General features: G+C 69.9%; 86 protein-coding genes, 1 tRNA gene, 3 rRNA genes and 1 pseudogene (1 of these 91 only partly in view). 29 read left to right on the top strand and 62 right to left on the bottom strand.

Annotation, left to right across the window (positions count from 1 at the left end; genetic code table 11):
- Positions 1 to 186: 186 nt before the first annotated feature.
- Both OG524_RS27380 and OG524_RS27375 read right to left on the bottom strand, forming a co-directional pair.
- Positions 187 to 951: an NUDIX domain-containing protein gene (locus OG524_RS27380; RefSeq protein WP_405388052.1), complete on the bottom strand. Its 765-nt coding sequence runs from the start codon at positions 949 to 951 to the stop codon at positions 187 to 189.
- A gap of 157 nt (positions 952 to 1,108) precedes the next feature.
- A complete protein-coding gene (locus tag OG524_RS27375) occupies positions 1,109 to 2,503 on the bottom strand; it encodes a DUF4192 domain-containing protein (RefSeq protein WP_405811833.1) in 1,395 nt (464 codons plus the stop codon).
- A gap of 110 nt (positions 2,504 to 2,613) precedes the next feature.
- Here OG524_RS27375 and OG524_RS27370 point away from each other — a divergent pair, with 110 nt between their 5' ends.
- The gene (locus tag OG524_RS27370) at positions 2,614 to 4,785 is read left to right on the top strand and encodes a RecQ family ATP-dependent DNA helicase (RefSeq protein WP_405811832.1); all 2,172 of its coding nucleotides are present in this window, start codon (positions 2,614 to 2,616) and stop codon (positions 4,783 to 4,785) included.
- A 216-nt stretch (positions 4,786 to 5,001) separates the two neighbouring features.
- On the top strand, positions 5,002 to 5,643 hold the full coding sequence (locus OG524_RS27365; RefSeq protein WP_405388210.1) for a hypothetical protein: 642 nt from the start codon (positions 5,002 to 5,004) through the stop codon (positions 5,641 to 5,643).
- Between the two features lie 90 nt (positions 5,644 to 5,733).
- Here the strand turns inward: OG524_RS27365 and OG524_RS27360 are convergent, their stop codons facing one another.
- The 3 genes from OG524_RS27360 to OG524_RS27350 all read right to left on the bottom strand — a co-directional run bounded on the left by OG524_RS27360 (position 5,734) and on the right by OG524_RS27350 (position 8,009).
- Entirely contained in the window at positions 5,734 to 6,345 is a 612-nt protein-coding gene (locus OG524_RS27360) for a hypothetical protein (RefSeq protein WP_405811831.1), read from the bottom strand.
- A gap of 62 nt (positions 6,346 to 6,407) precedes the next feature.
- On the bottom strand, positions 6,408 to 7,118 hold the full coding sequence (locus tag OG524_RS27355) for a ribonuclease HII (protein WP_405388212.1): 711 nt from the start codon (positions 7,116 to 7,118) through the stop codon (positions 6,408 to 6,410).
- Positions 7,119 to 7,391: 273 nt separating this feature from the next.
- Positions 7,392 to 8,009: a TetR/AcrR family transcriptional regulator gene (locus OG524_RS27350; RefSeq protein WP_405388213.1), complete on the bottom strand. Its 618-nt coding sequence runs from the start codon at positions 8,007 to 8,009 to the stop codon at positions 7,392 to 7,394.
- 197 nt (positions 8,010 to 8,206) lie between these two features.
- Here OG524_RS27350 and OG524_RS27345 point away from each other — a divergent pair, with 197 nt between their 5' ends.
- Positions 8,207 to 9,760: an MFS transporter gene (locus OG524_RS27345; protein ID WP_405811830.1), complete on the top strand. Its 1,554-nt coding sequence runs from the start codon at positions 8,207 to 8,209 to the stop codon at positions 9,758 to 9,760.
- A 93-nt stretch (positions 9,761 to 9,853) separates the two neighbouring features.
- On the opposite strand, the gene OG524_RS27340 is transcribed toward OG524_RS27345, so the two are convergent.
- From OG524_RS27340 to OG524_RS27325, 4 genes are all read right to left on the bottom strand, one after another.
- On the bottom strand, positions 9,854 to 11,665 hold the full coding sequence (locus OG524_RS27340) for a DUF4153 domain-containing protein (protein WP_405811829.1): 1,812 nt from the start codon (positions 11,663 to 11,665) through the stop codon (positions 9,854 to 9,856).
- Positions 11,666 to 11,948: 283 nt separating this feature from the next.
- Positions 11,949 to 12,857 carry an ADP-ribosylglycohydrolase family protein gene (locus tag OG524_RS27335; protein ID WP_405388216.1) on the bottom strand — a complete coding sequence of 303 codons (909 nt, stop codon included), beginning with the start codon at positions 12,855 to 12,857 and terminating at the stop codon, positions 11,949 to 11,951.
- Between the two features lie 12 nt (positions 12,858 to 12,869).
- Positions 12,870 to 13,529, bottom strand: coding sequence for a histidine phosphatase family protein (locus tag OG524_RS27330; RefSeq protein ID WP_405388217.1), 660 nt, complete (start codon positions 13,527 to 13,529; stop codon positions 12,870 to 12,872).
- A 144-nt stretch (positions 13,530 to 13,673) separates the two neighbouring features.
- Positions 13,674 to 14,279, bottom strand: coding sequence for a YdbC family protein (locus OG524_RS27325; protein ID WP_405811828.1), 606 nt, complete (start codon positions 14,277 to 14,279; stop codon positions 13,674 to 13,676).
- Between the two features lie 203 nt (positions 14,280 to 14,482).
- Between OG524_RS27325 and OG524_RS27320 the strand changes: the two genes are divergently transcribed.
- Entirely contained in the window at positions 14,483 to 15,013 is a 531-nt protein-coding gene (locus OG524_RS27320) for a TerD family protein (RefSeq protein WP_405388219.1), read from the top strand.
- Between the two features lie 475 nt (positions 15,014 to 15,488).
- Here OG524_RS27320 and OG524_RS27315 read toward each other — a convergent pair whose 3' ends face one another.
- A complete protein-coding gene (locus OG524_RS27315; RefSeq protein ID WP_405811827.1) occupies positions 15,489 to 18,398 on the bottom strand; it encodes a vitamin B12-dependent ribonucleotide reductase in 2,910 nt (969 codons plus the stop codon).
- Between the two features lie 158 nt (positions 18,399 to 18,556).
- Entirely contained in the window at positions 18,557 to 19,072 is a 516-nt protein-coding gene (gene nrdR, locus OG524_RS27310) for a transcriptional regulator NrdR (protein ID WP_405388221.1), read from the bottom strand.
- Positions 19,073 to 19,653: 581 nt separating this feature from the next.
- On the opposite strand from nrdR, the gene lexA reads away from it, so the two are divergent.
- Complete coding sequence (lexA, locus tag OG524_RS27305) at positions 19,654 to 20,451, top strand: transcriptional repressor LexA (protein ID WP_405388222.1); 798 nt, start codon at positions 19,654 to 19,656, stop codon at positions 20,449 to 20,451.
- 159 nt (positions 20,452 to 20,610) lie between these two features.
- On the opposite strand, the gene OG524_RS27300 is transcribed toward lexA, so the two are convergent.
- From OG524_RS27300 to OG524_RS27280, 5 genes are read right to left on the bottom strand one after another with little or no spacing between them, the layout of a single operon-like run.
- Positions 20,611 to 22,581 (bottom strand): ATP-dependent DNA helicase, encoded by a 1,971-nt coding sequence (locus tag OG524_RS27300; protein WP_405388223.1) that lies wholly within the window; start codon positions 22,579 to 22,581, stop codon positions 20,611 to 20,613.
- Between the two features lie 50 nt (positions 22,582 to 22,631).
- Positions 22,632 to 24,659, bottom strand: a complete 2,028-nt coding sequence (locus OG524_RS27295) for an IucA/IucC family protein (RefSeq protein WP_405811826.1) — start codon at positions 24,657 to 24,659, stop codon at positions 22,632 to 22,634.
- A gap of 60 nt (positions 24,660 to 24,719) precedes the next feature.
- Positions 24,720 to 25,448: a GNAT family N-acetyltransferase gene (locus tag OG524_RS27290; RefSeq protein WP_405388224.1), complete on the bottom strand. Its 729-nt coding sequence runs from the start codon at positions 25,446 to 25,448 to the stop codon at positions 24,720 to 24,722.
- Between the two features lie 40 nt (positions 25,449 to 25,488).
- Positions 25,489 to 27,420 (bottom strand): IucA/IucC family protein, encoded by a 1,932-nt coding sequence (locus OG524_RS27285; protein ID WP_405388225.1) that lies wholly within the window; start codon positions 27,418 to 27,420, stop codon positions 25,489 to 25,491.
- 28 nt (positions 27,421 to 27,448) lie between these two features.
- A complete protein-coding gene (locus tag OG524_RS27280) occupies positions 27,449 to 28,840 on the bottom strand; it encodes a diaminobutyrate--2-oxoglutarate transaminase family protein (protein WP_405811825.1) in 1,392 nt (463 codons plus the stop codon).
- 338 nt (positions 28,841 to 29,178) lie between these two features.
- Here OG524_RS27280 and OG524_RS27275 point away from each other — a divergent pair, with 338 nt between their 5' ends.
- Positions 29,179 to 30,396, top strand: coding sequence for a trypsin-like serine peptidase (locus OG524_RS27275; RefSeq protein ID WP_405811824.1), 1,218 nt, complete (start codon positions 29,179 to 29,181; stop codon positions 30,394 to 30,396).
- Between the two features lie 135 nt (positions 30,397 to 30,531).
- On the opposite strand, the gene hflX is transcribed toward OG524_RS27275, so the two are convergent.
- The 6 genes from hflX to miaA all read right to left on the bottom strand — a co-directional run bounded on the left by hflX (position 30,532) and on the right by miaA (position 38,553).
- Positions 30,532 to 32,052 (bottom strand): GTPase HflX, encoded by a 1,521-nt coding sequence (gene hflX, locus OG524_RS27270; protein WP_405388228.1) that lies wholly within the window; start codon positions 32,050 to 32,052, stop codon positions 30,532 to 30,534.
- Positions 32,053 to 32,239: 187 nt separating this feature from the next.
- Complete coding sequence (locus OG524_RS27265; RefSeq protein WP_405388229.1) at positions 32,240 to 33,730, bottom strand: M1 family metallopeptidase; 1,491 nt, start codon at positions 33,728 to 33,730, stop codon at positions 32,240 to 32,242.
- 90 nt (positions 33,731 to 33,820) lie between these two features.
- Positions 33,821 to 35,962, bottom strand: coding sequence for a RelA/SpoT family protein (locus tag OG524_RS27260; protein WP_405811823.1), 2,142 nt, complete (start codon positions 35,960 to 35,962; stop codon positions 33,821 to 33,823).
- A 139-nt stretch (positions 35,963 to 36,101) separates the two neighbouring features.
- Complete coding sequence (gene dapF / locus OG524_RS27255; RefSeq protein WP_405811822.1) at positions 36,102 to 36,992, bottom strand: diaminopimelate epimerase; 891 nt, start codon at positions 36,990 to 36,992, stop codon at positions 36,102 to 36,104.
- A gap of 73 nt (positions 36,993 to 37,065) precedes the next feature.
- A complete protein-coding gene (locus OG524_RS27250) occupies positions 37,066 to 37,506 on the bottom strand; it encodes a hypothetical protein (RefSeq protein WP_405393078.1) in 441 nt (146 codons plus the stop codon).
- Positions 37,507 to 37,614: 108 nt separating this feature from the next.
- Complete coding sequence (gene miaA, locus OG524_RS27245; RefSeq protein WP_405388232.1) at positions 37,615 to 38,553, bottom strand: tRNA (adenosine(37)-N6)-dimethylallyltransferase MiaA; 939 nt, start codon at positions 38,551 to 38,553, stop codon at positions 37,615 to 37,617.
- 161 nt (positions 38,554 to 38,714) lie between these two features.
- On the opposite strand from miaA, the gene OG524_RS27240 reads away from it, so the two are divergent.
- Complete coding sequence (locus OG524_RS27240) at positions 38,715 to 38,948, top strand: antitoxin (protein ID WP_405811821.1); 234 nt, start codon at positions 38,715 to 38,717, stop codon at positions 38,946 to 38,948.
- Between the two features lie 93 nt (positions 38,949 to 39,041).
- Here the strand turns inward: OG524_RS27240 and OG524_RS27235 are convergent, their stop codons facing one another.
- Both OG524_RS27235 and miaB read right to left on the bottom strand, forming a co-directional pair.
- Positions 39,042 to 39,761, bottom strand: a complete 720-nt coding sequence (locus OG524_RS27235; RefSeq protein WP_405811820.1) for a class III extradiol dioxygenase subunit B-like domain-containing protein — start codon at positions 39,759 to 39,761, stop codon at positions 39,042 to 39,044.
- Between the two features lie 95 nt (positions 39,762 to 39,856).
- The gene (gene miaB / locus OG524_RS27230) at positions 39,857 to 41,377 is read right to left on the bottom strand and encodes a tRNA (N6-isopentenyl adenosine(37)-C2)-methylthiotransferase MiaB (protein WP_405388235.1); all 1,521 of its coding nucleotides are present in this window, start codon (positions 41,375 to 41,377) and stop codon (positions 39,857 to 39,859) included.
- A 109-nt stretch (positions 41,378 to 41,486) separates the two neighbouring features.
- On the opposite strand from miaB, the gene OG524_RS27225 reads away from it, so the two are divergent.
- The gene (locus OG524_RS27225) at positions 41,487 to 42,485 is read left to right on the top strand and encodes a TAXI family TRAP transporter solute-binding subunit (protein WP_405388236.1); all 999 of its coding nucleotides are present in this window, start codon (positions 41,487 to 41,489) and stop codon (positions 42,483 to 42,485) included.
- A 39-nt stretch (positions 42,486 to 42,524) separates the two neighbouring features.
- Here OG524_RS27225 and OG524_RS27220 read toward each other — a convergent pair whose 3' ends face one another.
- Complete coding sequence (locus OG524_RS27220; protein WP_405388237.1) at positions 42,525 to 43,919, bottom strand: sensor histidine kinase; 1,395 nt, start codon at positions 43,917 to 43,919, stop codon at positions 42,525 to 42,527.
- A gap of 14 nt (positions 43,920 to 43,933) precedes the next feature.
- A complete protein-coding gene (locus tag OG524_RS27215) occupies positions 43,934 to 44,626 on the bottom strand; it encodes a response regulator transcription factor (protein ID WP_384501432.1) in 693 nt (230 codons plus the stop codon).
- Positions 44,627 to 44,966: 340 nt separating this feature from the next.
- On the opposite strand from OG524_RS27215, the gene OG524_RS27210 reads away from it, so the two are divergent.
- The 9 genes from OG524_RS27210 to OG524_RS27170 all read left to right on the top strand — a co-directional run bounded on the left by OG524_RS27210 (position 44,967) and on the right by OG524_RS27170 (position 52,146).
- Entirely contained in the window at positions 44,967 to 45,752 is a 786-nt protein-coding gene (locus OG524_RS27210; RefSeq protein WP_405811819.1) for an amino acid ABC transporter ATP-binding protein, read from the top strand.
- Positions 45,753 to 45,817: 65 nt separating this feature from the next.
- Positions 45,818 to 46,660 carry a glutamate ABC transporter substrate-binding protein gene (locus tag OG524_RS27205; RefSeq protein ID WP_405388240.1) on the top strand — a complete coding sequence of 281 codons (843 nt, stop codon included), beginning with the start codon at positions 45,818 to 45,820 and terminating at the stop codon, positions 46,658 to 46,660.
- A gap of 100 nt (positions 46,661 to 46,760) precedes the next feature.
- Positions 46,761 to 47,429, top strand: a complete 669-nt coding sequence (locus OG524_RS27200) for an amino acid ABC transporter permease (RefSeq protein WP_405388242.1) — start codon at positions 46,761 to 46,763, stop codon at positions 47,427 to 47,429.
- Positions 47,426 to 48,340, top strand: a complete 915-nt coding sequence (locus OG524_RS27195) for an amino acid ABC transporter permease (protein ID WP_405388243.1) — start codon at positions 47,426 to 47,428, stop codon at positions 48,338 to 48,340. The genes OG524_RS27200 and OG524_RS27195 overlap by 4 nt, the downstream gene beginning before the upstream one ends.
- Before the next feature lie 189 nt (positions 48,341 to 48,529).
- Positions 48,530 to 50,164 carry an FAD-dependent monooxygenase gene (locus OG524_RS27190; RefSeq protein ID WP_405388244.1) on the top strand — a complete coding sequence of 545 codons (1,635 nt, stop codon included), beginning with the start codon at positions 48,530 to 48,532 and terminating at the stop codon, positions 50,162 to 50,164.
- A gap of 32 nt (positions 50,165 to 50,196) precedes the next feature.
- Positions 50,197 to 50,283, top strand: coding sequence for a putative leader peptide (locus OG524_RS27185; RefSeq protein ID WP_311605579.1), 87 nt, complete (start codon positions 50,197 to 50,199; stop codon positions 50,281 to 50,283).
- A 75-nt stretch (positions 50,284 to 50,358) separates the two neighbouring features.
- Positions 50,359 to 50,904 carry a cysteine dioxygenase gene (locus tag OG524_RS27180; protein WP_405811818.1) on the top strand — a complete coding sequence of 182 codons (546 nt, stop codon included), beginning with the start codon at positions 50,359 to 50,361 and terminating at the stop codon, positions 50,902 to 50,904.
- A complete protein-coding gene (locus tag OG524_RS27175) occupies positions 50,901 to 51,329 on the top strand; it encodes a rhodanese-like domain-containing protein (protein WP_405388246.1) in 429 nt (142 codons plus the stop codon). Before OG524_RS27180 ends, OG524_RS27175 begins: the two co-directional genes overlap by 4 nt.
- A gap of 103 nt (positions 51,330 to 51,432) precedes the next feature.
- Positions 51,433 to 52,146: a hypothetical protein gene (locus tag OG524_RS27170; RefSeq protein ID WP_405388247.1), complete on the top strand. Its 714-nt coding sequence runs from the start codon at positions 51,433 to 51,435 to the stop codon at positions 52,144 to 52,146.
- Positions 52,147 to 52,567: 421 nt separating this feature from the next.
- Here OG524_RS27170 and recX read toward each other — a convergent pair whose 3' ends face one another.
- Both recX and recA read right to left on the bottom strand, forming a co-directional pair.
- Positions 52,568 to 53,260: a recombination regulator RecX gene (gene recX, locus OG524_RS27165; protein ID WP_405811817.1), complete on the bottom strand. Its 693-nt coding sequence runs from the start codon at positions 53,258 to 53,260 to the stop codon at positions 52,568 to 52,570.
- Positions 53,261 to 53,263: 3 nt separating this feature from the next.
- The gene (gene recA, locus OG524_RS27160) at positions 53,264 to 54,397 is read right to left on the bottom strand and encodes a recombinase RecA (protein WP_405388249.1); all 1,134 of its coding nucleotides are present in this window, start codon (positions 54,395 to 54,397) and stop codon (positions 53,264 to 53,266) included.
- A gap of 250 nt (positions 54,398 to 54,647) precedes the next feature.
- Here recA and OG524_RS27155 point away from each other — a divergent pair.
- Positions 54,648 to 55,572 (top strand): annotated as a pseudogene (locus OG524_RS27155) (SDR family oxidoreductase).
- A 32-nt stretch (positions 55,573 to 55,604) separates the two neighbouring features.
- Here the strand turns inward: OG524_RS27155 and OG524_RS27150 are convergent.
- Positions 55,605 to 56,738, bottom strand: coding sequence for an AI-2E family transporter (locus OG524_RS27150; RefSeq protein ID WP_405812506.1), 1,134 nt, complete (start codon positions 56,736 to 56,738; stop codon positions 55,605 to 55,607).
- Positions 56,739 to 56,910: 172 nt separating this feature from the next.
- A complete protein-coding gene (locus OG524_RS27145; protein ID WP_384501443.1) occupies positions 56,911 to 57,105 on the bottom strand; it encodes a DUF3046 domain-containing protein in 195 nt (64 codons plus the stop codon).
- Positions 57,106 to 57,185: 80 nt separating this feature from the next.
- Between OG524_RS27145 and OG524_RS27140 the strand changes: the two genes are divergently transcribed.
- Entirely contained in the window at positions 57,186 to 58,100 is a 915-nt protein-coding gene (locus tag OG524_RS27140) for a hypothetical protein (protein ID WP_405388250.1), read from the top strand.
- Positions 58,101 to 58,113: 13 nt separating this feature from the next.
- Here the strand turns inward: OG524_RS27140 and OG524_RS27135 are convergent, their stop codons facing one another.
- The 3 genes from OG524_RS27135 to OG524_RS27125 are packed head-to-tail and all read right to left on the bottom strand — an operon-like array spanning position 58,114 to position 60,084.
- Positions 58,114 to 58,419 carry an AzlD domain-containing protein gene (locus tag OG524_RS27135; protein WP_405811816.1) on the bottom strand — a complete coding sequence of 102 codons (306 nt, stop codon included), beginning with the start codon at positions 58,417 to 58,419 and terminating at the stop codon, positions 58,114 to 58,116.
- Positions 58,416 to 59,210, bottom strand: a complete 795-nt coding sequence (locus OG524_RS27130) for an AzlC family ABC transporter permease (RefSeq protein ID WP_405388252.1) — start codon at positions 59,208 to 59,210, stop codon at positions 58,416 to 58,418. The genes OG524_RS27135 and OG524_RS27130 overlap by 4 nt, the downstream gene beginning before the upstream one ends.
- Before the next feature lie 10 nt (positions 59,211 to 59,220).
- Positions 59,221 to 60,084, bottom strand: coding sequence for an AraC family transcriptional regulator (locus OG524_RS27125; RefSeq protein WP_405388253.1), 864 nt, complete (start codon positions 60,082 to 60,084; stop codon positions 59,221 to 59,223).
- Between the two features lie 102 nt (positions 60,085 to 60,186).
- On the opposite strand from OG524_RS27125, the gene OG524_RS27120 reads away from it, so the two are divergent.
- Both OG524_RS27120 and OG524_RS27115 read left to right on the top strand, forming a co-directional pair.
- The gene (locus OG524_RS27120; RefSeq protein WP_405811815.1) at positions 60,187 to 64,884 is read left to right on the top strand and encodes a DEAD/DEAH box helicase; all 4,698 of its coding nucleotides are present in this window, start codon (positions 60,187 to 60,189) and stop codon (positions 64,882 to 64,884) included.
- A gap of 160 nt (positions 64,885 to 65,044) precedes the next feature.
- The gene (locus tag OG524_RS27115; protein WP_405388255.1) at positions 65,045 to 65,851 is read left to right on the top strand and encodes an Fpg/Nei family DNA glycosylase; all 807 of its coding nucleotides are present in this window, start codon (positions 65,045 to 65,047) and stop codon (positions 65,849 to 65,851) included.
- A 152-nt stretch (positions 65,852 to 66,003) separates the two neighbouring features.
- Here the strand turns inward: OG524_RS27115 and OG524_RS27110 are convergent, their stop codons facing one another.
- From OG524_RS27110 to OG524_RS27060, 11 genes are all read right to left on the bottom strand, one after another.
- A complete protein-coding gene (locus OG524_RS27110) occupies positions 66,004 to 66,231 on the bottom strand; it encodes a hypothetical protein (protein WP_405388256.1) in 228 nt (75 codons plus the stop codon).
- Between the two features lie 275 nt (positions 66,232 to 66,506).
- Positions 66,507 to 66,701 carry a CsbD family protein gene (locus OG524_RS27105; RefSeq protein WP_405388257.1) on the bottom strand — a complete coding sequence of 65 codons (195 nt, stop codon included), beginning with the start codon at positions 66,699 to 66,701 and terminating at the stop codon, positions 66,507 to 66,509.
- A 53-nt stretch (positions 66,702 to 66,754) separates the two neighbouring features.
- The gene (locus OG524_RS27100; RefSeq protein ID WP_405388259.1) at positions 66,755 to 67,225 is read right to left on the bottom strand and encodes a Dps family protein; all 471 of its coding nucleotides are present in this window, start codon (positions 67,223 to 67,225) and stop codon (positions 66,755 to 66,757) included.
- Positions 67,226 to 67,452: 227 nt separating this feature from the next.
- Positions 67,453 to 67,836, bottom strand: coding sequence for a helix-turn-helix domain-containing protein (locus OG524_RS27095; protein WP_018105285.1), 384 nt, complete (start codon positions 67,834 to 67,836; stop codon positions 67,453 to 67,455).
- A gap of 109 nt (positions 67,837 to 67,945) precedes the next feature.
- On the bottom strand, positions 67,946 to 68,458 hold the full coding sequence (locus OG524_RS27090) for a CinA family protein (protein ID WP_405811814.1): 513 nt from the start codon (positions 68,456 to 68,458) through the stop codon (positions 67,946 to 67,948).
- The gene (gene pgsA / locus OG524_RS27085) at positions 68,455 to 69,270 is read right to left on the bottom strand and encodes a CDP-diacylglycerol--glycerol-3-phosphate 3-phosphatidyltransferase (protein WP_405388261.1); all 816 of its coding nucleotides are present in this window, start codon (positions 69,268 to 69,270) and stop codon (positions 68,455 to 68,457) included. Before pgsA ends, OG524_RS27090 begins: the two co-directional genes overlap by 4 nt.
- The gene (gene rimO / locus OG524_RS27080) at positions 69,267 to 70,745 is read right to left on the bottom strand and encodes a 30S ribosomal protein S12 methylthiotransferase RimO (protein ID WP_361900777.1); all 1,479 of its coding nucleotides are present in this window, start codon (positions 70,743 to 70,745) and stop codon (positions 69,267 to 69,269) included. Before rimO ends, pgsA begins: the two co-directional genes overlap by 4 nt.
- Positions 70,746 to 70,904: 159 nt before the next feature.
- A complete protein-coding gene (locus OG524_RS27075) occupies positions 70,905 to 71,705 on the bottom strand; it encodes a helix-turn-helix domain-containing protein (RefSeq protein ID WP_405388262.1) in 801 nt (266 codons plus the stop codon).
- Between the two features lie 215 nt (positions 71,706 to 71,920).
- Positions 71,921 to 74,686 (bottom strand): DNA translocase FtsK, encoded by a 2,766-nt coding sequence (locus tag OG524_RS27070; RefSeq protein WP_405811813.1) that lies wholly within the window; start codon positions 74,684 to 74,686, stop codon positions 71,921 to 71,923.
- Between the two features lie 109 nt (positions 74,687 to 74,795).
- On the bottom strand, positions 74,796 to 75,476 hold the full coding sequence (locus OG524_RS27065; RefSeq protein ID WP_405388264.1) for a two-component system response regulator: 681 nt from the start codon (positions 75,474 to 75,476) through the stop codon (positions 74,796 to 74,798).
- Positions 75,477 to 75,719: 243 nt separating this feature from the next.
- Positions 75,720 to 81,152, bottom strand: coding sequence for a HAMP domain-containing protein (locus OG524_RS27060; protein ID WP_405388265.1), 5,433 nt, complete (start codon positions 81,150 to 81,152; stop codon positions 75,720 to 75,722).
- A 412-nt stretch (positions 81,153 to 81,564) separates the two neighbouring features.
- Between OG524_RS27060 and OG524_RS27055 the strand changes: the two genes are divergently transcribed.
- On the top strand, positions 81,565 to 84,180 hold the full coding sequence (locus OG524_RS27055) for a SpoIIE family protein phosphatase (protein WP_405388266.1): 2,616 nt from the start codon (positions 81,565 to 81,567) through the stop codon (positions 84,178 to 84,180).
- 93 nt (positions 84,181 to 84,273) lie between these two features.
- Here OG524_RS27055 and OG524_RS27050 read toward each other — a convergent pair whose 3' ends face one another.
- The 8 genes from OG524_RS27050 to thyX all read right to left on the bottom strand — a co-directional run bounded on the left by OG524_RS27050 (position 84,274) and on the right by thyX (position 94,854).
- Positions 84,274 to 84,969 carry a VOC family protein gene (locus OG524_RS27050; RefSeq protein WP_405811812.1) on the bottom strand — a complete coding sequence of 232 codons (696 nt, stop codon included), beginning with the start codon at positions 84,967 to 84,969 and terminating at the stop codon, positions 84,274 to 84,276.
- A 223-nt stretch (positions 84,970 to 85,192) separates the two neighbouring features.
- Positions 85,193 to 85,265: transfer RNA gene (locus tag OG524_RS27045), tRNA-Thr, on the bottom strand.
- A 224-nt stretch (positions 85,266 to 85,489) separates the two neighbouring features.
- Positions 85,490 to 85,606, bottom strand: a 5S ribosomal RNA gene (gene rrf, locus OG524_RS27040).
- A 79-nt stretch (positions 85,607 to 85,685) separates the two neighbouring features.
- Positions 85,686 to 88,811, bottom strand: a 23S ribosomal RNA gene (locus OG524_RS27035).
- 299 nt (positions 88,812 to 89,110) lie between these two features.
- Positions 89,111 to 90,636: ribosomal RNA gene (locus OG524_RS27030) — 16S ribosomal RNA — on the bottom strand.
- The 16S, 23S and 5S rRNA genes sit together here with 1 tRNA gene alongside, the layout of an rRNA operon.
- Before the next feature lie 611 nt (positions 90,637 to 91,247).
- Complete coding sequence (locus OG524_RS27025) at positions 91,248 to 92,933, bottom strand: ribonuclease J (protein WP_405388268.1); 1,686 nt, start codon at positions 92,931 to 92,933, stop codon at positions 91,248 to 91,250.
- Positions 92,934 to 93,064: 131 nt separating this feature from the next.
- A complete protein-coding gene (gene dapA / locus OG524_RS27020; RefSeq protein WP_405811811.1) occupies positions 93,065 to 93,964 on the bottom strand; it encodes a 4-hydroxy-tetrahydrodipicolinate synthase in 900 nt (299 codons plus the stop codon).
- 152 nt (positions 93,965 to 94,116) lie between these two features.
- Positions 94,117 to 94,854: an FAD-dependent thymidylate synthase gene (gene thyX, locus OG524_RS27015; RefSeq protein ID WP_405388270.1), complete on the bottom strand. Its 738-nt coding sequence runs from the start codon at positions 94,852 to 94,854 to the stop codon at positions 94,117 to 94,119.
- Between the two features lie 233 nt (positions 94,855 to 95,087).
- On the opposite strand from thyX, the gene OG524_RS27010 reads away from it, so the two are divergent.
- Both OG524_RS27010 and OG524_RS27005 read left to right on the top strand, forming a co-directional pair.
- Positions 95,088 to 95,327, top strand: a complete 240-nt coding sequence (locus OG524_RS27010; RefSeq protein WP_405388271.1) for a hypothetical protein — start codon at positions 95,088 to 95,090, stop codon at positions 95,325 to 95,327.
- A 107-nt stretch (positions 95,328 to 95,434) separates the two neighbouring features.
- Positions 95,435 to 95,989, top strand: a complete 555-nt coding sequence (locus OG524_RS27005) for a hypothetical protein (protein ID WP_405388272.1) — start codon at positions 95,435 to 95,437, stop codon at positions 95,987 to 95,989.
- Positions 95,990 to 96,065: 76 nt separating this feature from the next.
- On the opposite strand, the gene OG524_RS27000 is transcribed toward OG524_RS27005, so the two are convergent.
- The 6 genes from OG524_RS27000 to eccD form a co-directional block, all read right to left on the bottom strand.
- Entirely contained in the window at positions 96,066 to 96,518 is a 453-nt protein-coding gene (locus tag OG524_RS27000; protein WP_405388273.1) for a hypothetical protein, read from the bottom strand.
- A 13-nt stretch (positions 96,519 to 96,531) separates the two neighbouring features.
- Positions 96,532 to 97,284: a 4-hydroxy-tetrahydrodipicolinate reductase gene (gene dapB / locus OG524_RS26995; protein ID WP_405388274.1), complete on the bottom strand. Its 753-nt coding sequence runs from the start codon at positions 97,282 to 97,284 to the stop codon at positions 96,532 to 96,534.
- Positions 97,285 to 97,322: 38 nt separating this feature from the next.
- The gene (locus OG524_RS26990) at positions 97,323 to 98,702 is read right to left on the bottom strand and encodes a M16 family metallopeptidase (protein ID WP_405388275.1); all 1,380 of its coding nucleotides are present in this window, start codon (positions 98,700 to 98,702) and stop codon (positions 97,323 to 97,325) included.
- A complete protein-coding gene (locus OG524_RS26985) occupies positions 98,699 to 100,912 on the bottom strand; it encodes a polyribonucleotide nucleotidyltransferase (RefSeq protein ID WP_327122214.1) in 2,214 nt (737 codons plus the stop codon). The genes OG524_RS26990 and OG524_RS26985 overlap by 4 nt, the downstream gene beginning before the upstream one ends.
- Positions 100,913 to 101,183: 271 nt before the next feature.
- Positions 101,184 to 101,474, bottom strand: coding sequence for a 30S ribosomal protein S15 (gene rpsO, locus OG524_RS26980; RefSeq protein ID WP_003965855.1), 291 nt, complete (start codon positions 101,472 to 101,474; stop codon positions 101,184 to 101,186).
- A gap of 176 nt (positions 101,475 to 101,650) precedes the next feature.
- Positions 101,651 to 103,135, bottom strand: coding sequence for a type VII secretion integral membrane protein EccD (gene eccD / locus OG524_RS26975; RefSeq protein ID WP_405388276.1), 1,485 nt, complete (start codon positions 103,133 to 103,135; stop codon positions 101,651 to 101,653).
- A 185-nt stretch (positions 103,136 to 103,320) separates the two neighbouring features.
- Between eccD and eccCa the strand changes: the two genes are divergently transcribed.
- Positions 103,321 to 107,274 carry a type VII secretion protein EccCa gene (gene eccCa / locus OG524_RS26970; protein ID WP_405388277.1) on the top strand — a complete coding sequence of 1,318 codons (3,954 nt, stop codon included), beginning with the start codon at positions 103,321 to 103,323 and terminating at the stop codon, positions 107,272 to 107,274.
- 278 nt (positions 107,275 to 107,552) lie between these two features.
- Positions 107,553 to 107,786 carry a DUF397 domain-containing protein gene (locus tag OG524_RS26965; RefSeq protein ID WP_405393080.1) on the top strand — a complete coding sequence of 78 codons (234 nt, stop codon included), beginning with the start codon at positions 107,553 to 107,555 and terminating at the stop codon, positions 107,784 to 107,786.
- A gap of 76 nt (positions 107,787 to 107,862) precedes the next feature.
- On the opposite strand, the gene OG524_RS26960 is transcribed toward OG524_RS26965, so the two are convergent.
- From OG524_RS26960 to eccB, 4 genes are all read right to left on the bottom strand, one after another.
- The gene (locus OG524_RS26960) at positions 107,863 to 108,171 is read right to left on the bottom strand and encodes a WXG100 family type VII secretion target (RefSeq protein ID WP_405388278.1); all 309 of its coding nucleotides are present in this window, start codon (positions 108,169 to 108,171) and stop codon (positions 107,863 to 107,865) included.
- Between the two features lie 51 nt (positions 108,172 to 108,222).
- Positions 108,223 to 108,573, bottom strand: coding sequence for a hypothetical protein (locus OG524_RS26955; RefSeq protein WP_405388280.1), 351 nt, complete (start codon positions 108,571 to 108,573; stop codon positions 108,223 to 108,225).
- Between the two features lie 224 nt (positions 108,574 to 108,797).
- Complete coding sequence (gene mycP / locus OG524_RS26950) at positions 108,798 to 110,027, bottom strand: type VII secretion-associated serine protease mycosin (protein ID WP_405811810.1); 1,230 nt, start codon at positions 110,025 to 110,027, stop codon at positions 108,798 to 108,800.
- Positions 110,028 to 110,071: 44 nt separating this feature from the next.
- Complete coding sequence (gene eccB, locus OG524_RS26945; RefSeq protein WP_405388282.1) at positions 110,072 to 111,613, bottom strand: type VII secretion protein EccB; 1,542 nt, start codon at positions 111,611 to 111,613, stop codon at positions 110,072 to 110,074.
- Between the two features lie 223 nt (positions 111,614 to 111,836).
- Here eccB and eccE point away from each other — a divergent pair, with 223 nt between their 5' ends.
- From eccE to OG524_RS26930, 3 genes are all read left to right on the top strand, one after another.
- Positions 111,837 to 113,189, top strand: coding sequence for a type VII secretion protein EccE (gene eccE / locus OG524_RS26940; RefSeq protein WP_405388283.1), 1,353 nt, complete (start codon positions 111,837 to 111,839; stop codon positions 113,187 to 113,189).
- On the top strand, positions 113,189 to 113,911 hold the full coding sequence (locus OG524_RS26935; RefSeq protein ID WP_405388284.1) for a hypothetical protein: 723 nt from the start codon (positions 113,189 to 113,191) through the stop codon (positions 113,909 to 113,911). The genes eccE and OG524_RS26935 overlap by 1 nt, the downstream gene beginning before the upstream one ends.
- A gap of 335 nt (positions 113,912 to 114,246) precedes the next feature.
- Positions 114,247 to 115,343, top strand: partial view of an SCO5717 family growth-regulating ATPase gene (locus OG524_RS26930; protein WP_405811809.1) — the 5' portion only. 1,717 nt of this gene lie beyond the right edge of the window; only the first 1,097 of its 2,814 coding nucleotides appear in the window; the start codon lies at positions 114,247 to 114,249; the stop codon falls past the right edge of the window.

The following is a 115,343-nucleotide window of genomic DNA, read 5'->3' as shown; positions in this document are numbered from 1 at the left end:
GCAGCATTGTTCCAGTGGCGTCCGACATCGTTCCAGTGGGCGTTCCGGTGGGCGTTCCGTGTTCGGAGACGTCCGCGCGTACGGAACACCAGGCCTTGTCGGACTTCCACCCGCGCCCGCGGGCTCCGGGCGTCGGGTCGGGTACGGCACGACCGGCCTCGAACCTCCCGCATCGAGCGTTCGGGCTCAGACCTCGGGGCGCAGCATCGGCGGATTGAGCACGGTGGCCGCACCGGCCCGGAACAGCTGCGCGGGACGGCCCCCCTGCCGCGTGGTAGTCCCGCCGGACGGAACGAGGAAGCCCGGCGTGCCAGTCACCTTGCGGTGGAAGTTCCGGGGGTCCAGAACCACACCCCACACCGCTTCGTACACCCGGCGCAGCTCGCCGACCGTGAACTCCGGCGGGCAGAACGCCGTGGCCAGCGAGGAGTATTCGATCTTGGACCGAGCCCGCTCCACCCCGTCGTCGAGAATCCTGGCGTGGTCGAAGGCCAACGGGGCGGACTGTTCGCCGTCGCGACCGAAACCGCCGTCGGGGCCGACGAGATCCTCGACAGGGGCCCACCGCGCGCTGTTGGCGTCACCACCCGCGCGAGGCGCGGGAAGATCGGGGGCCAGCGCGAGGTGCGCGACGCTGACGACCCTCATCCTCGGGTCACGCCCCGGGTCTCCGTAAGTGGCCAACTGCTCGAGGTGGGCGCCATTCCCTACGGCGGGAGTGGCTGGATCGTGTGCGCAGAGTCCGGTCTCCTCGACGAGCTCACGCGCTGCCGCGGCACCAAGATCCTCATCGGTTCTGACGAATCCGCCCGGTAGTGCCCACCGGCCCTGGAACGGCGACTCACCGCGGCGCACCACCAGTGCGCAGAGCGCGTGGCGGCGCACCGTGAGCACAACCAGGTCGACGGTGACTGCGAACGGCGGGAACGTCGACGGGTCGTAGGGCGGCATGCCGAAATCATAGTCGTCTTCCTGACGATAAACACTCCGTTCGCGATGTTGGTCCGCCTCCTTTCAAAAGGCTGGTCCCCCGCCCTCCGACCCGACGAAGGCTTCCGCCGCGACCGCCCCCGTGCGGCCCGGTGGAACCCGTCCGGCCGACGGTCGGTCAGCGGCCGCTCCTGGTGCCGCGCTGCCCCTGCGCCTGCGCTTGTCCCCGTCCTCCCTGCGCCTGCCCCTGGCGTTGCGGACCACGGGAACGGCGTCGGGCCACGGCAGAGCCGGCGCGGGCGGTGCCGGGCGTCGGCCTGGTCGACGTCCTCCGCTTCGCGCCCGATGTACGTGTGGGCCCCGGCCGCCGCTCCGCCCGCCTGGCCCCGCGTCCGTCACACCTGCCGTCGCTGCCACTCCCACTGTCGTCGTCACTGCCGCGCCCCGCCCGCAGGCTGCGCTCGCCGCGGAGGCAGCGTCGCAGTGTTTCCGGGTCCAGGCCTTCGTTGCACGCCTGGTGCAGCAGTTGGGCGAACGTGTAGTTGGGATCGGCCCGCAGCGCGAGCCCCAACGCGACCCTGGCGCCCGGTTCGTCACCGGTGGACCAGGAGACCCAGCCGGCCAGGGCCAGTGGCGCGGCGGAGTGCTCCACGTACGGGCCGACGCAGCGACGGGCGAGCGCCCGCCACAGCCGCAGGGCCGTCTCCGCCTCACGGCCCTCCATCCACTCCGCGGCCCGGTCCCTGGTCCCCCGGTCCTGAAGGCCGAGGATCACGGCCGCGGCCTCGTCCGTGCCGATGAGACGGTCGTCGTGGGTGTCCGCGTCGGTGGGTACGGCCGCAGGTGCCCGCCCGAGACGTTCCATGAGCTCACGTGCCAGTCGCAGGGTCTCCCCCGCGACCTCGCTCCGTCCGTCCGGGTCGAGGATCCTGGACACCATCACGGCCCCTGCGGAGTCCAGCGCCCTTTCCTGTTCCGCGCCCGCAGGGAAACCCCACGGCATGAGGCGCGTCTCCATGTCCCGCAGCGATCCACGTACCTGAATTCCCGCGTAGGCGGCGGCCGCCGCCATCACCGTCGTCCCCGGGAGCGCCAGCGGATTGCCCTCGACCGGGCAGCAGCGCTCATCGGGGCAGCAGTAGGACCAGTAACGGCCGTCCGAGATGCAGAGCGCCTCGAGCACGGGAACGTCGAGCGCCCCGCAAGCCGTGCGCAGGCGCTGCGCCAAGGGCCTCAAGCGCTCCATGGCTTCATGACCGCTCTCGCCCTCGGCAGGGTCCTGGCAGACGAAGACGACGATCGCGTCCGGGCGTGAGTCACGCTTCTCACTGCCCGAGATCAGACACTGCGCCAGCTGGTCCGCGATCGGCGCCCACTCGGTCGGCGATTGCGGGATGCCCAGCCTGAGCCTCCCGCCGAAGCGCCCCCGGCCGCCGTGGAGGGCCACCATGACCACGCTGTCGTTCGGGTGGAATCCCATCAGGTACGGGAGGGCGTCGGCAAGCTCGGCGGGACCGCGCAGGGTGATCTGCTGCTCGTCGGCCGGTTCGGTGGATTCGTGGTGTTTGTTCATGGCATGACCGTCCCGCGGGCCGCCGATTTCCGCGACCCCTGTGGATAAAGTTATCCACAGGGGCGGGCGGTCGTTCGCGGTTTGTCTCAGGCATCGGGTTGCATGGGGGCATGACCAACCCAGACCGCGCAGAGCTCAGAGCCTCGGCCGATTCCGTACTTGCCCGCCTCGTCGGGGACGCCACCGGCGCCGCCCGGCTGCGTGAGGACCAGTGGCGGGCCATCGAGGCGCTCGTCGCCGACAAGCGCAGGGCCCTGGTCGTACAACGGACGGGGTGGGGCAAGTCCGCAGTGTATTTCGTGGCGACCTCACTGCTGCGCGCACAGGGCAGCGGCCCGACCGTGATCGTCTCGCCCCTGCTCGCGCTGATGCGCAACCAGGTGGCCGCGGCCGCCAGGGCCGGCATCAGCGCCCGCACCATCAACTCCTCGAACACCGAGGAGTGGGACACCGTCCGGGCGGAGGTGGCGGCGGGGGAAGTGGATGTGCTGCTCGTCAGCCCGGAGCGCCTCAACAACCCCGATTTCCGCGACCAGGTCCTGCCGGAGCTCGCTGCCGCGACCGGGCTGCTGGTGGTCGACGAGGCCCACTGCATCTCCGACTGGGGGCACGACTTCCGGCCCGACTACCGACGGCTGCGGACCATGCTCGCGGACCTCCCCTCCGGCGTCCCGGTGCTCGCCACCACCGCGACGGCCAACGCGCGAGTCACCGCGGACGTCGCGGAACAGCTCGGCACGGGCGCGGGCACGGACGCGCTGGTCCTGCGTGGCCCGCTGGACCGGGAGAGCCTGAGCCTCGGTGTGCTCCAACTGCCCAACGCCGCACACCGTCTGGCCTGGCTGGGCGACCACCTCGGCGAACTCCCGGGTTCCGGGATCATCTACACGCTCACGGTCGCGGCCGCCGAGGAGGTCACCTCCTACCTGCGCCGGTGCGGGCACACGGTGACGTCGTACACCGGCCGGACCGAGAACGCCGACCGGCAGCAGGCCGAGGACGATCTGCTGGCAAACAAGGTCAAGGCTCTGGTGGCCACGTCCGCGCTGGGTATGGGTTTCGACAAGCCCGACCTCGGGTTCGTCGTGCATCTGGGATCGCCGTCCTCCCCCATCGCGTACTACCAGCAGGTCGGACGTGCGGGACGTGGGGTCGAGCACGCCGAAGTCCTGCTGCTGCCCGGCAAGGAGGACGAGGCCATCTGGCAGTACTTCGCCTCGGTCGCCTTCCCTCCCGAGGAGCAGGTGCGGCGCACCCTGGATGTCCTCGCCCAGGCGGGCAGACCTCTCTCGCTGCCTGCTATGGAGCCGCTGGTCGACCTGCGGCGCACCCGCCTGGAGACGATGCTCAAGGTGCTGGACGTCGACGGCGCGGTGAAGCGGGTGAAGGGCGGCTGGATCTCCACGGGCGAACCCTGGGTCTACGACGCCGAGCGCTATGCCTGGGTCGCCCGGCAGCGGGCCGCCGAACAACAGGCCATGCGGGACTACGCCTCGGGTACGAGTTGCCGCATGGAGTTCCTCCGGCGCCAGCTGGACGACGAGGAGGCCACGGCGTGCGGACGCTGTGACAACTGTGCGGGGGCGCGGTTCGACGACAAGGTCTCCACCACGGCGCTGGACGGGGCACGGGGAGAGCTCGGCCGTCCCGGGGTGGACGTGGAGCCCCGCAAGATGTGGCCCACCGGGCTGGCAGCGGTGGGGGTGGATCTCAAGGGCCGTATCCCGGCGGGGGAGCTGGCGTTCCCGGGCCGGGCGCTCGGCCGGCTCTCGGACATCGGCTGGGGCAACAGGCTCCGCCCGATGCTCGCGGCCGAGGCTCCGGACACCCCCGTTCCCGACGACGTGGCGAGCGCGGTGGTCACGGTCATCACCGACTGGGCGAAGGGACCGGGAGGTTGGGCCTCCCGGGCTCCGGACGCGGTGCCCCGGCCCGTCGGTGTCGTGACGGTTGCCTCCCGGCGCAGGCCGCAGTTGGTGCACTCTCTGGGCAGCGGTATCGCGGAGGTGGGCCGGATGCCCCTGCTGGGGACCGTCTCCTACGCACCGGGGACAGAGGATCTCCGTTTCTCGCAGACCAACAGCGCCCAGCGGGTGAGGGCCCTGCACGAGGCTCTGGTCGTGGAGCCCGCACTGGCCGAAGCGCTCGCGTCGGCGGGCGGTCCCGTCCTGCTCGTGGACGACCTCTCCGACACCGGCTGGACGCTCGCTGTCGCCACGCGGCTCCTGCGCCGGGCGGGCGCCGAGGGGGTGTTTCCGCTGGTCCTCGCGGTTCAGGCGTGATGTTGGCTTCATCCCGGTACCGAACGGGCAGGGATATCCGTGTCATTCCGTCCGATATCCGTCAGCCACGCCAATTGCTCGTTGCCGCCTGCCGATACGACAGGAAGAATTGGAATCGCTCCCCGCACCGTCCCTTCGCGGGCCCGGAAGGGCTGTGCCGCGGCGCGCCCTCACTCGACCCTGCCCGCACCGTGGGCGCGTAGCGAAGGGAGGACCGTGACCTTCGGATTCGCTCCGTCCGCAGCCACTTCACTGTCGACGTCCCCGGTATCCGCCGGATCCGTCAACAGCCTTGCCCGGATGCTCGAACCGGCCGAGTGGGCGGCAGCCGGCATACCACTGCTGCGCAGCCCGCGTGAGGTCGTCAGCGGCCTCCACGCACGGCACAGACCCACCCCGGCCACGGCGGTCGTCGCCGTCCTCGACCACGAGGAGCGGCTCACGGCCAGCGCCTCGTTCGCCCGGCGGACCACCGTGGCCGCCGACGGCTGGGAGTTCCGCAACTCCTTGCTGGCCCATCTGCGCCGGGTCGTGCCGCACGACCTGCGCCGCCGCACCCCCGTGCGCACGGCCGTCCTGCTGTACTGCCGCGAAGGGGACGAGCGGTGGACCGAGGAGGACGGGGCGTGGATGTGGGGGCTACGGGACGCCTGCACACTCCACGGCCTTCGCTGCGGGGCGTACATCACCCTGACCCGGGGCGGCTGGCAGGTCCTCGGCGAGGGCAGGGGCGGCCGCAGGCCCAGTTCCCTGTCCCAGCCGTCCGCCCTGGCCGACGCCTTCACCGATCACGACCCGGTTCCCCTGCGCACCGGTGGCGGGGCCGCGGAGGCTCTGCGGCGGACTGCGGCCCGCTGAAACGGGACGTGGGTCCCGGGCGCCCTCTCGGACGGCCAGGACCCACGGACGTACAGCTCAGACGTCAGACGTCGGCGCCCGGACTACGGCTCAGACGTCGGCGCCGAACACGGAGTTGATCTTCTGCGGGTCTCCGCAGAAGATCAGCAGCGCACCGGCGCGCTCACGCGCGACGGAGAGCGCGCGGGTGGCACTGTCGTCGACGTCGCCGTTCACAGCGACGACGACCACCGAACGGGATGCGCAGCGGTCGGTCTTCGACACGTGCGCGAAGAAGACATCGTCACCGGCATCGTGCTGGGCCCAGTACGCGGCCTCCCCGAAGGAGAGTTCGTGCGCGGCCCAGGGGTGCTGCTCGTCCGTGGTCAGGACCAGGATGTCGCCGGGTGCGCGGCCCGAGTCGAGCAGCAGGTCGACGGCCTCGTCGGCGGCGGCGAGCGCACCGTCGGCCGAGGCCGGGATCAGCTGGAGCTGCGCCGAGGAACGATTCTCCGGCTGCTTGCTGCGCCCGGCGGGACGCGCCGCGGTGGGAGGGACGGGAGTGGGACGCGGCCCGGGCCGCGCGGGGCCGGGACGCGGCGTGGCCACGGAACGCGGACCAGGTACGGGACGGGGGGTCGGCGCGGTACGGCCGGCGGCCGGAGTGACGCGGGGACCCTGGGCGCTCTCGGGAATCTGAGACTCCTCGGGGATATGAGGCATGAGTGGTTGGTTGTCCATCGAAAATCGCCGGCGCTGCACGCCGGGTGGGTACGCCTGTGCGATCAGAAGTCGAAGCCGAGCTGGCCCCCGCTTTCCAGTGCGGCCGCCTCGGCGGAGAAACGGACCTTCTTCAGATGCTGCCACCGTGGCAGCGCGTCGAGATAGGCCCAGCTGAGGCGATGGTGAGGTGTGGGTCCCCACTCCTCCAGCGCGGCCCGGTGTACCGGGGACGGATATCCCGCGTTCGCGCCGAAGGCGAAGTCTGTGTACTGCCCCGAATCCGCGCCCAGTTCAGCCATCATCGCGTCCCGGCGGACCTTCGCGATCACCGAGGCCGCGGCGACGGCGATGCAGGACTGGTCACCCTTGATCACGGTGCGGACGTTCCAGGGAGGGCCGAGGTAGTCGTGCTTGCCGTCGAGGATCACGGCGTCCGGCCGCACGGGCAGCGCGCCGAGGGCCCTGACCGCGGCGAGCCGGAGTGCGGCTGTCATCCCGAGGTCGTCGATCTCCAGCGGTGAGGCGTGCCCCAGCCCGTAGGCCGTGACCCAGTCCTCGAGCAGCGGTGCGAGTTCCGCACGGCGCTTGGGACTGATCAGTTTGGAGTCGGTGAGGCCTTCCGGGGGTCTACGGAGCCCGGTGACGGCCGCGCACACGGTGACGGGGCCGGCCCACGCTCCGCGTCCGACCTCATCGACACCGGCGACGGTCCTGGCACCGGAGGTAGCGCGCAGTGAGCGCTCGACGGTGTGCGTGGGTGGTTCGTACGGCATGGCGCCTGCCAGGGTACGCCGATGGCCGCGCCAAGAACACCCCGGGGCACCGGTCGATGCGACCACCCGCGTCCGGCCGTGCACTGAACGCGGCGAACCGGTGCGCCGGATCGTCCACCGGGAACGCCTCACGCACGAATCCGCGGGCCTCACACACGGAAAGGGAGCTGTCACGCACGGACCACAGGCCTCACACACGGCCCCGGGCTCTCACGCGCGGAACCACAGACCTCACACACGGACCCGGGGGCCTCGCACGCCGAGCCACAGACCTCACGCGCGGAAGAGCGGCACCATGACCTGGTCGATCATCTGCGCGATCTCGTCGTCCGGCCATTCACTGCCGCACACCTTGGAGCGGTACATCATCATCGCGGGAATGACATCGAACACCATCCCGCTCATGGCGTCCGCCCGGACCTCACCCCGTGCGACACCACGGCTGATGACCTCCCGGAAGAGCGCGATGGAGGGTTCGATCATTCCGCCGACGATCACGGTCTGGAAGCGCTCGGCCGTTCTCACATCGCACTCGTGAAGGACGGATCGCAACGCCAGACCCGGCTCCGACAGCATCGCGTCCCGCACCCTGCGGCACACGTCGTAGAGGTCCTCACGGATCCCGCCGTGATCGGGAGCGTCCTCGAGCGCCGGGAGCCCGGCCCGGAGCGCATCCGCGACCAGGTCCTCCTTCGACGGCCATCGCCGGTAGACGGCGGCCTTGCCCGTCCGGGCACCGGCCGCGACGCCCTCCATCGTCAGCCCGCCCCACCCCACCGTGCTCAGCTGTTCGAGGGCGGCATCGAGGATGGCGCGCTCCAGCACCGGACCGCGGCGGCGCAGGGACACCGGCCCGGGCCGGGCGGCGGCCGTGGGACGCGAGGAAGTCATCAGCAGTTCTCCGTCGGACAGGGAGGCGCACACCGTCGCGGGCCTGAGCGGACCCGGTACCGACGACGCGCACACCCGAACGCATCACACCGACGGCAGCAACTTCAGTGAACGCTTGCGTTCACTAACGGGGACTCACTACCGTTGGCGCGACAGTGAACGGTTTCGTTCACTAACTCCTTGTGGGGGGACCCATAGTGACAACATCTCAGTTAAAAACACAGGGCAAACCCGGTGCGGCACGACGGCAGGGGCGTCCGGGGATAGCCCTCACCGTCATTGCCGCATGTCAGTTGATGGTTGTACTCGACGCCACGATCGTCAACATCGCGCTCCCGCACATCCAGGACGCACTCAGCTTCTCCACGACCGACCTCTCCTGGGTGCTGAGCGCCTACACGCTCACCTTCGGCGGACTGCTGCTGCTGGGCGGCAGGGCCGGTGACATCCTGGGCCGCCGCCGGGTCTTCATGACGGGGATCCTGGTCTTCACCGTCGCCTCATTCCTGGGCGGACTCGCCCAGGAGCCCTGGCAGCTGCTGGTGGCCCGCGCGTTGCAGGGCGTCGGGGGCGCCATCGCGTCGCCGACCTCGCTCGCCCTGATCACCACGACGTTCCCCGAAGGGCCGGAACGCAACCGGGCGTTCGGGGTGTTCGCCGCCGTGTCGGCGGGCGGCGGCGCGATCGGGCTGCTGACCGGCGGCATGCTCACAGAGTGGCTCGACTGGCGCTGGGTCCTGTTCGTCAACGTGCCCATCGGTGTGCTGATCGCGGTCCTGGCGCCGATGTACATCTCCGAGTCCGAGAAGCATCCGGGCCGCTTCGACATATCCGGGGCACTGGCCTCCACCCTCGGCATGGCCTCGCTGGTGTACGGATTCATCCGCGCCTCCGAGGAAGGGTGGAGCGACGCGCTCACGCTGTCGTCCTTCGGCGCCGCGGTGGTCCTCCTCGCGGCGTTCGTCCTCATCGAATCGCGCGTCAAGGAACCGATCACCCCGCTGCGGATGTTCGCGGACCGGAACCGTGCGGGTACTTACCTGATCATGCTCAGTCTGGCCGCGGCCATGTTCGGCATGTTCTTCTTCATCGTGCTGTTCGTCCAGAACGTGCTGGACTACAGCCCGATCGAGTCCGGCCTGGCGTTCCTTCCCGTGACGGTCGCGATCATCACGGGAGCCGGGCTCTCCCAGCGGCTGCTTCCGGTGCTCGGGCCGAAACCGTTCATGGTCGTCGGGTCGGCGATCACCGGGCTCGGCCTCTTCTGGCAGACGCTCATCTCGCCCGACAGCTCCTATGTGAGCGGTGTGCTCGGGCCGATGCTCCTCTTCGGCTTCGGTATGGGGCTGAACTTCGTCACGCTGACCCTGACTGCGGTCTCCGGGGTGGCCCAGCACGAGGCCGGAGCCGCGTCGGGCCTCCTCAACGCCAGCCAGCAGGTCGGCGGCTCTCTGGGCCTGTCCATCCTGGTCACCGTGTTCGGCACGGCCAGCCGCAACGAGGCGGAGAAGCAGCTCCCCTCCTTCCTGGCGCAGGCGACGCCCGAGCAGAAGGCCGGGTTCGCCCGGACGCACGAGATGCCGGCCCCGTGGGGGCACGAGGTGCTCACCCAGGGCATCGCCACGGCCTTCACGGCGGCGGTCGCCATGGTGGTGCTCGCCCTGCTGACCGCGGCGCTGGTGGTCCGGGTACGCAAGAGCGACCTGGACGCGCTGAGCGGCAGGTCCGCCGCGGCCGGTCCCGGCGCGTAGGACCGCCCCGGAGACGACGGCGGGCCGCCTCCCGGATCTCCGGGGGACGGCCCGCACGGTGCTGTCCGGACATCAGGAACCGCGGATCCGGAATCAGTTCGGGTCGTAGGAGTCCTCCTCCTCGTACCCCTCCCGCTCGCCGTCCTGGCCGCCGAGGCCGTAGCACAGGCTCCCGCGGTCCTCCGCGAGGTGCCCCTTCAGGATGTCCCGGGCCCTGTCTTCGCCCCAGCTGGTGGCGTACCAAGGGGCGTCCGACGTCTCCAGGTTGCGCTGGATCCTCTCCAGGGCGCAGGACCGATACGGCTCCGGCAGCTTGTTCAACGCCGGTACGGCATCGGCGGAGAGATCGCGGAGGTACAGGACGTCGATCGTCTTGTCGGAGCCGTGCCGCTCGATGCTCTGCTCCGCGATCATCCCGTCGGGCGAGATCAGCCCGAAGGCGAGTACGCCGACCGCGGCGCTCACCGCGACGGCGCGCGGCAGCAGTTTCGCGCCGAATACGCCCGCCGCGAGGATGAGGACCAGTACGACTCCGAGCCAGAGCTCCACGGCGGTCACGGAGATCCGCAGCCTGGTCAGGCCGAAGGCGTCCACGTACAGGTCCATGCGGCGCAGCGCGGAGGCCACGACGACGAGCGTGAGCACGCACAGGACGCCCAGGACGCTCCGGACCAGGGTACGGTCGCGCGGTCCGGAGCGAGGTGCCCAGCGCAGTGCGAGTGCGATGACGAGCAAGGTCAGCACCGTGGCCCAGAGCAGCTGCCAGAAGCCCTGGCGTGCGTACTCGGCGGGGAGGAGCCCCGTCTCGTCCAGCACCTTGTCGTAGCCGCCGAGCAGTACGACGAGCTGGAGGGCGATGAACGCCGCGAAGAGGAGGTTGAGCACGATCAGCGGCAGAGCCCACTCCACCCGGTTCCGGGCCGGCCCCGGACGGAGGGTGATGCCGTCCCAGCGCACCGGCGCGGCGGCGCTGTACGCGGCGGCAAGGGCGCCGGCCAGGCCGAGCACGAAGAGGAACACACGCCAGGGGCTGTCACCGATCGACGCGTCGGGCGTGAGGCTGCCCAGGAGATCGGCGAAAGCGGCGTCGGCACTGGCGAAGAGCGCTCCGAACACGACGAGCAGCACGAGGGCCACCGCGGAAGTGCGCACCGCGGTCCGCACCCGGCCCCGGGAGTCGTCCGCACGGTCGCGCACACCGCGCCAGCCCCAGCGCAGCCCGGGCACGACCGACGGGAACAGCCCCAGCGATCCGAGGAGCACCCCCGGCCAGCTCCGGCTGCCGTGGAGCGCGAGCGATCCGAGGGAAAGGGCGCACACCACGGCGAGGAACGTCGGCCATCCCGCGTCCCGGAGCGCCGGAACGGCCAGGAGTGCCAGGCCGCCGACCGCCCAGACAGCGGTCCAGGGCCGGAGTCTGCGGCCTGCCGTCCGCGCGGCGAAGAACGCCGCCAGGGCAGCGGGCACCGCGACGATGAGCAGGTTCAGACCCAGGCCGTCACCGAGCAGCAGGCCGCTGAGCAGGGCGGTGGCGAGGACGGACCAGAGCGTGGCGGCCCCGATCGAGGGCGGCGCCGAGGGCCGCAGCCGGGACAGCGCGGCGGGCGGCTGTCCCTGCGCCCGTGCCCGGCGCTGCCACGGGTCGGCCGGCGGCGGCGCCTTAAGGTACGCGGGCACCGACGGTACGTTCGGGCCGTAGTTCTGGGGCGGGACCGATGCCACCCCGGCGGAATCCTGCCGTACGGCCCCTTGCTGTCCGGACCTCTCCTGTCCGGACAGGCCGGGTGCGTCGCTCTCCGGCACGGATGGCGCGGGTGGCACAGCTCCGGGTGCGGCCTTCTCGGCGTCCTCGGACGACGGTGGCCTCTCCGGCCGGCTGTTCGCCCCGGACGGTTGATCGGACATGGGTGACCCCTCCCCCACCGGGTCCCCTCGCGCGGCCACATCGCGGCGCGGTGTCCCCGGAGTCTCTTTAGGCGCACGCCCTTCAAGATCAATGAGGGCTGTGTGGCCGAAAGAGTAGCCCCGCGCGGGTGCGTCGACCGCCTCGCGGGCACGCTGTGGCAGGACCGTGACAGTGAACGCTGCATGACGGGCGGAAACCGTCGCCCATCGGCGAAACGTGCGACGCCGGGCCCGGAGCCGCACGGTGCCCGGCAGCACGCCATGAAGCCCGTCCGGCGGAGGGTCAGCCGAGCGACCGCGGGAGCCAGTCCGGTGGCTCCTCCGTCCGGGCCAGCCAGTCGTCCGGCGGAGCACCGGCCGGACCCGCGGCGACGACTCCGCCGACGATGGCGCACGTGGTGTCCACGTCGCCGCCCGCCTGAGCCGTCACCCAGAACGCCTGTTCGAAGTCGCCGAGGCTTCGCGCGGCCGACCAGAGGGCGAACGGCACGGTGTCGTGCGCACTCGTGCGCCGGCCGTTGCCGAGCACCGCGGCGACCGTCCCCGCGTCCCGGTAGTCCAGCATGTCGCGCGCCCTGCGCAGCCCGGCCCCGACCGCGCTGCGTGGCACGAGCGCGACGACACCGTCGAGCAGCGCCTCCGGCGTCGGCGGCCCGTCCGGTGCGGCCGCGAGCGAGGCGGCGGCCGCCACGGCCATGGCGCCGACGACGGCCTCACGGTGCTGATGCGTGGTGTACGACGAGATCTCGGCCTGATGTGTGGCCTGCTCCGGGTCGCCCGCGTACCAGGCACCCAGTGGAGCGATACGCATGGCCGAACCGTTGCCCCAGGAACCCTGTCCCTGGAACAGCGCGGACGACAGCTCGCGCCAGTCGCCGCCCTCCCTGACCAGCCGGAGCATGCGGTTCACCGCGGGCCCGTAGCCCCGGTCGAAGTCGTGGTGCGTGGCGAAGGAGCGGGCGAGTGCGTCCTGGTCGATGCGCCCGTGGGCGGCCAGGACGGCGACCACGGAGCAGGCCATTTCCGTGTCGTCGGTCCACTGCCAGTGGCCGGGCGGCAGAGCCCGGTTCTTGAGCAGTGGGTAGTTGGCCGGGACGAAGAACTGGGAGCCGAGGGCGTCTCCCACGGACAGTCCACGCAGGCTGGCCATGGCACGTTCGAAGCGTCGGTCGAAAGCGGAGTCAACGGTCATCGCCCTGCCACTCTATCCGGTGATCCCGTACGGCTCAGGGGTGCGCCACTGTTCGAAGGGCCGGTCGAGCGTATAGCGGCCGTTCGCACCGAGCAGCAGCGTCCTGGTCTCACCGTTCCCAGGATTGGACAGCGATTCGAACTCCGCCACCGACCAGTGGAACCAGCGCATGCAGAAGAGCCTCATGGTCAGTCCATGGGTGACCAGCAGGACGTTCTCAGGGTGATCGGGGTCCTCGAAGCTGCGGTGGAGGCTCTCGAGGAACGCACCGACGCGGTCGTACACGTCCGCACCGGACTCTCCCTGCGCGAAGCGGTAGAAGAAGTGTCCGTACGCGTCCCGGTAGGCCTTCTGCAGCCGGACGTCGTCACGGTCCTGCCAGTTTCCCCAGTCCTGCTCGCGCAGCCGGGGTTCCTCCCTGACCCGTACGTGCTCCAGGTCGAGGCCGAACGATCTGAACGTCTCGTGCGTGCGGCGGTAGGGCGAGACGTAGACACTGACCCGCTCGGACCCGAACTGTTCGCGCAGACCGGCACCCGTCTCCCGCGCCTGACGCAGTCCGGCCGCGGTGAGTCTCAGCGCGTGGTCGGGTTCCCGTTCGTAGACCGTGTCGTCGGCGTTGCCCTCGGACTCGCCGTGCCGGACGAGAACTATGCGGTGCGGTCGTGCCATGCGTCGACCCTAGATGCTGTCCGGCGCGATCGAGCAGTCGTGCGAGCTCCATCCGGCGTATGTGACCAAGGGAACGGCGTGTGCCCCCCGAGGAAACCACCGCCGTACGGGGAAGACAGCGGGAGACGACCGGAACACCGCCGGTCAGACCGTCCAGGACGGTTCCAGCTGCACCACGTCCCCCGCCAGCGCCGCGACGTCCCTCTCGGTCTCCGCCCGCGCCGAGAGCCGGGCAAGGCCTTCGGGCCGGTACTTGCCCCGCTCGGCGCTCGACTGCCACATCGACAGCACCAGGAACTCGTGCCCCGGCGCCTCGCCGAACACTCCGCGCAGCATGCCGGGAGAACCGGCCATCGCCGGGTTCCACACCCTCTGCTGCATGAGGGCGAAGTGGTCGACGCGGTCCTCGTACACCTGGCTGTGCGCCACCCTGACCACGTCCGCGTCGGTGAAGTGCGGCTCGAAGCCGGTCTTCACATCGAACCGGTACTCGAAGAGCTTGACCTGCATGTCCTTGTGCGTGCCGGACTGCCCGGCGGCCAGCCGGTCGTGCTCACGTGCCATGAACGAGTCGTAGAAGACGCGGTTCTCCCAGAAGGCGAACACATGGGCGACCTCGGGCCGCCCTCGGCTCCACCCGCCGCCCTGCCCCCTGAATCCGGGCTCGTCGAGCAGCCCCGCCCACTTTCGCTGCCCCCGCTCGAATCCGCGACGGTCCACCACGGTGCAACGAATCCACTTGACCAGCACTGCGCCATCGTACGGCGCCCCGAGTGGCACGGGTCACGCACCTGACGGTCCGACAGCACGAGGGCGTCGGCGACGGCCCACATCGGGCCACGCGATGGCCCGATTCCGCCTTCCGTTCCCAACGCGGTTGGATCCGCCGACAGTTACGGACATGATCTGTGGTGCAAGAGCTCCGTCGGCCCAGCAGCAGGAAGGGAAGTCCGATGAGCACTCCCAACAAGGACATCGAGAAGGTCGAAGTGAGGGTCAAGTGGGACCCCAGCCCGACCGGTGAACCGGCCAACGACCTCGACATCATCGCGGCCACCTACGAGGCGAGCGCACCGTACGGCAGCCCTGCGTATCTCGTGCACTTCGACAGCAGGTCACCCGACGGCACGATCACCCTGAACCGGGACAGCAGGACCGGTCAGGGCTTCGGCTTCGACGAGGTCATGACCATCGAGCTGGACCGGCTCTCGGACACGTACGCCAGGGTCGTCGTCGGCGTCGCCATCCAGCAGCGTGACGGCCGGAAGACCTTCGGTCACATAGAGCAGACAGCGGTACAGATCCGTGAGGGTTACACCAACCTCGCGGAGGACGACTTCTCCGGCGTCCAGGCCGCCACGGCCGCCGTCGTTGCCGAATTCACCCGGGACGAGACGGGATCCTGGGGGTTCCACTCCGCCGTTCGCGGGTTCGACGGCGATCCCGACGCGTTCGCCACGGTGATGGGAAACCGCGCCGGCTGATACCCGACGGGGTCCACGCGCCGCCAGTCCCGGCGAGGACCGGAGTCCGGTCGACGACGAGCGGCACCCGCACTCCAACGACCTGTCGGCGGCGCTGAGCGCCAGCCCGGGCGGGCAGGTCTCCCACGAACTGACGGCCGGATTCCGGCCCGCCGCGAACGCGGACCCGTCGAACAGCGGCCCGGCGGCCGAGTTCGCAGGGATCTGGCGGGACATGCCCACGATCGTGCACCCCCGGGACCCCTGGAACAGGCGGAACAAGGCGGAACAGGCCGACCCGCCCGCGTACCCGCGGTGATGCGCTGCGTCGACCTCGACGGCGGGCCCCGGCCCGTGCCCCACGACGGAACCGGAGTCCGGGGCCCCGCCGCCACCCACGACCGGCGGCCCTCGTCGGGCCCGCCGGCGGCGTGACATGCCAAGGGGGGCACCGGCCGTGGCCGGTGCCCCCCTCACTTCGGTCCGATGTCAGCTATCAGCTGCAACCGCTGGTCGAGCCGCAGCCCTCGCAGATGTAGCAGGATCCGGCGCGCTGCATCTTCGTACCGCAGGAGAAGCAGAGCGGGGCGTCCGCGCTGATGCCGAGCTGCATCTCGACCAGCTCGGCCGAGGTGTGCGCGGTCCTGGGAGCGGGCGTCTCGGCCGCGCTCTCCTTGGACGGAGCGACCGCCCTCAGCGGCTCCACGTGCACGGGAGCCGACTGGGCCAGGCTCTCGACATCGAGCTCGTCGTCCCCGAAGGAGGGCTCGTACGAACCGGTGTCCAGGTGACGCTGACGCTCCTCGGCGGAGTGGATGCCGAGTGCCGAACGGGTCTCGAACGGCAGGAAGTCGAGCGCCAGGCGGCGGAAGATGTAGTCGACGATCGACTGCGCCATCCGCACGTCCGGGTCGTCCGTCATACCGGCCGGCTCGAAGCGCATGTTGGTGAACTTGGAGACGTACGTCTCCAGCGGCACGCCGTACTGCAGACCGACCGAGACCGCGATCGAGAAGGCGTCCATCATGCCCGCGAGGGTCGAGCCCTGCTTGGACATCTTCAGGAAGACCTCACCGAGACCGTCGTCCGGGTAGGAATTGGCGGTCATGTAGCCTTCGGCGCCACCCACCGTGAAGGAGGTGGTGATCCCCGGACGGCCCTTGGGCAGACGCTTGCGGACCGGACGGTACTCGACGACCTTCTCGACGGCCGTACGAATGGTGTTCTCGGCCTTGGCGGTGACCGCCACCTTCTCCTTCTCCTTGGTCTTGGCGGAGAGGGGCTGGCCGACCTTGCAGTTGTCGCGGTAGATCGCGAGCGCCTTGACGCCCATCTTCCAGGCCTCGAAGTAGACCTCCTCGACGTCCTCGACGGTCGCCGTCTCCGGCAGGTTGACCGTCTTGGAGAGGGCGCCCGAGATCCACGGCTGGATGGCCGCCATCATGCGGACGTGGCCCATCGCGGAGATGGAACGCTCGCCCATGGCGCAGTCGAAGACCTCGTAGTGCTCGGTCTTCAGACCGGGAGCGTCGATCACGTTGCCGTTCTCGGCGATGTGGGCGACGACCGCCTCGATCTGCTCCGGCTGGTAGCCGAGGCGGCGCAGCGCCTGCGGCACCGTGCCGTTGACGATCTGCATCGAGCCGCCGCCGACCAGCTTCTTGAACTTGACCAGGGCGAGGTCGGGCTCCAGGCCGGTGGTGTCGCAGGACATCGCGAGACCGATGGTGCCGGTGGGGGCGATGACCGAGGCCTGCGCGTTGCGGAAGCCGTTCTTCGCGCCGAGGCGGATCACGTCCTGCCAGGCCTCCGTGGCGGCGGCCCAGATCGGCGAGTCCAGGTCGTCCACGTGGACGGCCCTGCCGTTGGCGTCGGAATGCTGCTTCATGACGCGCTGGTGCGGCTCGGCGTTGCGGGCGTAGCCGTCGTACGGGCCGACGACGGCGGCCAGCTCGGCGGAGCGCCGGTAGGAGGTGCCCGTCATCAGCGACGTGATGGCGCCGGCGAGCGCACGGCCGCCGTCGCTGTCGTACGCGTGACCGGTCGCCATCAGGAGGGCGCCCAGGTTGGCGTAACCGATGCCCAGCTGACGGTAGGCGCGGGTGTTCTCGCCGATCTTCTGGGTCGGGAAGTCCGCGAAGCAGATCGAGATGTCCATCGCGGTGATGACCAGCTCGACGACCTTGGCGAAGCGCTCGACCTCGAAGGACTGGTGCCCCTCGCCGTCGTCCTTGAGGAACTTCATCAGGTTCAGCGAGGCGAGGTTGCACGAGGTGTTGTCCAGGTGCATGTACTCGCTGCAGGGGTTCGAGCCGTTGATCCGGCCGGACTCCGGGCAGGTGTGCCACTGGTTGATCGTGTCGTCGTACTGGATGCCCGGGTCGGCGCAGGCCCAGGCCGCCTCGGCCATCTTGCGGAAGAGGGACTTGGCCTCGACCTCTTCGATGACGTCACCGGTCATACGGGCGCGCAGCCCGAACTTCCCGCCGGACTCGACGGCCTTCATGAACTCGTCGTTCACGCGGACCGAGTTGTTGGCGTTCTGGTACTGGACGGACGTGATGTCGTCGCCGCCCAGGTCCATGTCGAAGCCCGCGTCGCGCAGGGCGCGGATCTTCTCCTCCTCCTTCACCTTGGTCTCGATGAAGTTCTCGATGTCGGGGTGGTCGACGTCGAGGATGACCATCTTGGCCGCGCGGCGGGTCGCGCCACCGGACTTGATCGTTCCGGCGGACGCGTCGGCGCCCCGCATGAAGGAGACCGGGCCGGAGGCGTTGCCACCGGAGGAGAGCAGCTCCTTGGAGGAGCGGATACGGGAGAGGTTCAAGCCGGCGCCCGAGCCGCCCTTGAAGATCATTCCCTCTTCCTTGTACCAGTCGAGGATCGACTCCATGGAGTCGTCGACGGCCAGGATGAAGCAGGCCGAGACCTGCTGCGGCTGGGGCGTGCCGACGTTGAACCAGACCGGCGAGTTGAAGCTGAAGATCTGGTGCAGGAGGGCGTACGCCAGCTCGTGCTCGAAGATCTCGGCGTCGGCGGGAGAGGCGAAGTAGTCGTAGTCCTCACCAGCCTTCCGGTACGTCTTCACGATCCGGTCGATCAGCTGTCGCAGACCGGTCTCGCGCTGCGGCGTACCGACAGCGCCCCGGAAGTACTTGCTGGTGACGATGTTGACCGCGTTCACCGACCAGAAGTCGGGGAACTCGACGCCACGCTGCTCGAAGTTGATCGAGCCGTCGCGCCAGTTGGTCATGACGACGTCACGGCGCTCCCACACGACCTCGTCGTACGGATGCACGCCGGGAGAGGTGTGGATGCGCTCGATGCGCAGGCCCTGCTTGGTCGCAGTCGACTTGGTCCCCTTGGTGCGGGAACCTCGTGCCGGGCCGCTCGCCGTCTCTGTCATGCCGCCTCCCATACATGGGCAAAAACGCCCTGAAGTGCCCAGAACTTCCCAGGGCACAGTCTGTGTCTGAATGCTCCGGACGCCGCGTACGGCGCCACGGAACAGGTCTTGTTGCCGCCCGCTTCCGGCCTCACTGCCCCCGCCGGTCAGCCGGGTGATCAGTCAGCGGCGACAGCGGCGGGGGCGGGGACCTCAAGGGTCTCGCCGCTTCCGCCGTTCCCTGCGGGAGGCCGTTGCTCGCGGAGTTCCGCGATGGCGGCCTCGAAGTCTTCGAGCGAGTTGAACGCCCGGTACACGGATGCGAAGCGCAGGTACGCGACGAGGTCGAGCTCCTGCAGAGGGCCGAGTATGGCCAGACCGACGTCGTGCGTGGTCAGCTCCGCGCTGCCGGTGGCCCGCACCGCCTCCTCGACCCGCTGGCCGAGCTTCGCGAGTGCGTCCTCCGTGACGGGGCGCCCCTGGCAGGCCTTGCGGACACCCGAGATGACCTTGGTCCTGCTGAAGGGCTCGGTCACACCGCTGCGCTTGACCACCATCAGTGAGCAGGTCTCCACCGTCGTGAAGCGACGGGAGCAGTCGGGGCACTGACGACGGCGCCGGATCGACGTCCCGTCGTCCGTGGTGCGACTGTCGACGACCCTGCTGTCGGGGTGCCTGCAGAAGGGGCAGTGCATGGTTTCCCAACCCTCCTTCACGGCACGACCGAATAGCCTGCTCAGGTCCGGAACGGACCCTTCGCGGCAGTCACCAGCATAGGCGATGTACTTGGTCCCGAGAGACCAGGGACCACTACTTCTGGGTGGCCGAGGCAATCCAACCACTAGATCTAGGGTTTTACTCCACTCCCGCCCTAGCGCGTGTCGCGCTTCCCGGGCGGCCCGGAGGCAGCGTACGACCCGGCACGAGGGTACGGGAAACGCGTGGCCGCCCGGTTCACGGGCTCCCGGGTGGCAGACTGGCGCGGGAGCTCCGGAACGCCGCGGCGACACTCCTCGCGGGCATACGCCGGCCCGCCTGCGCCCGCACCCCCGCGCACCGGTGACGGGCGCGCGGGCGCTAGCGTGAACCCCGGGATCCGCCACGGTATCCACCGCCGGATCCCGGTGCCGATCCGGTCGGCGAGCACCTGCTCATACACCTCACGGCCAACCCGCAACAGTCCTTTATTTGTTTTTCACTCGAACGTGTGTTTGGCGCAACCTTTCGAAAGCTACTACCGTTGCCTAACTAGGGAGACCATTCGAGAGGGGCCGACGTGACCACCACCGCAGACAGTGCCACCATCACTGCCCAGGACCACCGCTCCCAGAGCCGACTTGAGCCGGTGCCTGCCATGAATGACTCCGGCACGAACACGGAGGGCCCAGAGCCCGCGAGGCCTGCGCGCTCCTTGCCCGGCCGCCCCCCGGGAATCCGGGCGGACAGTTCGGGGCTCACGGACCGGCAGCGGCGCGTGATCGAGGTCATCCGGGATTCCGTGCAGCGCCGGGGATATCCCCCGTCGATGCGGGAGATCGGTCAGGCCGTGGGGCTGTCCAGCACCTCGTCCGTCGCCCACCAGCTGATGGCTCTGGAGCGCAAGGGTTTCCTGCGCCGCGACCCGCACCGCCCTCGCGCGTACGAGGTCCGCGGTTCGGACCAGCCCAGCACGCAGCCCACCGACACCACGGGGAAGCCGGCCGCTTCGTACGTACCGCTGGTCGGCAGGATCGCCGCGGGTGGGCCGATCCTCGCCGAGGAGTCCGTCGAGGACGTCTTCCCGCTGCCCCGCCAGCTGGTCGGTGACGGCGAGCTGTTCGTCCTGAAGGTCGTCGGCGACTCGATGATCGAAGCGGCGATCATGGACGGTGACTGGGTCACGGTCCGGCGCCAGCCCGTCGCGGAGAACGGGGACATCGTGGCCGCCATGCTGGACGGCGAAGCCACGGTGAAGCGGTTCAAGCGCGAGGACGGCCATGTCTGGCTGCTCCCGCACAACTCCGCGTACCAGCCGATTCCCGGCGACGAGGCGACGATCCTGGGCAAGGTCGTGGCGGTGCTGCGGCGGGTCTGACATCCGCCGGTCCCGACCGGGCCCCGGGATCACTGCGCCGATCCCGGGGCCCTGCTGTGTCCCCGCACGCGGAGCAGCTCGGCAGGACAGTCCGCACGCGTGCCGGGCATACGTGCCTGCGTACAGGGCCCGACCGCCCCTCGCGGCCGCTCGGCCGGACTACTCGACGGCGGCCTGGGCGGCCGCGTCGATGGCCGCGAGCGAGCGCCGCGCCTGGTTCCGGTCGGTGGTGTACCAGAAGTCCGGCAGCGAGGCCCGCAGATAGCTCCCGTACCGGGCGTTGGCCAGCCGGGGGTCGAGTACGGCGACGACGCCCTTGTCCCCCGTGGCCCGCACGAGCCGGCCGGCGCCCTGGGCCATGAGCAGGGCGGCATGGGTCGCCGCGACCGCCATGAAGCCGTTTCCACCGCCCTCCTCGACCGCCTTCTGGCGCGCGCTCATCAGCGGGTCGTCCGGCCGTGGGAAGGGAATCCGGTCCATGACCACGAGCTGGCAGCTCGGCCCGGGGACGTCGACGCCCTGCCACAGCGAGAGCGTCCCGAACAGGCAGGTCCCGGGATCCGCGGCGAAGTTCTTGATCAGTTCCCCGAGCGTCTCCTCGCCCTGCAGCAGGATGGTCCTGTCCTGCCGGCCGCGCAGCTCCTCGGCGGCGGCCTGGGCCGCCCGCATGGAGGAGAACAGCCCCAGGGTGCGCCCCCCTGCCGCGTCCACCAGATCCGCGAGCTCGTCCATCATGTCGGTGCGGGATCCCTCCCGGCCCGGCGTGGCCAGGTGCCGGGCGACGTACAGGATGCCCTGCTTCGGATAGTCGAACGGGGAGCCGACGTCCAGGCCCTTCCACTGCGGGATGTCGTCGCCCGCCGTGCCTTCGGGTGCGAGGCCCAGCGAGGCACCCACCCCGTTGAAGTCCCCGCCCAGCTTCAGGGTCGCCGAGGTGAGGACCACCGAGCGGTCGGTAAAGAGCTTCTCCCGCAGCAGCCCCGACACGGAGAGCGGAGCGACGCGCACGGACGCTCCGAAGCGGTCGTGGCGCTCGTACCAGACGACGTCGTACTCGGAGCCCTGCGTGATGCGCTCCGCGACACTGTGGATGGACTCGACCGACGCCATGGCCTGCTTCCGGACGGCGTCCTCGTCCTGGACGGACTTGTCCCGGGTGGCGCCGAGCGCGGAGATCACCGTACGGGCGGCGTCACGCAGCGCCATCAGCGCGTACCCGAGGTCCTCCGGAACCTCCTCCAGGCGTCCCGGAAGGGCCAGCTCCATGACCCGCTCGAACCCCTCGGAGGCGGTCTGCAGGGCATCGGCCGCCTTCTCGTTCACCAGCTTCGCCGCGCGGCGCACCGCACGGTTCACCTGGCCGGGGGTGAGCTCGCCGGTGGCCACACCGGTGACCCGGGAGACCAGCTCATGGGCCTCGTCGACGATCAGCACCTCGTGCTGCGGGAGCACCGGGGCGCCTTCGATCGCGTCGATGGCGAGCAGCGCGTGGTTGGTGACGACGACATCGGCGAGCTTGGCCCGCTCGCGGGCCATCTCGGCGAAGCACTCCGCCCCGTACGCGCACTTCGTCGCACCCAGGCACTCGCGCGAGGAGACCGAGATCTGCGCCCACGCCCGGTCCGACACACCGGGGGTGAGGTCGTCCCGGTCGCCTGTCTCCGTCTCGTCCGCCCAGTCCCGCATGCGCAGCAGGTCCTGGCCCAGCTTGCTCGACGGGGCCGCCGCCTCGAACTGGTCGAAGAGCCCCTCCTCCTCGTCCTGCGGGACCCCTTCATGGAGCCGGTGCAGGCAGAGGTAGTTCGACCGGCCCTTGAGCATCGCGAACTGGGGGCGGCGACGCAGCAGCGGGTGCAACGCCTCGACCGTACGCGGCAGGTCCCGCTCGACCAGCTGGCGCTGGAGGGCGAGGGTCGCCGTGGCCACCACGACGCGCTCCCCGTGGGCCAGCGCGGGCACCAGGTAGCCGAGGGACTTGCCCGTGCCGGTACCGGCTTGGACGAGCAGGTGGGCGTTGTCGTCGACAGCCGCGGCGACGGCCTCGGCCATGGAGGCCTGGCCGGGGCGTTCCGTGCCGCCGACGGCGGTCACGGCGGCGTGGAGGAGCTCGGGGAGAGATGGCTTCGTCATAGCCCGACCACCCTACGGCGCACCACTGACAACAGCGATCACTCCCGGACTCACGCGGAGAGGTGCAGCGGATTGGGGACCGTGCCGTGGACCGCGGCGTGCGGGCGCTCCGGCCGGTCACGGTAACCGTCCAGATGCAGCCGGTTGCGGTTGAGGCAGAGCCGCTTGATCGTGGGCGTCAGCATGTCGAAGATCTCGAACCGCTCCTTGAGCTCGGGGAAGCGTGCGTGGTGGCGCAGGATCTCGGCACGGACGAGTGACCAGAATTCACCCTCCGGTACGTCGAGCTGTTCCTCGCAGAGCGGGGACAGATAGCGGAACACGCCCACCAGGAGTCCCGAGTGGATGAACTGGGTCAGGAACGAGGGCTCTTCCGTCAGCAGGATGGCGCGGACGTCCGCCGGCATCCCGGCGTGCTCGGGCAGCGGCCTGGCGCTGACGTTCACGTCGTCGACGAAGTCCTTGATCGCGAGGCGTACCGGCACGTCGTTCTCGTCGAAGACGACGATGGCGTTCTCGCCGTGCGGGGAGAAGACGGTGCCGTAGCGGTACAGGAAGTGCAGGAGCGGGGGCAGGACCGCCGCGAACAGGCGGGTCAGCCAGACGGCCGGGCTCAGTCCCGAGCGGGCGACCAGCTCGGCGGTGAAGGCGCGGCCCTCGGGATCCGTGTGCAGCAGCGAGGCCAGCGTACGGGCCCGCTCCCCCGGCGCGAGCCGGGGCTGCAGGGGCTCCCGCCAGATCGCGCCGAGGATCTCCTTGAACTGGTAGGGCGTCTCGGGGAGGTGGTCGTAGAGCGGGTGCTCGACCGCCACCGAGGCGACCTCGCCGAGCAGGATGACCCCGCAGGTGTCCCGCAGGAAGGGGTCGTTGTCGCGCAGCGCCTGGACCCAGGCGGTGACCGCCGGGGCGGCGAGCGTGCGGGCGGTCGGGAGACCGCGCCAGACGAGGGTGTTGAGGATCGACAACGGCAGTTTGACCGTGTGCCGGTCCGGGCGGCCGATGTTGGTGAACGTACGGATGGACTGCTGCGGGAGCCGGAGGTCGTCGTCCGTGTGCAGGGGCACGATGGCGCCGTCGGCGATCGCCGGGGCGAAGAGGGGGACGATCCATTCGTCCCACTGCCAGGGGTGCACCGGAAGGAGCAGATAGCCCTCGGGGTCGAGGCCCCGGGTACGCAGGGCGGCGGCGAACGAGGCCCGGACGGGCGGGTCGAGCTCCTGGGCGTAGAGGTGCTCGGGAGCGGCGAGCCGGGCCACGCCCCGGTAGTCGGCTATGTGCTTGCCGACGGCGATCCAGGGCAGTCTGGTGGCTGTGCGCGCTTCAGGGGTGAAGCGGGCGGCGTCGGCGGCGGAGAAGCCGAGGCGCCCCTTGTTCGCGACGAGCCAGGGGTGGCCGGTCTGGTGCCCTTCGAGCTCCGCGTACGGGAGGTCCGCGAGCTGCGCCGCCGGGAGCGCGGTGTGGTCGAGCCGGGCGTCGGCCGTGAGTGTGGTGGTGAGCTCGCGGACGAGGTGACCGAGCGTGGCTCCGTCGAGGCCGAGGAGGTGGCGGGCGCGGGCGAGGAACCTCAGCGGATCCCGGAACGGTGTGCCCTGACCGCTTCCGACCTGGGCCGTCCCCGGGCTCCCGTTCTGTGCCGTCCCCGGGCTCCCGTTCGGTGCGGTCCCCGGGCTCCCTGCCTGGGCCGTCCCCGGCGTCCGGTCCCCCGGGGCAGTCTCCCGCGTGCCGTCCTGGCCGGTCCACGGCGCCCCGTCCCGGGCCGTCCCCCCGGCTCCTCCCCCGGCCGTCCCCGCAGGGGTCTCCCGGATCGACTCCGGGTCGATGCGCCAACTGCCGTACACGCCTCGCCGGGCACGGAATCGCAGGATGGCGCCGTCGTCGAGCGGCAGCGCGTAGCCGTCGGTGCTCGCGTCGTCGTCCGCCTGCGGCACGGGGACGACGACTTCCTCGTAGGCGAACTCACCGAGCATCTTCGCGAGCAGCCGCACCGCCGCCCGGTCCCAGACCGCCGGGTTCAGCTCCGGTATGTCGAGCGGAAGGTGCGGCTCCGCCGGTGTGTGGCTCGCAGGGTATGTCGGCACGGGGACTCCTCCGGGTGGGACCGATGGGGTTCGAGCAGGGGATTCTGCGCGGCGAGTTGTTCACAGCTGGGCACGGTGCGCACGGTCGCGGACCATGAGGGCGGCCCGCTTGTCAGGCAGTTCGACCTCGGCGGCGAAGCGGAAGCCGGCACTCAGGAAGGCCGAGACGGAAGGGGTGTTGCGCAGGTCCGGCTCGGCGACGACACGGGCACAGGGCGGACGGTTGTCCAGTACGAGGTCGGAGACGGCCCTGAGCAGTACGGTGCCGATGCCCCGGCCCCGGTTGCCCACACCTCCGATGAGGAGGTGGACACCGATGTCATGGGGGCGGGACGGGTAGTGGCGGGCCAGCGGGTCGAGATCCGCGCGGTAGATCTCCCAGTAGCTCATGGGCCTGCCGCCGAGCACACCGAGGCAGGGGACGCTGCGGCCGTCGCCTTGGAGCTGCCGGCGCAGGTGCCCGGCGGTGACCGGTTCCGGCCCGGCGAGCTCCCAGAAGGCGGCGACGGCAGGGTCGTTCATCCAGCGGCTGATCACCCCGAGGTCGCGTTCGAGCTCCACCTCGACCAGTTGGAACACCCCGGCGGACGTGGTGACGGGGCGCCAGGTGCCCGGACCGCCGAGCAGATCGGGAGCGTCGGGCCGGGGGGCGCTCGCCGACGGGCTGTCGGCGAGCAGGGCCAGCAGCTCTTCGGTGAGCCGCAGCTCCAGGGTGTCCTCGACGCCGCTCGCGTCGGGTGGGGCCGCGGCGCCGGTTCCGGCCCCGGTGTGCGCATCGGCGGGACGCACCGTGACGCTCTCCTCTCGTGGGTGCGGGCAGTCGTGTCTCTCAGGTGTGGAGGGGGTTGGCGATGGTGACGTAGACGGACTGGGTGTCCACCGGTCCGACGAGCTCGTCCAGGCCGTGCAGCCGGGTCAGCAGGTTTGCCTTGCAGCGCAGTTGAGTGGTTCCGAGCAGGTACGCCGGCAGCGGGGAGCCCAGCGTGACATTCCCTTCGAGGAACCGCCGGAACGCGGCGAGGAGCAGCCGTTCGTCGGCCAGTCGCTGGGCGCCGAAGGCGCCGATGAGACCGAAGACGTTGTTGATGCCGAGGTAGTAGGCGAGCCGTTCGTCGGTGACCGCGTCGGAGACGAAGGTGTCGCTGACGGCGCCGATGCCGGGGAGCCTGCGCTCCAGGGCGGCGCGGTGGGACTCGCGGAAGTAGTAGCCCTGGTTGTCGCGGTACCGGCCGCCGACGGGCCAGCCGTCCCGGTCGAGGAGCACGAGGGTGTTCTGCTGGTGGGCCTCCAGGGCGACGCCCGCGTGGGCGTCGAGCCACAGGACGGGCAGGACCACCCGGTCGAGGTAGCGCAGGAACCACTCGGCGCAGACGGCTCCGGTCGTCCGGCCCGTGCGGGCGGCGAGGTCCGAGACGGTCTGCGCGAGCCGGGAGTGCGTACCGGCACGTCCGGGCCAGGGGCGCGGGGCCGTGAGTCCGGCGATGCACACGGCGTCGTCCGCCGGGCCGAACGGATTGTGCCGGAGCATGACGTCGAGGCCGGGGACGGGGCTGCCGTCCGGGGCGTCGACGGCGAGCCAGGCGGGGTCCCGGACGATGTCGAAGCCCGGGTGCGTCTTCCTCCACCGGTCGGCCAGTCCGGTGCTGAGCAGCCGGTGGACCTCGGCACCGCGGTGGAGTTCCTTACGCAGGTTCTCCCGGCGGGAGTTGGTGATGCGTACGCCCAGGGAGAGCTTCAGCATGACCTCCGCGCCGGGCCGGTGGACGGTGCGGACGGAGGAGGTGGGGTGCCAGCGTTCCCCGTACGGACCGAGGTCGTGCAGGAGGCCCTTGTCGAAGAGCTCGGCGACCGCCGGGCGGCGCATGAGCTCGGCTGCCTGCCAGGGGTGGAGCGGGAGGGCCGCGGCCCCGTCGGGCAGGCGCAGCCCGTCGGCATGGGGCGCCAGGAGCTCCTCCGCCGGGACCGGGCGGCCCGCCCGTGTCCAGGACGACTCGGTGGCCAGCACGGACCGGTCGACGGCCATCCAGTGGAGCGGGAAGGAGCCGCGCAGTTCGGGTGAGTAGAGGAGCGTCTCGGACTCGGAGAGACCTTCGCGGCTCTTGGGGGTGGGGTGCAGCGGGTGGCCGAGGACGAGTGACTGTTCGGCCGTGAGGAACAGGTCGGCCTCGGGGGACGCGTCGGGTGTGCGCCTGCGCTCCGCGATGAACGCGGCGGTGTGGCGTACCGAGTCGGCGACCCGGGCCACGAGGTCCGTGCCGGCGTTCCGGTCGCTCTCGCGTCCGATGAGGGAGGCCACGGTGACGGCGTCGGCGTGCGGTGCGCCGGCCGGTGCGTTCTCCAGGGCGGGGGCGCCGAAGCGGTGCCATCCCGTCGCGGACCAGTGGCCGACGGGGACGAGGAGGGCAGTGCCGCTGGCGGGCAGCGGGATGCGCAGCGAGCCGCCCTGCGGCCGGGGCAGGTCGTTCTCCCGTACCCAGCAGCGCAGCAGGTTCTCGGTGCCCGCCGTGTCCGCGGCACGGACGGGGTCGGGGTGGTCGAGCGGATCCGTATGGCCGAGGGGGTGCGGGTCCTCGGGCCCGGCGGCCTGGAGCGTTCCCGTGGGGGCGGAGGTGCCCGCGGTGTCGCGCAGGGTGCCGTGAGGGCCCGCCTTCTGGCGCGGCACGGTCGTCGACTCGACGGTCAGGAGGCTGTCCGGCAGCTCCTGTCCTCGCTGCTGGCTGGTGGGAGGGCCGTCGGCCTCGGGTGCAGGGGTGGGGTTCACGGCGGTCTTCCTTGTGAGGGGTCCGGGATCAGCGGGTCGGCCCGGCAGCGGCCCGACGGTGCGGGGAGCGCTCTGCGGCTCGCAGCGCGTCGGCGAGGCGGTCGACGACCGCCGTTGCCTGTTCGTCGGTGAGGGTGAGCGGGGGGAGCAGTCGGACCACGGCACCGTGGCGTCCGCCGAGTTCGACGATGAGGCCGCGGCGCAGGCATTCCTGCTGGACCGCGACGGCGAGTGCGGGGTCGGGCGGCGGGGCGCTGCCGCTCTCCTCGGTGACGGTGGCCGGAGCGGCCTCGGGGTCGACGAGCTCGATGCCGATCATCAGGCCGCGGCCCCGGACGTCACCCATGCTCGGGTGGTCCGCGCTCAGGGCCTGCAGACGGGCGAGCATCCGCGCGCCGAGCGTCGCGGCACGCTCGGCGAGCCGGTTCTCCCGTACGTACGCGAGGGTGGCCGCACCGGCCGCCATGGCGAGCTGGTTGCCCCGGAAGGTGCCGGCGTGGGCGCCCGGCTGCCAGGTGTCGAGTTCGGAGCGGTAGACGATCACGGCGAGCGGCAGCGAACCGCCGATGGCCTTGGACAGGACCATCACGTCGGGGACGACTCCGCTGTGCCCGACGGCCCAGAACTTCCCGGTCCGGCCGACGCCGGTCTGCACCTCGTCCGCGATCAGCGGGATGGAGCGGGTCCGGGTGATCTCCCGCATCCGGCGCAGCCAGCCGTCCGGGGCGGGATTCACTCCGCCCTCGCCCTGGACGGGCTCCAGGATCATGCCCGCCGGGGAGGGCACCCCGCCCTTGGGGTCGTCCAGCAGGTACTCGGTCCAGCGCGCGCCGATGTCCTCGCCCCGCTCGCCGCCGGTCCCGAACGGGCAGCGGTAGTTCTGCGGGAAGGGCAGCCGGGTCACACGTACGTCCGGGGCGCCGCCGGACGCGGCCAGCGCCCCGGCGGTCATCCCGTGGTACGCGCCGGTGAAGGCGAGGAGTTCGCTGCGTCCGGTCGCGGCGCGCACCAGCTTGAACGCCGCTTCGACGGCGTCCGTCCCGGCCGGTCCGCAGAACTGGATCCGCCCGTTGTCGGCGAGTTCCCTGGGCAGGGTGGCGAACAGCTCGGTCGTGAAGGCGTCCTTGACAGGTGTGGCGAGGTCGAGGACGTGCAGGGGTGCGCCGGAGTCGATGACGTTCCTGATGGCTTCGAGCACCACGGGGTGGTTGTGGCCGAGCGCCAGGGTGCCGGCCCCGGACAGACAGTCGAGGTAGCGGCGCCCGTCGGCACCCTCGATCGTCATGCCCCTGGCCCGCACCGGCACGATCGGCAGGGAGCGCGCGTATGTGCGGGCCGCCGATTCACGCAGTGCCTGACGTCGCAGAATCCCCTCGTGCGCAGGGGGAAGTGCCACCGGAGCTGGTTCGGTCACGGCCACGGCTGTGGGTCCTCCTGCTGTAACAGTTGCGTTGCACGTCGGTACGTTGCCCCAGGTACGGACCGCGCGGGTGAACGCTGTCCCGGTGCCCCCGTACGTACCAACGACGCGGGACGCCAGGGATCACGGGTAAATCGGAAGATCCTTGCGGAGACGGAACCGTGGCCCTGCCGCAGACCGTCCCCATCGGCACCGGCATAGTGGGGGCCGCACTCGGCACGGGGCCGCCGCCCCGACGTCCTCGGGTGGGCCGCGGTTCCACGGGACGGCGCCGCACGCACCGGGCAGTCCGCAGTGCAGTACCGAAGTCAGTGACGAAGTCCCAGGGGGATCACCAGATGCGACCCATGCGCCCGATCGACACCGCACGCCGCGGGAGGAGCGCCCGCCGCACCTCCCCCGTGTTCGCCGCGGCGGCCCTCGCCGCGGTCCTGACGTTCACCGCCACCGCCTGCGGGCCGGAGGAGGACGGGGCGAAGACGCCGAGCGACGCCGCGAGCCAGGCTTCCGACGGCAAGGTCACGATCCCGGACGATCTGAAGGACCGGCTCAAGGAGCACGGGATCGACCTCGACAAGTGGAGGGACGGCGAGTGGAAGAACTGGGACAAGGACAAGTGGCTGCGTGAGGCCAAGGACTACGTCAACCCGATCATCGAGGACCTCTGGGACCCGGACCGGATGCGGGATGCCGACAAGGCCCCGGAGAACCCGGTCGACAGCGACATCTCGGGCGACGACGGGGTGACCGACCCGACCCCCGCCCCGGTCCAGGCCGCCGGCCTGCAGACGCCGTACCACGACAACGCCCCGGAGTCCGGCAAGCTGTTCTTCGACGGTCCCGAGGGATCGATGGTCTGTTCCGCGACCGTGGTGAAGGACCCGGCCAACCCCGGGAAGTCCAACATGGTGTGGACGGCGGGGCACTGCGTGCACGCGGGCAAGAAGGGCGGCTGGTACCGCAACATCGCCTTCGTCCCGTCGTACAACAACACCGGTCTCTCGGTGGCCGAGCTGCAGAACGCACCCAAGGAGGAGGTCGCTCCGTACGGTGTGTGGTGGGGCCAGTGGGCGCAGACGTCCGAGCAGTGGATCGCCCAGGGCGCGGCGTCCGGCGGCCAGGGCGCCCCGTACGACTTCGCGGTCCTGCAGGTCACCCCGGAGAAGGGCTCGACGGGCAAGTCCCTGGAGGAGACCGTCGGTTCGGCGCTCCCCGTCGACTTCAACGCCCCGGCCGTCCCGGAGATGGACAGCATGACGGCGACCGGTTACCCGGCGGCTCCGCCGTTCGACGGCCAGAAGGCGCTCCAGTGCACGGACAGGCCCGGTCGGCTCTCGGTCTTCGAGGAGCAGCCGACGATGTACCGCATCGGGTGCACGATGACCGGTGGTTCCTCCGGCGGTGGCTGGGTGGCCAAGGGCCAGGACGGTAAGCCGGCCCTGGTCTCGAACACCTCGATCGGCCCGGTGACGGCCGGCTGGCTGGCCGGCCCCCGCCTCGGCACGGAGGCCAAGGGCATCTACGACTCGGTCAGTAAGAAGTACGCGGGACAGTAGGCCCGTTGTCCGCGGTCCTCGGTGCGGCGGTCGCCGGCCGGGGCCGACGGACCGGACGGCCCGCAGGACGCACAGCCGGATGGCCCGGCCCCCTCGGCGAGGGGGCCGGGCCATCCGGCTGTGCGCGGCGGTACGTCAGGGAGCCACGGGCACGAAGGTCGCGAGCTCCGCTCCGAGCTCCTCGTGCACCAGTGCCTTGAGCAGGGTGCCCTCCGCCGTGTGCTCCTCGGAGATCACCTCGCCCTCGGCGTGCACCCGGGAGACGAGTCCGCCCTGGATGTAGGGCACGAGTGCCTCGATCTCGACGGACGGCCTCGGCAGCTCGGAGTCGATGAGCGCCAGCAGCTCGTCGATGCCCGCGCCGGTCCGCGCCGACACGGCGATCGCGTGCTTCTCGGTGCGCAGCAGCCGCTGGAGGACGAGCGGGTCCGCCGCGTCCGCCTTGTTGATCACGACGACCTCGGGGACGTCGACCGCCCCGACCTCCCGGATCACCTCACGCACGGCGGCGAGCTGTTCCTCGGGCACCGGGTGGGAGCCGTCCACCACGTGCAGGATGAGATCGGACTCGCCGACCTCCTCCATGGTGGAGCGGAACGCCTCGACGAGGTGGTGCGGAAGGTGGCGCACGAACCCGACGGTGTCGGCCAGGGTGTAGATCCGGCCGCTCGGTGTCTCGGCCCGGCGCACGGTCGGGTCCAGGGTGGCGAACAGGGAGTTCTCCACCAGGACGCCCGCACCGGTGAGCCGGTTGAGCAGCGAGGACTTGCCCGCGTTGGTGTATCCGGCGATGGCGACCGAAGGCACCTTGTTGCGCCTGCGCTCCTGCCGCTTGATCTCGCGGCCCGTCTTCATCTCCGCGATCTCCCGGCGCATCTTCGCCATCTTCTCGCGGATCCGTCGCCGGTCCGTCTCGATCTTGGTCTCACCGGGACCACGGGTCGCCATCCCGCCGCCGCCGCTGGATCCGCCGCCACCCATCTGCCGGGAGAGCGACTGACCCCAGCCGCGCAGGCGGGGCAGCATGTACTGCATCTGTGCCAGCGAGACCTGCGCCTTGCCCTCACGGGACTTGGCGTGCTGGGCGAAGATGTCGAGGATCAGGGCGGTCCGGTCGACCACCTTGACCTTGACGACGTCTTCCAGGTGGATCAGCTGGCCGGGGCTGAGCTCACCGTCGCAGACGACGGTGTCGGCGCCGGACTCGAGAACGATGTCGCGCAGCTCCAGGGCCTTGCCCGAGCCGATGTACGTGGCCGGGTCGGGCTTGTCGCGCCGCTGGAACACGGCGTCGAGCACCTGGGCGCCCGCCGTCTCGGCCAGCGCCGCCAGCTCGGCGAGCGAGATCTCCGCGTCGTGCACCGTCCCCGATGTCCAGACACCGACCAGCACCACGCGCTCCAGGCGCAGCTGTCGGTACTCGACCTCGGTGACGTCCTCGAGCTCCGTGGAGAGACCGGCCACGCGGCGCAGCGCCGCACGCTCGGAACGGTCGAGCTGTTCGCCGTCCCGCTCCCCGTCGATCTCGTGGCTCCAGGCGACGTCCTCTTCCATCAGGGCGTCGGCCCGAAGGCTCTCGGTGAGGCTCTCGGAGGTGGGTTCCGTGGCACTCTGCGCGTCCTGCGCGTCCTGGGGAAGGGAAGAAGAGGAGGTCATTGGATCCTTACGTCGATAGAAGTCCGATACGTCAGTCACAACGTGTGACCCCGCCGGATGATTCCCTGAGGTGGGATCCACCGGCCGGCCGTCGTGCCGACGCGTTGATAGTGGCATGTCCTCGCCGGGCTCGTCACGCGGGTTTACCCGGCCCGCGGCCCGCGCCGGCAGCCGCCCGCCGGGCCCGTCATTCGGGCTTCCGGGCGGTCGCCGAGCCCTGCGGGCCGGCCGCGCCCCCGGGCTCGGCGCTGCGCCAGTCCGGGTGCCCGGGCATGGGCGGCGTCTTCTCCCCGTACAGCCAGCCGTCGAAGAACGTGGTCAGGTCCCGGCCCGCGATCCTCGACGCCAGCCCGGTGAAGTCCGCGGTGGTCGCCGACTCGTCCCTGTGCCTGCGCACCCAGGTCCGCTCCAGGCGGTCGAATGCGGCTTCGCCGATCTCCTCGCGGAGCGCGTACAGGACGAGCGCGCTGCCGTCGTACACCACGGGCCGGAACAGGCTGATCTTGTGGTCCGGGGACGGGACGTCGGGGTGCGCGGGCGGTCCGCCGGCCGCGCGCCAGGCGTCGGACCGGGCGTACGCCTCGCGCATCCGCCGCTCCATGGGCTTCTTCGCGTGCTCCTCGGCGTAGCGGGCCTCGTACCAGGTGGCGTGTCCTTCGTTGAGCCACAGGTCGGACCAGGCCGCGGGCGAGACGCTGTTGCCGAACCACTGGTGGGCGAGCTCGTGGACCATGATCGAGTCGATGTACCACTCGGGGTATCCGGGCTCGGTGAACAGAGAACGCTCGAAGAGCGAGAGCGTCTGGGTCTCCAGCTCGAAGCCGGTCTCCGTGTCCGCGACCAGTAGTCCGTACGTCTCGAACGGGTAGGGCCCGACCTGTTCCTCCATCCACGCCAGCTGCCCGGGGGTCTTGCGCAGCCAGGGTTCCAGCTTCTTCCGGTCGGCCGCGGGCACCACGTCGCGCAGCGGCAGCCCGTGCGCCGCGGTCCGGTGCCGGACGGCGGAGCGGCCGATGGAGACCTGGGCCAGCTCGGTGGCCATCGGGTGTTCGGTGCGGTAGGTCCAGGTGGTCGTGGCGCCCCGCCGGTGCTTCCCTGCGGGCAGGCCGCCGGCGACGACCGTGAGTTCCTGCGGTGCGGTGACCCGGAAGGTGAAGAGGGCCTTGTCGGCGGGGTGGTCGTTGCCGGGGAAGACCCGGTGCGCGGCGTCGGCCTGGTTGGCCATGGCGAGGCCGTCGGCGGTCCGGACCCATCCGCCGTTGGCCTGGTCGCCGGAGGGGTCGCTGGTGTGCCGGACGGTGATGCGTACGGGCACGCCGGCCGGGAGGCGTGCGGGCGCCCGCACGACGAGGTCCTCCTTCTCGGTGGCGAACTCCGAGCGCAGGCCGTTGACTTCGACGGATCGGACGGTACCCCGCGCGAAGTCCAGGTTGATCCGTTCCAGGGGTTCGGTGGTGCGCGCGTCGATCCTGGTGACGGCGTCGAGCGGCTCGGTGTTGCTGCCCCCGTAGTCGAGGGAGATGTCGTACGAGAGGACGTCGTACCCGGGGTTGCCGAGCAGCGGGAACAGGCGGTCGCCGATGCCCAGCGGTTCGGGCGCGGGCAGGGTCGCGGCGACGAGGGTGGCCGAGGCGGTGGCCAGCAGGGCGGCGCGCAGTCGACGGGAGGTGAGCGGCATGGACTACCGCTACCAGCGGGAACTCCCCGTGCGGGGGTGGCGCGCGCCGCACCACCCGAACGGGTCGCCGGGAACCGGCAGGGCGGCGGGTCAGACCGTGGTGGCGGGCTGCTGGGCCCGGCTCACGTCGTACACGCCGGGTACGTCACGCATCGCCCGCATCAGTCCGGGCAGCCCCGCCGCGTCCGGGAGCTGCAGCGTGTAGGTGTGCCGGACGCGCTGTTCGCTGGGCGGTTCGACGGTGGCGGCGACGATGGCGGCGTCCGCGGTGGCGATGGCCTCGGTCAGGTCGGCGAGCAGCCGGGGGCGGCCGAAGGACTCGGCGACGAGGGTGACCCGGTAGTCGGCGGGGTCGCTCCAGTCGCCCGTGTCGTTCCAGCGGGCCCCGACGGCCGCGCGGCCGATCGTCTTCACCCGGGCCGCCGCCGGACACTCCGTCCGGTGCACGGTGACCGCCCCGCCGCGCACGGTGCACCCGATGATGTCGTCGGGCGGTACGGGCGTGCAGCAGCCGGCGAGACGGACCGGCACACCGGGCGTGTCCACGACGACGCCCGCGGCCCGGCTGTCCGCCCTGCCCCGGCCGTTCGCCGTCTCGTCCGCGGGCTGGTGCTGCGGCCTCGGCTCCACGGGCCTGCCGTGCGGCTGGGCGCCGTCGGGGTGGGCGTCGAGCCAGCCGGTGATGGCGATCCTCGCGGTCGGCGTACGGACATGGCCGAGCCACTCGGGTGAGGGCCCGGAGGAAGCGTCCTGGGCGAGCAGCGGCTGCACGGTGTCGCCGTCGTTCAGTACGGTGCTGAGCGTGGCCAGACGGCCGTTGACCCGGGCCCCGATGGAGCCGTGCGCTGCGTCGCCGTACTGCGCGTACGCGGCGTCGACGCAGCTGGCGCCCGCGGGGAGCCCGAGCGTCCCGCCGTCGGTGCGGAAGACCGTGATCTCGCGGTCCTGGGCGAGGTCGGCGCGCAGGGTGGTCCAGAACGTGTCGGGGTCGGTGGCGGACTCCTGCCAGTCCAGGAGGCGGGAGAGCCAGCCGGGCCTGGTCGGGTCGGCGCGCTCACCGTCCGCGGGCTCGGCCTGGTGCGGGGCGGTGGCGCCGTCCGCGGTGTAGGGGTTGCCGAGTGCGACGACGCCGGCCTCGGCGACCTTGTGCATCCGGTGCGTACGGATGAGGACTTCGGCGACCGCGCCCTCCGGGCCGACGACGGCGGTGTGCAGCGACTGGTAGAGGTTGAATTTCGGGGCCGCGATGAAGTCCTTGAACTCGGAGATCACCGGGGTGAAACAGGTGTGCAGTTCGCCCAGGACCGCGTAGCAGTCGGCGTCCTCGCCGACCAGCACCAGCAGCCGTCCGAAGTCGGTTCCGCGCAGTTCCCCGCGTTTGATCCTGACCCGGTGCACGGAGACGAAGTGGCGTGGCCTGATGAGCACTTCGGCCGTGACGTCGGCTTCCCGCAGGGTCGATCTGACGCTCTCCGCGATCTCCGCGAGCGGGTCCTGCCCGCCCTCCGAGGCGGCGATCAGGGACCGGGTGTGCGCGTACTCCTCGGGGTGGAGGATCGCGAAGACGAGGTCCTCCAGCTCGGTCTTGAGCGCCTGGACACCGAGGCGTTCGGCGAGCGGGATGAGCACGTCGCGGGTGACCTTGGCGATCCTGACCTGTTTCTCGGGGCGCATGACACCGAGGGTGCGCATGTTGTGCAGCCGGTCGGCGAGCTTGATCGACATGACCCGCACGTCGTTGCCCGTGGCGACGAGCATCTTGCGGAAGGTCTCGGGTTCGGCGGCCGCGCCGTAGTCGACCTTCTCCAGCTTGGTGACCCCGTCGACCAGGTAGCAGACCTCGTCGCCGAATTCCTCGCGTACCTGAGTGAGCGTCACATCGGTGTCCTCCACGGTGTCGTGGAGGAGTGAGGCCGTCAGGGTCGTGGTCTCCGCGCCGAGTTCGGCGAGGATCAGCGTCACCGCCAGCGGATGCGTGATGTACGGCTCGCCGCTCTTGCGCATCTGACCGCGGTGGGAGGACTCCGCGAGGAGATAGGCCCGGCGCAGGATGGTGAGATCGGCGTCCGGATGGTGCGCGCGGTGGGCCTCCGCGACATGCCCGATGGCATCGGGCAGCCGGTCACGGGAGACCGGCCCGAGCAGGGCCACACGACCGAGTCTGCGCAGATCGATCCTGGGACGACTGCGCTTGCGAAGGGGAACACCTGGATTGGTGGCCTCTGCGCTCATGGGGCACCTCCGGCAACGTCGACCGGCGGTGGGAGACGCGGATGCGCCTCGGGGCCGGTGCTTGATGCTACCGACCCCACCACGTGGCGCAGTCCAGCTCTCGCCCAGCGTGAAACGGATCACCCATTCGAGCGAAACCCTAGCGCGCCGAAGCGAAACCCTGGCGCGTCGGTTCGAGCAGTCCGGGATCGATCAGGCCCTCGGCGACGATCACGGCCGGCCCTGTCATGTCGACCCCGCCGTCCGGGTACTCGGTGATCACCAGCGTGCCGCCGGGGAGGTCCACCGTGTACGTGGCCGGGGAGCCGGCCTCCGCGGGGTCGACGCCGTCCCTGCGGGCGGCGGCGACGGCCACGGCACAGGCGCCCGTACCGCAGGAGCGGGTCTCGCCGGAGCCGCGCTCGTGGACACGCATGGCCACATGGCGCGGTCCGCGGTCCACGACGAACTCGATGTTGACGCCGTCCGGGTAGACGGATTCCGGGCCGAACACCGGTGCGGAGCGCAGGTCCCCGGCGTGGGCCAGGTCCTCGACGAACGCGACGGCGTGCGGATTGCCCATGTTCACGTTCCGGGCGTCCCAGCTGCGGCCGTCGACCGTGACGGTGACACCGCCGGCGGGGAGCGCGGCGCGTCCCATGGAGACCGTGATGGCGCCGTCCTTGGCGATGTGCACCCGCTTGACCCCGCCCCGGGTGGCGACGGCCAGGTCGCCCTCCTCGACGAGTCCGGCGCGCTGGAGGTGGTGGGCGAAGACGCGCACGCCGTTGCCGCACATCTCGGCGATCGAACCGTCCGCGTTGCGGTAGTCCATGAACCACTCGGCCTGTCCGGCCATGTCCGAAGCCTCGGGGTGCGCGGCGGACCGTACGACGTGCAGCAGACCGTCGCCGCCGATGCCCGCCCGGCGGTCGCACAGCCGCGCGACGAGGGAGGCCGGCAGGTCGACGGCGTTGTCCGGGTCGGGAACGATCACGAAGTCGTTCTCGGTGCCGTGGCCCTTGAGGAAGGGGATCTGCGAAGTGCTCACGGTCCAACTGTACGAGGCAGGACCGACAGCCCGCGGAACCGGTCCGCCCACCGGGACCGGCGGGCTCCCCGGCTCAGGAGCGGAGGCGGGCGACGCGCCAGACGGCGAGTGCGACCAGTCCGGCGCACACGGCGACGTACAGCACGATCACGCGCCAGTCGGGCCGTCCGCCCGATTCCTTGGCGGCCGTGCCGGGCCAGGTGTGGCCCACGCGACGCGCCGCCATCATGCCCCAGCCCGCGGCGCAGCAGCTGATGAGCAGTCCGAGCATCGCCACGACGGCACCGCCGTCACCGAACTCGAAGGCGAGCGGGAAGGCGAACATCAGGGAGCCGAGCGCGGCCAGCATGACGATCGGTGCGAGCTGCCAGATCCGCATGCGGCGGGCGGGGCGCAGCTCGACCTCGACCTCGGGGGTCACATCGAGCTCGTCGGGCCCGTCGGGGCTCAGACGTCCTGCCTCGTGCTGCGTATCCGGTGCGTCCTGGTCTGTGTCGCGAGGGCCGGCCTCCATCGCCACGCGCCCTCCCATACTCGGACTCCACTGGTCGATCGATGCTCGATGATGGCACGCTCCGGGGCACCGAAATGACGGGCGGAGCGTCCCGATGCCATCACGTGATCAGGATGTAACCGCTCGTTCGACCAACGCCAGCGCCCGGTGCGGGAGTTCCCCGCGCTGTTCCGCCGCGCCGCTCAGCCACCGGACGCGCGGGTCGCGGCGGAACCACGAGTCCTGACGGCGCGCGAAGCGTTTGGTGGCGCGTACGGTCTCGGCGCGCGCCTCGTCCTCGGTGCACTCCCCCGCGAGCGCGGCCAGGACCTGCTGGTAGCCGAGCGCCCGGGAGGCCGTACGGCCGTCGCGCAGCCCCAGTGCCTCCAGGGCACGCACCTCGTCCACCAGCCCGGCTTCCCACATCCGGTCCACCCGGGCGCGGATGCGCTCGTCGAGTTCCGGGCGTTCGACGTCGACACCGATCTGGACGGCGTCGTACACGGCTTCGTCGCCCGGGAGGTTGGCGGTGAAGGGTTTGCCCGTGATCTCGATGACTTCCAGGGCCCGGACGATGCGCCGTCCGTTGCTGGCCAGGATGGCGCGGGCGGCCTCCGGGTCCGCGGCGGCGAGCCGGAGGTGAAGGGCCCCGGAGCCCTTGTCCGTCAGTTCCTGTTCGAGCCGGGCGCGCACCGCGGGATCCGTGCCGGGGAACTCCAGGGCGTCGATCGCGCCCTTCACGTAGAGGCCCGAGCCGCCCACCAGGACGGGAGTGCGCCCCTCGGCCAGCAGCCGGTCGATCTCCGCACGGGCGAGACGCTGGTACTCGGCGACGCTGGCGGCCTCGGTGACATCCCAGATGTCCAGCAGATGGTGCGGGATCTCACCGCGCTCGGGACGTGTGAGCTTCGCCGTGCCGATGTCCATCCCGCGGTAGAGCTGCATGGAGTCGGCGTTGACCACCTCACCCCCGAGCTGCTGGGCCAGGTACACGCCCAGATCGGACTTTCCGGCGGCGGTGGGGCCGACGACGGTGATGACGCGGGGGGTGGGAGCTGATCTTCTCACTGAGACAGTGTCTCAAACTTCGGGACGCTTCCCGAACGAGCGAAGTGACGTTCCGGGGCCGCGGTCGTTGCCCCGTCGCGCGGCCGGACACGGCGAGTCACGTACATTTGCCCCCGCACGGGTAAAATGTGACCACAGTCCCTCAGCACGGAAGGTGACCCATGGGTTTCCTGGACAACCTGAAGGCCAAGCTGGCCCCGGCCAAGGACAAGGTGGGCGACTTCGCGCACCAGCACGGGGACAAGATCGACAAGGCCGCTCGTACGGTCGACCGAAAGACCAAGGGCAAGTACAGCGACAAGATCGTGTCCGGCACGCAGAAGGCCAAGGGCGCGGTCGACCGCCTGGGCCACAAGAACGAGGGCGGTGCGCCGCCCGCACCACCCGCGTCCTGACCCGGGTACCGACAGGGGCCGCGAGCGATCAGCTCCGCGGCCCCTACGCCTGTCCCCTGTCGGTGAGGGCCCTCGTGCGCACCGGCGGACGGATCACGACCATGCGGCGACGGTGTAACCCACACCGTACGGAGCGTCCTCGTACAGCAGCCGGCCGACGAGCCCGGCCCCCTGGGCGGCGCCCGCGAGCACCTGCCAGGGCGCCCGGCCCGCCGCCTTCAGTTCGTACGCGAGTGACGCGTCCAGCGTGCTCAGCGCGGTGAGGTCGGCGTCGCCCAGGGCGCGCGTCACCGCCGCGTCGAAGTCCACCGCCCGCTCGTCGAGATAGCCGGGTGCCTTGACCGTGCGGCACGCACTGCCGTCGCCCATCACGAGCAGCGCGACCCTGTCCGCCCGGGCCGCGAGTTCCTGTCCGGCCCGCGCACAGCGGTCGGCGGCCAGCGTCTCCCCCACCCCGAGCCCCTCGACCGGGGCGCCCGCCCACCGGGTGCGGGCCAGCAGCCAGGCGCCGACGGCGAGGGACGCCGGGAGCCGGCGCTCCGGTGCCGGGGACGCGGCGTCGGCCTCCCCGAGCCGTACGGTGAGGCCGACGCCGTATCCGGCGAAGGAGCCCTCCGAGCCCGCGGGGAAGACACCGGGGCCGTCCGTTCCGGCGGGCCCTGCCACGATCAGCAGATCGGGCCGGGCGGCGGCGAGCACACCCAGGGCGTCGACGCACGCGCTCCGCGCGGCGTCGAGCTCGGGTGCGGCTCCCGTGGCCACCTCGGGAACCAGCAGCGGTGGGCAGGGACAGACGGCGGCGGCGACAAGCATGCCGGTCAGCGTACTGCGACGGCTTCCGGCGAGGGTCGCGGGCGCCGGAACCGGCTACCTGCGTCCGGCCGTGACCGCACCCGGGGTCCCGGCCTTCAGCCGAGGCCGCACCCGGGGGCCGCCGCGGCGGGCAGCGGGGCGGGAGCTCCGACACCGGGCAGTCCCAGCATGACTCCGGCGGGCTTCGGGGCGGCCGCCCGGTTGCGCTTCTCCCAGGCCTCACCCGACCGGGTGAGCCGGACGCCCAGCGGCGCGCCCTCGGCGAGCAGGTGGTGCGGGGCGGCGTAGGTGATCTCCACGGTCACGACGTCCCCGGGGCGCACCTCCTGGTCGGGCTTGGTGAAGTGCACCAGGCGGTTGTCCGGGGCGCGCCCGGAGAGGCGCTGGGTGGCCCCGTCCTTGCGGCCCTCGCCCTCCGCGACCATGACCTCCAGGACGCGGCCGACCTGCTTCTTGTTCTCCTCCCAGGAGATCTCCTCCTGGAGGGCGGACAGGCGCATGTAGCGCTCCTGGACGACCTCCTTGGGGATCTGCCCGTCCATGTCCGCGGCGGGCGTCCCGGGGCGCTTGGAGTACTGGAAGGTGAAGGCGTTGGCGAAACGGGCCTCACGCACCGCGTGCAAAGTCTGTTCGAAGTCCTCCTCGGTCTCGCCCGGGAAGCCCACGATGATGTCGGTGGAGATCGCGGCGTCCGGCATCGCGGCGCGCACCTTCTCGATGATCCCCAGGAAGCGCTCCTGGCGGTACGAGCGGCGCATGGCCTTCAGGACGGTGTCCGAGCCCGACTGCATCGGCATGTGGAGCTGCGGCATGACGTTCGGCGTCTCGGCCATCGCGGCGATCACGTCGTCGGTGAAGTCACGCGGGTGGGGCGAGGTGAAGCGGACGCGCTCCAGACCCTCGACGGCGCCGCAGGCGCGCAGCAGCTTGGAGAAGGCCTCACGGTCGCCGATGTCGGAGCCGTAGGCGTTCACGTTCTGGCCGAGCAGCGTGATCTCGCTGACGCCCTCGCCGACGAGCGCCTCGATCTCGGCCAGGATGTCGCCGGTGCGGCGGTCCTTCTCCTTGCCGCGCAGCGCCGGGACGATACAGAACGTGCAGGTGTTGTTGCAGCCCACGGAGATCGACACCCAGGCCGCGTACGCGGACTCGCGCCGGGTGGGCAGCGTGGAGGGGAACGCCTCCAGGGACTCGGCGATCTCCACCTGCGCCTCCTCCTGGACGCGGGCGCGCTCCAGGAGGACCGGCAGCTTGCCGATGTTGTGCGTGCCGAAGACGACGTCCACCCAGGGTGCCCGCTCGACGATGGTGTCGCGGTCCTTCTGCGCCAGGCAGCCGCCGACGGCGATCTGCATCCCGGGGCGCCTGGTCTTCATCGGGGCGAGACGGCCGAGGTTGCCGTACAGCTTGTTGTCGGCGTTCTCCCGCACCGCACAGGTGTTGAAGACGACGACGTCGGCGTCCCCGTCGGATCCCGCCGGGGCCGGTACGTAACCGGCGTCCTCAAGAAGCCCCGACAAGCGTTCGGAGTCGTGGACGTTCATCTGGCACCCGTAAGTGCGTACCTCGTAGCTCTTCTGGACGTCCACTGCTTCGCTCCGGTTGCCGCTGGTCATGGGACAAGGGTAGGCGGTGATGGCACTTCTCCCGCCGCCGGAGCCTTCTGGGCCCCTGCCGGGGAATCGGGCCTGGCCAGGACGGGGCACGGCCTGGCAGGATCGCGCCATGCTGCACGCACTGTCCCGATTCGGCCGCCGACGCACCCTTCAGGGGGGCGCCGCCGCCGCGGTCGTTCTCGGGCTGCTGCTGTGGTGGGTGTCCCCCCTCGGGGAGCCGGAGCCCAGCGGTTCCCTCACCTTCTCCACCGGCGTACGCAGCGGGGTCTACCAGCGCTACGGGGAGCGGCTCGAGAGCGCGCTGGCCAAGGACATGCCCAAGGTGTCGATACGGCTGAAGAGCAGCGTGGGCTCCCAGCAGAACATCGAGCGGGTGGCGACGGGCGAGGCGGACTTCACCGTCGCCACAGCCGACGCGGTGGCCACCTACCTGCAGAGCGGGAAGCCCGGCGCCGAGCGGCTGCGCGGCTGCGTCCGGCTCTACGACGACTACGTCCAGCTCGTCGTGCCCCGGGACTCCGGGATCCGGACGGTCGCCGATCTGCGGGGCAAGCGGGTCGGCGTGGGGCAGCAGGGGTCGGGGGTGCTCCTCGTCGCCGACCGGCTGATGAGGGCGGCGGGCATCGATCCGGCCGAGGACATCACCCCGGTCGAGGCGGGCATCGACACGATGCCCGCGAGGCTGGCCGACGGCCGGCTGGACGCCTTCTTCTGGTCCGGCGGGCTGCCGACCGGTGCGGTGGAGGACCTCGCGGACAAGTTCGCCATCCGGCTGGTCCCGCTGGAGGACGAGCTGATCAGCGAACTCCAGGCGGTCGGCGGGTCCACCCGCCACTACCGCTCGGCGGCGATGCCGGCCGACGCGTACGACCACGCGCACCAGGGACAGCCCGTGCCGACGGTCGCGGTCGCCAATCTGCTGATCACGACGGACCGTACGGATCCGCTGATGACGGAGGCGTTCACCCGGACCGTCATCGACAGCCGGGACCGGATCGGGCGTGAGGTGCACGCGGCGCAGCTGGTCGACCTGCGGACGGCGATCTACACCGATCCGCTGCCGCTGCACGAGGGCGCCCAGCGCTACTACCGTTCCGCCAAGCCCTGACCGTCGCGCTCACGCGTGGGGGGTCGCGCGGCACCGCGCTCACACGTGGGGCGGGTTCCGCGGCACCGTGACCGTCACCCGCAGACCGTGCGGCTCGTTCCTGCCGTAGCCGATCGAGCCGCCGCCCGTGGTGAGCAGCGCGCGCGAGATGGAGAGCCCGAGACCGGATCCCTTGATGTTCTGGTGGCGGTTGCTGCGCCAGAAGCGGTCACCGATGCGCTCCAGCTCATGTTCGGTGAGCCCGGGCCCCTGGTCGGTGACGACGACCGTCGCGCCCGAGCCGTCGGATCCGGCGGTGACCCGGACCTCCTGGCCCTCCGGGGTGAACTTCAGCGCGTTGTCGATGACGGCGTCCAGCGCGCTGGAGAGGGCGATCGGGTCGGCCCAGCCGGTCATCGCGGCGGCGCCGTCCAGGGTCAGCCGTACGCCCTTCTCCTCGGCGAGCGGGCGCCACGAGGCGACCCGCTCGGCCGTGAGCGCTCCGATGTCCGTGAGCCGGAGGTCCGCCTCCGCGTGCTCGGCCAGCGCGAGGTCGAGCAGGTCGTCCAGGACCTGGGCGAGGCGCTTGCCCTCGGTGCGCACCGAGGCGATCTCCTCGTTGCCCTCGGGGAGTTCGAGGGCGAGGAGCTCGATCCGCAGGAGCAGCGCGGCCAGTGGGTTGCGCAGCTGGTGCGAGGCGTCGGCGACGAAGGCGCGCTGCTGCTCCAGCACGTCCTCGACGTTGTCGGCCATCTCGTTGAACGACCGGGCCAGCCGTCTGAGTTCCGGCGGTCCTCCGGAGGCGGCGACCCGGGACCGCATCCGGCCGCTGGCGATGTCGTGGGTGGCCGCGTCCAGGATCCGTACGGGCAGGAGCACCCATCCGGTGAGGCGGAACGCGGCGCCGACCGCCACCAGCATGGCCGCGCCCTCGCCGAGCGCGATGAGCAGCCAGCCGCGCAGCGTCCGGGAACGCATGCCGTCGGTCGGCGAGTCGGTCACCACGACGGCGACCACGTCTCCGTCCCGCACGACCGGTGAGGCGACGACGAGCCGGCCGTCCTGACCGGGCCAGACCTGGGGCGGGTCGTGGGAACGGCGGCCGAGCAGGGCTTCCTTGAACGCCTCGCGCCCTTCGCCCTCGGACGGCAGGAGCCAGGAGGCGGGAGCCTTGGCGAGGGGTCTGTCGTCGCGGTAGAAGACCCCTGCCCTGATCCCGTACACCGAGTTGTACGCCTCGAGTTCGGTCTGCAGGATCCGCTGCCGTTCGTCGCTGCCGTCGACGGGTTCGCTGACGAACTGGGCGAGCGCGGCGAAGCGTGCCGTGTCGTCGATCCGGTCGATGACGACGCGCTGCTGTTCGGCGGCGGCCACCCGCACGGCCAGCGGAAATCCGAGGGCGAGCAGGACGGCGGCCATCAGGATGATGAGCAGGGGGAGCAGACGGGTGCGCACGGGGAACGGACGTCCTAGGCGGACGGCGCGACGAGCCGGTAACCGACGCCTCGCACGGTCTCGATCAGTGCGGGGAGCCGCAGCTTGGAACGCAGCGACGCCACGTGCACCTCGAGGGTGCGGCCCGTTCCCTCCCAGCTGGTCCGCCACACCTCGCTGATGATCTGCTCCCGGCGGAAGACCACGCCGGGACGCTGCGCGAGCAGCGCGAGCAGGTCGAACTCCTTGCGGGTGAGCTGGACCTCCTGGCCGTCGACGCTGACCCGGCGGGTCGGCAGCTCGATGTCGACCGGTCCGAGCCGCAGGGCCGCCAGCGGGGTCGGTCCGGTGTCCTCGCCGGCCGTCCTGCGCCGGGCGACGGCATGGATCCGGGCGAGGAGCTCGCCGGTGTCGTACGGCTTGACGACGTAGTCGTCCGCGCCGAGGTTGAGGCCGTGGATCCGCGAGCGGACGTCCGCGCGTGCCGTCACCATGATCACGGGGATCGCGGAGCGCTTGCGGATCTTCCCGCAGACCTCGTAGCCGTCCTGGTCGGGCAGGCCGAGGTCGAGGAGCACGACCCCGAAGGGTTCCTTCTCCGCGGGCAGCAGCGCCTGCAGGGCCTCCTCGCCGCTGCGGGCGTGCACCACCTGGAACCCGTGGCGTGCGAGCACGGCGGACAGGGCCGCCGCGACATGGTTGTCGTCCTCGACGAGCAGCAGTCTCATGGCCCCCCTCTCCGTCCGACGTTTCCGGGCCCGGTGAAAACTATGCGTGATGGCCGACGGCCGTTCCGCCGGGCGAGCCCTCGCGTACGCCGGCGATTCACTTCGTCCGTACCAGGGCATCCACGCCGATGACCGGTACGCCAGTCAAGACCCTCCCCGTTACCAGCGGGTTTCCGTTACCCACCCGGTACGCCTCCGTGCGCATCGAGGCGTCCCGTTCACGCGGAGTGTCCGGTTGCGGCCGGATCGTTATGCTCAATTTCCGCTCAGATGTAATGACGCTGATCGCACTGCGTCACTAGGGTCTTCCCCTAACCGAGGAGGACGGAGCAAAAAGCCGATGAGCGGAGTTTCAGTGACCAAGGCCGCCGAGGATGCCGCACCTGCGGGAGACGACCTTGTCGTACTGAGCAACGTCAACAAGCACTTCGGCGCGCTGCATGTGCTCCAGGACATCGACCTGACCATCGCCCGTGGCGAGGTAGTCGTCGTCATCGGACCCTCAGGGTCCGGGAAGTCCACGCTGTGCCGCACGATCAACCGCTTGGAGACGATCGACTCGGGCGCGATCACGATCGACGGCAAGCCACTGCCCCAGGAGGGTAAGGAGCTGGCCAGGCTGCGTGCAGACGTCGGCATGGTCTTCCAGTCGTTCAATCTCTTCGCGCACAAGACGGTGCTCGAGAACGTGATGCTGGGCCAGCTCAAGGTCCGCAAGATGGACAAGGCTGCCGCAGAGGAGAAGGCGCGTTCACTGCTCGACCGGGTGGGCGTGGCCACACAGGCCGACAAGTACCCGTCGCAGCTCTCCGGCGGTCAGCAGCAACGCGTCGCCATCGCACGCGCGTTGGCGATGGACCCCAAGGTCATGCTGTTCGACGAGCCGACGTCGGCGCTCGACCCGGAAATGATCAACGAGGTGCTGGAGGTCATGCAGCAGCTCGCCCGGGACGGGATGACCATGGTCGTCGTCACCCACGAGATGGGCTTCGCCAGGTCGGCGGCCAACCGGGTCGTCTTCATGGCCGACGGGAAGATCGTCGAAGAGGCGGTGCCCGACCAGTTCTTCAGCAACCCGCGCAGTGACCGGGCCAAGGACTTCCTGTCGAAGATCCTTCACCACTGATCCCGCACGGCTGCTCTCCGGACCAGCTGATCACCAACATCGCGTCAACCACAGGGAATTCCACCATGCAGCTTCGTAAGGTCACCGCCGCCTCGGCCGCCGTGCTCGCGCTCGCCCTCACCGCCACCGCCTGCGGCTCCGAAGACAAGGACGACGCCGCGGGCTCCGGCGGCGGCGAGAAGATCACCATCGGCATCAAGATCGACCAGCCCGGTCTGGGCCTGAAGACGCCCGACGGCAAGTTCGCCGGCTTCGACGTCGATGTCGCCACGTACATCGCCAAGGAGCTCGGCTTCGACGCCAAGAACATCAGCTTCGTCGAGACGAAGAGCGCCGACCGCGAGACCGCCATCGAGCGCGGCGACGTGAAGTTCATCGCGGCGACGTACTCCATCAACGACGAGCGTCTGCAGAAGGTCGACTTCGCGGGCCCGTACCTCCTCGCGCACCAGGACGTCCTCGTCCGGGCCGACGACGACTCCATCAAGTCGCCCGAGGACCTCAACGACAAGAAGCTCTGTTCCGTCACCGGTTCGACCTCCGCGAAGAACGTCAAGGAGAAGCTGGCGCCCAAGGCCCAGCTGCAGAACTACGGCGGCTACTCCGAGTGCCTCACCGGCCTGGAGAACAAGGCCATCGACGCGCTGACCACGGACGACTCCATCCTCGCCGGATACGCCGCGCAGGAGGCCCACAAGGGCAAGTTCAAGCTGGCCGGCTTCAAGATGACCAACGAGAACTACGGCATCGGCCTGAAGAAGGGCGACGCCGACCTCAAGAAGAAGATCGACGCCGCGCTCACCAAGATGGTCTCGGACGGTGCGTGGGACAAGGCGGTCGAGGCCAACTTCGGTCCCGCCAGCTACAAGAACGAGCCCGCGCCGGCCATCGGCAACGTCGTCAAGTAGGGCTCCCGTCACAGGGCGGTCCGAAACCGGGCCGACATGAGGTGCGCCGCCGTCGAGGCGGCGCACCGAACCCTCCCCACACCTGGAAGCACGGGAGATCGTGTTCGACTTTCTTGAAGGTTACGACCTACTGGGGGCCTTCTGGGTGACGGTGAAACTCACCGTCTACTCCGCCCTCGGTTCCCTCATATGGGGAACGCTGCTGGCCGGTATGCGGGTCGGCCCGGTCCCCCTGATGCGCGGCTTCGGCACCGCTTATGTGAACGTTGTCCGCAACATCCCGCTGACCGTCATCATCGTCTTCGCGTCGCTGGGCCTCTTCCAGACCTTGCAGGTCACCCTCGGCGGCGGCGACAACTTCGAGACCATCAACTTCCGGCTCGCGGTACTCGCGCTCGCCCTCTACACGGCCGCCTTCGTCTGCGAGGCGCTGCGCTCGGGCATCAACACGGTGCCGGCGGGCCAGGCCGAGGCGGCACGGGCACTCGGGCTGAGCTTCACCCAGGTGCTGCGGCTGATCATCCTCCCGCAGGCCTTCCGCTCGGTCGTGAACCCGCTGGCCAACGTGCTGATCGCGCTGACCAAGAACACCACCGTCGCCGCGGCGATCGGTGTCGTCGAGGCGGCGTACCTGATGAAGGACATGATCGAAGCAGAGGCACAACTGATTCTGATCTCCGCCGTCTTCGCGTTCGGATTCATCTGCCTCACCCTCCCGACCGGGCTCCTCCTCGGCTGGGTGAGCAAGAAGGTGGCGGTGAAGCGATGACGACGTCCGTACTGTTCGACGCACAGGGGCCCCGCGCCAAGCGGCGCAACGTCCTGTACACGGCCGTCTTCGTTGTGGCTCTTGTCGCGGCGGTCTGGTGGGTCTACGGCGCCCTCAACGAGAAGCACCAGCTCGACTGGGTCAAGTGGGAGCCGTTCTTCACGAGTTCCCAGCCGTGGGAGACCTACATCTGGCCGGGTCTCCAGAACACGCTCAAGGCCGCGTTCTTCGCCCTGTTGATCGCGCTGCCGCTCGGAGCGCTGTTCGGTATCGGCCGGCTCTCGGACCACCGTTGGATGCGGATGCCGTCCGGCATCGTCGTGGAGTTCTTCCGCGCCATCCCCGTGCTCATCCTGATGATCACGGCGAACGCCGCGTTCTCGGAGTTCACCGACATCGCCAGCGACGTGCGCCCGCTGTACGCCGTCGTCACGGGTCTCGTGCTGTACAACGCCTCGGTCCTCGCCGAGATCGTCCGGGCCGGGATCCTGTCCCTCCCGCACGGGCAGACCGACGCCGCGAAGGCGATCGGCATGCGCAAGGGCCAGACCATGCGGTACGTACTGCTGCCGCAGTCGGTCACCGCCATGCTGCCCGCGATCGTCAGCCAGATCGTGGTCATCGTCAAGGACACCGCTCTCGGCGGTGCGGTGCTCACCTTCCCCGAGCTGCTCGCGTCGGTCCGTCCGATGAGCGCGAACTACGGGGCGAACACCATCGCGTGCTTCACCATCATCGCGCTGATCTTCATCGCGGTGAACTTCGCTCTCACCTCGTTCGCCAGCTGGCTCGAAGCCAGGCTGCGGCGAGGGAAGAAGAGCACGGGCGCCACGGTCGGTACAGGACCTGGCGGGGGCGTCGAGCCCATCGGCAAGGCGTCGCTCGTGATCGAGGACGGGCGCGCGGTCTGACGACCCGTCGACAGTTGAACCCACGGGGGGCGCCGGCGCAGTTGCCGCGCCCCCCGCCACGTTCCGGCGTCACTTGACGCAAGCACCGGCAGTAGGTTGCATACGTTCTGTGATCGCGCCCCGAACCTCCGCCGCCGCCACCCCCTCCTCCCTCCCTGTTCCGACTGCCGGCGTTGGAGGTTTCGCACCGTGGACCCGGTGATCGTCGTCGGCGCCGGCCCGGTCGGGCTGGCGCTGTCGCTCGCCCTCGCGGCTCAGGGCGTCCCCACCGTCGTCCTCGACGAAGGGCCAGGCAGGGAAGAACCGCGCCCCGCCCGCACCGTCGTACTGCGCGAGGACACCGCGGACCTGGTCGAACGCCTCGGCTGTTCGGCGCTCCACGACGAGGGGCTGCGCTGGACCGGCTGGCGGTCCGTGCGGCGCAAGCAACTGGTGCGCGCCGTCCCCCTCGGCGAGGAGGAGGGCGCGGTTCCGCTGCCCGCGCCCGTCCACCTGCCGCAGCACGCCCTCACCCAGGGGCTGCGGGCCGCAGTCGCCGCGCAGGGCCTGGTACGCATGGTGCCGTTCAGCCGGATCGACACGCTGGAGCAGGACCCGGACGGTGTCACCGTGCACACCAGGGAACCCGGTTCGACCTGGTGGCGCGGGAGCTATCTGGTCGGCTGCGACGGCGCCAGGTCCACCGTGCGCAAGCTTCTGGACATCAGGTTCCCCGGTCGGACGGCGGTGGAGCGGCACGCCGTCGCCGCCCTCCGAGCCGAACTCCCGTGGCCCGGCGAGGCCGTGCTGCACCGGGCACCGCCCTGGCGTACCGGAGGTGCCGAAGTCACGGCCCGGCCGCTCCCGGACGGTGTGTGGCGGCTGGACTGGCTCCTTCCGCCGCGCGGCGAGCTCGTCACCCCCGACGCCCTGATCACCCGGATCCGCGACACGCTGGCGGGCTGGTGCGGGGAGACCCCGGCCTACGAACTGCTGGACACCGGCGTCTACACGCTGCACCACCGGCTGGCCCGGCGGTGGCGGTCGAAGCGGGCCTTCCTGGCCGGGGACGCCGCCCACCTGCTGGGGGCGCTCGGCACCCAGGGACTGGACGAGGGACTGCGGGACGCCGAGAACCTTGCCTGGAAGCTCGCCCAGGCCTGGCACCAGGACGCCTCCGAGGTGCTGCTCGACAGCTACCAGGCGGAGCGCAGGGCCGCGGTCGCCTCCCGGCTGCGCGCCGCCGACCAGTCGCTGCCGATACTGCGGGGCGGCGCGGGTCTGCGGACGCTGGTACCGGGCAGCGCGCGCGGGCACGACACCTTGCTGGCCGATGGTCACCTGGGGTGCGGCCCCCTTGGTGCGCCCCCCTCGTACACGTACTCCCCCCTTTCGCCCCCACACGCCGGCGCACACACCGCGGTGGGTACGCCCCCCGGTGCGCCGGTCACCGATGTGCGGGTGACGGCACCGGACGGGAAGACGGTGCGGCTGCGCGAACGCCTGGGGCTGGGGCATCTGCTGGTGATCCTGGTCGCGCCGGGCACCGGGGTGTGGGACCGGCGGCACTGGCTGACCGCGGGGGTCATGCCCCGGCTGGTGGAGGCCGTGGACGCCCTGCCCGTGAAGGCCGAGCTCCTGGTGACCGAGAGCTATCCGGGGGCGACGGCGCACACCGTGCTGCTGGTCAGGCCGGACGGACACCTCGTGGCGGCCTTCAGCGGGGTCCGCGCGGCGGAGCTCTTCGCTGCGGCGGACGCGGCGCGCGGGGGTCCTGTCACCACGGCGCACTCGGACGAGGAACGCACTCCCACGGGCTCCGACCGGACCGCGGACGTCAATTGACCGTCGCAGGCGCACATGGTGTACTCCAGATCATGACCGACACCGATGTGCGCCTGTGGCGGAGGGTCCATATGGACCTCGTCCGCTATGCGGGCTGCGTGTGTCGCCCGTCCTGCTGACTCGCCGCCTCTGCCGCGCCGTGCTGTTTCCCCCCGCACGACCGTGCTCCCACGCGAACTCCCAGGACGGTCTCCGTGTCTGCACCCATCCCTTCCCTGCCCACGCCCGCGCCCGTTGCCGACGTCTCCGGCCCGACCGCCGCGGAACTCCTCGACTTCGTCCGCCGCACCGCTGACGATCCCGCACTCGTCGCCGCGCTCCCGCTCGATCCCGAGGGCCGCACCTGGCTCCGGCTCGACGGCCCCGGCGGCAGTGAGGCCTGGCTGATCGGCTGGCCGCCCGGCACGGGTACCGGCTGGCACGACCACGCCGAGTCGATCGGCGCGTTCACCGTCGCCGCAGGCGCTCTCAGGGAGCACTCGCTGGCCGCCCGCCTGCCCACCGACGGCTGGAAGACCCTCGAACTGAACAAGGGCATCGACCGGACCCGGGAGCTGACCACGGGGCGGGGCAGGGCCTTCGGACAGCACCATGTGCACGAGGTGCTGAACGAGTCCGGGGACGAGCACGCCGTGTCCGTGCACGCCTACTACCCGCCCCTTCCGCAGATCCGCCGGTACAGCCGCGCGGGTGCGGTGCTCCGCCTGGAGCAGACCGAGCGCCCGGAGGACTGGCAGTGAGCGGCACACAGCAGGACCGTGCGGAGCGGGTCGGGATCGACGAACTGCTGGAGCGGACCCGGGCCGGCTACGAACGGATCGGCCCGGCGGAGGCCGCTGCCGCGTCGGCCGAGGGGGCGCTGCTGGTGGACATCCGATACGCGGCCCTGCGCGAGAAGGACGGCCTCATCCCCGGGGCGCTGGTCATCGAGCGCAACGAGCTGGAGTGGCGGCTCGACCCGCTGGGCAGCCACCGCGCTCCGGAGGCGGTGAGCCATGATCTGCCGGTCGTGGTGATCTGCAACGAGGGGTACGCGTCGAGCCTCGCGGTCGCGTCCCTGCGACAGCTGGGACTGCGCAGGGCCACGGACCTGGTCGGCGGCTTCCAGGCCTGGCGCGCTGCGGGGCTCCCGGTCGCTCTCCCGACTCCGGGCAGGGCCGAATGACCCTCTGACACACCCGAACGCTGCTCCCCGGTGGAGCGATCCCCTCGCGCGACGGACATTCGCCTCATCACTGAGGATCGGAATGTACGGAGATGTCGCGCTGATGGAAACCGACGTTCGTCTCAGCCAGGACCGGTGCAACCCTGATCGGTACAGCTCCGATCGGTACAGCTCTGATCAGCTCGACCCTGATCAGCTCGATGCCCAGGCCTCCCGGCTCCATGACACGGATGTGTGGCAGCGGATCGTCACGGGCTGGGAGCGCACCACGCCCGAGCCGGTCCTGCCGGTACCCGCCACGGGTGGGGCGGTGCCCCAGCCCCAGCCCCTGCCCCTGGCTCCGTCCGACTGGCGGGCCCTGCTGTCCGTGCCCGTGGACCGCCTGATCGACGAATCGCTGCGGGCGCTGCCTGCCCGGCCTCCGGGGGAACGACGGCTTCCCGGGAGACTGGGCGCGGTACTGCCCGAGCGCCTCCACACCTGGCGCCGCATCGGGCAGCCCGATGTGCGCCCCTCCGTCCACCTCGGCTACGCACGGCAGGTACTGACCGAGTGGGGCTGGCAGAACACCCCGTACCGGCTGCGCAACGCCCGCGGCGCGCGGTGCCTGTGCGGGGCCATGCTGACCGCGCACAGGCTCGGCTACGGCTCCCTCGACACCGTGGACCGGGCAGGCGCCTGGCTGATCACCGAACTGCGCTCACAGGGCTGGAACGGTCTGATCGGCCCCTGGAACCGGCACCCCGGCCGCACCGCCTCGGACGCCCTGTCTCTGCTCGACGCGACGATCCGCCGGGCGTCCCTGGCCGGGCACTGAAGAGCCCGGCCCCTGCCCGCTCCTCGACGAACGAGTCACCCCCGGGCCGGACACCGACCCTCGACGATCGACTCGTCCCCTCGGCCGAGTGGTGCGCGTCGTGAACGAACAGCTCGTCCACGCCCGGGAGCCTGCCTGCTCCGACGAACGACTCGCCCCTGGCAAGGACTTGCGCGCACTCCCCGCCCCGGACGGCGGCCGGCCCGGAAAGAACGTTCGCCCCGGGCCAGGGCCGCCGTCCCGGGACCGGACTCCGGGCGGACCGGCAGCGGTGGCCCCCTCCGCCACCGCTGCACCGCCCCGTCGCACCGCCCCCGTGCGGCGCCTTCCCTGTTCCCCCTCGCCCCGTCGCACGTGGTCCCGCCCCCGCGGTCCCCCCGGTCCCCCGTGATCCCCGTCGTCCCCCGTGGCCCGCCCCCATTCAGAACGGCTCGTCCAGCCCTTCCGTGTCCTCGCCCTCCGCTTCGAGTGCCTGGCGCACCACGCGCAAGGCCATGCCCTCCCCGTACCCCTTGCGCGCGAGCATGCCCGCCAGTCGGCGCAGGCGCTTGTCGCGGTCCAGTCCGCGCGTGGAGCGGAGTTTGCGCGCCACCAGTTCCCTGGCCGTCTCCTCCTCCTGCTCCGGATCGAGCTGCCCCACCGCCTCGTCGATGACGGCGGAGTCCACCCCCTTGGTGCGCAGCTCGCGTGCGAGAGCACGACGGGCCAGCCCTCTGCCGTGGTGCCGGGACTCGACCCAGGCGTCCGCGAACGCCGCGTCGTCGATCAGCCCGACGTCCACGAAGCGCGACAGCACTTCCTCCGCCGCCTCGTCGGGGATCTCCCGCTTGCGCAAGGCGTCGGCGAGTTGCTTACGGGTCCGCGGGGTTCCGGTGAGCAGCCTCAGACAGATGTCGCGCGCCTGCTCGACCGGGTCTCGCGGTTCCCCCTTCTCGGCCCTCGACGAGGAGGGGGAACCGCTGCTTCTGGAGCGGGAGCGGGAACGCCGGCCCGCCCCCTCGCCGAACCCGGCCCCCCGGCCGGGTCCCGGAGAGCCTTCGGTGGACTCTGCGGCGAATTCAGGGCCGGGACCCGCTCCCATGCCGGTGCCCGACCACTCCGTGCGACGCGTCACGGCCTAGCTCTTGGCCGCCGCGGTCTTGGCGGGCTTGGCCTTGGCCGCGGGAGCGGGCACCGACTTCGCGGCCCCGTCGGCCGCCGCCGCCGTGGCATCGGCGGTGGTGACGGCGGGCGCCTCCGTCGCCGGGTCCGCCGGACGGACACCGATGCCGAGCTTCTCCAGGATCTTCTTCTCGATCTCATTGGCGAGATCGGGGTTGTCCTTGAGGAAGTTGCGGGCGTTCTCCTTGCCCTGGCCGAGCTGGTCGCCCTCGTAGGTGTACCAGGCGCCGGCCTTGCGGACGAAGCCGTGGTCCACACCCATGTCGATCAGGCCGCCCTCGCGGCTGATGCCCTGGCCGTAGAGGATGTCGAACTCCGCCTGCTTGAACGGCGGCGCGACCTTGTTCTTGACGACCTTGACGCGGGTACGGTTTCCGACGGCGTCGGTCCCGTCCTTCAGCGTCTCGATACGCCGGATGTCCAGACGCACCGAGGCGTAGAACTTCAGCGCCCGGCCACCGGTGGTGGTCTCCGGCGAACCGAACATCACACCGATCTTCTCGCGCAGCTGGTTGATGAAGATCGCGGTGGTCTTGGACTGGTTGAGCGCGCTGGTGATCTTACGGAGCGCCTGGCTCATCAGACGGGCCTGCAGACCCACGTGCGAGTCACCCATCTCGCCCTCGATCTCCGCACGGGGCACGAGCGCCGCGACGGAGTCGATGACGATCAGGTCCAGCGCACCGGAGCGGACCAGCATGTCCACAATTTCCAGCGCCTGTTCACCGTTGTCCGGCTGCGACAGGATGAGGTTGTCGATGTCGACGCCGAGCTTCTTCGCGTACTCGGGGTCGAGGGCGTGCTCCGCGTCGATGAACGCCACCGATCCGCCGAGCTTCTGCGCGTTCGCCACAGCGTGCAGCGTCAGCGTCGTCTTACCGGAGGACTCCGGCCCGTACACCTCCACCACACGGCCGCGCGGCAGACCGCCGACGCCGAGCGCCACGTCCAGCGCGGTCGATCCGGTGGGGATCACCTCGATCGGCTCGTTCGGCCGCTCACCGAGGCGCATCACCGCGCCCTTGCCGAATTGCCGTTCAATCTGTGCGAGTGCGGCGTCCAACGCCTTCTCGCGGTCGGTTCCTGCCATGGGTTCCACCCGATTTACTTGAGTCGATCGCTTCACGTCACAGACGCTAACCCCTGCCACTGACAATGGGCATCGACGTCCTCCCGGCCTGTGGACAACTCCGCGGCCGGGCCCGGGAAAACCCGGCCGGAATTCCATGAGAATGGATGTTCGATTTCGATGTCAAGCGCACCATGCCGGGCCGATGCGGCCGAGAGTACCGCCCTATAACAGTTGCCGATCACCACGTCAATGGCGAGTGACAAACATCATGCATATTTCTGTCGCCAGGGTGACGACACCGCCGACGACACCTCCGAGTGGTCCGAGTGGTGCGCACGATCCGCGCGGCCTGTCGGGCAAGGCCGCCCTCGTCGCCGGGGGCACACGCGGCGCCGGTCGGGGCAACGCCGCACAGCTGGGAACGGCCGGTGCCACCGTGTACGCCACGGGGCGCACGAGCGGCTCTGAGCGGTCGGAGCCGCCGGAGACGGACCGGCCGGAGACCATCGAGGAGACCGCCGCGCTCGTCCACGAGGCGAGCGGCCACGGCATCCCGTCCAGGTGGACCACCTCATACCTTCGCAGGTCAGCGCACTGATGGCGCGCATCCGCACCAAGCAGGGCGCTCTGCACGTCCTCGTGAACGACATCTGGGGCGCGGAGATCGAGTGGGGGAGACGGTCCGGGAATCCTCCCTGGACACCGGACCGCACACGCTGCGCCTGGCCGTCGACACCCGAGCGATCACCAGCCACTTCGCGCTGCCCCTCTTCATCGCGACACCGGGCAGCCTCTGGTCGTCGAGGTGACCGACGGCACGGACGAGTACAACGCCACCCGTTACCGGGTGTCGTTCTTCCACGACCTGGTGAAGGCCGCGGTGAACCGGATGGCGTTCGCGCCAGGGCACGAGCTGGGGCCGCACGGGGGCGACCGCCATGCCGCTCACTCCCGGCTGGCTTCGGTCCGAGGCCATGCTCCAGGCCCACGGGGTCACCGAGGCGAACTGGTGTGACGCCGTCGCCCACTCGCCCCACTTCGCCATCTCCGAGTCACCCGCGTTCGTCGGGCGGGCCGTGACCGCACTGGCGCGGGACCCGGGGGTGGCGTGCTGGAACGGGCAGTCGCTGTCGAGCGGGCAGTTGGCGCGGGCCTACGGCTTCACCGGTCTCGACGGCCGTCGGCCCCGCTGACCACGACCCGACACCGTCCGGCCGCCCCCGCCTCACCCTTCCCGGTCGCGTTCCCGGCGGCTCCTGATCGCCCGGCGGATCCGCGTCAGCACCGGCTCGCCGCGGCTCCACCGGTGGCTGCTGTGCATCCTCGGGTCGTCCGTGACGGCGTAGCGCTTCACGTACGCGCCCAGGAACGCCTGGAGGGTCGCGATGGCCGGGATCGCGATCAGCGCTCCGACCGCTCCCATCAGCGCGGTGCCCGCGACCACCGATCCGAAGGCGACGGCAGGGTGGATGTCGACCGTCCTGGAGGTGAGCTTCGGCTGCAGCACGTAGTTCTCGAACTGCTGGTAGACCACGACGAATCCGAGCACCCACAGCGCGTACCAGGGGTCGACGGTGAAGGCGATCAGCATGGGGAGCGCACCGGCCAGGTACGTGCCGATCGTGGGGATGAACTGGGAGACCAGGCCGACCCAGACCGCGAGCGCCGGAGCGTAGGGCACCCCGAGGGTCACCAGCAGGACGTAGTGCGCCGCGCCGGAGATCAGTGCCATCAGTCCGCGCGAGTAGAGGTAGCCGCCGGTCTTGTCGACCGCGATCTCCCAGGCGCGCAGAACCTCGGCCTGCCGGGCGGGCGGCAGCACGGAGCACAGCGCACGCCTCAGCCGGGGGCCGTCGGCCGCGAAGTAGAACGAGAACAGGAAGATCGTCAGCAGCCGGAACAGCCCGCCGAGCACGGTGGTGGAGATGTCGAGCACTCCGGTCGCACTGTTCTGGACGTATCTCTGGAGCCAGTCGGAGTGCAGCAGGCTGTCCTGCACCTCGACCCGGGAGAGGTCGGTGCGGAAGGTCTCGTTGACCCAGTTGATCACCGAGTCGAGGTACTGGGGGAAGTCCTCGACCATGTCGACGATCTGGCCCGCCAGCATCGACCCCAGCAGGACGACGAAGCCGGCCCCGGCGATCAGCACACCGAGGAAGACCACGAAGGTGGCGAGCCCGCGACGCATCCCGCGCCCGGCCATGCGGCTGACCGCCGGTTCGATCGCGAGGGCCAGGAAGAAGGCGATGAGGATGTTGGTCAGCAGTCCGATGAGCTGGTCGAACGCCCAGCTGCCGAGCTGGAAGCATCCGTAGAGCGCCAGTGCCATGACCATCGCGCGCGGCAGCCATCCGGGCATGCGGACGGGGCCGGTGCCGGGCGGCGGGTCGGTTGGATCGGCCGGCGGGACGGGCGGCTGTTCGGACGGCTGGGTCTGGGCGGTCTCGTCTGTCGGTGCCACGGGACAAGTCTCGCTCACCGCTGCGACAGCCGGGACCGGGTCGCCGTGCCCGTCGGCGGGGCCGTGACGTTCAGCGCTTGTCGGCCGGAATGCCGACCGCCGAACAGACCCCGCGCCAGACGTCCTTGGTCTCCCAGCCGGCGGCCAGTGCCTCGTGCACCGTACGGCCCCCGAGCTCGGTCATCACATGATCGCGCGCGAAGGAATCGGCGTACCCCTCACCGAAGTGGTCCGCCATCCGTTCCCAGAAAATCGTCAACCGCATGCCTTCAGTATCCCGCTCCTGAGAGTGCAGCCGAGCCGGGTGGGCCCTTTCGGCGGTGCTTCGCCCTCTACGGTCGGTCCATGGCTGGAACCGGAGCAAGTACCCTCGCCCGCGCCGAGCAGTTCATCTGGCTCACCGCCCGTGTCCTCGAACAGCGGCGGTTCGCCCATCTCTTCCTGGACGGGAGCGCGGACGCCGTGGAGACCGCCCTCGCCGCCTATCTGAACGAGGACGGCGGCTACGGTCACGCGCTCGAACCCGACCTGCGCGGGCCGGTGAGCCAGCCGCTGCACACCGCGCACGCCCTGAGCGTCCTCGACTCGATCGGGCGTTGCGGCGGTATGCGCGTCGAGCGGATCTGCCGCTATCTGACCGACGTGTCGACGAAGGAGGGAGCTCTGCCCGCGCTCCACCCCTCGCAGCGCGGTTATCCCGCCGCTCCCTTCATCCCGGTCGTCGACGACCCGCCCGCCGAACTGCTGGCCACGGGGCCCGTGGTCGGGCTGCTGCACCGCAACCAGGTGTGGCACGCCTGGCTGTTCCGGGCCACCGACTTCTGCTGGGCCGCCGTCGACGCGCTGGAGCAGTCGCACCCGTACGAGATCGAGGCGGCAGTCGCCTTCCTCGACGGCGTCCCCGACCGGGCACGCGCGGAAGCCGCCGCCGACCGGCTGGGGCACCTGGTCCGTGAGCAGCGCCTGGTGGTGCTGGATCCGCGGCGGCGTGCCGAGTACCCGGTGGCGCCCGGTTACGCGCCGGGGGAGCACCACTTCCCGTACGACTACGCCCGCACCCCCGGGTCGTTCGCGCGCCGCTGGTTCAGCGAGGCCGAGCTGGAGGCCTCTCTGGACCATCTGTCGGGTGAGCAGGAAGGGGACGGGGGCTGGCCGGTGAGCTGGCGGCAGTGGGCGCCCGGTACGGCCCTGGAGGGGCGCCCGATCGTGACGCTCAAGGCCCTGCAGACCCTCCGGGCGTACGGACGTGGCCTCCGCTGATCCGCGACGTCGCCTACGCCAGGGCGCGTACCCCCGCGGTGACCACGACGGCGGCGCCGACCACGACGAGGAAGGGGGCCCGCAGGACGAGTGCCAGGGCCGCTGCGGCGAGCCCTGCGGCCCGGGCGTCCAGCACCATCTGTTGGCCGTCGCCGAACGTCTGCTGGGCGGTGAGGGCCGCGAGCAGCGCCACCGGCAGGAGCGCTGCCAGCCGTTGCACGAGGGGCCGCTCCAGCATTCCGGCGGGTACGAGCAGTCCCAGGAGCTTCGCGAGGTAGCAGCCCACGGCGGTGAGTCCGATGGCGATCCAGATGTTCATCGGCCCTCCCGGGTCTTCGTCGTACGGTCGGTGGCGGTCCCGTCCGTGCCCTTCTTCCCGCGCCCCATCAGGAAGAGCACGACGGGGGCGGCCAGGGCCGACAGGAGCACGGGCACGCCCGCCGGCAGGACCGGCAGGAGCCCCAGCGCCGGCAGGACCGCGAGCCCTGCCGTGAGACGCTCCCCGGTGGTCTTCAGCATCGGCGCGAGCAGGGCCAGGAACACGGCCGGGCTCGCCGCGTCCAGACCCCAGGTGTCGGTGTCGCCGAGGGCCTCCGCCCCGAGGGCACCGACCAGGGTGGTCAGGTTCCACAGGACGTAGAGGGTGAGCCCGGTGACGGTGAAGCCGATGCGGGCGGCACGGCGGGTGGGCTGGGCCAGGGTGACCGCGGTCGTCTCGTCGATGACCCACTGGGCGGCGAACGGGCGCAGCGCGCGTGGCAGGGAGAGCAGCTGGGACAGCCGCAGCCCGTAGAAGGCGTTGCGTACGCCCAGGAAGAACGCCCCGGCCGCCGCGGTGTACGGATTGCCGCCGGCCGCGAGCGCGCCGACCAGGGCGAACTGTGAGGCGCCGGTGAAGACGAGGAGGCTGAGCGCGCAGGTCTGCAACAGGGGCAGTCCGGATCCGGCGGAGGTGACGCCGAAGGCGAAGCCGGAGAGCCCCACGGCTATGCCGACGCCGAGTGCGTCCCGGACGACCGCGGAGTCCGGCTTCTCCGTGGGCGCGCGTGGGACATCGGCCGTGGCGCCGGGCACTCCGGCGCTCTGAGGGGGTGCTGTTCGTTCTGCCACGCCCGGCACGTTACGGGGAGGGGGCGGCACCGGTCTTGTACGTTCTTGCACGTTCGCGCTGGTAGGCGCCCGGAGGCACTCCCACGATCCGGGTGAAGTGACGGTTGAGATGCGGCTGGTCGGTGAAGCCGACGGCGGTGGCCGCCGCGGCGGGCGCGGTCCCCGCGTCGAGCATGCGGCGTGCCCGGCGCACCCGGGCGTCGGTGAGCCAGGTGTGCGGGGGCATCCCGTACTGCTTCTTGAAGGCCCGCAGCAGTGCGAACGGCCGGGTGCCCAGTTCGGCCGCGAGCGTCTCCAGGGTCGGCGGCCGGTCCATCCGCTCCTCCAGTACGGCTCGCGCGCGGGCGGCGTCGCGGGCGCCGGCGGAGTGGAGTGCCCTGGCGGGCAGCACGCTGCCGTGGCGGTCGAGCAGTCCGGCGACCATGACGCGCAGGACGCTGTCGGCCGCCAGCGCGTTGCCCTCCTCCGCCGCCCGGTGGACCTCCGAGATCAGCCGGGCGGCCTGCGCGTCCACGGCGCTGGTCTCCGCGAAGCCGACGGTGCCGCGCAGGCTCGTCAGGTCGGCCGCGATGTCGTTGATCACCTGTGCGGAGGGGTAGAGCGTGGCGTACACCCATCCTTCCGGCACTCCGGCGCGGGCCGTGTGCGGCACCTCCGGGTTGATCATGACGACCGTGCCGGGACCGGCGTGCACGGTGCCGTCGGGCAGTCCGACGTCCTCGATGCCCTGGGTGATCGTGCCGAAGACGTAGCCCTCGTGGCTGTGGCGCGGGAAGGTGTGGCGGACGTACCGGGCGCGGAGCAGATCGAGTTCGGGCAGTTCCGCGTACTGCCAGTACCTCGCCCACTCCTTCGGTGCGTCCGCTGCCGCCATACGGGCATTCTCACAGGTCCGGCCCCATGTCCGCAGTTCGGGAGGTGAGCGTCGGGGCACGTTCGCCGCCCGATGTCAGTGCCGGGGTGCACGATGGGTGGCATGGCCGGTTCCGCACTCGATTCGTTCTCGCCCGCGACCCGCAGCTGGTTCACGGGTGCCTTCGACGCGCCCACCGCGGCGCAGGAGGGCGCCTGGCGGGCCATCGGCGAGGGTTCCGACGTGCTGGTCGTCGCACCGACCGGATCGGGGAAGACGCTCGCCGCCTTCCTCGCCTCGCTGGACCGGCTCGCGGCCGTCCCGCCGCCCGCGGAGGCCAGGAAGCGCTGCCGCGTGCTGTACGTGTCGCCCCTGAAGGCACTCGCGGTCGATGTGGAGCGCAATCTGCGCTCGCCGCTGACGGGCATCCGCCAGGAGTCGGTGCGGCTGGGGCTGCCCGAGCCGGAGGTGCGGGTGGGGATCCGTTCCGGCGACACCCCGCCGGCCGAGCGCCGCTCGATGGCGACGAGGCCCCCGGACATCCTCATCACCACTCCCGAGTCGCTGTTCCTGATGCTCACCTCGTCGGCCCGGGAGGCGCTGGCGGGGGTCGAGACGGTCATCCTGGACGAGGTGCACGCCGTCGCGGGGACGAAGCGCGGTGCCCATCTCGCCGTGTCCCTGGAGCGTCTGGACGAGCTGCTGCCGCGGCCCGCCCGTCGTATCGGCCTGTCGGCGACGGTCCGCCCGGTCGACGAGGTTGCGCGGTTCCTTTCGCCGCAGCGACGGGTGGAGATCGTCCAGCCCCCGTCGGCCAAGGAGTTCGACCTCTCCGTCGTCGTCCCGGTGGAGGATCTCGGTGAGCTGGGCGGTTCCCCGGCCACCGACAGCGGGTCCGGTCAGTCGGACAAACCATCGATCTGGCCGCATGTCGAGGAGCGCATCGCCGATCTCGTCCAGGCGCACCGCTCCACGATCGTGTTCGCCAATTCGCGGCGGCTGGCCGAGCGTCTGTGCAACCGGCTCAACGAGATCGCGTACGAGCGGGCGACGGGCACCGTGTTCGAGGAGCAGACGTCCGTCGGACCGCTGCCGGAGTCCCACTCCCCCGCGGAGATCATGGCTCAGTCCGGGGCGGCCAAGGGGGCGCCCGCGCTCCTGGCCCGCGCGCACCACGGCTCCGTTTCCAAGGAGCAGCGCTCCCAGGTCGAGGAGGATCTCAAGGCGGGCCGGCTGCCCGCCGTGGTCGCCACATCGAGCCTGGAGCTGGGCATCGACATGGGTGCGGTCGATCTGGTGATCCAGGTCGAGTCGCCGCCGTCCGTCGCCTCGGGGCTGCAGCGGGTGGGCCGCGCCGGGCACCAGGTGGGTGCCGTGTCCACCGGCGTCGTCTTCCCCAAATACCGGGGGGACCTGGTCCAGGCGGCCGTCGTCACCGAACGGATGCGGGTGGGTGCCATCGAGGCGCTGCGCATCCCGTCCAACCCGCTGGACGTGCTCGCCCAGCAGATCGTCGCCGTGGTCGCGCTCGACACCCGGCAGGCGGACGACCTGCTGGCCCTCGTCCGCCGGGCCGCGCCGTTCGCGTCGCTCCCCGAATCCGCGTTCACCGCCGTGCTCGACATGCTCGCCGGGCGCTATCCGTCCGACGCCTTCGCGGAGCTGCGCCCCCGCGTGGTGTGGGACCGCGTCGCCGGTACGGTCACGGGCCGCCCGGGCGCCCAGCGGCTCGCCGTCACCTCGGGCGGCACCATTCCCGACCGTGGCCTCTTCGGCGTCTTCCTCGCCGGTTCCGACCCGAAGAAGGGGGGCGGACGGGTCGGTGAGCTGGACGAGGAGATGGTGTACGAGTCACGGGTCGGCGACGTCTTCACCCTGGGCACGACGTCCTGGCGGATCGAGGACATCACCAGGGACCGGGTCCTCGTCACGCCCGCCCCCGGCGTGCCGGGACGCCTGCCGTTCTGGAAGGGCGACCAGCTGGGCCGCCCGCTGGAGCTGGGCCGTGCGCTGGGCGCGTTCCTGCGGGAGGTCGGCGGGCTGTCTCCCGAGGACGCCCGGCTCCGCCTGCTCGCCGCGGGCCTCGACGCCTGGGCGGCGGACAACATCCTGTCGTACCTGGACGAGCAGCGGCGTGCCTGCGGCCATGTCCCCGACGACCGGACGATTCTCGTCGAGCGGTTCCGCGACGAGCTGGGTGACTGGCGGGTCGTGGTGCATTCGCCGTTCGGCGCCCAGGTCCACGCCCCGTGGGCACTCGCCCTGTCCGCCCGGCTCGGCGAGCGGTACGGCATGGACGCCCAGGTCATGCACGCGGACGACGGCATCGTGCTGCGCCTGCCCGACGCCGACCTGATGGGTGCGGACTTCCTGGACTTCGATCCCGTACGGGCGGATCCCGGCCAGGAGGCGCCCCGTGCGCCGGGACCGGTCTTCCCCGGTGCCGGATTCGACAGTGACCAGCCACCCGTGGGTGCCGCCGATGTGGTCTTCGACAAGGGGGAGATCGGCCAGGTCGTCACGGAACAGGTGGGCGGTTCGGCCTTGTTCGCCTCCCGGTTCCGCGAATGCGCGGCGCGTGCACTGCTGTTGCCCCGGCGCAGCCCGGGAAAGCGCACTCCGCTCTGGCAGCAGCGCCAGCGCGCGTCCCAGCTGCTCCAGGTGGCCTCCGAATTCGGTTCCTTCCCGATCGTCCTGGAGGCGGTCCGGGAGTGCCTCCAGGACGTCTTCGACGTCCCCGGGCTGACGGAGCTGATGGGCGATCTGGAGGCGCGCCGCATCCGCCTGGTCGAGGTGACCACCCCCGAGCCGTCGCCGTTCGCCCGCTCGCTCCTCTTCGGCTACGTCGCACAGTTCCTGTACGAGGGTGACTCCCCGCTCGCCGAGCGGCGGGCAGCCGCGCTCTCGCTCGACTCCCACCTGCTGGCCGAGCTGCTCGGACAGGCGGAGCTCCGCGAGCTGCTGGACGCCGATGTCCTGGGCGAGCTGGAGCGGGAACTGCAGTGGCTGACCGAGGACCGGAGGATCAAGGACGTCGAGGGTGTCGCCGATCTCCTGCGCGTCCTCGGCCCGCTCACCGACGCCGAGCTGGCCGAGCGCGGCGCGGAGCCGCAGTGGGCGCCGGAGCTGGAGACGGCCCGGCGGTCCATCCGGGTACGCATCGGCGGATCCGCGCACTGGGCGGCCGTCGAGGACGCGGGCCGGCTGCGGGACGCGCTCGGCACCGCGCTGCCCGTGGGTGTTCCCGAGGCCTTCACCGAGCCGGTGAAGGATCCGCTCGGCGACCTGCTCGCCCGTCACGCGCGTACGCACGGCCCGTTCACCACCACCCGGGCGGCAGGCCGCTTCGGCCTCGGTACCGCCGTCACCGAGGGCGCGTTGCAGCGGCTCGCCGCTTCGGGCCGCGTCGTCCAGGGCGAGTTCCATCCTGCGGGCATCGGCCAGGAGTGGTGCGACGCCACGGTGCTGCGGCGGCTGCGACGCCGTTCGCTCGCCGCGCTCCGCGAGGAGCTGGAGCCGGTGCCCCCGGCCGCGCTGGCGGGCTTCCTGCCCCAGTGGCAGCATCTCGGCGACAACAGCCTGCGCGGAATCGACGGACTGGCCCGTGCCATCGAGCAGTTGCAGGGCGCCCCGGTCCCCGCGTCGGCGCTGGAGAAGCTGATCCTGCCGAGCCGTGTCGCGGGGTACTCCCCCGCCCTGCTCGACGAGCTCACGACCACCGGCGAGGTCGTCTGGGCCGGTGTGGGATCGCTCCCCGGAAAGGACGGCTGGCTGTCCCTCTACCTCGCCGACAGCGCGCCACTGCTCCTGCCGCCGCCCCATCCGCTGGAGCAGACCGCACTGCACGAATCGGTCCTCACCGTCCTGTCCGGCGGTTACGGACTCTTCTTCCGGCAGATCGCCGACCAGGTGCGCGCCACCACCCACCCGGACTGCACGGACCCCCAACTGGCCGAAATCCTCTGGGACCTGGTCTGGTCCGGCCGTCTCACCAACGACACCCTCGCCCCGCTGCGCTCGCTCCTCGGCTCGGGGCGCACGGCGGGTTCCACCGCGCACCGCGCGAAGCGCAGTGTGCCGCGCGGCCGTTACGGGTCACTCACCGCGGCCGCCCGTCCGGCGTCCCGCACCGGCCCGCCGACCGTGTCGGGACGCTGGTCGCTGCTGCCTCCGGCCGAGCCCGAGCGGACCCACCGCGCGCATGCCCTGGCCCGGACGCTCCTCGACCGCCACGGTGTGGTGACCCGCGGCGCGGTGCAGGCCGAGGGTGTCGAAGGCGGGTTCTCGGCGACGTACCGCGTCCTCGCCGCGTTCGAGGACAGCGGGCAGGCGCGCCGCGGGTATGTCGTCGAGGGTCTGGGAGCGGCCCAGTTCGCGATGGACGGCGCCGTGGACCGGCTGCGGGCCGCGTCCACCGCCCGCGACCGCAGGGACCCCGGCACGGCACCCCGCGCGCTGGTCCTCGCGGCAGCCGACCCGGCCAACGCGTACGGCGCCGCGCTGCCCTGGCCCGAGTCCCCGGACGGCGCGGGGCACAAACCGGGCCGCAAGGCGGGGGCGCTGGTCGTTCTTGTCGACGGCGAGCTGACGCTGTACATGGAGCGCGGCGGCAAGACGCTGCTGGCCTGGCCGGCCGACCCCGCCGACCCGGCACTCGTCGCGGCGGCCGAGGCGCTCGCGTCGGCGGCCCGCGCGGGAACGCTCGGCACGGTCACGGTGGAGCGCACCAACGGCGCCTCGTCCCTCACCTCCCCCCTGGGGCGCACCCTGGAGGCGGCCGGCTTCCTCGCCACGCCGAGGGGGTTGCGTCTGCGCGCCTGAGACCGGGAGGAGGAGCGCCCGGTCCTCGCTCTCGTACGAGCCGACGCCCGGCCCTGGGGACGGCCCCGGCTCGTGGGGCTGCCCGGCGCCCCGTCCGGCCCGGCCGCCCGCGGGGCTGTCGCAGGCACCGTACGGGGCGGGCGCCGCGCATCATGGACGCATGCCCGAAGGTGACACCGTCCTGCAGACCGCCAGGCGTCTCGACACGGCGCTCGCGGGCCATGTACTGACCCGCTCCGATCTTCGGGTGCCACGGTTCGCCACGGCCGACCTGACGGGCCGGACCGTCCTCGATGTCGCCGCACGCGGCAAGCACCTCCTGACCCGTTTCGAGGGCGGGCTCACCCTCCACAGCCATCTGCGGATGGACGGCGCCTGGCGCGTCTACGGTCCGGGCGAACGCTGGCAGGGCGGCCCCGCCCATCAGATCCGGGCGGTGCTCGCCACCGCGGAGCACACCGCCGTCGGCTATCGCCTCCCCGTTCTGGAGCTGCTCCGCACCCAGGACGAGGAGCGGGTCGTCGGCCACCTCGGCCCCGATCTGCTGGGACCCGGCTGGGACCCGGACGCCGCCCTGCGCAATCTGCTCGCGGAACCCACGCGCCCCCTGGGCGAGGCACTGCTGGACCAGCGCAACCTGGCCGGTATCGGCAATGTCTACAAGTGCGAGCTCTGCTTCCTCGCCCGCGTCACCCCCTGGCTGCCCGTGGGTGAGCTTCCGCTGCCCCTCGCCGCAGGTCTGGTGGACACGGCCGAGCGGCTTCTGCAGGCGAACCGCGACCGCCCGACCCGGACCACGACGGGCCCCACCGCCGCCCTCGGCCGGGGCGGCGCGCCCGAACGGCTCTTCGTCTACGGCCGCACCCACCGCCCCTGTCTGCGCTGCCGTACGCCGATCCGTTCGGCGGACCAGGACGGCCGCCCCACCTACTGGTGTCCGCGGTGCCAGTCGGGCCCCACCGGCTGAGAAGCACCTCGAAGAACGCTCACCCTCGGTCACCTGCCACGGATCGGACCAGTCGGAGACCTGGTCGCCCCTCGGGGCCGCTCGGAGACTTGCTCACAGATCACGGCCGCCCGGAGACCGGCTGCCACAGATCAGGGCCGCCCGCGGACCCGTCACGGATCGGGGCGCCCAGCCCCGGATCCTCCGTCGTCGCCCTGCCCGTCCTCACGGCCGGGCCGTGCGAGCGCCGCCACGTGGACGGGCAGCAGACTCAGCCCCCACCCGCCCGCTGCCACGGCACCCTCGACGAGGCCGGCGTGCTGCGGCTCCAGCAGCAGCCTCAGCACCGCCCACCACCACACGCCGCCGAGGACGAGCAGCGGCACCCATCGGCGCACCATGCCTGCCTCCTCCGGCCGACGCCGGTACGGCTCGATCTTCTGACGGAGGGGCGCATCGGTGCATTGCCCAGCGTGCACGGCGTGAACAGACCGAAGACTCGCGCTCTCTCCCAGGGCCGCCACGCCTGAAGGTGGACCGCGGCCCTTCCCGCAGTTTCCCCCGGGACCGCTCCGCCTGCATCCCGCGTCCCATGACTGTGCCCCCGCCACAAGAAATCGGCGGGGGCACGTAGTCGCGCTAACAGGCAGGGAAGTTCCGCGGAAGGCGCCTGGGCCTAACGCCCGTCGCCGTCGGTCAGGGAGTCCTTCACGCCCTTGGCGCGTTCACCGGCCTCACCCAGAGCGCCTTCCGCCTTGGCCTTGGCCTGGTCGGTCTTGCCCTCGGTCTCCTTGCGCCGGTCACCGGTGAGCTTGCCGGTCGCTTCCTTGGCCTTGCCCTTGAGCTTGTCCTTGGCGTTGTCGTCGGTCATCTTCGGCTCCTCGCTCGCTGGTCAGGTGGTCGGACGGCCGGGCAGGAGAACGGTCAGGCGCTCTCCGCCTGGAACATCCACGCATGCTTCTCGAGGTCCGCCGTCAGCGTGATCAGGATGTCCTGGCTGACGGGGTCCGGCTCGGCGGTCGCCTCGATCCGCTCCCTCATGCGGTCGACGACCACACGAAGGGCGTCCACGAGTGCCCGTACCGCGTCCACGTCCTTGATCCAGCCGTCGGGCACGGAGTCGATGGCCGTCGTCTTCGCCAGGGTGCGGGACCGCCCGTCCGGATTGACGCCGATGGCGGACGCCCTCTCCGCGACCGTGTCCGAGTGCTGCCGCGCCGTGTCCACGACCTCGTCGAGCTGTAGGTGCACGGACCGGAAGCGCGGACCGACCACATTCCAGTGGACCTGCTTGGCCGCCAGGGAGAGGTCGATCAGGTCGACCAGAGCGCCTTGGAGCGCGTCTCCCACGACCTTGCGGTCGCCTTCGGACAGTGGGCTCTTCACGACAGACATGCACCTCTCCGATCAGATAGCAGTACAGACAGCTGTTCGGCTTACCACCTGTCCACGATGGCACATACGACACAAAAGAGTCATTCGGGCGACTTCCCGAGGGGCCGTCACCCGGCCTCACATCACGCCTGCCCGGCGACCGGCTCCGCACACCCGGAATGCCGGAAGCCCCGGCCGGGCCCACAAAGGGCCGGCCGGGGCTTCCGGTTCACCATGAACCACGCAGGTCAGGCGGCGACGACATCCACCGCTTCCGCGGGCGCCTTGATGGTCACGCGTCCCGTCGGCACGCCTGCCACCGACGTCACGGAGACCGAATTGAGCATTGGGCGTACCGGCACAGGCACCGGGTCGCTGGCAGCTGCCGACTCGGCCAGCTCAGCCAGGGACAGTTCATCGCTCACTTCACGCATGAGCTCGGACATCCGTACGTCAAGCGCGTCGCAAATGGCGGAGAGCAGCTCGGAGGATGCCTCCTTCTGCCCCCGCTCCACCTCGGAGAGATAGCCGAGCGAGACTCGGGCGGACGAGGAGACTTCGCGCAGAGTACGGCCTTGGCGCTGGCGCTGCCGACGCAGCACGTCACCAAGCAGGCGACGGAGCAGAATCATCGGTGGCTCCCTCCTCGGACCGCGTAGCCGCATCCTTCACGCCCCACCGTACCGCCTTGCGCTGCGGCCGTGCGGGGAGCGATGTCGTGTTCACTCAGGGCTGCAAACATCAATTCCCCCCGTTCTGTTCCGTATCCTGTGCCCTCGCATTTTCGCCGAGTTCGCCGGAGAGCAGCTCGAGCACGCTCCGTACACTCTCTTTACGGATGTCCGCACGCCCGCCGTTCAACCTCAGCTCGGCGACTTTCTGTACGCCGCCCGGCCCGGAAACGGCCACGTAGACCGTCCCGACGGCCTTGCCGTCCTGCGCGTCGGGTCCCGCGACACCGGTGGTCGACACACCCCAGTCCGCGCCCAGGTTCCGTCGTACACCGGCCGCCATGGCGAGCGCGACATCGGGGTCGACCGCCCCCCGCTCGTCGAGGAGGGCCCCCTCGACGCCCAGCAGGTCCCGCTTGAGGGTCGTGGCGTACGCCGTGACGGACCCGCGGAAGGACTGCGAGGCACCGGGCACCGAGGTCAGCTCCGCGGCCACCAGGCCGCCCGTCAGGGACTCGGCGACGGCGAGCGTCTCACCACGCTCCCCCAGCCGGCGCAGCACCCGGGCCGCCCCGGACGTCACCGCTCGGCCTCCGCCGCACCTCTGGCCCCCGCGGAGGGCTTCACGACACCCTCGCCCACAGCGACACCTTCGCCGGGAGCACTGCCCGCGCCCGCACCGGGCCCCGTGCCCACACCGGCACCCGGACCCGCACCGGCCGCCGTGACCGCCTCCAGGGCCGCGGCCCGCTCGGCGGCGAGGCCCTTGCGGCGCAGCACGACGGCCTGGCGTACGTAGTCGAGCCCCGTGACGACCGTGAGCACGACGGCCGCCATCATCACCCAGAAGCGCAAGGTGGCCAGCGGCCCGGTCAGCACCAAGACGTACATGCCCACGGCCGTGCCCTGGGCCAGCGTCTTCATCTTGCCGCCCCGGCTGGCCGGGATCACCGCGTGCCGGATGACCCAGAACCGCATGAGCGTGATGCCCAGTTCCCTGAAGAGGATCACACCGGTGATCCACCACGGCAGGTCCCCGAGCCAGGAGAGGCTGATCAGGGCCGCGCCCATGATCGCCTTGTCGGCGATCGGGTCGGCGATCTTCCCGAAGTCCGTGACCAGGTTGTACGCACGCGCGAGGTGACCGTCGAAGAGGTCGGTGATCATCGCGACGGCGAACGCGGCCCAGGCGAACGCACGCCAGACCGGGTCGTAACCGCCGTCGTGCAGGAGCAGCATGACGAAGCCCGGGACCAGCAGCAGCCGCACCATGGTGAGGATGTTGGCGATGTTCCACAGGCCGGCCTGGTTGACGGCCGTCGCACCCAGCTTGCCGCCGCGGGGTACCGGCGTCGCGCCGGAGCCGCCTGCCGCGGATGCCGGGGCTCCCGTCATCTGGCTGCCTCCGCAAGCTCGTGGTGTTCGGCCACGAGGTCCACTCCCTCGGTGCCCACTGCCTTTGCCTCGACCATACGGCCCGGCACGAGCCCCTCGCGTGTGGTGAAGACGACCTGGCCGTCCGTTTCCGGCGCCTGGTGGGCCGCGCGGCCCACCGCGACCTCCCCGTCCTCGTCGGACTCCACGGACTCGACGAGGACCTGGAGGGTCTCGCCGACCCGCTCCTCGGCACGCTGCGAGGTGAGCTCCTCGGCCAGCTGCGAGATGTGGGCGAGGCGTTCGGCGATGACGTCGGCGTCCAGCTTGTTCTCGTAACCGACCGCTTCGGTGCCCTCCTCGTCGGAGTACCCGAAGACGCCGATGGCGTCCAGGCGCGCTCCGGTGAGGAAGCGTTCCAGTTCGGCGAGATCCGCCTCGGTCTCCCCCGGGAAGCCGACGATGAAGTTCGACCGGGCACCGGCCTGCGGCGCCTTGCCCCGGATGGTGTCCAGGAGCTCCAGGAAACGGTCCGTATCGCCGAACCGGCGCATCGCCCGCAGCACCCCCGGGGCGGAGTGCTGGAAGGAGAGGTCGAAATACGGGGCGACCTTCGGGGTCGAGGTGAGCACGTCGATCAGCCCGGGGCGCATCTCGGCGGGCTGGAGGTAACTGACGCGGATCCGCTCGATGCCGTCGACGTCGGCCAGCTCGGGCAGCAGAGTCTCCAGGAGCCTGATGTCGCCGAGGTCCTTGCCGTACGACGTGTTGTTCTCGGAGACCAGCATGACCTCCTTGACGCCCTGCTCGGCGAGCCAGCGCGTCTCCCCCAGCACGTCCGAGGGGCGCCGGGAGATGAAGGAACCCCGGAAGGACGGGATGGCGCAGAAGGAGCAGCGGCGGTCGCAGCCGGAGGCGAGCTTCACCGAGGCGACCGGGCTGGTGCCCAGCCTGCGGCGCAGCGGTGCCCGCGGCCCGGAGACCGGCGCGACGCCGTCCGGCAGGTCCGCGGGGGCCGGGGCGATCTCCTGGGCGTGGCCGGGCAGCGCGACGGCGGCGTCCTGCCGCTCGGCCGGGCTGATCGGGAGCAGCTTGCGCCGGTCCCGCGGGGTGTGGGAGGCGTGGATGCCACCGTTGAGGATGGTCTGCAGGCGGTCGGAGATGTCGGCGTAGTCGTCGAATCCGAGGACCCCGTCCGCTTCCGGCAGCGCCTCGGCAAGGTCCTTGCCGTAGCGCTCGGCCATGCAGCCGACGGCCACGACGGCCTGGGTTCTGCCGTGATCCTTCAGATCATTGGCTTCGAGCAGGGCGTCGACGGAGTCCTTCTTGGCGGCTTCGACGAATCCACAGGTGTTGACGACGGCGACATCCGCATCGGAGGCGTTCTCGACGAGATCCCAGCCGTCCGCTGCCAAGCGGCCTGCAAGCTCCTCCGAGTCCACCTCGTTACGGGCGCAGCCAAGAGTGACAAGGGCGACGGTACGGCGTTCGGGCATGGGCTCAAGACTACTTTGTCCCGGACCACGTCCTGCCGTGCAGGGTTCAACGCTACGGGGAGTGACCGGAAGCCCGGTGAAGCGGAAGGAAAACGGAAACGGTGAGCGCCCGGCAGGGCCGCCGGACGCTCACCGAAAAGAGATGCCTGGGACGCGAGGTCAGCCGACCTCGGGGTCGCCCTTCGTGTACGAGAGGCGTTCGACCTGTCCCGGCTCGAACCGGTCTTCGACCTTCTTGCCGTTGACGAAGAGCTCGATGGCTCCGGCGTCACCGAGGACGAGGTCGACCCGCTCCTTGTCCTGGAAGGTCTTGGAGTCGCCCTGGAGCAGCAGCCCGTCGAAGAGCAGCCGTCCGTTGTGGTCCTTGGCGGAGATCCAGCTCTTGCCCTCGGTGGCGCTCAGCTTCACCGTCACCTTGTCGCGCGGGGCGGCGGCGATGGCGCTTTCGGAGGGCACGGGCTTGGGGTCGGCCGGCTTGGTGGCGGTGGGCTTGGGGGTGGTCTTGTCGGGTGTCGAGCCTTCGGCGACCTGGGTCGCGCCGGAGTCGTCGTCGGTGCCGTTGAACAGCGTGAAACCGACGAAGCCGACCACGGCGACGATCGCCGCGACCATGGCCGCGGTCCAGTTCGGCCGACGGGGTTCGGAACGGATCCGTTCCGCCTCGAACAGCGGCGCCGCGGGAGTGGGCGCAGGACGGCCGCCGTGTTCGGCGTCGAACTGCGCGATCAGCGGATCCGGGTCGAGCAGGACGGCGCGGGCGAGCATGCGGATGTGTCCGCGTGCGTACACGTCGCCGCCGCAGCGGGAGAAGTCGTCCGTCTCGATCGCGTGCACGATGGGGATGCGCACCCGGGTGGAGCTGCTGACTTCCTCGACCGTCAGACCTGCGGCGATACGAGCCTGCTGGAGAGCGCGACCGATCGAAGGCCGGTCGTCTTCGGGGGAGTTGCCGATGGACACGGGGGCGCCTTTCGAGCGTGAGCCACCTGCTGGATGTTCAGTCTAGGGGTGGTACGAAAGGGTGGGGCAACCGGGAGGGACGACTTTGTACGCCATCGGGTTCGCCGGACAGCCCCTCGGGCAGGGCAGGGGACGGAGTGCGGAACCGATCATCCCACTGCTCCTCCCTTCAACTTGACGTACGACCGGGCGAAACGGTTGCCCGCAAAAAAATCTTACGAAGCGGTTTCCCCACGAATCACTGCCAACACCCCGTCGAGTTCGTCCGGTTTCACCAGGACGTCGCGCGCCTTGGAGCCCTCGCTGGGGCCGACGATGTTGCGCGATTCCATCAGGTCCATGAGTCGGCCCGCCTTCGCGAAGCCGACCCGGAGCTTGCGCTGGAGCATGGACGTCGAGCCGAACTGGGTGGAGACGACGAGCTCCGCCGCCTGGCAGAGCAGATCGAGGTCGTCACCGATGTCCTCGTCGATCTCCTTCTTCTGCTTGGTGCCGACGACCACGTCCTCGCGGAAGACCGGGGCCATCTGATCCTTGCAGTGCTGGACGATCGCCGCGACCTCGTCCTCGGTGACGAACGCCCCCTGCATACGGGTCGGCTTGTTCGCCCCCATCGGCAGGAACAGCCCGTCACCCTTTCCGATGAGCTTCTCGGCGCCGGGCTGGTCGAGGATGACGCGGCTGTCGGCGAGCGAGGACGTCGCGAAGGCCAGCCGGGACGGCACGTTGGCCTTGATCAGACCGGTCACGACGTCGACCGAGGGACGCTGCGTGGCCAGCACCAGGTGGATGCCCGCGGCCCGCGCCAGCTGGGTGATGCGGACGATGGAGTCCTCGACGTCGCGCGGCGCGACCATCATCAGGTCCGCGAGCTCGTCGACGATGACCAGCAGGTACGGGTAGGGGCTGAGCTCCCGCTCGCTGCCTTCGGGGGCCTTGGCCTTGCCGCTGCGCACGGCGTGGTTGAAGTCGTCGATGTGCCGGTACCCGAACGCCGCGAGGTCGTCGTAGCGCAGGTCCATCTCCCGTACGACCCACTGGAGGGCCTCGGCGGCCTTCTTCGGGTTGGTGATGATCGGCGTGATCAGGTGCGGGATGCCTTCGTACGCGGTGAGCTCGACGCGCTTGGGGTCGACGAGCACCATCCGCACGTCCTCCGGGGTCGCCCGCACCATGACCGAGGTGATCAGGCAGTTGATGCACGAGGACTTGCCGGAACCGGTCGCGCCCGCGACCAGGACGTGCGGCATCTTCGCCAGGTTGGCCATCTCGTAGCCGCCCTCGACGTTCTTGCCGAGCGCCACCAGCATCGGGTGGTCGTCCTCCGCCGCGTCCGCGAGGCGCAGGACGTCGCCGAGATTGACCATCTCCCGGTCGGAGTTGGGGATCTCGATACCGACCGCGGACTTGCCCGGGATCGGAGAGATGATCCGTACGTCCGGACTGGCGACGGCGTACGCGATGTTCTTGGTCAGGGCGGTGATCCGCTCGACCTTGACGGCCGGCCCGAGCTCCACCTCGTACCGCGTGACCGTCGGGCCGCGGGTGAAGCCGGTGACGGCCGCGTCGACCTTGAACTCGGTGAAGACGTTCGTCAGCGAGGCGACGACCACGTCGTTGGCCGCGCTGCGCGTCTTGCCGGGCCCGCCGCGCTCCAGCAGGTCGAGGGACGGCAGGGCGTAGGTGATGTCGCCGGAGAGCTGGAGCTGCTCGGCGCGGGCCGGCAGCGGCTGGGAACGCTCGGGGGCGGGCTTGGTCAGGTCGGGCACGCCGCCGGACGCCGACTTCCCGGCGTCCCGGTCGCCCGGGGTGGCCTTCTCGGCCGTCCTCGCCCCGGGCACCGGTGACCCGCTCCGCTCCCGGTCGGCGGAGACGCCCTGCGTCAGGTCGGCGACGACCGGCGACGGCGGCATGCCGTTGAGCACCGCCCCGTCGAGGGCGGCCGCGGCGGCTGCCGCCACGTCCACGGCGTCCATGGTGCGGTTCATCGCGGGCTGGGCGGATGGCCTGCGCGGCCGGCGGCGCCTGGCCAGTGCCTCTCCTTCGGCCAGGTCCGCGTCGTACACGTCGTCGCTCCCCGGCCGACGGGCCGCGGACCGCCGCGAGCCCTCGGGCAGCGCGTCGCGCCACTGCTCGTCGTAGCGCTCGTCGTCGCTGTCGTCGTCCCCGGGCTCGGGTGCCGGGTCGACGATGCCGAGCCGCACACCGAGCTGCCGCAGCCGCTGGGGAATGGCGTTGACCGGGGTGGCCGTGACGACGAGAAGCCCGAAGACCGTCAGCAGCAGGAGCAGCGGGACGGCGAGCACCTCGCCCATCGTGAAGACGAGCGGCTTGGAGGCCGCCCAGCCGATCAGCCCGCCGGCGTCCTGCATGGCGTCGGTGCCGTCCTCGCGGCCGGGCGACCCGCAGGCGATGTGGACCTGGCCGAGCACCCCGATGACGAGGGCGGAAAGCCCGATGACGATACGGCCGTTGGCCTCGGGCTTCTCCGGATAGAGGATCAGCCGGACGGCGACGGCACCCAGCAGTATCGGCACGAGCAGATCGAGCCTGCCGAACGCTCCGGTGACCAGCATCTCGACGAGATCGCCGACAGGTCCCTGGAGGTGTGACCAGGTGCCCGCCGCGACGACCAGTCCGAGGCCGAGGAGCAGCAGCGCGAGACCGTCCTTGCGGTGCGCGGGATCGAGGCCCTTCGCTCCGCGCCCTATGGAGCGGAACACCGCACCCACGCCGTGTGCCGTCCCCAGCCAGAGGGCCCGCACCAGGCGGTAGACGCCCCCGGTGGGGGACGGTGCGGGTTTGGGCGCGGGCTTCCTGGCCGCCGTCTTCTTGGCGGGTGCCTTCTTCGCGGGCGCGGTCTTCTTCGCCGCGGTCTTCTTCGCGGGCGCGGCTTTCTTCGCCGGTCCCTGGGCACGGCCGGCGCGCTTCGCGGTGCCCGCCGTGCCCTGGGAACCCTTGCCGGACGTACGTGAGGCCATGTGACTGAGGTTACCGGTGCCGACGGCGGTGGACACGTGTGCCTACGCCTTCACCCGTCCGTGTCGCCTTGTACGGGCGCCGAACTGACGCGGTCTCAACCGCCGCGGCTCAGTTCTGCGAGGGCAGGACGACCGCGGAACCGCCCGTACCGGGCTCCAGCGCGTCGAGCGCGCGGCGCAGTCCGGTGAGCTTGCGTTCAAGGTGGGCCGCGGTCGCCACGGCCGCGGCGTCCGCCGATTCGTCGTCCAGCTGTTTGGAGAGCGCCTCCGCCTGCTCCTCGACCGCGGCGAGCCGTGCCGAGAGCTCCGCGAGCAGACTCGCCGGCTCCTTCTCGTCCGAGCCGGTGTGTGTACCGCCTTCGAGCTGGAGCCGCAGCAGCGCCGCCTGTTCACGCAGCTGACAGTTCTTCGTGTACAGCTCGACGAAGACCGAGACCTTGGCGCGCAGCACCCAGGGGTCGAAGGGCTTCGAGATGTAGTCCACCGCACCTGCCGCATAACCCCGGAAGGTGTGGTGCGGACCGTGGTTGATCGCGGTGAGGAAGATGATCGGGATGTCCCGGGTCCGCTCCCGCCGCTTGATGTGCGCGGCCGTCTCGAAACCGTCCATGCCGGGCATCTGAACGTCCAGCAGAATGACCGCGAAGTCGTCCGTGAGCAGCGCTTTGAGCGCCTCCTCCCCTGACGATGCCCGGACCAGTGTCTGATCGAGCGCGGAGAGGATGGCCTCCAGCGCGAGCAGATTCTCCGGCCGGTCATCGACCAGGAGGATCTTGGCCTTCTGCATCATGGCCCGCCCTCCTCGCCCCGGAATCGCACCGGGTGCCGCCCCAGGGGACGACTCCCTTACGCCGTCCGTCCTTGTGCCGGTCATGGTAGCCGCACCCCGCCTGTCACCACACCCTGTCACCGCGATGTCACTGTGCACGTAGCGGAAACGCGGCGCGAGACCAGAAGGTTCCCCGGATTCCGCGCACTCACACCCTTTCGGGCACACCGGTCGACGACGACCGACCGGGCGCCGCCCGCCCGGTCACTCTCCGCGCATCCAGTTCTCCATCACTGACAACAGATGATCGGAATCGACCGGCTTGGTGACGTAGTCGGAGGCACCGCAGTCGATCGCCTTCTCCCGGTCGCCCTTCATCGCCTTCGCGGTGAGCGCGACGATCGGGAGTCCCGCGAACTGGGGCATCCGCCGGATCGCCGTCGTCGTGGCGTAGCCGTCCATCTCGGGCATCATGATGTCCATCAGTACGATCGTCACATCGTCGTGCTGCTCCAGGACTTCGATGCCCTCACGCCCGTTCTCCGCGTACAGCACCGACAGTCCGTGCTGCTCCAGCACGCTCGTGAGGGCGAAGACGTTACGGATGTCGTCGTCGACGATCAGCACCTTCTCCCCGTGGAAGCGGAACGTCCTGCGGGGCTCCTGCTCGTCCTGCGCGCCCTGCACCCACTCCTGGGGCGCCGCGGTCTCCTGCCCTGCCCTGCCGTCCGCCAGGGCAGGGCGCTGCGCCGCAGTGCCCAGGGCCTTGCGGCGGCGCCGGAAGATCCCGGCGGAGTTGGCCGGATCGCCCAGGGGCGGCTCGGAGCCGGTCCGCTGCGAGGACTCCAACTGCGGGGAGTCCTCGGTGGAACCGCTGCGGAACTCGATGGGACCGGGCCCCATCTGCGGGTAGCCCTGCGGCGGCAGCTCGCTAGGGTGCAGCGGCAGGTACAGCGTGAACGTCGAGCCCCGTCCCGGTTCGCTGGCCGCGTGGATCTCGCCGCCCAGCAGGCGGGCGATCTCCCGGCTGATGGAGAGGCCGAGTCCCGTGCCCCCGTATTTGCGACTGGTCGTGCCGTCCGCCTGCTTGAACGCCTCGAAGATCACCAGCATCTTGCTGGACGCGATGCCGATCCCGGTGTCGGTGACCGAGAAGGCGATCAGGTCACCGTCGGCGTCACGCAGCGAACCGGCCTCCAGCAGATGCTCCCTGATGGCGTTGGGCACATCGGCGCCGGCCGGCCGGATCACCAGCTCCACCGCGCCGGTGTCGGTGAACTTCACCGCGTTGGACAGCAGGTTGCGCAGCACCTGGAGCAGCCGCTGCTCGTCCGTGTGCAGCGTGGCGGGCAGCTCCGGGGACACCCGTACGGAGAAGTCGAGGCCCTTCTCCGCGGTGAGCGGCCGGAACGTCGCCTCCACGTAGTCGACCAGCTGGACCAGCGCGATCCGCGTCGGGCTGACGTCCATCTTGCCCGCCTCGACCTTGGACAGGTCGAGGATGTCGTTGATCAGCTGGAGCAGGTCGGAACCCGCCCCGTGGATCGTCTCGGCGAACTCCACCTGCTTGGGCGAGAGGTTGCCCTCCGCGTTGTCCGCGAGCAGCTTGGCCAGGATGAGCAGCGAGTTGAGCGGCGTACGCAGCTCGTGCGACATGTTCGCCAGGAACTCGGACTTGTAGCGCATCGAGACCGCGAGCTGTTCGGCGCGTTCCTCCAGGACCTGCCGGGCCTCCTCGATCTCGGTGTTCTTCACCTCGATGTCGCGGTTCTGCTGCGCCAGCAGCTCGGCCTTCTCCTCCAGCTCGGCATTGGAGGCCTGGAGTGCCTTCTGCCGGTTCTCCAGCTCCTGGGAGCGGTCACGCAGCTGTTCGGTGAGCTCCTGGGACTGCTCCAGGAGCTTCTCGGTCTTGGTGTTGACGCTGATGGTGTTGACGCTCGTCGCGATCATCTCGGCGAGCTGGTTGAGGAAGTCCCGCTGGATGTGCGTGAACGGCTGGAACGAGGCCAGTTCGATCACACCGAGGACCTTGCCCTCGAAGAGCACCGGCAGCACGATCACATGCGCGGGCGGCGCCTCGCCGAGCCCGGAGGAGATCTTCAGGTATCCCGGCGGCACGTTGTCCACCTGGATGGTCCGCTTCTCCTCGGCCGCCGTGCCGATGAGCGTCTCGCCGGGCCGGAAGGAGGTCGGCATGGAGCCCGCGGAGTAGCCGTAACTGCCCCGCATGCGCAGCTCGTACGAGCTGTCCTTGCCGCCTTCGGCTCCCACCTCGTCGGTGTCGCCCGTCGTCATGGCCAGGAAGAACGCTCCGTGCTGGGCCGAGACGACGGGGGTCAGCTCGCTCATGATCAGCGAGGCGACGTCGTCCAGGTCACGGCGGCCCTGCATCAGACCGGAGATCCGGGCGAGGTTGCCCTTGAGCCAGTCCTGTTCCTTGTTGGTCAGGGTGGTGTCGCGCAGGTTGGCGATCATCGTATTGATGTTGTCCTGCAGCACCTGGATCTCGCCGGCCGCGTCGACGTCGATCTTGAGGTTGAGATCGCCCCGGGTCACCGCGGTGGCCACCGCGGCGATGGCGCGCACCTGACGGGTCAGGTTCCCGGCCATCTCGTTCACCGACTCGGTGAGGTCGCGCCAGGTCCCGTCGACGTCCCGCACCCGCGCCTGGCCGCCCAGCTGCCCCTCGGTGCCCACCTCGCGGGCCACCCGGGTCACCTGGTCGGCGAAGTTCGACAGCTGCGCCACCATCGTGTTGATGGTGTTCTTCAGCTCCAGGATCTCGCCGCGTGCGTCGATGTCGATCTTCTTGGTGAGGTCGCCCTTGGCGATGGCCGTGGTGACCGTGGCGATCTGGCGCACCTGACCGGTCAGGTTGGACGCCATCGAGTTCACCGACTCGGTGAGGTCCTTCCAGGTGCCGGAAACTCCGGGAACCCGTGCCTGGCCGCCCAGTTCGCCCTCGGTGCCCACCTCGCGCGCCACCCGGGTGACCTCGTCCGCGAACGAGGAAAGGGTCGTCACCATCGTGTTGACGGTGTCGGCGAGCTCGGCCACCTCGCCGCGCGCCTCCACGGTGACCTTCTTGGTCAGATCGCCGTTGGCGACCGCGGACGAGACCCGGGAGATGTTGCGCACCTGACTGGTCAGGTTGTTGGCCATCAGGTTGACGTTGTCGCTGAGGTCCTTCCAGATGCCCGTCGCACCGCGCACCCGCGCCTGACCGCCGAGGATGCCCTCCGTGCCCACCTCGCGCGCCACCCTCGTCACCTCGTCGGCGAAGTTGAGCAGCTGGTCGACCATCGTGTTGACCGTCGTCACCAGTTCGAGGATCTCGCCCTTGGCGTCGACGGTGATCTTCTTGGAGAGATCACCCTTGGCGACCGCGGTGGTCACCTCGGCGATGTTGCGCACCTGGAGGGTGAGGTTGTTCGCCATGCCGTTGACGGACTGGGTGAGGTCCTTCCACGTACCGGAGACGCCCTGCACCTCCGCCTGACCGCCGAGCATGCCCTCCGTGCCCACCTCGCGGGAGACCCTGGTCACCTGCTCCGCGAAGTTCGACAGCTGGTCGACCATCGTGTTGAGGGTGTTCTTCAGCTCCAGGATCTCGCCCCGGGCGTCCACGTCGATCTTCTGCGACAGGTCACCCCGCGCCACCGCCGTGGCGACCTGCGCGATGTTGCGGACCTGAGCGGTGAGGTTGCCCGCCATGCCGTTCACCGAGTCGGTCAGGTCACGCCACACACCGGCCACGCCGGGGACCTGTGCCTGACCGCCGAGCCGCCCGTCCGTGCCCACCTCGCGGGCCACCCGGGTCACCTGGTCGGCGAACGCGGAGAGCTGGTCGACCATCGTGTTGATGGTGTTCTTCAGCTCCAGGATCTCGCCCCGGGCGTCCACGTCGATCTTCTGCGACAGGTCACCCCGCGCCACCGCCGTGGTCACCTGGGCGATCTGACGCACCTGGGAGGTCAGGTTCCCCGCCATGAAATTGACGGAGTCGGTGAGTTCCTTCCACGTACCGGAGACGCCGTCGACACGCGCCTGGCCGCCGAGGCGGCCCTCGGTACCCACGTCACGCGCCATCCGCGTCACCTGGTCGGCGAAGTTCGACAGCTGCGCCACCATCGTGTTGACAGTGTTCTTCAGCTCCAGCATCTCGCCGGCCACGTCGACCGTGACCTTCTGCGACAGGTCGCCGTTGGCGACCGCCGTCGTCACCTGCGCGATGTCACGGACCTGGCCCGTCAGGTTCCGGAAGGCGGTGTTCACCGAGTCGGTGAGGTCCTTCCACGTCCCCGCCGCGCCCGGCACCTCCGCCTGCCCGCCGAGCCGGCCCTCGACGCCGACCTCGCGCGCGACGCGGGTCACCTCCGAACCGAAGGCCTGGAGCTGGTCCACCATCGTGTTGACGGTGTTCTTCAGCTCCAGCATCTCGCCGGCCACGTCGACCGTGACCTTCTGCGTCATGTCACCGCTGGCCACCGCCGTCGTCACCTGGGCGATGTCCCGTACCTGCGTCGTCAGGTTCCGGAAGACCGTGTTCACCGAGTCGGTGAGGTCCTTCCATGTGCCGGCCGCGCCGGGCACCTGGGCCTGGCCGCCGAGCAGTCCCTCGCCGCCGACCTCGCTGGCCACACGCGTCACTTCGTCCGCGAAGGTACGCAGTGTCTCGGTCATCTGGTTGATCGTCTCGGCGAGTTGCGCGACCTCGCCGCGCGCGCTCACCGTGACCTTCTGGGACAGGTCTCCGTTGGCGACCGCGGTCGTCACCTCCGCGATACCGCGCACCTGGGAGGTGAGGTTCCCCGCCATCGTGTTGACGGAGTCGGTGAGGTCCTTCCAGACCCCGGCCACTCCGGGCACCGTCGCCTGACCGCCGAGCTCGCCCTCCGTACCCACCTCGCGGGCGACCCGGGTCACCTCGGAGGAGAACGAGGACAGCTGGTCGACCATCGTGTTGACGGTGTTCTTCAACTGGAGCATCTCACCGGCCACATGGACGGTGACCTTCCGCGACAGGTCCCCCTTGGCGACGGCCGTCGTCACCAGGGCGATGTCACGGACCTGTGCCGTCAGCCGGTACGCCATGGTGTTCACGGAGTCCGTGAGGTCTTTCCACGACCCGGACATGCCACGCACCTGCGCCTGCCCGCCGAGCTTGCCCTCGGTGCCGACCTCGACCGCGACCCGGGTCACCTGCTCGGTGAACGCGGAGAGCTGGTCGACCAGGTTGTTGACCGTACGGGCGACCCTCAGGAACTCGCCGCGCAGCGGCCGTACCGTCTCGTCCGCCGTGTGCGACCGCAGCTCCATGCGCTGCTCGAGATCACCGTCGGCGACGGCGGAGAGCACCCGTCCGACCTCGGACACCGGGCGCGCCAGGTCGTCGACGAGCTCGTTGGAGGCATCGATCGCGGCTGCCCAGGATCCCTCGCAGGCACCGGTCTCCAGGCGCTCCGTGAGCTTTCCCTCACGCCCGACCACGCGGCGCACCCGGGCGAGCTCGCCCGTCAGATGCAGATTGCGGTCGGCCACCTCGTTGAAGACCGCCGCGATCTCCGTGAGCACGCCGTCGCCCGAGACGGTGAGCCGCCTGCGGAAATTGCCGTCGCGCATCGCCACGAGAGCCGCGAGCAGTCTGTTCAGAGCTGCCGCGTCCACGTCGATGGTCCCATTGCGCTGTTTCTTCACGGGCTGTCCGCCTTTTGTGCGCGTTCCTGAACCCCGCGCCGCCACGCCAGACTCCACCGTGTCCCTCCCGCAGGGGTTGACCGTATCGCTCGGGCCGTTGTCGGAAGTTTGCCCACTTCCACTTTGGCTCACCGCCACAGCACACCGTCGACGGGTGACCATGCGGACGTCAAATCGTTGAAACGTACCAGGCGGGAACCGGACGGGGTGCAAGGTCGGATGGTTGCCTCATTTCCCTCACCGGGGACCCCATAGTTGTGCGCCCGCGCACAACCACCGGGGGCCTGTGCGCACAAGTCCGCCCTCGTGTACCCGGGACACCCGGCGAGCGTCTAGCCTGGCAGGCGAATCGAAGCGGCGAGAAACGGGCACACGACTCGGGGAAGCGACGAGACACCATATGGGGAGTGCTGTGATCACCGCGCGCGCGGCTGCCACCTTCGATCCGGTCGGACGCTCGGTCGCGACCGCCCGCGCCTTCGTCCGCGACACCCTCCAGGGTTGGGGTTACACCGATGTCGTCGATGACGCCGTCGTCCTGACCAGCGAGCTCGTGACCAATGCGGTCGTGCACGCGGGCACGGCCGCGGATGTGCTGTGTCTGCGCACCGAGGAGGGCGTGCGCGTCGAGGTCGCCGACCACTATCCGGAGAGGGAGATCCCGCTCCAGAGCTCCGGTCTGGATTTCGGCAGCCCCGACCGGGAGGGCGGCCGTGGTCTGCTGCTCTGCGCGGCGCTCGCTTCGCGCTGGGGTGTCGAGTACTCCCCCACGCACAAACACGTCTGGTTCCAGCTCGATCTTCCGGACCGCCCGGTGGGCATCCGTTCCGCGGGACCGGTCCTGCCCACGGCACTCCTCCCCGTCACCGACGAGCGGGTTCGGGTGGCCGTCGTCCAGATCGACAGTTCGGGTTCCATCGCCGCGTGGAACGACGACGCGGCTTTCCTCTTCGGGTACGCGGCGGACCAGGTCACGGGCAAGCAGCTCACGGACATCGCGGCCTGGCCTCACACTCCCGGCACGAACACCGGTATCGCCGACGCCCTGCAGCTCTCCCGCTGGGAGGGCAGCTACGGCATCCGCGGCGCCGACGGCCGCGTCATCGCGGTGTACGCGTCGCACCTCAGGGTCCGCGACACCGGGGGCGAGCCGTCCACGGTCTGCCTCCTCGTACGTGATTACGAGCGCGCGGTGCTGCAGAGCCCGGTGCGCGCCCCCGTTTCCGACTCCTCGGCCGAGAACCGCACGACGGACCCGTTCGAGGTGTTCATCGGCTCTCCCGCCCCGGACGACCTCGACGGCCTGCTGCAGCGCACGGTCGAACGGGCGCGCGACATGCTCGACGCCGACTCCGCGTTCCTGCTGCTGGCCACGGATGACGAGACGGAGCTGGAGGTCCGGGCGACGACCGGTCTGCCCTCGGCCCGTCAGCGATTCGCCAGGGTTCCCGTCGAGGCGGGAACGGGTCGCTACGGTTCCGCCCGGATGCCGGCGGTCCACGAGGACCTGACGGCCGTGCCCGGCGCCGTGCCGCTGCTCAGCGACACGGGGATGCGTTCGGTCGTCACGGTCCCCCTCAAGGTCGAGGGCCGGCTCACGGGCTCCCTGGGTGTCGCCGCGGAGGCGGCGGGGCGGTATTCGAACGAGGAGGCCCTGCGCCTCCAGTTCGCGGCCGACCGCATCGCGCTGGCCGTCGAGTCGGCCAGGCTCGGTGAGCTGGAGCGTCTGCGCCGCGGTTCGCTGTCCTTCCTGGTCGAGGCCTCGGACCTGCTGGCCGGCACCCTGGACCGGGACCAGACCCTGGCGCTGATGGCACAGATGACCGTGCCCACGCTGGCCACCTGGTGCGCCGTGTACACGATCGCCGACCAGTTCTCGGAGCCGTACCTCTCGTACGTCCTGCACGAGGACGAGGAACGTATCGACGGCCTGAAGGCCCTGCTGTCCTCCATCGACCCGCCTGACCCCGTCCCGGCCCCGGGCGCCCGCATCTGGCCTGCCCCGGCCGCTGCGGGTCACCAGGCGGCCCTGCGGGTGTCCACGCGCACGCTGAGCCGGGACGCGCCTCTGAGCATGGGGGCGGCGACCCGCACGACGCTGGCGACCGCGGCCGCGGTGGGTGGCGAGACGGTGGTTCTGCCGCTCGTCGCGAGGAACCGCGTGATCGGCATGCTGACGCTCGGGAAGCCGTCCGACGACCACTTCCGCCAGGAGATCCTGGAACTGGCCGAGGACCTGTCCCGACGGGCCGCACTGGCCCTGGACAACGCCCGCCTGTACTCGGAGCGCATGGCCATCAGCCAGTCCCTCCAGCGCAGCCTGCTGCCGCCGGGTCTGCCCGATGTGCCGAATGTCGAGATCGAGGTCATCTACCGCGCGGCGGGCGAGGGCAACGAGGTCGGCGGCGACTTCTACGACGTGTTCCCGATCCGCGACGGTGCCTACGGCTTCGCCATCGGCGACGTCTGCGGTACGGGACCGGAGGCCGCGGCTGTCACGGGCCTCGCCCGTCATGCCCTGCGCCTGCTGGCCAGGGAGGGCTTCGGTGGCCCGGCGGTGCTGGAGCGGCTGAACGCCGCCATCCTCGACGAGGGTGCCCGCAGTCGCTTCCTCACGCTCCTGTACGGGGAGTTGTGGCCGCAGGAGGACGGCAGTGCCCTCCTGAAGGTGGTGTGTGCGGGGCACCCACTCCCGCTGCGCCTGCGCCAGGACGGCACCGTGGAGGCGGCGGCGGAACCGCAGCCGCTGCTCGGCGTCATCGAGGACCTGGAGCTGTACGAGCAGGAGGTCACCCTCGATCCGGGTGATGTCCTCCTCTGCGTCACCGACGGAGTCACCGAACGGCGCGAGGGGGCCCGCATGTTGGGTGACGACGGTCTGGCCGATGTCCTCGCCATGTGTACGGGCCTGACGGCCGGCGCGGTGGCGGGACGCATCCTGCGGGCGGTCGAGCGTTTCGCCGCGGAGCCTGCCTCGGACGACATGGCGATCCTGGCGATGCGCGTCCCGGAGCCGCAGAACTTCTAGTGCTGCGAACCGCACAGGTTCGCCGGGTCCGGATGTCCCGGGCCGAGGGTGGCGGCTCGGCCCCCGGCCGGCACCGCGTGGTCGAGGACCGAGCTACTGCTCCACGTGGCGAACCTGGAAGGCCGGTCCCTCCGGGCTGCTCAACCGCACGACACGACGACCGACCTCGTCCGACCAGGTCACCAGGTCTTGGCCGTGGTCGTGTGCGCGGGCGACGACGCCCTCCGGATCAACGACGCCGACGACAAGTGCCCACTGCGGGGTGGATGCGCCGGGTCCGGGTGCGACGGTGGAATCTCCGCAGATCAGAGGGGCGCCAGTCGTCTCCTCGTAGCAGTGCCGGACTTTGTCGGGCTGGTCGCAGGCCAGGACCATGCGGTGGGGAGCACCCGACAGCCGGGTCGGGAACCTCCACCCGGTGAAGTGGTGTGGCTGCCACAGTGAGAAGGCGGCGCCGACCGGATCGATCATTGTCGCCATGCGCCCCTGATCGCCTGCGTCGAAAGGACGAAGGGCCAGGCGAGCGCCATTCGCCGTCGCCGCTTCGACACGGTGATCGACATCGTCGACTGCCACGTAGCAGGCGATGTGGGCGGGGGTTCCCGGTGGGTAGACGGGGTTCGCCACGTCACTCACACCGCCGACCAGGTGGCCATCGATGGCTGTCTTGGTGGCCTTGGGCCAGTCCTCCTCGTCCACCGCGAAGCTCCGGTCCAGTGTCTTCGAGAAGTAGGTGACCGTGTCGGCCGGGTCGCGGGTCTTGAGGTCCGTCCAGCAGAATTCGTTCAATGTACCCGGACGGTCGTCATCCTGTGCTCCTTGTCGTACCGAAGCTTGGTGTCGGGTGCCCGGCCGACGGCGCAAGAGGTTTTCAGCTGCTGCGCATGTGGAGGCGTTGGCACGCCGGCACAGGTACCGGTGAAGAACCTTCGCTCGGATCGGCCCGCAAGAGCCTCCGGTGTCCGGACACGAGAAAGGCCCCCGCCAGTGGCGGGAGCCTTTCGTCTCATAGAGCCCCAATGCGGAATCGAACCGCAGACCTTCTCCTTACCATGGAGACGCTCTACCGACTGAGCTATTGGGGCCTGTTACCTGTCGCCCTGCGGCAACGAGCTAAAGCATACCCTGAATCCGAGGGTGCTCAAAACCTTCTGTTCGAAGAATCTGCCGCGATGTCGCCGGCACCTCAACACACCCGCACCCTCACCCGGGGACGTGCGACGCACGCCGCGATGCAGGGGAGTGAACAGGGTCGCGAACGCAGAAAAGCCCCGTGCCACAAAGGGCACGGGGCTTTCCCGGAATAATTGTTCGGCGGCGTCCTACTCTCCCACAGGGTCCCCCCTGCAGTACCATCGGCGCTGAAAGGCTTAGCTTCCGGGTTCGGAATGTAACCGGGCGTTTCCCTAACGCAATGACCACCGAAACACTATGAAATTAACCAACACCGGACATAAACACAGCCGTTCGTTATTTCAGAACTAACACAGTGGACGCGAGCAACTGAGGACAAGCCCTCGGCCTATTAGTACCAGTCAGCTCCACCCGTTACCGGGCTTCCACATCTGGCCTATCAACCCAGTCGTCTACTGGGAGCCTTAACCACTCAAGGTGGTGGGAATACTCATCTCGAAGCAGGCTTCCCGCTTAGATGCTTTCAGCGGTTATCCTTTCCGAACGTAGCCAACCAGCCATGCCCTTGGCAGGACAACTGGCACACCAGAGGTTCGTCCGTCCCGGTCCTCTCGTACTAGGGACAGCCCTTCTCAATATTCCTACGCGCACAGCGGATAGGGACCGAACTGTCTCACGACGTTCTAAACCCAGCTCGCGTACCGCTTTAATGGGCGAACAGCCCAACCCTTGGGACCGACTCCAGCCCCAGGATGCGACGAGCCGACATCGAGGTGCCAAACCATCCCGTCGATATGGACTCTTGGGGAAGATCAGCCTGTTATCCCCGGGGTACCTTTTATCCGTTGAGCGACAGCGCTTCCACAAGCCACTGCCGGATCACTAGTCCCGACTTTCGTCCCTGCTCGACCCGTCGGTCTCACAGTCAAGCTCCCTTGTGCACTTACACTCAACACCTGATTGCCAACCAGGCTGAGGGAACCTTTGGGCGCCTCCGTTACTCTTTAGGAGGCAACCGCCCCAGTTAAACTACCCATCAGACACTGTCCCTGATCCGGATCACGGACCCAGGTTAGACATCCAGCACGACCAGAGTGGTATTTCAACGACGACTCCACAACCACTGGCGTGGCCGCTTCAAAGTCTCCCACCTATCCTACACAAGCCGAACCGAACACCAATATCAAACTATAGTAAAGGTCCCGGGGTCTTTCCGTCCTGCTGCGCGAAACGAGCATCTTTACTCGTAGTGCAATTTCACCGGGCCTATGGTTGAGACAGTCGAGAAGTCGTTACGCCATTCGTGCAGGTCGGAACTTACCCGACAAGGAATTTCGCTACCTTAGGATGGTTATAGTTACCACCGCCGTTTACTGGCGCTTAAGTTCTCAGCTTCGCACACCCGAAAGTGCACTAACCGGTCCCCTTAACGTTCCAGCACCGGGCAGGCGTCAGTCCGTATACATCGCCTTACGGCTTCGCACGGACCTGTGTTTTTAGTAAACAGTCGCTTCTCGCTGGTCTCTGCGGCCACCCCCAGCTCATGGAGTAAATCCAATCACCAGTGATGGCCCCCCTTCTCCCGAAGTTACGGGGGCATTTTGCCGAGTTCCTTAACCATAGTTCACCCGAACGCCTCGGTATTCTCTACCTGACTACCTGAGTCGGTTTAGGGTACGGGCCGCCATGAAACTCGCTAGAGGCTTTTCTCGACAGCATAGGATCATCCACTTCACCACAATCGGCTCGGCATCAGGTCTCAGCCTTAACGTGTGACGGATTTACCTACCACACGGCCTACACCCTTACCCCGGGAACTACCACCGCCCGGGCTGGACTACCTTCCTGCGTCACCCCATCGCTTACCTAATACAAGTCTGGTTCATCGGCTCCACCACTACCCTCAACTCCGAAGAGATCGGGCCGGCTTCACGGACTTAGCATCGCCTGATTCAGTATTGGGCGTTTCAAAGCGGGTACCGGAATATCAACCGGTTGTCCATCGACTACGCCTGTCGGCCTCGCCTTAGGTCCCGACTTACCCTGGGCAGATCAGCTTGACCCAGGAACCCTTAGTCAATCGGCGCACACGTTTCTCACGTGTGTATCGCTACTCATGCCTGCATTCTCACTCGTGAACCGTCCACAACTCGCTTCCGCGGCTGCTTCACCCGGCACACGACGCTCCCCTACCCATCCATACTCCCGTTGGGGATATGTGTATGAATGACACGACTTCGGCGGTACGCTTGAGCCCCGCTACATTGTCGGCGCGGAATCACTTGACCAGTGAGCTATTACGCACTCTTTCAAGGGTGGCTGCTTCTAAGCCAACCTCCTGGTTGTCTCTGCGACTCCACATCCTTTCCCACTTAGCGTACGCTTAGGGGCCTTAGTCGATGCTCTGGGCTGTTTCCCTCTCGACCATGGAGCTTATCCCCCACAGTCTCACTGCCGTGCTCTCACTTACCGGCATTCGGAGTTTGGCTAAGGTCAGTAACCCGGTAGGGCCCATCGCCTATCCAGTGCTCTACCTCCGGCAAGAAACACACGACGCTGCACCTAAATGCATTTCGGGGAGAACCAGCTATCACGGAGTTTGATTGGCCTTTCACCCCTAACCACAGGTCATCCCCCAGGTTTTCAACCCTGGTGGGTTCGGTCCTCCACGAAGTCTTACCTCCGCTTCAACCTGCCCATGGCTAGATCACTCCGCTTCGGGTCTAGAGCGTGCAACTCAATCGCCCTATTCGGACTCGCTTTCGCTACGGCTTCCCCACACGGGTTAACCTCGCTACACACCGCTAACTCGCAGGCTCATTCTTCAAAAGGCACGCAGTCACGACTGTTGCTCCGAAGAACAACAGCGACGCTCCCACGGCTTGTAGGCACACGGTTTCAGGTACTATTTCACTCCGCTCCCGCGGTACTTTTCACCATTCCCTCACGGTACTATCCGCTATCGGTCACCAGGGAATATTTAGGCTTAGCGGGTGGTCCCGCCAGATTCACACGGGATTTCTCGGGCCCCGTGCTACTTGGGTGTCTCTCAAACGAGCCGTTGATGTTTCAGCTACGGGGGTCTTACCCTCTACGCCGGACCTTTCGCATGTCCTTCGCCTACACCAACGGTTTCTGACTCGTCTCACAGCCGGCAGACTATGAAAGAGAGATCCCACAACCCCGTATGCGCAACCCCTGCCGGGTATCACACACATACGGTTTGGCCTCATCCAGTTTCGCTCGCCACTACTCCCGGAATCACGGTTGTTTTCTCTTCCTGCGGGTACTGAGATGTTTCACTTCCCCGCGTTCCCTCCACACTGCCTATGTGTTCAGCAGCGGGTGACAGCCCATGACGACTGCCGGGTTTCCCCATTCGGAAACCCCCGGATCAAAGCTTGGTTGACAGCTCCCCGGGGACTATCGTGGCCTCCCACGTCCTTCATCGGTTCCTGGTGCCAAGGCATCCACCGTGCGCCCTTAAAAACTTGGCCACAGATGCTCGCGTCCACTGTGCAGTTCTCAAACAACGACCAGCCACCCATCACCCCACCCTTACAGGTGAGTGCACTGGGGCCGGCAACCGAAGATCCAGACTAAAAAAGCCCGCACCTTCAGATACCCAACAGCGTGCCCGACCCGACCGATCCCCTTCACTTTCCACGCCGAAGCAGTACTCATGAAAACAACCTGTCGTGCCGAATAGTCAACGTTCCACCCATGAGCAACCACCGTCGAACATTTGCCGACGTAATGGTCTCTGGACTCCTTGCGGAATCTAGATGCTCCTTAGAAAGGAGGTGATCCAGCCGCACCTTCCGGTACGGCTACCTTGTTACGACTTCGTCCCAATCGCCAGTCCCACCTTCGACAGCTCCCTCCCACAAGGGGTTGGGCCACCGGCTTCGGGTGTTACCGACTTTCGTGACGTGACGGGCGGTGTGTACAAGGCCCGGGAACGTATTCACCGCAGCAATGCTGATCTGCGATTACTAGCAACTCCGACTTCATGGGGTCGAGTTGCAGACCCCAATCCGAACTGAGACCGGCTTTTTGAGATTCGCTCCGCCTCGCGGCATCGCAGCTCATTGTACCGGCCATTGTAGCACGTGTGCAGCCCAAGACATAAGGGGCATGATGACTTGACGTCGTCCCCACCTTCCTCCGAGTTGACCCCGGCAGTCTCCTGTGAGTCCCCATCACCCCGAAGGGCATGCTGGCAACACAGAACAAGGGTTGCGCTCGTTGCGGGACTTAACCCAACATCTCACGACACGAGCTGACGACAGCCATGCACCACCTGTATACCGACCACAAGGGGGGCACCATCTCTGATGCTTTCCGGTATATGTCAAGCCTTGGTAAGGTTCTTCGCGTTGCGTCGAATTAAGCCACATGCTCCGCTGCTTGTGCGGGCCCCCGTCAATTCCTTTGAGTTTTAGCCTTGCGGCCGTACTCCCCAGGCGGGGAACTTAATGCGTTAGCTGCGGCACCGACGACGTGGAATGTCGCCAACACCTAGTTCCCAACGTTTACGGCGTGGACTACCAGGGTATCTAATCCTGTTCGCTCCCCACGCTTTCGCTCCTCAGCGTCAGTAATGGCCCAGAGATCCGCCTTCGCCACCGGTGTTCCTCCTGATATCTGCGCATTTCACCGCTACACCAGGAATTCCGATCTCCCCTACCACACTCTAGCTAGCCCGTATCGAATGCAGACTCGGGGTTAAGCCCCGAGCTTTCACATCCGACGTGACAAGCCGCCTACGAGCTCTTTACGCCCAATAATTCCGGACAACGCTTGCGCCCTACGTATTACCGCGGCTGCTGGCACGTAGTTAGCCGGCGCTTCTTCTGCAGGTACCGTCACTTTCGCTTCTTCCCTGCTGAAAGAGGTTTACAACCCGAAGGCCGTCATCCCTCACGCGGCGTCGCTGCATCAGGCTTTCGCCCATTGTGCAATATTCCCCACTGCTGCCTCCCGTAGGAGTCTGGGCCGTGTCTCAGTCCCAGTGTGGCCGGTCGCCCTCTCAGGCCGGCTACCCGTCGTCGCCTTGGTAGGCCATTACCCCACCAACAAGCTGATAGGCCGCGGGCTCATCCTTCACCGCCGGAGCTTTTAACTCCGCCCCATGAGGGACAGAGTGTTATCCGGTATTAGACCCCGTTTCCAGGGCTTGTCCCAGAGTGAAGGGCAGATTGCCCACGTGTTACTCACCCGTTCGCCACTAATCCACCCCGAAAGGCTTCATCGTTCGACTTGCATGTGTTAAGCACGCCGCCAGCGTTCGTCCTGAGCCAGGATCAAACTCTCCGTGAATGTTTTCCCGTAATCGGGATCACAACACGAGAGCGGAACGACCAGGTCGGAATAAGACCGGTCGTTCACAGCGTCCTCGCTGTTGTTGCCTACCAGACCCGAAGGACCGGCAGGACTTTTCAAAGGAACCACCAACCTGCCGAAGCAGGCCGGGGTATCAACATATCTGGCGTTGACTTTTGGCACGCTGTTGAGTTCTCAAGGAACGGACGCTTCCTTCGGTCCCGTTTCACCGGGGCCCTCCGGGCGCTTCCCTTCGTTCTTGCGTTTCCGACTCTATCAGACTCTTTCGTGTCCGATTCCCGATCGAAGCGGGTTTCGCTTTCCAGTTCTTCGCTTTCGCGTTTCCCTTTCCGGCGAGTCCGACTTTACCAGACTCTTTTCCGTTCCGTTTCCGGTCCGAATTTGAATCCAGCGGCCTGCGGAGCGGCCTTTGCCTTTCGGCGGATCCGACTTTATCAGAGATTCTGAGTCGGAATTCCCGCCCCGTGCGGTCCGCTCCGGCGCATGGCTGCGCGCGGTGCTTCCCGGTCAGGCGGAGCCGTAAACGTACTGGAGCGGGGCGCCACGATGCAAATCGAGGCGCCCCGCTCCAGGCCGGTGACGTCGGATCAGACCTCGACGACGACCGGAAGGATCATCGGACGCCGGCGGTAGGTGTCGGAAACCCACTTGCCCACCGTGCGACGGACCAGCTGCTGGAGCTGGTGCGGCTCCATGACCCCGTCCTGCGCCGACTTGTTCAGGGCTTCCTCGACCTTGGGCACCACGGCGGTGAACGCACCGTCGTCGATGCCGGAGCCGCGGGCCTGGATGTGAGGACCGCCCACGATCTTGCCGGAGGAGCTGTCCACCACGATGAAGACCGAGATGATCCCCTCGTCGCCGAGGATGCGGCGGTCCTTGAGGGAGGTCTCCGTGACGTCGCCGACCGAGAGGCCGTCGACGTACACGTAACCGGCCTGGACCTTGCCGACGATCTTGGCCTTGCCGTCGACGAGGTCGACGACCACGCCGTCCTCGGCGATGACGATGTGGTCCTTCGGCACACCGGTCAGCGCACCGAGTTCCGCGTTGGCCCTGAGGTGGCGCCATTCGCCGTGCACCGGCATCAGGTTCTTCGGCTTGCAGATGTTGTAGAAGTACAACAGCTCGCCGGCCGAGGCGTGGCCCGAGACGTGGACCTTGGCGTTGCCCTTGTGGATGACGTTCGCACCCCAGCGGGTCAGGCCGTTGATCACGCGGTAGACCGCGTTCTCGTTGCCGGGGATCAGGGACGACGCCAGGATCACGGTGTCGCCCGGGACGATCCGGATCTGGTGGTCACGGTTGGCCATGCGTGAGAGCGCGGCCATCGGCTCACCCTGCGAACCCGTGCAGACCAGCACGACCTCGTCGTCCGGCAGGTCGTCCAGCGTCTTGACATCGACGACCAGGCCCGCGGGCACCTTCAGATAGCCCAGGTCACGGGCGATGCCCATGTTCCGGACCATGGAGCGGCCGACGAACGCGACCCTGCGGCCGTACTCGTGCGCGGCGTCCAGGATCTGCTGGATGCGGTGGACGTGGCTGGCGAAGCTGGCCACGATGATGCGCTTCTGGGCGTTCGCGAACACCGTGCGCAGGACGTTGGAGATGTCCCGCTCCGGCGGCACGAAGCCGGGGACCTCGGCGTTCGTCGAGTCGGAGAGCAGAAGGTCGATGCCCTCCTCGCTCAGCCGGGCGAACGCGTGCAGGTCGGTGAGGCGCCCGTCCAGCGGCAGCTGGTCCATCTTGAAGTCGCCGGTCACGACAGCCATGCCCGCAGGGGTGCGGATGGCGACCGCGAGGGCGTCCGGGATGGAGTGGTTGACCGCGACGAACTCGCAGTCGAAGACACCGATGCGCTCACGCTGTCCCTCGGTCACCTCAAGGGTGTAGGGACGGATCCGGTGCTCCTGGAGCTTGGCCTCGATGAGCGCGAGGGTCAGCTTGGAGCCGATGAGCGGGATGTCCGCCTTCAGCCGGAGCAGATAGGGGACGGCACCGATGTGGTCCTCGTGGCCGTGCGTGAGGACGATGCCCTCGATGTCGTCCAGGCGGTCCCTGATGGTGGTGAAGTCCGGCAGGATCAGGTCGATGCCGGGCTGCTCCTCCTCGGGGAAGAGAACGCCGCAGTCGACGATGAGCAGGCGGCCTCCGTATTCGAAGACCGTCATGTTGCGGCCGATTTCGCCCAGGCCACCGAGCGGGGTGACCCGCAGGGCGCCCTTCGGCAGCTTCGGCGGGGTACCGAGTTCAGGATGCGGATGACTCAAAAGACTCTCCTTACCACGCGCGCCACGTACCGCTGAGGGCACGTGGCGCGCATGTCATTCGTGCACTTGCTGTTGTCAGGTGGGTGTTTCTGTTGCGAGTGACCTCGCGTATTCAGTTGTGAAGTCCGTGGTTACAGCTGTACCCCGCCGGCCGCCAGATCGATCTTGAGCTGGGCCGTCTCCTGTGCGGTGAGTTCCACCAGAGGGAGGCGCAGCGGACCGGCGGGCAGGCCCTGCAGGGTGAGAGCGGCCTTGGTGGTGATCACACCCTGGGTGCGGAACATCCCGGTGAAGACCGGGAGCAGCTTCTGGTGGATCTCGGTGGCCTTCTGTACCTCGCCCCCGAGGTAGGCCTCGATGAGGGCGCGCAGGTCCGGGGTGACGACGTGGCCGACGACGGAGACCACACCGACGGCGCCGACCGAGAGCAGCGGGAGGTTCAGCATGTCGTCGCCGGAGTACCAGGCGAGGCCGGACTCGGCGATGGCCCAGCTGGCGCGGCCCAGGTCTCCCTTGGCGTCCTTGTTCGCGACGATGCGGGGGTGCTCGGCGAGCCGTACGAGTGTCTCCGTGTCGATCGGCACACCGCTGCGGCCGGGAATGTCGTAGAGCATCACCGGCAGGCCGGTGGAGTCCGCGATGGCGCTGAAGTGCCGGAGCAGGCCCTCCTGCGGCGGCTTGTTGTAGTACGGGGTGACCGCGAGGAGGCCGTGGGCTCCGGTCCGCTCGGCGGTCCGGGCGAGTTCGACGCTGTGCCGGGTGTCGTTGGTGCCGATGCCGGCGACGACGTGGGCCCGGTCTCCGACGGCTTCGAGTACAGCCCGTACGAGCTGGTCTTTCTCCGCGTCGCTGGTGGTCGGGGACTCACCGGTGGTGCCGTTGACGACCAGGCCGTCGTTGCCTGCGTCCACCAGGTGGGCGGCGAGCCGCTGGGCGCCGTCGAGGTCGAGTGCGCCGTCCGCCGTGAAGGGCGTGACCATAGCAGTGAGGACCCGCCCGAAGGGGGTCTGCGGAGTGGAGATCGGAGCCATGGGTAACACGCTACTCGTTGCTCGGAGCGCCGTGCCCCCTCGGGGGGACGGGGAAGAGGAGCCCGGCACTGCCTGCTCGGGGGTTCAGGCAGTGCCGGGTCCGTTTGATCAGCCTAGATGAACTTCACGAAACGCCGCAATACGGACACCGCCTACGGGGCTACCCGTCCGTTTTTGTTGAAGGCGGCATGAGTGAGCGGCATGAGCCGCTGCCAGTGCTGTTCCATCTGTTCGCCGACCATTTCGATCTCGCGCTGCGGGAAGGACGGCACCTTCGCCAGCTCGTGCTGGGTACGCAGGCCGAGGAAGTGCATCAGCGACCGCGCGTTGCAGGTGGCGTACATCGAGGAGAACAGGCCTACGGGGAGCACCGCGCGGGCGACCTCGCGGGCGACTCCGGCGGCGAGCATCTCCTGGTAGGCGTCGTAGGCCTGGCGGTAGGAATCCTCCATGGCACGGCTGGTGAGCGCGTGCTGCTCCGGGGTTCCCTCGACGAATTCGTACTTGCCGGGACGGCCCTGCTGGATGAGCTTGCGGGACTCCCCCGGGACGTAGAAGACCGGTTCCAGCTCCCTGTAGCGGCCCGATTCCTCGTTGTACGACCAGCCGACGCGATGCCGCATGAACTCGCGGAACACGAAGATCGGGGCGCTGATGAAGAAGGTCATCGAATTGTGCTCGAACGGGCTGCCGTGCCGGTCCCGCATCAGGTAGTTGATGAGCCCCTTGGAGCGCTCCGGGTCCTTGGTGACCTCCTCCAGGGACTGCTCACCGGCCGTGGAAACACGGGCTGCGAACAGCACATCGGAGTCACCGGCGGCGGATTTCACCAGGTCGACGGTGACATCGCTGCGGAAGTGGGCCTTCGTGGGCTCGGGGGTGTCGGTCACCGGCGGGGGTCCTTCCAATGGCGTCGCTCGGGCGGCGTCCACTCTACGGGCCCGGTCGGCGCGCATTTTCCCGTGACTGCCGGGAAGGCGCCGCCCAGGCACAGCCGTGCGGGGGACCCGCAGCCGTCCGCAGGAATTCTTCGGCCGGTTCGGCGATTCGGGGCACCGATCGGGGCTCCCGTACGTCTGACTCATCAGCAGCACCCGTTACAGAGTTCAAGGAGAGTCTCCTCATGTTCCGCCGGCGTGAATCCGTCCCGTTCTCGTTCGTGGCCGAGGCCGACCGGTTCCGCAGTAATGTCACTCCGCCGCCCCGCGCGCGTGCCAGCGTCTCCCAGCTGGCCGGCCGCTCCCTCGTGGGGCTGACCCTGATCGCCGGTTTCGCCGGGTCGCTGCTCTTCGGGCTGCCCGCTCTCGAAACGGACCCGACGCCGTCGCACAGCCAGTCTTCCGAGGCGTCCCGGCACCGCTGACCCGTCCCCGATGCTCCTGACGGGCCCCCTGGGGTGGTCGGCCGGGGGGCTGCTCGGTAGCCTCACCGGGCACAGCAATCGAGCGTGCTTGTGAGTGAGGATCAGTCGTGCCCCTGCCCTTTCTGACGGCCGACCGCGCATTCGACGCGGGCGCAGAGGACATCGCGCTGCCGTTCGACGACCACGACACCTGGCGACGGCCCTACCGCCTCGGCCCGTGGCGGGTCGCAGCAGCGGCCACCCTGCTGCTGCTCGCGTCGTTCGTGCTGCTCGCGGCCATGATCATCTCGTTGGCCGGATCGCTGTCGGCCGCCACCGCGTGCTTCGTGCTCGCCGGTCTGGTGATCGCCTGCGCACTGCGCCTGCTGCGGGTCGGTGCCTGGGTCAGCCGGCACGGCGTGCGCCGGGTGGGCTTCTTCCGTACCACCACCGTGCCGTGGAGCGGTGCGTCGGCGGTCCGGACGGTCCAGCAGCCGGTGAAGTGGCTCGGGTTCCCGCGCACCGTCCAGGGCCAGGCCCTGGTGGTGGTGCGCCGGAGCGGCGAGACACTGCCTCCCCTGGTCACCGACCACAACGCGGACTTCCTGGCCCGTGGTGAGGCCTTCGAGCGTGCCACCGACACGATCGAGGCCTGGGGCGACGAGTACAGCGTCGTGGGCTGACGCGATCGGGGCCGCCCGGAAGGACGGCCCCGGTCGGGACAGCGGTGGAACGACAGGACGAGCCGGTGGGCGCCGATCAGGCGCGTACCGGCTTGTTCGCGTGCAGGGCGATGGCGCGCTGCATCGCCTTACGGGCCCGTGGGGTGTCCCTGGCGTCCTGGTAGGCGACGGCCAGCCGGAACCAGCAGCGCCAGTCGTCCGGGCTGTCCTCGGTCTCCTCGCGGCGCCGTGCGAACACGGCGTCGGCGGAGTCCCGGTCGATACGCCCGGACGGGGTGCGCAGCAGCTCGTCGACGGGCAGGCCGCCCGCCGCGTCCAGTTCCGCCGCGAGGGCGTTGGCCCTGCGGACGAACTGGGTGTTCTTCCAGAGGAACCAGACCCCGATCACCGGCAGGATCAGCACCGCCACTCCGAAGGTGACCGTGAGCAGGGTGCCGTGCCGGATGAGCAGGACGCCACGGCTGCCGGCCAGTACGAAGTAGAGGACCAGGGCGGCGGCGGTGACGACGTAGGTGAGCTTTGCGCGCATGGGTTGGGCCCAGTCAGTTCAGGTCGAGGAAGTGTTCCAGGCCGAAGGTGAGGCCGGGAGTGGTCACCACGCGGCGGGTGCCGAGCAGGATGCCCGGCATGAAGCTGCTGTGGTGCAGCGAGTCGTGCCGGAGGGTGAGGGTCTCGCCCTCGCCGCCCAGCAGGACCTCCTGGTGGGCGAGGAGACCGCGGAGCCGGACCGAGTGGACCGGGACTCCGTCGACGTCCGCGCCGCGGGCGCCGTCCAGTGCCGTGGCGGTGGCGTCCGGCTGCGGGGCGCAGCCGGCCTTGTCGCGGGCCGCGGCGATCAGCTGGGCGGTGCGGGTGGCGGTGCCGGAAGGGGCGTCGGCCTTGTTGGGGTGGTGGAGCTCGATGACCTCGACCGACTCGAAGTAGCGGGCGGCCTGCTCCGCGAACTTCATGGTGAGGACCGCGCCGATGGAGAAGTTCGGCGCGATGAGCACACCGGTCTCCGGGGAGCCGGAGAGCCAGGTGTTCAGCTGCGCGAGCCGTTCGTCGGTCCAGCCGGTGGTGCCGACGACCGCGTGGATGCCGTGCCGGACACAGAAGTCGAGGTTGTCCATCACCGACGCGGGGGTGGTGAGTTCGACGACGGCCTGGGCGCCGGTTTCCGTGAGAGTCTCCAGCTTGTCGCCGCGGCCGAGTGCGGCCACCAGCTCCATGTCGTCGGCGGCCTCGACGGCTCGTACCGCCTCGGACCCGATGCGTCCCTGGGCACCGAGAACGGCCACGCGCAGCTTGCTCATGTGCTCTGCTTCCTTGACTGAGAGGTGGAGAAACCGGGTCAGGAGACCGTTTCGTGGAGGCGGTCCGCCTGCTTGTCCTTGAGCGGGCCGATGACCGACAGCGAGGGCCGGTGGCCCAGGACGTCGGCGGCGACCGCGCGGACCTCGTCGGGGGTGACCGCCGCGATCTTCGCCAGCATGTCGTCGACCGACATCTGCTCGCCCCAGCAGAGCTCGCTCTTGCCGATGCGGTTCATCAGCGCACCGGTGTCCTCCAGGCCGAGGACGGTCGAGCCGGCGAGCTGGCCGATGGCGCGGCCGATCTCCTCGTCGCCGAGACCGTCCGTCGCCGCGCGGTCGAGCTCGTCGCGGCAGATCTTCAGGACGTCGTGCACCTGGCTGGGACGGCAGCCCGCGTACACACCGAAGAGCCCGCAGTCGGCGAAGCCCGAGGTGTACGAGTACACGCTGTAGGCGAGGCCGCGCTTCTCCCGTACCTCCTGGAAGAGGCGTGAGCTCATGCCTCCGCCGAGGGCGGTGTTCAGGACGCCGAGCGCCCAGCGGCGCTCGTCGGTCCTGGCCAGACCGGGCATGCCGAGGACTACGTGGGCCTGCTCGGTCTTGCGGTTCAGCAGTTCGACCCGGCCGGCGGTGCGCAGGGGGCGGGAGCCCTCGCGCGGCGCGGTGGGGACCGCGTCGGTGCGGGTGAGGGCACCGGCGCGCTCGAAGGCCTTGCGGACCTGGCGTACGACGGTGGCGTGGTCGACGTTGCCCGCCGCCGCGACGACCAGGTGGGTGGGGTCGTAGTGCTTCTTGTAGAAGCGGGCGATCTGGCCGCGGTTCAGGGCGTTGACCGTGTCGACCGTACCGAGGACCGGACGGCCGAGCGGTGTGTCGCCGAGCATGGTGTGCGCGAACAGGTCGTGCACACAGTCGCCCGGGTCGTCCTCCGTCATGGCGATCTCTTCGAGGATGACGCCGCGCTCGGCGTCGACGTCCTCGGGTGCGATCAGCGAGCCGGTCAGCATGTCGCAGACGACGTCGATGGCCAGCGGCAGGTCGGTGTCCAGGACCCGCGCGTAGTAGCAGGTGTACTCCTTCGCCGTGAAGGCGTTCATCTCGCCGCCGACCGCGTCGATCGCGGAGGAGATGTCGAGGGCGCTGCGCTTGGCGGTGCCCTTGAAGAGGAGGTGTTCGAGGTAGTGCGTCGCGCCGTTCAGGGTGGGCGTCTCGTCGCGTGATCCGACGTTGGCCCAGATCCCGAAGGTGGCGGAGCGGACGGAGGGCAGGGTCTCCGTGACGACCCGGAGGCCGCCGGGGAGGACGGTACGGCGGACGGTGCCGATGCCGTTGGTGCCCTTGAGAAGCGTTTGGGTACGGGCGACGGCCCGCCCCTCCGAGGAGGGGCGGGCCGTCGTCACGGAACTACGGGACGTCACTTGTCGGTGTCGTCCTTCTTCTCGTCCTCTTCGCCCTCGACGACGGGGATGAGGGAGAGCTTGCCGCGGGAGTCGATCTCCGCGATCTCGACCTGGACCTTGGCGCCGACGCCGAGCACGTCCTCGACGTTCTCCACGCGCTTGCCACCGGCGAGCTTGCGGATCTGCGAGATGTGCAGCAGGCCGTCCTTGCCGGGCATCAGGGAGACGAACGCACCGAAGGTGGTGGTCTTGACGACCGTACCCAGGTAGCGCTCGCCGACCTCCGGCATGGTCGGGTTGGCGATCGCGTTGATCGTGGCGCGGGCGGCCTCGGCCTGCGAGCCCTGCTGGGCACCGATGTAGATGGTGCCGTCGTCCTCGATCGTGATGTCGGCGCCGGTGTCCTCCTGGATCTGGTTGATCATCTTGCCCTTGGGGCCGATGACCTCACCGATCTTGTCCACCGGGATCTTGACGGTGATGATCCGCGGGGCGTTCGGGGACATCTCGTCCGGGACGTCGATGGCCTCGTTCATCACATCGAGGATGTGGAGGCGCGCGTCACGGGCCTGCTTCAGCGCGGCGGCCAGGACCGAGGCGGGGATGCCGTCGAGCTTGGTGTCGAGCTGGAGCGCGGTCACGAACTGCTTCGTACCGGCGACCTTGAAGTCCATGTCGCCGAAGGCGTCCTCCGCACCGAGGATGTCGGTGAGGGCGACGTAGTGGGTCTTGCCGTCGATCTCCTCGGAGATCAGGCCCATGGCGATACCGGCGACGGCGGCCTTGAGGGGCACACCGGCGTTCAGCAGGGACATGGTGGATGCGCAGACCGAGCCCATGGACGTCGAGCCGTTGGAGCCCAGCGCCTCGGAGACCTGGCGGATCGCGTAGGGGAACTCCTCGCGCGACGGCAGCACCGGCACGATGGCGCGCTCGGCGAGCGCGCCGTGGCCGATCTCGCGGCGCTTGGGCGAGCCCACGCGGCCGGTCTCACCGACGGAGTACGGCGGGAAGTTGTAGTTGTGCATGTAGCGCTTGCGGGTCACCGGCGAAAGGGTGTCCAGCTGCTGCTCCATGCGGAGCATGTTGAGGGTGGTGACGCCCAGGATCTGGGTCTCGCCACGCTCGAACAGCGCCGAGCCGTGCACGCGCGGGATGGCCTCGACCTCGGCGGCGAGCGTACGGATGTCCGTGACGCCACGGCCGTCGATGCGGACCTTGTCCTTGATGACGCGCTCGCGGACCAGCTTCTTGGTCAGCGCGCGGTAGGCACCGGAGATCTCCTTCTCGCGGCCCTCGAAGGCCGGGAGGAGCTTCTCGCCCGCGATCTCCTTGATGCGGTCCAGCTCCGCCTCGCGCTCCTGCTTGCCGGCGATGGTGAGCGCCTTGGCGAGCTCGGTGCGGACGGCCTTGGTGAGCGCCTCCAGGACGTCGTCCTGGTAGTCGAGGAAGACCGGGAACTCGCCGGTGGGCTTGGCGGCCTTGGCGGCGAGGTCGGACTGGGCCTTGCAGAGCGCCTTGATGAAGGGCTTCGCGGCCTCGAGACCGGCGGCGACGACCTCTTCGGTCGGGGCCTCGGCACCGTCCTTGACGAGCTGGATGGTCTTCTCGGTGGCCTCGGCCTCGACCATCATGATCGCGACGTCGCCGTCCTCCAGGACGCGACCGGCGACGACCATGTCGAAGACGGCGTCCTCGAGCTCGGTGTGCGTCGGGAAGGCGACCCACTGGCCCTTGATCAGGGCGACGCGGGTGGCGCCGATCGGGCCGGAGAAGGGCAGGCCCGCCAGGATCGTGGAGGCGGACGCGGCGTTGATCGCGACCACGTCGTACAGGTGGTCGGGGTTGAGCGCCATGATCGTCTCGACGATCTGGATCTCGTTGCGCAGGCCCTTCTTGAAGGAGGGGCGCAGCGGGCGGTCGATCAGGCGGCAGGTGAGGATCGCGTCCTCGGAGGGCCGGCCCTCACGGCGGAAGAAGGATCCGGGGATCTTTCCGGCCGCGTACTGGCGCTCCTCGACGTCCACCGTGAGGGGGAAGAAGTCGAGCTGGTCCTTGGGCCGCTTGGAAGCGGTGGTGGCCGACAGCACCATGGTGTCGTCGTCCAGGTACGCGACGGCGGAGCCGGCGGCCTGCTTGGCCAGGCGGCCCGTCTCGAAGCGGATAGTGCGGGTGCCGAAGGTGCCGTTGTCGATCACGGCTTCGGCGTAGTGGGTCTCGTTCTCCACTAGTGATTTCTCCATACTCGTCGTCTTTCGTCCTGCCGCCCGTGTGGCGGAGGACGGTGCGGAGAAGCGCACCGTGTGTGCGGGCCGGTCTTCGATCGAAGCTCCCGGGCGTTGTCCCGGGGGCCACTACCGAGGACCGGCGGCGGCCGTGGCGCGCCTCTCCTCGTTCTGTTGTCGTGCGTCCAGGTTACTGAGCCTGACCCCGGTCCCGCACGTACAGCAAAGGGAGCGGCCCCCTGGAATGGGGGAACCGCTCCCTCTCACAGCGTCCTTACTTGGCGCCGCCGGCCGCACCGCGGCGGATGCCGAGGCGGTCGACGAGCGCACGGAAGCGCTGGATGTCCTTCTTGGCCAGGTACTGAAGGAGGCGGCGACGCTGGCCGACCAGGATCAGCAGACCACGACGGGAGTGGTGGTCGTGCTTGTGCGTCTTGAGGTGCTCCGTCAGGTCCGAGATCCGGCGGGAGAGCATGGCGACCTGGACCTCGGGGGATCCGGTGTCACCCTCCTTCTGGGCGAACTCGGACATGATCTGCTTCTTCGTAGCGGCGTCGAGCGGCACGCGTACTCCTCTTGGTGTTCGATGCGCCTACGAGTGCCCCTGGTCTTGATCTCAGGGGAGCTTTCGTGACTCGGAGGCGAAGGTCCGATGAGCGCAGCCCTCAGGATGATCCGGGGACGCGTACACAAACGGCCACTGGTCAGAGTACCAGCCGTCCGGAGTGCCTCCGACGGGTATCAGCCGGTCATGGCCCTGGCGCGCGTGAAGACGTCCAGTACGGCCAGGCAGAGCGGGACCAGGGAGAGCAGCAGGGCACTCTCCGTGAGGTCGAGCAGCCGGCCCCAGAAGGGTGAGAGGCCCTTGCGCGGGATGACCAGGCCGATCGCGGTGAGCAGGGCCGCTCCCGCGGCGACGGCCGCGGAGAGCCAGATCGTACGGATGTCCAGGGAGCCACGGTCCCCGTAGCGCACCAGGTCGTACAGCAGGTCGGCCGGCGGGTTGAGCGAGAGGCCGAGGACGAGCAGGCCCGTCGCCCCGATGCCGGCCACCAGGACGCAGGCGACCTGGGAGGTGTAGCGGAAGAGGCGGGCGCGCAGCAGCATCGCGAGTCCGGCGGTGAGGGCGAGGATCTGGCCCCAGATGCTGCTGGAGAAGCCGAGCACGGCGGCGGATCCGACGACGACGGCGGCGCAGCCGCCGACGAGGCCGAGGAGCATCTCGTGGCCGCGGCGGGCCTGGGCGGCGATGCGGTCGGCGTCGACGGGCTCGGCGCCGGCCTCGGGTCCGGCGCCCGGCCCGGTGAAGGAGTCGTCGTCGTAGCCGGCGGGGGCGGTGCGCGGCGACGCGTAGCCGATGGGCAGCCGGGCGAAGCGGGCGGAGAGTCCCGGCAGGAAGGCGACCAGGCCGAGGGCGACGACGACGGTGACGGCCGCGGTCTCGGTGGCGGAGGCCTCGGTGAGGATCGCGACGAAGGTGGCGAGAGTGCCGACGGTGGCGAGGAAGGTCGCCGCGACGAACGGCGCGTCACCGCTCGGGGTGAGGGCGACCAGGACGACGGAGGCGAGCAGGACGGCGACGCAGCCGAGCAGGAACTGCAGCCGTCCGGGGCCCTGGCCCGCGTCGGCGCCGATGATGCCGGAGCCGGCGATGAGGACGAGGGGCAGCGCGCCGAGCCCGAGGGCGACGGCCGTGGCCCGGTCCCCGTAGACCCTGGCGCGCACTCCCGCGAAGGCGGTCAGCAGGAGTCCCGCGGAGCCGGCGATGATGCCGGGCAGGCTGTGCATGTCGTGGCGTACGGGGTCCGCGAACCAGAGCACGAAGCCCATCAGGACGAGCAGCAGGACGCCGCCCACCAGCCCGGCGCCGCGCAGGAGTTCGTCGCTCCACAGGTGGCGGTCGCGGGTGACGGCCGAGGCGACGGCGTCCGAGACGTCGTCGAAGACGGCGGGTGGCAGCGACTGCGCGAAGGGCCGCAGGCTGAGGAGTTCGCCGTCGAGCACTTGTTGGGCGGAGAGTGTGCGGGCGCCGTCGAGGACGGTTCCGTCGCGGCGTACGAGGTGATAGCCGGTGGGTGTTCCGGCCGCCTGGGTCTGTCCCGTGAGACGCAGTATCTCGGGGTAGACGTCGGCGACCGCGATGTCTTCCGGAAGGGCGACGTCGATGCGGCTGTCGGGTGCCACGACAGTGACGCGGCAGAAGCCTGTCGCTGCGGTCGTACTCACGTGTCTGGTCCCCCTGATTCGCGGTTGCGCACAGTGCGCGCGCCACCCTACCGGGAGGGGTGGAAGTGATCTGCACGTAGGATCACCGTCGCGCGGAGGCAAGTCCGCAGCAAACGCAGCCACGGGGGCGTCGGTGCGGACCAGACCGGCCTTCCGCCCGTCCGTATTGAGGGATTGATGTTCCGGTGAGCCAGATCGTCGTGAAACGACCTCCGCGGTCTCTGCCGCCGGAAGTACCCGCGGACGAGTTGACGTTGGAAGCGCCTCCCGAACTGCCGCGCGGGCAGCAGGAGGGCATGCTGATGCAGATCCTGCCGGTCCTCGGCATGGGCTCGTCGGTGGTCTTCTTCTTCTCGCCGCAGGCACCTCCGTTCATGCGGATCATGGGTGTTCTGATGCTGGTCTCGACCGTCGGAATGGTGGTCGCGCAGATCGTCCGGCACCGTCGCGGTACGCAGGGGCAAATGGGCGATGTCCGACGTGACTACCTCAAGTACCTTGCCCAGACCCGGCGGACGGTGCGCCGGACGGCGCGTGCCCAGCGCGATGTGCAGCTGTATCTGCACCCGGCGCCGGAGCAGCTCTGGTCGGTGGTGGCCGAGGGCAGCCGGGTGTGGGAGCGGCGGGTCGGCGACAAGGACTTCGCGCAGGTGCGGCTGGGGCTCGGGGCGCAGCAGCTGTCGACTCCGCTGGTCGCTCCGGACACCGCCCCGGTGGATGAGCTGGAGCCCATGTCCGCGGGGGCGATGCAGCAGTTCCTGGCGGTGCACGGGACGCTGGACGGACTGCCGATGGCGGTCTCGATGCGGGCCTTCTACCACGTGACCGTCTCCGGGCGGCCGGACGCGGCGCAGTCGACGGCGCGGTCGCTGGTGGCTCAGCTGGTGACGCTGCACTCCCCCGAGGACCTGATGGTCGCCGTGGTCGCGGCGCCGGGGGCCGTGGGGCGCTGGGACTGGACGAAGTGGCTGCCGCACACGCAGGTTCCGGGCCAGGTGGACGGGGCCGGGACGAAGCGGCTGTTCGGGGACGACCTGGGTGAGCTGGAGTCGCTGCTGGCCGGCCGGCTCGACGGGCGGCCGCGGTTCGGGCGGGAGAGCCAGCCGGTGCTGGACCAGCCGCACATCGTGGTGGTCCTGGACGGTGGGATGGTGCCGCCGGACTCGCTGTTCGCGGCGGCCGAGGGCCTGCAGGGCGTGACGATCGTCGAGGTGGTGCCGGGCGAGCTCGACGAGCCGCGTGGCGGGCTGTCGATCGTGGTGCGGCCGGGGCTGTTGCGCCTGGAGTCCGGTGCCGGTCTGGCGTACGAGGGTGTGCCGGACTCCATGTCGCCGGAGGCCGCGGAGGCGCTGGCCCGGCAGCTGGCGCCGCTGCGGATGGGCGGGGGCGACGACGACGAACCGCTGCTGGCCAACCTGGACTTCACGGATCTGCTGAATCTGGGGGACGCGGCCTCGGTCGACGTGGCGCGCACCTGGCGGCCCCGGTCGGTGTCGGAGCGGCTGCGGGTGCCCATCGGTGTCGGCGAGGACGGCCAGCCGGTGATGCTGGACCTCAAGGAGGCCGCGCAGGAGGGCATGGGTCCGCACGGGCTGTGTGTCGGGGCGACGGGTTCCGGCAAGTCGGAGCTGCTGCGGACGTTGGTGCTCGGGCTCGCGGTGACACATTCCTCGGAGACGCTGAACTTCGTGCTCGCCGACTTCAAGGGCGGTGCGACGTTCGCCGGGATGTCTCAGATGCCGCACGTGGCGGCGGTCATCACCAACCTCGCGGACGATCTGACCCTGGTCGACCGCATGGGCGACGCGATCCGCGGTGAACTGCAGCGCAGGCAGGAGCTGCTGCGGTCGGCGGGCAACTACGCCAACATCCACGACTACGAGAAGGCCCGGGGCGCGGGCGCCGCGCTGGAGCCGCTGGCCTCGCTGGTGCTGGTCATCGACGAGTTCTCCGAACTCCTGACCGCCAAGCCGGACTTCATCGACATGTTCATCCAGATCGGCCGGATCGGCCGTTCGCTGGGTGTGCATCTGCTGCTGGCCTCTCAGCGCCTGGAGGAGGGCAAGCTGCGCGGCCTGGACACGTACCTCTCGTACCGGATCGGTCTGCGGACCTTCTCGGCGGCCGAGTCGCGTACGGCGCTGGGTGTGCCGGACGCGTACCACCTGCCGTCGGTGCCGGGTTCCGGCTATCTGAAGTTCGGCACGGACGAGATGACCCGTTTCAAGGCGGCGTACGTGTCGGGGGCGTACCGCACGGGCGGCCCGGATCTGTCGGTGGGGCAGCTGCCGATCGAGCGGCGGCCCGCGGTGTTCAGTGCCTCGCCGGTGCCGGTGGTGTACGCGGCGCCCGATCCGGCGCACCTGGCGGCGCAGGCGGCGGACGACGACGCGCTCGCCGACACGGTGCTCGATGTGATCGTGCGGCGGCTGGAGGGGCAGGGCGTGCCCGCCCACCAGGTGTGGCTGCCGCCGCTGGACCGGGCGCCGACGCTGGACCAGCTGCTGCCGGGGCTGGCGGCGACCACGGACCGGGGGTTCACGGCGACCGAGTACACGCGGCCCGGTGGGCTGGCCGTTCCGCTCGGCCTGATCGACAAGCCGTTCGAGCAGCGGCGTGAGGTGCTGTACCGGGACTTCTCCGGTGCGGCCGGGCACATGCTGGTCGTGGGTGGTCCGCAGTCCGGGAAGTCGACCATCATGCGGGCGTTGGTCTCCTCCTTCGCGCTCACCCACACCCCGCACGAGGTGCAGTTCTACGGTCTGGACTTCGGCGGTGGCGGTCTCGTCTCGCTGGCGGACCTGCCGCATGTCGGCGGGATGGCGTCGCGGCTGGACCCGGAGCGGGTGCGCCGGACGGTCGCGGAGGTCGGGGGCGTGCTCACCCGGCGCGAGGAGTTCTTCCGGGCCCATTCCATCGACTCCATCGCCACCTACCGGCGCAAGCGTGCCCGGGGTGAGCTGCCCGGCGAGGCGTGGGGGGACGTGTTCCTGGTCATCGACGGCTGGGGCGGTTTCCGGGCCGAGTACGAGGGCCTGGAGCAGGTCGTCACGGACATCGCCTCACGCGGGCTCGGCTACGGCATCCATGTGGTGATCACGGCGGCCCGCTACATGGAGGTGCGGGCGGCGCTGAAGGACCAGATCCTCGGGCGGCTCGAACTGCGGCTCGGTGACGTCATGGACTCGGAGTTCGACCGCAAGGTCGCGGCGAACGTCCCTGCGGGTGTGCCCGGCCGTGGTCAGGTCCCGGAGAAGCTGCACTTCATGGGCGCCCTGCCGCGCATCGACTCCGTCAGCAGCGGCACGGACCTCTCCGAAGGCACCGCGGCGTTCGTCGCGACGGTGAAGTCCAGCTGGTCGGGGCCGTCCGCGCCCGCCGTGCGGCTGCTGCCGCGCAAGCTTCCGGCGGACCAGCTGCCCAAGGGCTTCGAGTTCCCCGAGCGGGGTGTCGCGATCGGTATCGACGAGACGTCCCTGGAGCCGGTCTTCGTCGACTTCGAGACGGATCCGTTCTTCCTGATCTTCGGGGAGAGCGAGTCCGGCAAGACCAACCTGCTGCGGCTGATCGCCAAGCAGATCGCGGAGCGCTACTCCCCGGACGAGGCGAAGATCGTCGTCGGTGACTACCGGCGGGCCCTGCTGGGGGCGCTGCCGGAGTCGCACCTGCTGGAGTACGCGCCGATGGCGAGTGCGATGCAGATGCACATGGAGGCGCTCGCGGGTGTGTTCTCGCGGCGGCAGCCCCCGACCGATGTGACGCCGCAGCAGCTGCGGGACCGCAGTTGGTGGTCGGGGCCGCAGATCTTCATCATCGTCGACGACTACGACCTGGTGGCCACGAACGCGGGCAATCCGCTGGCGCCGCTCGCGGAGTACCTGCCGTTCGCCCGGGACACCGGGGTCCGGTTCATCATCGCGCGCAACTCGGCGGGGGCGTCGAGGTCGATGTACGAGGGCTTCATGCAGCGCATCAAGGAGCTGGGAGCGCAGGGTGTGGTGCTGTCCGGTGATCCGTCCGAGGGCGATCTCATCGGGTCGGTCCGTGGGCACACGATGCCGCCGGGGCGCGGGTACTTCGCGTCGCGCCGGCGCGGGACGCCGCTGGTGCAGACCGGGCGGCTGCCCGAGCAGCGCTGAGGCGTACACGACCTGACGGAGGGGCCCTCGCACCGGCGTGCGGGGCCCCTCCGGCGTACGGCGTGGGTGCGGGGTACGTCCCCGCAAGCGCGGAAGCGGGCGGCGGTACGTCCGGCCGCCGCGGAGCGGGGGACCTTACCGTCGCCGCCGGGCCGCGGGGGCCGGAATCGCGCTCCTGGTCCCCCGGTCCCGGTGGTGCGGGGATAATCGGCGCGCAGGCCACGAACATGGAGCCACCGGCGGTGACGCACTCCGCCGCGGAACACGAAAGGCGTCTGATGGGCACCCAGCAGGAGAAGGACGAGTTGTACGCGCTCGACATCTCGGGAGTCGAGTGGCTGAGCGCCCCCGGTACCGAGGAGGCCGAGGAGCGGGTCGAGATCGCGTATCTGCCGGACGGTGCCGTCGCGATGCGGTCCTCGCTCGATCCGGAGACCGTGCTGCGCTACACGGAGGCCGAGTGGCGTGCCTTCGTCCTGGGTGCGCGGGACGGCGAGTTCGACCTGAAGTAGGCCCTCGCGCGGACGGGGACACGGAAGAGGGGCACGCCCACCGGGCCGTGCCCCTCTTCCGTGTGCGGTTCCCGGGTCAGTACGCCTCGGTGAACAGGCGCGAGGACTTGAGGTCGGTGGAACGGTAGCTGTCCTTACCGTTCTCGATGATCTTCGCGACCTGCTCCAGGCGGTCCTTCATGTGGTCGGCCTTGCCCTTGTACTTCCCCTGGAGGGCGACGTACCCGCCGTGGGCCTCACCGTCCCAGGTGTCGGTGACGACCTTGAGGGCGGTGTCCATGTCTTCGAGGTCCTTGATGATGTTGCGCGACACCACACGGATGCGGTTCGCGATCTCCTGGACGCTCTCGTACCTGACCTTGGTGTTCGGGTCTGCTCCGGGCATGGTCTGCTCCTCCGGTGTTCTCTGTCTGTGAAAAGGGTGCTACGGCCTGGCTCAGACGTTGTTGAGCCCGGAGGAGTTGCCCGAGGAGGCGGACTCCTTCACCGAGTTGAAGGCCGCGCGGACCTCGTCGTCGTTGGCGTTGCTGAGGTTCTTGGTCTGGCTCACACCGTTGAGGAGCACCTGCAGCAGGCGCCGGATCTCGTCGTGGTCCTCATTGATGACGACCTGTGCGGACGAGAATCCGCCGGCGCCGACACCGGTCCAGCCCGCGCTGACGGTCGCAAGGATGTCGGCGAGCTCACGGGCCTGCCTGGAGACCGCTTCCGCGGTGTCGACGATCTTGTTCTTCGCCTGGATGATCGGATCGTCGGCAAGTCCGAAACCCGCACCGGTGTTGCTCATCCGGAGGTCCTATCTCTCAGTTCCCGGGCCTGTCCGCAGGTTGCGGACAGGGATTCTGAACGGGTTCCAAGAAGCGCCCGGCGGTGCTCGCGCACCCCGGAATCAGGCTCGTCCACTTCTCGTTCCCCCGTCACACACGTGAAGTCTGCTGCCACCCTAGCCACTTCGTCATCTCTGCCCAACCGGGCTTCACGGCGAGAGACACACCTCACCGTCGCGCGATCTCAGCCCACATCACGACGTCGCCGGACATCCCGGACGACTGTCGCGGTGCCGGTCACGACGCACACGAGGACGGCCGCCAGGGCCAGGGCGTAGGTGGCGTAGCGCTCGCTCCGTTCCTGCGGGGTCTCGGACATCGCGAGATACGCGGGCTCCGGCGCCGGTGCCCTGGGCGGTGCCGGGTCGGGGCGTGCGGCCGGCGACGGGACGTCGTCCTTGCCCCCCGCGAGGGCCCGTACGGGGTCGACGACGCCCCAGCCGACGAAGGCGTCGTGGCCGTTGACGGAGCGCTCGGCGGTCTGCTCGATGCGGGCGACGATCTCGGCCGCCGTCCAGTCGGGGTACTTGGCGACGAGGAGGGCGGCGACGCCCGCGACGTACGGCGCGGAGAAGCTGGTCCCGTTGTCGGTGCACTGGCCGTCGCCCGGGACGGTGGAGACGATGTCGACGCCCGGGGCGGCCACCCCGACGAACTCACCGGCCTGGGAGAAGGCGGCCCGTTCGTTGTTGCGGTCCGAGGAGGCGACGGCGAGGACGCCGGGGAAGGCCGCCGGGTAGGTGTTCTTGAGTTTTCCGTCCATGCCGTCGTTGCCCGCGGAGGCGACGACGACGATGTCCTTGGCGAGTGCCCTGGCCACGGCCCTGCCCAGTGCGGAGTCCTCGGTGAGCGCCTTGGTGGTGTCCTGGGAGATGTTGATGACCCCGGCCCCCTCGGCGATCGCGTGGTCGATCGCGGTGGCCATCGTGGTGTCCTTGCCGCTGTTCTTCTCGTCGTTCTGCCGGATCGGGATGATCGTGGCCTCGGGGGCCAGTCCGACGAATCCGGTTCCCTCACGGGGACGTGCGGCGATGATGCCGGCGACCTTGGTGCCGTGGCCGACCTCGTCGGTGGTGCCGTCGCTCTTGCCGCCCTTGAGGAGGTTGCGTCCCGCCGAGGTGTCGACGGCCTCCTTGAGCTGCGGATTGGCGATGTCCACACCGGTGTCGATGACCGCGACCTTGACGCCCTTGCCCTTGGTGTCCTGCCACAGTTCGTCGAGCAGGACGCGCTGCAGCGGCCAGGGGCGGCCCTCGAACTGCTCCTTCATCGGGAAGGTGCACTCGCCGCTGCCGTCGAGGGCCGGCCGGGCGCTGTCCCGCGCTCCTCCGTCGGCGTACGCGGTGTGCGGTGCCGCCAGTGCGGCCAGTGCGGCGGTGGCCGCCGCCACCGCAGCCGTCTTCCGGTACAACATCTGTTCCTCTCCCCCGTGTCCCGCGTTCGTCGTGGTGTCCGCGGCTACGAGCCCTGGGGCTGGCGTGCGCTGTTGGTGTCGAGCCGGGGGCCCTTGGCCAGGAAGTCCGACCAGGCGATCGGCACGAGCGTGGGCGTCACCTTCTCGTAGCCGAGCCGGATCTGCGCCTGGCTGGCCTCGGGCCTGCCGTCCTGTGCCTGCTGGTCCCCGGCGCCGATGTCGGAGCGCTCGGCGTCGCTGTCGCCGTTCGCCTGGACCGCGTACCGCAGCCCGGTGTCGGTCACCAGGAAGAGCGAACCGTCGGGGCTCGTCTGCTCGCCCTGGACCTGCGTGTAGAGCAGTCCGCTGCCCGGGGTGACGTAGGTGCTGGTGCCTCCGGCGTTGATCACGGCCGGATAGGCGGTGCCCGCCCAGGTGGACAGCGTCGTACGTCCCTTGTCGTCGACCTTGCGCAGCACGCTGCACACGGTGTCCCGGCTGCCGCCGCCTGCCGAGTTGACCTGCTCGGCCTTGTGGGCGGGCCAGCGGCTCGCCTGCCCCGCGAAGGTCCGGGTGTCCGGGACGAAGTCCTGCAGGCCGACGGAGCGTGCCTCGCTGTCGAGGTTCAGCGGCGCCGTCTGCGGGGAGTTGATCAGGAGCCAGGCCGTGAATTCGGAGACCGGCTGGACCTTGCCGTCCAGGACGAGGTAGTGGGTGGTGCCCTCGCCGGTCCTGGTCCGCAGGACCATGCCGACCTTGTTCTCCTCGGCGGAGAGCTGGCCCTCGATGTTCGCGGGTGCGCCGACCGTTCCGGGGATCTGCGGGAAGACGAGCGGACTGCCGTCGTGCAGGGTGGCCAGCCAGTCGTCGGTGACGGCCTGCGGCTGCCTGCTGCCGACCAGGGCGTTGGTCAGGTGGCCGTTGTCCGTGGCGCTCTCGTCGATGCGGTATTTGGTGCCGCTCGCGTCGACGAGGTAGCGGGCCTTGTCCTGCCCCTGGACGTAGAGGACCTGGCCTCCGCTCAGCTGCTGCTTGCCCTCGGTCAGCCTGTCCTCCCGCTCGGCGAAGACGAAGGCCGCCTTCTGCACGGTGTTCCCCTTGCCTCCGGGCTGCTCGCAGACCGCCCACCGCTTGGCGGTGCCCGCGTCCTTCGCCTCGGGCAGCCGGTCGGGGGCGTACGGGATGCCGAGGATCGGCCCGCGCGGGGGCTTGCCGGCGTCCAGGATGTCGTCGCCGACCTGGACGACGTCGAACTGCTGCGGGGTCAGCAGGAGTCTGGCGGAGGCCAGGTTGAGCACCGGGTGGAGGAGGGTCTTGCTGTCCTTGCCCTTGCCCGTGGAGAGCACGACGTACCGGGTGGTGGACTTCTTGCCGACGATCACCTTGGTGCCGGGCTTGTCCCAGTCCTTGGGCGCCGTGGGCTTGAACATCCCCCAGGCGCCGAAACCCGCCACGAACAGCGCGCCGACGATCAGGCTCGGGACGACGGCGCGCAGCGGGCGCGGGGCACCCTCCTCCGTACCTGTGGGCGAGGGTTGGAGGAATGCGGCCACCGTGCGCTTCTTCGCAAAGGTGTACGCGTTGAGCTCATCCCGCCGTGATGCCATGAGTGTGTCTGTCTCCCGTGTCTCCCCGCGCGGCCCAGGAGCGTACGCATCCCCGTCCCCTGTGCCGGACCCCGGATACCGGACCTGGTGCCGGACCGGCCCCCTACTATGCCTGCTGATCGTGGCCGCCGATGGGGCGGGTAGGGTGATCCAGCCGCCGAAGCCCCGGCGGGACAGGGGCGATCGGGTTGAGTTGGGGCCTTATGAACGGGGGAATGCCGGAATGATGGCTTCCGCGACACGGACACGTCCGGCCGGGAACACGCAGCCGTCCGGGGGTCCCGGATCCGGCCGCCGGGGGGTCTCCCGCAGAGGTTCGCGTACGGCTCCCGGTGGCCCCTCCGGCTCCGGTGGCGCCGCCGCTCCGCGGCTGAACGGACGCGCCGGACAGGTCGGTTCGTTCCGATTGCAACAGCTTGTACTGGTCGAGATCGCGGCTGCGCTGCTGCTCGCCGCGTGGGTGATCGAGCCGCTGCTCCTCGTGCCCGCGGGTGTCGTCGCCGCGGTGCTGGTGCTGCTCGCCGTCGTCCGCAGGCACCGCCGGTCGCTCCCGGAGTGGCTGAGCACCGTCCTCGCACTGCGCACGCGCAGCCGCCGGGCCGCCTCCCTGGTCCTGCCCGCGGGTACGGAGCCAGGGCTGGCGCCCGCCGTGGAGTGCGAACCGGCTTTGCGTACCTACTCGTTCAGCGACCGCGACCGCCGCCCGGTCGGGATGATCGGCGACGGCACCTACCTCTCGGCCGTCGTCCAGGTCGAGTCGGACGCCACCGCGCTGCGCCCGGACCGCTCGGAACGGCCGCTGCCCCTGACGCTCGTACGGGACGTGCTGGAGGTCGACGGGATCCGGCTGGAGTCGGCGCAGATCGTGCAGCACACCCAGCCGGCTCCCGCCCCGCACCTGCCGCCGCAGTCGGTGGCGGCGCGGAACTACGCGCCGTTGCAGGCCCGGACGGGTTCGCCCGCGCTGCGGGTCACCTGGATCGCGCTGAAGCTGGACCCGGAGCTCTGCCCGGAGGCGGTGGCGGCGCGCGGCGGCGGGATCGTCGGGGCGCAGAAGTGCGCCGTACGCGCGGCGGACCAGCTCGCGAGCCGGCTGACCGGTGCCGGGTTCCGGGCGACCGTGCTCACCGAGCAGGAACTGATCTCGGCGATCGCGACCTCGGCGTGCGTCAGCCCGTCGGCGATGGCGCAGGCCAGCCGGACGGAGACGCCGGGCCGTCGTACCGAGGAGTCCTCGCGCACCTGGCGCTGCGACGACCGCTGGCACACCAGCTACTGGGTGAGCCGCTGGCCGCACCTGGGCGGCGGCGGGGCGTCGATGCCGCAGTTGGTCGCCCTGCTGACCTCCGTCCCGGCACTCGCCACGACGTTCAGCCTGACGCTGGGGCACGGCGACCGCTCGGCGGTCTCGGTCACGGGGCACATCCGCATCACCGGGCGCAGCGACGAGGAACTCCTCGCCGCCCGGCACGAACTGGAGCGCACCGCGCGCGGCGTCAAGGCGTCGCTGGTGCGGCTGGACCGCGAGCAGCTGCCCGGTGTGCTCGCCACGCTGCCGCTCGGGGGTACCCGCTGATGTCCGCCACCACGAGCTCCCGGTCCCGGCTGGGATTCGGTCTGATCGGTCCGCGTCGCGGCCGGCACACGGTGTCGTTCGACGAACTGGCCTCGCTGGCACTGCCCGTCGGTGACGACGGCACGGTCATCGGGGTGGACGCGGAGGGACGCCCGGCGGTGCTGGGCATCAACCGGCCGACTCCGTACGAGGTCACGCTGATCGGCGGACTGTGGACCGCCCAGGTCCTGGCGCTGCGTACGGCGGCGACGGGTGCCCGGATCGCCGTCGAGACGGGGCGGTCGCAGGCCTGGACGGCTCTCGCACAGGCGGCGGGCGGCGGGCAGCCGTGCGTCTCGCTGCACGACGTGGGCCGGATCCCGCCGCAGGGTGCCTCGGCCGGGTCCCCGGTGGTCGTGGTGCGCGACTGCGGCATGCGGCCGCCGCGCGGGCGCGTGGTGGCGGGGCCCTGGCAGTCGGTGGTGACCCTGCTGCCGTATCTGAGCCCGGTGGCCCCACGGCTGATGGAGAAGTCGGCCCTCGTCGGCGTCCAGCGGGTCTCCCCCGACGAGGCGGCACAGATCGGCCGGATCATGAATCTGCCGGCCGCCGAGACCCAGGCGCTGTCCACCCTGGCCGACGGCGTCACGCTGTGGTGCACGGACCGGGACCGGCAGTTCGTGATGACCCAGGCCACCGACGCCGAGTCCGGACTGCTGGGCAGCGCGCGCCGGATGGACTGAGCGTTCCCGCGGAGCGCTCGCACGTGAGGGCAGCGTAAGAGCCGCGTACGGATCGTGTTCCGTCATCGGATGCGCCCTTTCGACCACTTCGACCTGCCCACTCCTGCACAGTTCGTTCACTTGTAGGCGCGGCGTGACCTACTGGACAGTCCTCCCGTGCGATACGGCCTGCCGTAGCACGCCCCCTGGCGATTAGGGTGGGTGCGGGCGCGGCAGAGGAACCTGCGGGCAGGCACTGCGCGTCGCAAGGGGGGAGAGCCGGGCGGACCGGACAACGGGAACGGTCGCCCCCGCCCACCACGGCACAAGGGTGCTCGACCACACCAGGAGGCAAAGTGAACGGCGATCGGGACGAGATCCGCGGGGGATGGAACACGCCCGTCGACGAGTCGTCCGACGCGGAGCCCGCAGAGATGACGGGTGAGTTCACCATCGACTACACCCCGCCCGCCTGGTACACGCAGAGCGCGTCGGGGGACTCGTCGGGCGGGGCGGGGTCGCATCTGGCGCCGCCTCCGCCGCCGCACGGGGCTCCGGTGCCGGGGCTGCCCGCCGGGGGCGGATTCGAGCAGAACTGGTCGCCGGCTCCGCCCGCGCCGGCTGTGCCCGCTGCGCCGTCCGCGCCGTCCGCGCCGTCCGTGCCGTCTTCCGAGACCGGGGCGGCGGGTCCGGCTTCGGCTTCGGCCGGTTCCGAGGGGACGGGTGCCGGGAGCGGTGCGGCCGATCCGTTCGGCGGCGGTGATCTGGAGAGTGGCGCGACGATGCGGTTCTCCCCCGCCGCGCTGAAGCAGGAGATCGCGGAGCGCGAGGCGGCGGCCGAGGCCGAGGCCGCCGTGTCGTCGGCTTCCGTTCCTGACGCGCCCTCGGCCGGAACGGCGCAGGACGCCACGGCAGGTTCCACCACCGAGGCCGGGGACATCGAGGCGGACCCATCCGTTCCGGTGAACGAGAGGTCCGGCGAGTCCGAGAAGATCACGGACGCCTCCGCCCCGGATCCGGGCACCAACACCGGCACCGGCACGCACGCCGACACGAACACCGCCGCGGATTCCGTACGGGCGGCCGACGAGCTGCCCGCGACGGACGCCTCGAAGGCCGACGCGCCCGCGGACCTCGCCGGCCCCACCACGGACGCGGCGCCCCAGGGCGCGTCTCCTGCCGACGCCCCCCAGTACGCCGCGCGGTCGAACGTACCGGCGCCGTGGTCCCCCGCGCCGCCCGCGCCGGGTGCCGTTCCGCCGCTGCCGCCGGCCTTCCAGCCTGCCGCGCCGCAGCCTGCCGCGCCGCAGCCCGGCGCGCCCCAGCCCGCACCGCAGTGGCCCGCGCAGGCGCCGCCGCAGCAGCATTTCCCGGCGCAGGGCGCACCTCAACTGCCCCCGGCCCAGGCGCAGCCCCAGCAGCAGCCCGGCTACGGTTTCCCACCGCAGGCGCA

Origin of the sequence: Streptomyces sp. NBC_01520 (assembly GCF_045040375.1) — a bacterium.
Lineage (GTDB): Bacteria > Actinomycetota > Actinomycetes > Streptomycetales > Streptomycetaceae > Streptomyces.
The sequence above is the reverse complement of the archived record's forward strand: the minus strand, read 5'-3'. Positions and strand labels throughout refer to the sequence as shown.

Excerpts from the sequence above, each read along its gene's own strand:
- OG524_RS27380 (WP_405388052.1), bottom strand. The coding sequence starts at position 951 with ATGCCGCCCTACGACCCGTCGACGTTCCCGCCGTTCGCAGTCACCGTC.
- OG524_RS27375 (WP_405811833.1), bottom strand. The coding sequence starts at position 2,503 with ATGAACAAACACCACGAATCCACCGAACCGGCCGACGAGCAGCAGATC.
- OG524_RS27370 (WP_405811832.1), top strand. The coding sequence starts at position 2,614 with ATGACCAACCCAGACCGCGCAGAGCTCAGAGCCTCGGCCGATTCCGTA.
- OG524_RS27360 (WP_405811831.1), bottom strand. The coding sequence starts at position 6,345 with ATGCCTCATATCCCCGAGGAGTCTCAGATTCCCGAGAGCGCCCAGGGT.
- OG524_RS27355 (WP_405388212.1), bottom strand. The coding sequence starts at position 7,118 with ATGCCGTACGAACCACCCACGCACACCGTCGAGCGCTCACTGCGCGCT.
- OG524_RS27350 (WP_405388213.1), bottom strand. The coding sequence starts at position 8,009 with ATGACTTCCTCGCGTCCCACGGCCGCCGCCCGGCCCGGGCCGGTGTCC.
- OG524_RS27340 (WP_405811829.1), bottom strand. The coding sequence starts at position 11,665 with ATGTCCGATCAACCGTCCGGGGCGAACAGCCGGCCGGAGAGGCCACCG.
- OG524_RS27335 (WP_405388216.1), bottom strand. The coding sequence starts at position 12,857 with ATGACCGTTGACTCCGCTTTCGACCGACGCTTCGAACGTGCCATGGCC.
- OG524_RS27330 (WP_405388217.1), bottom strand. The coding sequence starts at position 13,529 with ATGGCACGACCGCACCGCATAGTTCTCGTCCGGCACGGCGAGTCCGAG.
- OG524_RS27320 (WP_405388219.1), top strand. The coding sequence starts at position 14,483 with ATGAGCACTCCCAACAAGGACATCGAGAAGGTCGAAGTGAGGGTCAAG.
- OG524_RS27315 (WP_405811827.1), bottom strand. The coding sequence starts at position 18,398 with ATGACAGAGACGGCGAGCGGCCCGGCACGAGGTTCCCGCACCAAGGGG.
- nrdR (WP_405388221.1), bottom strand. The coding sequence starts at position 19,072 with ATGCACTGCCCCTTCTGCAGGCACCCCGACAGCAGGGTCGTCGACAGT.
- OG524_RS27300 (WP_405388223.1), bottom strand. The coding sequence starts at position 22,581 with ATGACGAAGCCATCTCTCCCCGAGCTCCTCCACGCCGCCGTGACCGCC.
- OG524_RS27275 (WP_405811824.1), top strand. The coding sequence starts at position 29,179 with ATGCGACCCATGCGCCCGATCGACACCGCACGCCGCGGGAGGAGCGCC.
- hflX (WP_405388228.1), bottom strand. The coding sequence starts at position 32,052 with ATGACCTCCTCTTCTTCCCTTCCCCAGGACGCGCAGGACGCGCAGAGT.
- OG524_RS27265 (WP_405388229.1), bottom strand. The coding sequence starts at position 33,730 with ATGCCGCTCACCTCCCGTCGACTGCGCGCCGCCCTGCTGGCCACCGCC.
- OG524_RS27260 (WP_405811823.1), bottom strand. The coding sequence starts at position 35,962 with ATGAGCGCAGAGGCCACCAATCCAGGTGTTCCCCTTCGCAAGCGCAGT.
- OG524_RS27250 (WP_405393078.1), bottom strand. The coding sequence starts at position 37,506 with ATGGAGGCCGGCCCTCGCGACACAGACCAGGACGCACCGGATACGCAG.
- OG524_RS27240 (WP_405811821.1), top strand. The coding sequence starts at position 38,715 with ATGGGTTTCCTGGACAACCTGAAGGCCAAGCTGGCCCCGGCCAAGGAC.
- OG524_RS27235 (WP_405811820.1), bottom strand. The coding sequence starts at position 39,761 with ATGCTTGTCGCCGCCGCCGTCTGTCCCTGCCCACCGCTGCTGGTTCCC.
- miaB (WP_405388235.1), bottom strand. The coding sequence starts at position 41,377 with ATGACCAGCGGCAACCGGAGCGAAGCAGTGGACGTCCAGAAGAGCTAC.
- OG524_RS27225 (WP_405388236.1), top strand. The coding sequence starts at position 41,487 with ATGCTGCACGCACTGTCCCGATTCGGCCGCCGACGCACCCTTCAGGGG.
- OG524_RS27215 (WP_384501432.1), bottom strand. The coding sequence starts at position 44,626 with ATGAGACTGCTGCTCGTCGAGGACGACAACCATGTCGCGGCGGCCCTG.
- OG524_RS27210 (WP_405811819.1), top strand. The coding sequence starts at position 44,967 with ATGAGCGGAGTTTCAGTGACCAAGGCCGCCGAGGATGCCGCACCTGCG.
- OG524_RS27205 (WP_405388240.1), top strand. The coding sequence starts at position 45,818 with ATGCAGCTTCGTAAGGTCACCGCCGCCTCGGCCGCCGTGCTCGCGCTC.
- OG524_RS27195 (WP_405388243.1), top strand. The coding sequence starts at position 47,426 with ATGACGACGTCCGTACTGTTCGACGCACAGGGGCCCCGCGCCAAGCGG.
- OG524_RS27185 (WP_311605579.1), top strand. The coding sequence starts at position 50,197 with ATGACCGACACCGATGTGCGCCTGTGGCGGAGGGTCCATATGGACCTC.
- OG524_RS27170 (WP_405388247.1), top strand. The coding sequence starts at position 51,433 with ATGGAAACCGACGTTCGTCTCAGCCAGGACCGGTGCAACCCTGATCGG.
- recA (WP_405388249.1), bottom strand. The coding sequence starts at position 54,397 with ATGGCAGGAACCGACCGCGAGAAGGCGTTGGACGCCGCACTCGCACAG.
- OG524_RS27150 (WP_405812506.1), bottom strand. The coding sequence starts at position 56,738 with ATGCCCGGATGGCTGCCGCGCGCGATGGTCATGGCACTGGCGCTCTAC.
- OG524_RS27145 (WP_384501443.1), bottom strand. The coding sequence starts at position 57,105 with ATGCGGTTGACGATTTTCTGGGAACGGATGGCGGACCACTTCGGTGAG.
- OG524_RS27140 (WP_405388250.1), top strand. The coding sequence starts at position 57,186 with ATGGCTGGAACCGGAGCAAGTACCCTCGCCCGCGCCGAGCAGTTCATC.
- OG524_RS27135 (WP_405811816.1), bottom strand. The coding sequence starts at position 58,419 with ATGAACATCTGGATCGCCATCGGACTCACCGCCGTGGGCTGCTACCTC.
- OG524_RS27125 (WP_405388253.1), bottom strand. The coding sequence starts at position 60,084 with ATGGCGGCAGCGGACGCACCGAAGGAGTGGGCGAGGTACTGGCAGTAC.
- OG524_RS27120 (WP_405811815.1), top strand. The coding sequence starts at position 60,187 with ATGGCCGGTTCCGCACTCGATTCGTTCTCGCCCGCGACCCGCAGCTGG.
- OG524_RS27115 (WP_405388255.1), top strand. The coding sequence starts at position 65,045 with ATGCCCGAAGGTGACACCGTCCTGCAGACCGCCAGGCGTCTCGACACG.
- OG524_RS27110 (WP_405388256.1), bottom strand. The coding sequence starts at position 66,231 with ATGGTGCGCCGATGGGTGCCGCTGCTCGTCCTCGGCGGCGTGTGGTGG.
- OG524_RS27105 (WP_405388257.1), bottom strand. The coding sequence starts at position 66,701 with ATGACCGACGACAACGCCAAGGACAAGCTCAAGGGCAAGGCCAAGGAA.
- OG524_RS27100 (WP_405388259.1), bottom strand. The coding sequence starts at position 67,225 with ATGTCTGTCGTGAAGAGCCCACTGTCCGAAGGCGACCGCAAGGTCGTG.
- OG524_RS27095 (WP_018105285.1), bottom strand. The coding sequence starts at position 67,836 with ATGATTCTGCTCCGTCGCCTGCTTGGTGACGTGCTGCGTCGGCAGCGC.
- pgsA (WP_405388261.1), bottom strand. The coding sequence starts at position 69,270 with ATGACGGGAGCCCCGGCATCCGCGGCAGGCGGCTCCGGCGCGACGCCG.
- rimO (WP_361900777.1), bottom strand. The coding sequence starts at position 70,745 with ATGCCCGAACGCCGTACCGTCGCCCTTGTCACTCTTGGCTGCGCCCGT.
- OG524_RS27070 (WP_405811813.1), bottom strand. The coding sequence starts at position 74,686 with ATGGCCTCACGTACGTCCGGCAAGGGTTCCCAGGGCACGGCGGGCACC.
- OG524_RS27065 (WP_405388264.1), bottom strand. The coding sequence starts at position 75,476 with ATGATGCAGAAGGCCAAGATCCTCCTGGTCGATGACCGGCCGGAGAAT.
- dapA (WP_405811811.1), bottom strand. The coding sequence starts at position 93,964 with ATGGCTCCGATCTCCACTCCGCAGACCCCCTTCGGGCGGGTCCTCACT.
- OG524_RS27010 (WP_405388271.1), top strand. The coding sequence starts at position 95,088 with ATGTTCCGCCGGCGTGAATCCGTCCCGTTCTCGTTCGTGGCCGAGGCC.
- OG524_RS27000 (WP_405388273.1), bottom strand. The coding sequence starts at position 96,518 with ATGCGCGCAAAGCTCACCTACGTCGTCACCGCCGCCGCCCTGGTCCTC.
- dapB (WP_405388274.1), bottom strand. The coding sequence starts at position 97,284 with ATGAGCAAGCTGCGCGTGGCCGTTCTCGGTGCCCAGGGACGCATCGGG.
- OG524_RS26965 (WP_405393080.1), top strand. The coding sequence starts at position 107,553 with ATGGGCACCCAGCAGGAGAAGGACGAGTTGTACGCGCTCGACATCTCG.
- OG524_RS26960 (WP_405388278.1), bottom strand. The coding sequence starts at position 108,171 with ATGCCCGGAGCAGACCCGAACACCAAGGTCAGGTACGAGAGCGTCCAG.
- OG524_RS26955 (WP_405388280.1), bottom strand. The coding sequence starts at position 108,573 with ATGAGCAACACCGGTGCGGGTTTCGGACTTGCCGACGATCCGATCATC.
- mycP (WP_405811810.1), bottom strand. The coding sequence starts at position 110,027 with ATGTTGTACCGGAAGACGGCTGCGGTGGCGGCGGCCACCGCCGCACTG.
- eccB (WP_405388282.1), bottom strand. The coding sequence starts at position 111,613 with ATGGCATCACGGCGGGATGAGCTCAACGCGTACACCTTTGCGAAGAAG.
- eccE (WP_405388283.1), top strand. The coding sequence starts at position 111,837 with ATGATGGCTTCCGCGACACGGACACGTCCGGCCGGGAACACGCAGCCG.
- OG524_RS26935 (WP_405388284.1), top strand. The coding sequence starts at position 113,189 with ATGTCCGCCACCACGAGCTCCCGGTCCCGGCTGGGATTCGGTCTGATC.